129 protein-coding genes and 1 pseudogene are annotated in these 93917 nt (G+C 70.3%); 96 read left to right on the forward strand and 34 right to left on the reverse strand.

The annotated features are described in order from the left end of the window. The first annotated feature begins 190 nt into the window (after positions 1 to 190). Together HW837_RS49370 and HW837_RS44800 are read left to right on the forward strand one after the other, a co-directional pair. The gene (locus tag HW837_RS49370) at positions 191 to 520 is read left to right on the forward strand and encodes an MbeD family mobilization/exclusion protein (protein ID WP_237270673.1); all 330 of its coding nucleotides are present in this window, start codon (positions 191 to 193) and stop codon (positions 518 to 520) included. Positions 521 to 524: 4 nt separating this feature from the next. After that, on the forward strand, positions 525 to 2429 hold the full coding sequence (locus HW837_RS44800; protein ID WP_193382940.1) for a hypothetical protein: 1905 nt from the start codon (positions 525 to 527) through the stop codon (positions 2427 to 2429). 22 nt (positions 2430 to 2451) lie between these two features. On the opposite strand, the gene HW837_RS44805 is transcribed toward HW837_RS44800, so the two are convergent. Beyond that, the gene (locus HW837_RS44805) at positions 2452 to 3183 is read right to left on the reverse strand and encodes a M10 family metallopeptidase domain-containing protein (RefSeq protein WP_193382939.1); all 732 of its coding nucleotides are present in this window, start codon (positions 3181 to 3183) and stop codon (positions 2452 to 2454) included. 407 nt (positions 3184 to 3590) lie between these two features. On the opposite strand from HW837_RS44805, the gene HW837_RS44810 reads away from it, so the two are divergent. From HW837_RS44810 to HW837_RS44835, 6 genes are all read left to right on the forward strand, one after another. Continuing rightward, entirely contained in the window at positions 3591 to 3860 is a 270-nt protein-coding gene (locus tag HW837_RS44810; RefSeq protein WP_193382938.1) for a hypothetical protein, read from the forward strand. Beyond that, positions 3857 to 4165, forward strand: a complete 309-nt coding sequence (locus tag HW837_RS44815; protein ID WP_193382937.1) for a hypothetical protein — start codon at positions 3857 to 3859, stop codon at positions 4163 to 4165. The genes HW837_RS44810 and HW837_RS44815 overlap by 4 nt, the downstream gene beginning before the upstream one ends. A gap of 99 nt (positions 4166 to 4264) precedes the next feature. Further along, positions 4265 to 4759 carry a helix-turn-helix domain-containing protein gene (locus HW837_RS44820; protein WP_193382936.1) on the forward strand — a complete coding sequence of 165 codons (495 nt, stop codon included), beginning with the start codon at positions 4265 to 4267 and terminating at the stop codon, positions 4757 to 4759. 38 nt (positions 4760 to 4797) lie between these two features. Beyond that, the gene (locus HW837_RS44825) at positions 4798 to 5064 is read left to right on the forward strand and encodes a hypothetical protein (protein ID WP_193382935.1); all 267 of its coding nucleotides are present in this window, start codon (positions 4798 to 4800) and stop codon (positions 5062 to 5064) included. Beyond that, positions 5061 to 6095 (forward strand): site-specific integrase, encoded by a 1035-nt coding sequence (locus HW837_RS50185; protein ID WP_193382934.1) that lies wholly within the window; start codon positions 5061 to 5063, stop codon positions 6093 to 6095. The genes HW837_RS44825 and HW837_RS50185 overlap by 4 nt, the downstream gene beginning before the upstream one ends. A 22-nt stretch (positions 6096 to 6117) precedes the next feature. Beyond that, entirely contained in the window at positions 6118 to 6789 is a 672-nt protein-coding gene (locus HW837_RS44835; RefSeq protein WP_193382933.1) for a hypothetical protein, read from the forward strand. Positions 6790 to 6804: 15 nt separating this feature from the next. Here HW837_RS44835 and HW837_RS44840 read toward each other — a convergent pair whose 3' ends face one another. The 11 genes from HW837_RS44840 to HW837_RS44890 all read right to left on the reverse strand — a co-directional run bounded on the left by HW837_RS44840 (position 6805) and on the right by HW837_RS44890 (position 11994). After that, complete coding sequence (locus tag HW837_RS44840; RefSeq protein ID WP_193382932.1) at positions 6805 to 7095, reverse strand: hypothetical protein; 291 nt, start codon at positions 7093 to 7095, stop codon at positions 6805 to 6807. Next, the gene (locus HW837_RS44845; protein ID WP_193382931.1) at positions 7092 to 7304 is read right to left on the reverse strand and encodes a hypothetical protein; all 213 of its coding nucleotides are present in this window, start codon (positions 7302 to 7304) and stop codon (positions 7092 to 7094) included. The genes HW837_RS44840 and HW837_RS44845 overlap by 4 nt, the downstream gene beginning before the upstream one ends. After that, on the reverse strand, positions 7301 to 7573 hold the full coding sequence (locus tag HW837_RS44850) for a hypothetical protein (protein ID WP_193382930.1): 273 nt from the start codon (positions 7571 to 7573) through the stop codon (positions 7301 to 7303). Before HW837_RS44850 ends, HW837_RS44845 begins: the two co-directional genes overlap by 4 nt. 95 nt (positions 7574 to 7668) lie before the next feature. Continuing rightward, positions 7669 to 8523, reverse strand: a complete 855-nt coding sequence (locus HW837_RS44855) for a hypothetical protein (protein WP_193383569.1) — start codon at positions 8521 to 8523, stop codon at positions 7669 to 7671. A gap of 270 nt (positions 8524 to 8793) precedes the next feature. After that, positions 8794 to 9018, reverse strand: a complete 225-nt coding sequence (locus HW837_RS44860) for a hypothetical protein (protein ID WP_193382928.1) — start codon at positions 9016 to 9018, stop codon at positions 8794 to 8796. A 2-nt stretch (positions 9019 to 9020) separates the two neighbouring features. After that, positions 9021 to 9416: a hypothetical protein gene (locus HW837_RS44865; RefSeq protein WP_193382927.1), complete on the reverse strand. Its 396-nt coding sequence runs from the start codon at positions 9414 to 9416 to the stop codon at positions 9021 to 9023. A gap of 233 nt (positions 9417 to 9649) precedes the next feature. Next, the gene (locus HW837_RS44870) at positions 9650 to 9988 is read right to left on the reverse strand and encodes a hypothetical protein (RefSeq protein WP_193382926.1); all 339 of its coding nucleotides are present in this window, start codon (positions 9986 to 9988) and stop codon (positions 9650 to 9652) included. Positions 9989 to 10374: 386 nt separating this feature from the next. Continuing rightward, positions 10375 to 10542, reverse strand: coding sequence for a hypothetical protein (locus HW837_RS44875; RefSeq protein ID WP_193382925.1), 168 nt, complete (start codon positions 10540 to 10542; stop codon positions 10375 to 10377). A gap of 391 nt (positions 10543 to 10933) precedes the next feature. Further along, the gene (locus HW837_RS44880) at positions 10934 to 11134 is read right to left on the reverse strand and encodes a hypothetical protein (RefSeq protein ID WP_193382924.1); all 201 of its coding nucleotides are present in this window, start codon (positions 11132 to 11134) and stop codon (positions 10934 to 10936) included. A gap of 24 nt (positions 11135 to 11158) precedes the next feature. Continuing rightward, positions 11159 to 11503 (reverse strand): ParB/Srx family N-terminal domain-containing protein, encoded by a 345-nt coding sequence (locus HW837_RS44885; protein ID WP_193382923.1) that lies wholly within the window; start codon positions 11501 to 11503, stop codon positions 11159 to 11161. 17 nt (positions 11504 to 11520) lie between these two features. Next, on the reverse strand, positions 11521 to 11994 hold the full coding sequence (locus HW837_RS44890; protein ID WP_193382922.1) for a WYL domain-containing protein: 474 nt from the start codon (positions 11992 to 11994) through the stop codon (positions 11521 to 11523). 197 nt (positions 11995 to 12191) lie between these two features. Between HW837_RS44890 and HW837_RS44895 the strand changes: the two genes are divergently transcribed. The 44 genes from HW837_RS44895 (at position 12192) to HW837_RS45110 (ending at position 41093) form a co-directional block, all read left to right on the forward strand. Further along, positions 12192 to 12692 (forward strand): hypothetical protein, encoded by a 501-nt coding sequence (locus tag HW837_RS44895; protein ID WP_193382921.1) that lies wholly within the window; start codon positions 12192 to 12194, stop codon positions 12690 to 12692. Positions 12693 to 12777: 85 nt separating this feature from the next. Then, positions 12778 to 13737: a Rad52/Rad22 family DNA repair protein gene (locus HW837_RS44900; protein WP_193382920.1), complete on the forward strand. Its 960-nt coding sequence runs from the start codon at positions 12778 to 12780 to the stop codon at positions 13735 to 13737. Further along, positions 13737 to 15521 carry a DNA cytosine methyltransferase gene (locus HW837_RS44905; RefSeq protein WP_193382919.1) on the forward strand — a complete coding sequence of 595 codons (1785 nt, stop codon included), beginning with the start codon at positions 13737 to 13739 and terminating at the stop codon, positions 15519 to 15521. The genes HW837_RS44900 and HW837_RS44905 overlap by 1 nt, the downstream gene beginning before the upstream one ends. Positions 15522 to 15879: 358 nt before the next feature. Continuing rightward, a complete protein-coding gene (locus tag HW837_RS44910; RefSeq protein ID WP_193382918.1) occupies positions 15880 to 16080 on the forward strand; it encodes a hypothetical protein in 201 nt (66 codons plus the stop codon). 60 nt (positions 16081 to 16140) lie between these two features. Beyond that, entirely contained in the window at positions 16141 to 16452 is a 312-nt protein-coding gene (locus tag HW837_RS44915) for a hypothetical protein (protein WP_193382917.1), read from the forward strand. Next, positions 16449 to 17261, forward strand: coding sequence for a WhiB family transcriptional regulator (locus HW837_RS50535; protein WP_193382916.1), 813 nt, complete (start codon positions 16449 to 16451; stop codon positions 17259 to 17261). The genes HW837_RS44915 and HW837_RS50535 overlap by 4 nt, the downstream gene beginning before the upstream one ends. Then, complete coding sequence (locus tag HW837_RS44925; RefSeq protein ID WP_193382915.1) at positions 17258 to 17740, forward strand: hypothetical protein; 483 nt, start codon at positions 17258 to 17260, stop codon at positions 17738 to 17740. Before HW837_RS50535 ends, HW837_RS44925 begins: the two co-directional genes overlap by 4 nt. A gap of 502 nt (positions 17741 to 18242) precedes the next feature. After that, complete coding sequence (locus tag HW837_RS44930) at positions 18243 to 18494, forward strand: hypothetical protein (RefSeq protein WP_193382914.1); 252 nt, start codon at positions 18243 to 18245, stop codon at positions 18492 to 18494. Between the two features lie 918 nt (positions 18495 to 19412). Continuing rightward, a complete protein-coding gene (locus HW837_RS44935) occupies positions 19413 to 20513 on the forward strand; it encodes a cell wall protein (protein ID WP_193382913.1) in 1101 nt (366 codons plus the stop codon). Further along, a complete protein-coding gene (locus HW837_RS44940) occupies positions 20510 to 20752 on the forward strand; it encodes a hypothetical protein (RefSeq protein WP_193382912.1) in 243 nt (80 codons plus the stop codon). Before HW837_RS44935 ends, HW837_RS44940 begins: the two co-directional genes overlap by 4 nt. Beyond that, on the forward strand, positions 20749 to 21555 hold the full coding sequence (locus tag HW837_RS44945; protein ID WP_193382911.1) for a DciA family protein: 807 nt from the start codon (positions 20749 to 20751) through the stop codon (positions 21553 to 21555). The genes HW837_RS44940 and HW837_RS44945 overlap by 4 nt, the downstream gene beginning before the upstream one ends. Before the next feature lie 71 nt (positions 21556 to 21626). Next, positions 21627 to 22103 carry a hypothetical protein gene (locus tag HW837_RS49385; RefSeq protein WP_237270674.1) on the forward strand — a complete coding sequence of 159 codons (477 nt, stop codon included), beginning with the start codon at positions 21627 to 21629 and terminating at the stop codon, positions 22101 to 22103. 3 nt (positions 22104 to 22106) lie between these two features. Continuing rightward, entirely contained in the window at positions 22107 to 22481 is a 375-nt protein-coding gene (locus tag HW837_RS44955; protein ID WP_193382910.1) for a hypothetical protein, read from the forward strand. 14 nt (positions 22482 to 22495) lie between these two features. Beyond that, the gene (locus HW837_RS44960) at positions 22496 to 22717 is read left to right on the forward strand and encodes a hypothetical protein (protein WP_193382909.1); all 222 of its coding nucleotides are present in this window, start codon (positions 22496 to 22498) and stop codon (positions 22715 to 22717) included. 13 nt (positions 22718 to 22730) lie between these two features. Beyond that, a complete protein-coding gene (locus HW837_RS44965; protein ID WP_193382908.1) occupies positions 22731 to 22883 on the forward strand; it encodes a hypothetical protein in 153 nt (50 codons plus the stop codon). A gap of 118 nt (positions 22884 to 23001) precedes the next feature. After that, on the forward strand, positions 23002 to 23730 hold the full coding sequence (locus HW837_RS44970; RefSeq protein WP_193382907.1) for a ParA family protein: 729 nt from the start codon (positions 23002 to 23004) through the stop codon (positions 23728 to 23730). Next, the gene (locus tag HW837_RS44975; protein WP_193382906.1) at positions 23730 to 24914 is read left to right on the forward strand and encodes a ParB/RepB/Spo0J family partition protein; all 1185 of its coding nucleotides are present in this window, start codon (positions 23730 to 23732) and stop codon (positions 24912 to 24914) included. The genes HW837_RS44970 and HW837_RS44975 overlap by 1 nt, the downstream gene beginning before the upstream one ends. A gap of 837 nt (positions 24915 to 25751) precedes the next feature. Further along, positions 25752 to 26009 carry a hypothetical protein gene (locus HW837_RS44980; protein ID WP_193382905.1) on the forward strand — a complete coding sequence of 86 codons (258 nt, stop codon included), beginning with the start codon at positions 25752 to 25754 and terminating at the stop codon, positions 26007 to 26009. A gap of 225 nt (positions 26010 to 26234) precedes the next feature. Next, positions 26235 to 26813 (forward strand): hypothetical protein, encoded by a 579-nt coding sequence (locus tag HW837_RS44985; protein ID WP_193382904.1) that lies wholly within the window; start codon positions 26235 to 26237, stop codon positions 26811 to 26813. 125 nt (positions 26814 to 26938) lie between these two features. After that, on the forward strand, positions 26939 to 27175 hold the full coding sequence (locus HW837_RS44990; RefSeq protein WP_193382903.1) for a hypothetical protein: 237 nt from the start codon (positions 26939 to 26941) through the stop codon (positions 27173 to 27175). A gap of 176 nt (positions 27176 to 27351) precedes the next feature. Further along, positions 27352 to 27687, forward strand: coding sequence for a hypothetical protein (locus HW837_RS44995; RefSeq protein ID WP_193382902.1), 336 nt, complete (start codon positions 27352 to 27354; stop codon positions 27685 to 27687). A gap of 42 nt (positions 27688 to 27729) precedes the next feature. Continuing rightward, positions 27730 to 28638, forward strand: coding sequence for a phosphoadenosine phosphosulfate reductase domain-containing protein (locus HW837_RS45000; RefSeq protein ID WP_193382901.1), 909 nt, complete (start codon positions 27730 to 27732; stop codon positions 28636 to 28638). A gap of 73 nt (positions 28639 to 28711) precedes the next feature. Further along, positions 28712 to 29143, forward strand: coding sequence for a DUF6197 family protein (locus tag HW837_RS45005; RefSeq protein WP_193382900.1), 432 nt, complete (start codon positions 28712 to 28714; stop codon positions 29141 to 29143). A 17-nt stretch (positions 29144 to 29160) separates the two neighbouring features. Next, a complete protein-coding gene (locus tag HW837_RS45010) occupies positions 29161 to 29499 on the forward strand; it encodes a hypothetical protein (protein ID WP_193382899.1) in 339 nt (112 codons plus the stop codon). 113 nt (positions 29500 to 29612) lie between these two features. Then, complete coding sequence (locus HW837_RS45015; protein WP_193382898.1) at positions 29613 to 30227, forward strand: hypothetical protein; 615 nt, start codon at positions 29613 to 29615, stop codon at positions 30225 to 30227. Continuing rightward, positions 30224 to 30712 carry a hypothetical protein gene (locus HW837_RS45020; protein ID WP_193382897.1) on the forward strand — a complete coding sequence of 163 codons (489 nt, stop codon included), beginning with the start codon at positions 30224 to 30226 and terminating at the stop codon, positions 30710 to 30712. Before HW837_RS45015 ends, HW837_RS45020 begins: the two co-directional genes overlap by 4 nt. After that, entirely contained in the window at positions 30705 to 31529 is an 825-nt protein-coding gene (locus tag HW837_RS45025; RefSeq protein ID WP_193382896.1) for a hypothetical protein, read from the forward strand. Before HW837_RS45020 ends, HW837_RS45025 begins: the two co-directional genes overlap by 8 nt. Next, complete coding sequence (locus HW837_RS45030) at positions 31526 to 31987, forward strand: hypothetical protein (protein ID WP_193382895.1); 462 nt, start codon at positions 31526 to 31528, stop codon at positions 31985 to 31987. The genes HW837_RS45025 and HW837_RS45030 overlap by 4 nt, the downstream gene beginning before the upstream one ends. Beyond that, positions 31984 to 33174, forward strand: coding sequence for a WhiB family transcriptional regulator (locus tag HW837_RS45035; RefSeq protein WP_193382894.1), 1191 nt, complete (start codon positions 31984 to 31986; stop codon positions 33172 to 33174). The genes HW837_RS45030 and HW837_RS45035 overlap by 4 nt, the downstream gene beginning before the upstream one ends. Further along, the gene (locus HW837_RS45040; protein ID WP_193382893.1) at positions 33174 to 33677 is read left to right on the forward strand and encodes a single-stranded DNA-binding protein; all 504 of its coding nucleotides are present in this window, start codon (positions 33174 to 33176) and stop codon (positions 33675 to 33677) included. The genes HW837_RS45035 and HW837_RS45040 overlap by 1 nt, the downstream gene beginning before the upstream one ends. A gap of 146 nt (positions 33678 to 33823) precedes the next feature. Then, entirely contained in the window at positions 33824 to 34312 is a 489-nt protein-coding gene (locus HW837_RS45045) for a hypothetical protein (RefSeq protein ID WP_193382892.1), read from the forward strand. A 186-nt stretch (positions 34313 to 34498) separates the two neighbouring features. Continuing rightward, complete coding sequence (locus HW837_RS45050) at positions 34499 to 35014, forward strand: hypothetical protein (RefSeq protein ID WP_064744364.1); 516 nt, start codon at positions 34499 to 34501, stop codon at positions 35012 to 35014. 20 nt (positions 35015 to 35034) lie between these two features. Beyond that, positions 35035 to 35493, forward strand: coding sequence for a hypothetical protein (locus tag HW837_RS45055; RefSeq protein ID WP_045562692.1), 459 nt, complete (start codon positions 35035 to 35037; stop codon positions 35491 to 35493). Beyond that, positions 35490 to 36323 (forward strand): hypothetical protein, encoded by an 834-nt coding sequence (locus HW837_RS45060; protein ID WP_193382891.1) that lies wholly within the window; start codon positions 35490 to 35492, stop codon positions 36321 to 36323. Before HW837_RS45055 ends, HW837_RS45060 begins: the two co-directional genes overlap by 4 nt. A gap of 5 nt (positions 36324 to 36328) precedes the next feature. Next, positions 36329 to 36889: a DUF1643 domain-containing protein gene (locus tag HW837_RS45065; protein WP_237270678.1), complete on the forward strand. Its 561-nt coding sequence runs from the start codon at positions 36329 to 36331 to the stop codon at positions 36887 to 36889. Next, a complete protein-coding gene (locus HW837_RS45070) occupies positions 36886 to 37407 on the forward strand; it encodes a response regulator transcription factor (protein WP_193382890.1) in 522 nt (173 codons plus the stop codon). The genes HW837_RS45065 and HW837_RS45070 overlap by 4 nt, the downstream gene beginning before the upstream one ends. Positions 37408 to 37472: 65 nt before the next feature. After that, on the forward strand, positions 37473 to 37706 hold the full coding sequence (locus HW837_RS45075; RefSeq protein ID WP_193382889.1) for a hypothetical protein: 234 nt from the start codon (positions 37473 to 37475) through the stop codon (positions 37704 to 37706). A 45-nt stretch (positions 37707 to 37751) separates the two neighbouring features. Further along, positions 37752 to 38207, forward strand: a complete 456-nt coding sequence (locus HW837_RS45080) for a hypothetical protein (protein WP_193382888.1) — start codon at positions 37752 to 37754, stop codon at positions 38205 to 38207. Next, a complete protein-coding gene (locus HW837_RS45085) occupies positions 38204 to 38734 on the forward strand; it encodes a hypothetical protein (RefSeq protein WP_193382887.1) in 531 nt (176 codons plus the stop codon). The genes HW837_RS45080 and HW837_RS45085 overlap by 4 nt, the downstream gene beginning before the upstream one ends. Further along, entirely contained in the window at positions 38731 to 39144 is a 414-nt protein-coding gene (locus tag HW837_RS45090) for a hypothetical protein (RefSeq protein ID WP_193382886.1), read from the forward strand. Before HW837_RS45085 ends, HW837_RS45090 begins: the two co-directional genes overlap by 4 nt. After that, entirely contained in the window at positions 39141 to 39797 is a 657-nt protein-coding gene (locus HW837_RS49845; protein WP_193382885.1) for a nuclease-related domain-containing protein, read from the forward strand. Before HW837_RS45090 ends, HW837_RS49845 begins: the two co-directional genes overlap by 4 nt. Next, positions 39794 to 40069, forward strand: coding sequence for a hypothetical protein (locus tag HW837_RS45100; RefSeq protein WP_193382884.1), 276 nt, complete (start codon positions 39794 to 39796; stop codon positions 40067 to 40069). Before HW837_RS49845 ends, HW837_RS45100 begins: the two co-directional genes overlap by 4 nt. A gap of 118 nt (positions 40070 to 40187) precedes the next feature. Continuing rightward, a complete protein-coding gene (locus HW837_RS45105) occupies positions 40188 to 40526 on the forward strand; it encodes a DUF6233 domain-containing protein (protein ID WP_193382883.1) in 339 nt (112 codons plus the stop codon). Between the two features lie 285 nt (positions 40527 to 40811). Continuing rightward, positions 40812 to 41093, forward strand: a complete 282-nt coding sequence (locus HW837_RS45110) for a hypothetical protein (RefSeq protein ID WP_193382882.1) — start codon at positions 40812 to 40814, stop codon at positions 41091 to 41093. Between the two features lie 576 nt (positions 41094 to 41669). Here HW837_RS45110 and HW837_RS45115 read toward each other — a convergent pair. After that, positions 41670 to 41864 (reverse strand): hypothetical protein, encoded by a 195-nt coding sequence (locus tag HW837_RS45115; protein ID WP_193382881.1) that lies wholly within the window; start codon positions 41862 to 41864, stop codon positions 41670 to 41672. Positions 41865 to 42245: 381 nt separating this feature from the next. Between HW837_RS45115 and HW837_RS45120 the strand changes: the two genes are divergently transcribed. Beyond that, a complete protein-coding gene (locus HW837_RS45120; protein ID WP_193382880.1) occupies positions 42246 to 43259 on the forward strand; it encodes a hypothetical protein in 1014 nt (337 codons plus the stop codon). Between the two features lie 13 nt (positions 43260 to 43272). Here the strand turns inward: HW837_RS45120 and HW837_RS45125 are convergent, their stop codons facing one another. The 14 genes from HW837_RS45125 to HW837_RS45190 form a co-directional block, all read right to left on the reverse strand. Further along, on the reverse strand, positions 43273 to 43797 hold the full coding sequence (locus HW837_RS45125) for a hypothetical protein (RefSeq protein ID WP_193382879.1): 525 nt from the start codon (positions 43795 to 43797) through the stop codon (positions 43273 to 43275). After that, positions 43794 to 44012 (reverse strand): hypothetical protein, encoded by a 219-nt coding sequence (locus HW837_RS45130; protein ID WP_193382878.1) that lies wholly within the window; start codon positions 44010 to 44012, stop codon positions 43794 to 43796. The genes HW837_RS45125 and HW837_RS45130 overlap by 4 nt, the downstream gene beginning before the upstream one ends. 52 nt (positions 44013 to 44064) lie before the next feature. Beyond that, positions 44065 to 44820, reverse strand: coding sequence for a hypothetical protein (locus tag HW837_RS45135; RefSeq protein ID WP_193382877.1), 756 nt, complete (start codon positions 44818 to 44820; stop codon positions 44065 to 44067). Between the two features lies 1 nt (position 44821). Beyond that, positions 44822 to 45268, reverse strand: coding sequence for an ASCH domain-containing protein (locus tag HW837_RS45140; RefSeq protein WP_193382876.1), 447 nt, complete (start codon positions 45266 to 45268; stop codon positions 44822 to 44824). Beyond that, positions 45268 to 46194, reverse strand: a complete 927-nt coding sequence (locus HW837_RS45145) for a hypothetical protein (protein WP_193382875.1) — start codon at positions 46192 to 46194, stop codon at positions 45268 to 45270. The genes HW837_RS45140 and HW837_RS45145 overlap by 1 nt, the downstream gene beginning before the upstream one ends. Further along, complete coding sequence (locus HW837_RS45150; protein ID WP_193382974.1) at positions 46191 to 46613, reverse strand: hypothetical protein; 423 nt, start codon at positions 46611 to 46613, stop codon at positions 46191 to 46193. The genes HW837_RS45145 and HW837_RS45150 overlap by 4 nt, the downstream gene beginning before the upstream one ends. Then, positions 46610 to 47062, reverse strand: a complete 453-nt coding sequence (locus HW837_RS45155; protein WP_193382874.1) for a hypothetical protein — start codon at positions 47060 to 47062, stop codon at positions 46610 to 46612. The genes HW837_RS45150 and HW837_RS45155 overlap by 4 nt, the downstream gene beginning before the upstream one ends. 2 nt (positions 47063 to 47064) lie before the next feature. Next, a complete protein-coding gene (locus HW837_RS45160) occupies positions 47065 to 48417 on the reverse strand; it encodes a ParB N-terminal domain-containing protein (protein ID WP_193382873.1) in 1353 nt (450 codons plus the stop codon). Positions 48418 to 48518: 101 nt separating this feature from the next. After that, complete coding sequence (locus HW837_RS50190) at positions 48519 to 49334, reverse strand: DNA adenine methylase (RefSeq protein WP_319703495.1); 816 nt, start codon at positions 49332 to 49334, stop codon at positions 48519 to 48521. Positions 49335 to 49391: 57 nt separating this feature from the next. After that, entirely contained in the window at positions 49392 to 49901 is a 510-nt protein-coding gene (locus tag HW837_RS45170) for a hypothetical protein (protein WP_193382872.1), read from the reverse strand. A 70-nt stretch (positions 49902 to 49971) separates the two neighbouring features. Further along, complete coding sequence (locus HW837_RS45175) at positions 49972 to 50265, reverse strand: helix-turn-helix domain-containing protein (protein WP_193382871.1); 294 nt, start codon at positions 50263 to 50265, stop codon at positions 49972 to 49974. Positions 50266 to 50356: 91 nt separating this feature from the next. Then, complete coding sequence (locus HW837_RS45180; RefSeq protein ID WP_193382870.1) at positions 50357 to 50656, reverse strand: hypothetical protein; 300 nt, start codon at positions 50654 to 50656, stop codon at positions 50357 to 50359. Between the two features lie 236 nt (positions 50657 to 50892). Continuing rightward, entirely contained in the window at positions 50893 to 51333 is a 441-nt protein-coding gene (locus HW837_RS45185) for a hypothetical protein (protein WP_193382869.1), read from the reverse strand. Position 51334: 1 nt separating this feature from the next. Further along, positions 51335 to 51715 carry a hypothetical protein gene (locus HW837_RS45190; protein ID WP_193382868.1) on the reverse strand — a complete coding sequence of 127 codons (381 nt, stop codon included), beginning with the start codon at positions 51713 to 51715 and terminating at the stop codon, positions 51335 to 51337. A gap of 318 nt (positions 51716 to 52033) precedes the next feature. Between HW837_RS45190 and HW837_RS45195 the strand changes: the two genes are divergently transcribed. Further along, a complete protein-coding gene (locus HW837_RS45195; protein ID WP_193382973.1) occupies positions 52034 to 52258 on the forward strand; it encodes a hypothetical protein in 225 nt (74 codons plus the stop codon). 40 nt (positions 52259 to 52298) lie between these two features. Here the strand turns inward: HW837_RS45195 and HW837_RS48235 are convergent, their stop codons facing one another. The 6 genes from HW837_RS48235 to HW837_RS45225 form a co-directional block, all read right to left on the reverse strand. Beyond that, the gene (locus tag HW837_RS48235) at positions 52299 to 53636 is read right to left on the reverse strand and encodes a hypothetical protein (protein ID WP_196790264.1); all 1338 of its coding nucleotides are present in this window, start codon (positions 53634 to 53636) and stop codon (positions 52299 to 52301) included. Positions 53637 to 53771: 135 nt separating this feature from the next. Then, positions 53772 to 53927, reverse strand: a complete 156-nt coding sequence (locus HW837_RS45205) for a hypothetical protein (protein WP_193382866.1) — start codon at positions 53925 to 53927, stop codon at positions 53772 to 53774. A gap of 142 nt (positions 53928 to 54069) precedes the next feature. Next, positions 54070 to 55461 (reverse strand): hypothetical protein, encoded by a 1392-nt coding sequence (locus HW837_RS45210; protein WP_193382865.1) that lies wholly within the window; start codon positions 55459 to 55461, stop codon positions 54070 to 54072. A 243-nt stretch (positions 55462 to 55704) separates the two neighbouring features. Continuing rightward, a complete protein-coding gene (locus HW837_RS45215) occupies positions 55705 to 55971 on the reverse strand; it encodes a hypothetical protein (protein ID WP_193382864.1) in 267 nt (88 codons plus the stop codon). A 243-nt stretch (positions 55972 to 56214) separates the two neighbouring features. Next, entirely contained in the window at positions 56215 to 57420 is a 1206-nt protein-coding gene (locus HW837_RS45220) for a helix-turn-helix domain-containing protein (RefSeq protein WP_193382863.1), read from the reverse strand. A gap of 181 nt (positions 57421 to 57601) precedes the next feature. After that, positions 57602 to 57877 (reverse strand): hypothetical protein, encoded by a 276-nt coding sequence (locus HW837_RS45225; RefSeq protein WP_193382862.1) that lies wholly within the window; start codon positions 57875 to 57877, stop codon positions 57602 to 57604. A gap of 233 nt (positions 57878 to 58110) precedes the next feature. On the opposite strand from HW837_RS45225, the gene HW837_RS45230 reads away from it, so the two are divergent. The 16 genes from HW837_RS45230 (at position 58111) to HW837_RS45300 (ending at position 68183) form a co-directional block, all read left to right on the forward strand. Beyond that, entirely contained in the window at positions 58111 to 58350 is a 240-nt protein-coding gene (locus tag HW837_RS45230) for a hypothetical protein (RefSeq protein WP_193382861.1), read from the forward strand. Further along, positions 58347 to 58790: an HNH endonuclease gene (locus HW837_RS45235; RefSeq protein ID WP_193382860.1), complete on the forward strand. Its 444-nt coding sequence runs from the start codon at positions 58347 to 58349 to the stop codon at positions 58788 to 58790. Before HW837_RS45230 ends, HW837_RS45235 begins: the two co-directional genes overlap by 4 nt. Continuing rightward, complete coding sequence (locus tag HW837_RS45240) at positions 58790 to 59062, forward strand: hypothetical protein (protein ID WP_193382859.1); 273 nt, start codon at positions 58790 to 58792, stop codon at positions 59060 to 59062. Before HW837_RS45235 ends, HW837_RS45240 begins: the two co-directional genes overlap by 1 nt. Next, on the forward strand, positions 59062 to 59298 hold the full coding sequence (locus HW837_RS45245; RefSeq protein WP_193382858.1) for a hypothetical protein: 237 nt from the start codon (positions 59062 to 59064) through the stop codon (positions 59296 to 59298). The genes HW837_RS45240 and HW837_RS45245 overlap by 1 nt, the downstream gene beginning before the upstream one ends. Further along, positions 59298 to 59699, forward strand: coding sequence for a hypothetical protein (locus tag HW837_RS45250; protein ID WP_193382857.1), 402 nt, complete (start codon positions 59298 to 59300; stop codon positions 59697 to 59699). The genes HW837_RS45245 and HW837_RS45250 overlap by 1 nt, the downstream gene beginning before the upstream one ends. 22 nt (positions 59700 to 59721) lie before the next feature. After that, a complete protein-coding gene (locus tag HW837_RS49855) occupies positions 59722 to 59853 on the forward strand; it encodes a hypothetical protein (protein ID WP_272875591.1) in 132 nt (43 codons plus the stop codon). A 76-nt stretch (positions 59854 to 59929) separates the two neighbouring features. Next, complete coding sequence (locus tag HW837_RS45255) at positions 59930 to 60205, forward strand: hypothetical protein (protein WP_193382856.1); 276 nt, start codon at positions 59930 to 59932, stop codon at positions 60203 to 60205. Between the two features lie 48 nt (positions 60206 to 60253). Beyond that, on the forward strand, positions 60254 to 60565 hold the full coding sequence (locus HW837_RS45260) for a hypothetical protein (RefSeq protein WP_193382855.1): 312 nt from the start codon (positions 60254 to 60256) through the stop codon (positions 60563 to 60565). Beyond that, the gene (locus tag HW837_RS45265) at positions 60562 to 60729 is read left to right on the forward strand and encodes a hypothetical protein (protein WP_193382854.1); all 168 of its coding nucleotides are present in this window, start codon (positions 60562 to 60564) and stop codon (positions 60727 to 60729) included. Before HW837_RS45260 ends, HW837_RS45265 begins: the two co-directional genes overlap by 4 nt. Positions 60730 to 60772: 43 nt before the next feature. Next, on the forward strand, positions 60773 to 61957 hold the full coding sequence (locus HW837_RS45270; protein WP_193382853.1) for a hypothetical protein: 1185 nt from the start codon (positions 60773 to 60775) through the stop codon (positions 61955 to 61957). Positions 61958 to 61979: 22 nt separating this feature from the next. Beyond that, a complete protein-coding gene (locus tag HW837_RS45275) occupies positions 61980 to 62234 on the forward strand; it encodes a hypothetical protein (RefSeq protein ID WP_193382852.1) in 255 nt (84 codons plus the stop codon). Between the two features lie 30 nt (positions 62235 to 62264). Beyond that, complete coding sequence (locus tag HW837_RS45280) at positions 62265 to 62777, forward strand: DUF6197 family protein (protein ID WP_237270675.1); 513 nt, start codon at positions 62265 to 62267, stop codon at positions 62775 to 62777. 1 nt (position 62778) lies between these two features. After that, the gene (locus HW837_RS45285; RefSeq protein WP_193382851.1) at positions 62779 to 63387 is read left to right on the forward strand and encodes a hypothetical protein; all 609 of its coding nucleotides are present in this window, start codon (positions 62779 to 62781) and stop codon (positions 63385 to 63387) included. A 456-nt stretch (positions 63388 to 63843) separates the two neighbouring features. Next, positions 63844 to 65463 (forward strand): hypothetical protein, encoded by a 1620-nt coding sequence (locus tag HW837_RS45290; RefSeq protein WP_193383570.1) that lies wholly within the window; start codon positions 63844 to 63846, stop codon positions 65461 to 65463. Continuing rightward, positions 65456 to 65836: a hypothetical protein gene (locus HW837_RS45295; protein WP_193382966.1), complete on the forward strand. Its 381-nt coding sequence runs from the start codon at positions 65456 to 65458 to the stop codon at positions 65834 to 65836. Before HW837_RS45290 ends, HW837_RS45295 begins: the two co-directional genes overlap by 8 nt. A gap of 64 nt (positions 65837 to 65900) precedes the next feature. Continuing rightward, positions 65901 to 68183, forward strand: a complete 2283-nt coding sequence (locus HW837_RS45300) for a type IV secretory system conjugative DNA transfer family protein (protein ID WP_193382965.1) — start codon at positions 65901 to 65903, stop codon at positions 68181 to 68183. 241 nt (positions 68184 to 68424) lie between these two features. Here the strand turns inward: HW837_RS45300 and HW837_RS45305 are convergent, their stop codons facing one another. Beyond that, entirely contained in the window at positions 68425 to 69129 is a 705-nt protein-coding gene (locus HW837_RS45305; protein ID WP_193382964.1) for a hypothetical protein, read from the reverse strand. Positions 69130 to 69244: 115 nt separating this feature from the next. On the opposite strand from HW837_RS45305, the gene HW837_RS45310 reads away from it, so the two are divergent. From HW837_RS45310 to HW837_RS45435, 26 genes and pseudogenes are all read left to right on the forward strand, one after another. Beyond that, entirely contained in the window at positions 69245 to 69784 is a 540-nt protein-coding gene (locus HW837_RS45310; RefSeq protein WP_193382963.1) for a sigma factor-like helix-turn-helix DNA-binding protein, read from the forward strand. Next, positions 69768 to 71327: a terminase large subunit domain-containing protein gene (locus tag HW837_RS45315; protein WP_193382962.1), complete on the forward strand. Its 1560-nt coding sequence runs from the start codon at positions 69768 to 69770 to the stop codon at positions 71325 to 71327. Before HW837_RS45310 ends, HW837_RS45315 begins: the two co-directional genes overlap by 17 nt. A gap of 75 nt (positions 71328 to 71402) precedes the next feature. Continuing rightward, on the forward strand, positions 71403 to 73283 hold the full coding sequence (locus HW837_RS45320) for a hypothetical protein (RefSeq protein WP_193382961.1): 1881 nt from the start codon (positions 71403 to 71405) through the stop codon (positions 73281 to 73283). A 121-nt stretch (positions 73284 to 73404) separates the two neighbouring features. Beyond that, complete coding sequence (locus HW837_RS45325; RefSeq protein WP_193382960.1) at positions 73405 to 74181, forward strand: hypothetical protein; 777 nt, start codon at positions 73405 to 73407, stop codon at positions 74179 to 74181. 105 nt (positions 74182 to 74286) lie between these two features. Beyond that, positions 74287 to 75021, forward strand: a complete 735-nt coding sequence (locus HW837_RS45330; RefSeq protein WP_193382959.1) for a hypothetical protein — start codon at positions 74287 to 74289, stop codon at positions 75019 to 75021. A 16-nt stretch (positions 75022 to 75037) separates the two neighbouring features. Next, positions 75038 to 76102, forward strand: coding sequence for a major capsid protein (locus tag HW837_RS45335; RefSeq protein WP_193382958.1), 1065 nt, complete (start codon positions 75038 to 75040; stop codon positions 76100 to 76102). A 3-nt stretch (positions 76103 to 76105) separates the two neighbouring features. Beyond that, entirely contained in the window at positions 76106 to 76465 is a 360-nt protein-coding gene (locus HW837_RS45340) for a hypothetical protein (RefSeq protein ID WP_193382957.1), read from the forward strand. Positions 76466 to 76552: 87 nt separating this feature from the next. Then, a complete protein-coding gene (locus HW837_RS45345; protein WP_193382956.1) occupies positions 76553 to 76885 on the forward strand; it encodes a hypothetical protein in 333 nt (110 codons plus the stop codon). Beyond that, positions 76882 to 77715, forward strand: coding sequence for a hypothetical protein (locus tag HW837_RS45350; protein WP_193382955.1), 834 nt, complete (start codon positions 76882 to 76884; stop codon positions 77713 to 77715). Before HW837_RS45345 ends, HW837_RS45350 begins: the two co-directional genes overlap by 4 nt. Positions 77716 to 77884: 169 nt before the next feature. Next, positions 77885 to 78277 (forward strand): hypothetical protein, encoded by a 393-nt coding sequence (locus HW837_RS45355; protein ID WP_193382954.1) that lies wholly within the window; start codon positions 77885 to 77887, stop codon positions 78275 to 78277. Beyond that, on the forward strand, positions 78277 to 78717 hold the full coding sequence (locus tag HW837_RS45360; protein ID WP_193382953.1) for a DUF6093 family protein: 441 nt from the start codon (positions 78277 to 78279) through the stop codon (positions 78715 to 78717). Before HW837_RS45355 ends, HW837_RS45360 begins: the two co-directional genes overlap by 1 nt. Next, complete coding sequence (locus tag HW837_RS45365) at positions 78717 to 79112, forward strand: HK97 gp10 family phage protein (RefSeq protein ID WP_193382952.1); 396 nt, start codon at positions 78717 to 78719, stop codon at positions 79110 to 79112. Before HW837_RS45360 ends, HW837_RS45365 begins: the two co-directional genes overlap by 1 nt. Continuing rightward, positions 79112 to 79582 carry a hypothetical protein gene (locus tag HW837_RS45370; RefSeq protein ID WP_193382951.1) on the forward strand — a complete coding sequence of 157 codons (471 nt, stop codon included), beginning with the start codon at positions 79112 to 79114 and terminating at the stop codon, positions 79580 to 79582. The genes HW837_RS45365 and HW837_RS45370 overlap by 1 nt, the downstream gene beginning before the upstream one ends. A 141-nt stretch (positions 79583 to 79723) precedes the next feature. Next, positions 79724 to 80197, forward strand: a complete 474-nt coding sequence (locus HW837_RS45375) for a phage tail tube protein (RefSeq protein ID WP_237270676.1) — start codon at positions 79724 to 79726, stop codon at positions 80195 to 80197. 103 nt (positions 80198 to 80300) lie between these two features. Continuing rightward, a complete protein-coding gene (locus HW837_RS45380; RefSeq protein ID WP_193382950.1) occupies positions 80301 to 80834 on the forward strand; it encodes an efflux RND transporter periplasmic adaptor subunit in 534 nt (177 codons plus the stop codon). A 26-nt stretch (positions 80835 to 80860) separates the two neighbouring features. Then, positions 80861 to 81205: a hypothetical protein gene (locus HW837_RS45385; protein ID WP_237270682.1), complete on the forward strand. Its 345-nt coding sequence runs from the start codon at positions 80861 to 80863 to the stop codon at positions 81203 to 81205. Between the two features lie 21 nt (positions 81206 to 81226). Further along, a complete protein-coding gene (locus HW837_RS45390) occupies positions 81227 to 85912 on the forward strand; it encodes a hypothetical protein (RefSeq protein WP_193382949.1) in 4686 nt (1561 codons plus the stop codon). Further along, the gene (locus HW837_RS45395) at positions 85909 to 86805 is read left to right on the forward strand and encodes a phage distal tail protein (protein ID WP_193382948.1); all 897 of its coding nucleotides are present in this window, start codon (positions 85909 to 85911) and stop codon (positions 86803 to 86805) included. The genes HW837_RS45390 and HW837_RS45395 overlap by 4 nt, the downstream gene beginning before the upstream one ends. 12 nt (positions 86806 to 86817) lie before the next feature. Further along, positions 86818 to 87783 (forward strand): hypothetical protein, encoded by a 966-nt coding sequence (locus HW837_RS45400; protein ID WP_193382947.1) that lies wholly within the window; start codon positions 86818 to 86820, stop codon positions 87781 to 87783. Next, entirely contained in the window at positions 87783 to 88877 is a 1095-nt protein-coding gene (locus HW837_RS45405; RefSeq protein ID WP_193382946.1) for a hypothetical protein, read from the forward strand. The genes HW837_RS45400 and HW837_RS45405 overlap by 1 nt, the downstream gene beginning before the upstream one ends. Next, entirely contained in the window at positions 88874 to 90475 is a 1602-nt protein-coding gene (locus tag HW837_RS45410) for an H-type lectin domain-containing protein (RefSeq protein WP_193382945.1), read from the forward strand. The genes HW837_RS45405 and HW837_RS45410 overlap by 4 nt, the downstream gene beginning before the upstream one ends. Positions 90476 to 90496: 21 nt before the next feature. Next, the gene (locus HW837_RS45415) at positions 90497 to 90802 is read left to right on the forward strand and encodes a hypothetical protein (protein WP_193382944.1); all 306 of its coding nucleotides are present in this window, start codon (positions 90497 to 90499) and stop codon (positions 90800 to 90802) included. Positions 90803 to 90960: 158 nt separating this feature from the next. Beyond that, the gene (locus HW837_RS45420) at positions 90961 to 91776 is read left to right on the forward strand and encodes a C1 family peptidase (protein WP_193382943.1); all 816 of its coding nucleotides are present in this window, start codon (positions 90961 to 90963) and stop codon (positions 91774 to 91776) included. A 1010-nt stretch (positions 91777 to 92786) separates the two neighbouring features. Continuing rightward, a pseudogene (locus HW837_RS45425) lies at positions 92787 to 93134 on the forward strand (peptidoglycan-binding protein); the annotation flags it as partial. 45 nt (positions 93135 to 93179) lie between these two features. Continuing rightward, positions 93180 to 93566: a hypothetical protein gene (locus HW837_RS45430; RefSeq protein ID WP_193382942.1), complete on the forward strand. Its 387-nt coding sequence runs from the start codon at positions 93180 to 93182 to the stop codon at positions 93564 to 93566. Between the two features lie 11 nt (positions 93567 to 93577). Then, a partial coding sequence (locus HW837_RS45435) for a hypothetical protein (protein ID WP_193383571.1) occupies positions 93578 to 93917 on the forward strand: 340 nt, incomplete at its 3' end.

A 93917-nucleotide genomic window follows, 5' to 3' on the forward strand; every position in this document is an offset into this window, starting at 1 on the left:
CTTCCGTCCCCCCGGCGCTGTGGGCGTTCGCCTACGGGTGGGCGGGGCTGGTCGGCGACTACAGCCGGGGCCTTTGGATCTTCGCTTGGTACATGACCTCGCACTGTGGGGTGATCTGGTGCGCATCCAGAGTTCCGCCTGACGCCGGATCACCCGATCTCCCCGGCCGGGTGGTTGAGGGGAGACCCCGGTGAACGGAATCTGGGGCATCGTCGGCGCGGCAATCACCGTGCTCGGCGTCGTCATAACGGGGTTCTTCACATACCGCGGCACACGAACGGCGGCCGCGATCCAGGCGGCACCGCAGGCCGACGCCACCAAGTTCGCCGTCCTCGAGGCCACAGTCAACCGCGTGGACAAGGAGAACGGGCAGCTGCGCGAGCGAGTGTCCCGGCTGGAGTCCCTCGTACGCGCCTTCAGCCGGTCCGCGGACCGGTGGACCCGGCAGATGCACCGGTCCGGCATCGATCCCGAACCCGCTGACCCGCTGGTGGACGAGTACAACCGAACTGGAGTCTGAATCCATGACCACGGTCAAGGGCAAGCTGATCGGGGCCACGAACCCGCAACGGGTGGAGATGCAGGCCCTCCTCGTCGACGTGACCGGAAAGCCGGCCGTCGGCTACGTCCCCACCCTCGACGGCGAAATCGTCAGCACGGTGCACATCCAAGCCGATGACGACGGCGACTGGACGGCCAGCCTGACGGCCAACACGCTGGTGGAGTCCACCTCCGGCGACACCCTGTGGGCGGTCCAGGAAGGGCGGCTCAAGGACGGCACACCGCTCATCACGTACGTCCTGGTGCCCGAGTCCGGCAGCGAGTGGTGGGTGGGCGACCTGCGCGTCGACCTGTCCGACACCCAAACCGGGCAGGGCACCGTGGTCTACGCACCCGGCCCGGCCGGACCCCAAGGCCCCGCCGGGGCCACCGGAGCAGCGGGCGCCGACGGCGAAGACGGGCAGGACGGCGACAGCGCGTACGAACTTGCGGTGGCTGCCGGTTTCACCGGCAGCGAGGCGGAGTGGCTGGCCTCCCTCGTCGGCCCGCAGGGAGACACCGGTCCGGCCGGACCCCAGCCGTCCCTGGGCGCGGCCGGCGCCGGTGCCGACGTCGCACTACGCTCCACCGACCCGTCGACGACCAACGCCCGCACCCCCACCGCACACGCCGCCTCGCACGCCTCCGGCGGCACCGACCCCATCACCCCGGCCTCGCTCGGCGCCGAGCCCGCCGGGACCGCAGCAGCGGCCGTCACCACACACGCGGGCGCCACCGACCCGCACGGCGACCGCGCCTGGGCCGACAACAAGTTCGCCACCGCCACCGCCCTCGGCGCCTTGAACACCGCCGTCACCGACCTCGACGGATTCGTGCAGGACTGCCTCACCCGCGTCTCCGCGATCGAGAACGGAACCGCCTGGCTGTCCGGCCTGAACGTGGCAGGCAACGCCCACGTCTCCAACGGAGACCTCACCGTCGCAGACGTCGAGAAGGGATACCGATTCCGGCGCGGCGGAGACGCCCTCGACCTGGAAGCCACGGGTGCCGACCTGATCCTGTCCAACTGGTCCGGAACCGGCTTCAACGGCACCCAGCGCAGCTACGACCGGTACTCGGCCGACGCCCTGAACGTGCAGCACGCGGGTAAGCGCGAGTACGTCGACGGCCTCTACGGAACGGCCGTCCACACCATCGACCCCGCCACCGGTGTCGCTGCGCTCGGCGCGAAGAACAGCCAGACCAACATCCGCCTCGTAGGACGACGGGCGACCGCCGGGCCGCCAACGACGGGCGTGTGGGCGGCGGGTGACACCGTTCAGGACTCGGCCGGCGCCTGGTGGCTGTGCACGGGAGCGGGGGAGCCCGGCACGTGGGTGACCCCTGCGGCGCCCGGCTCCGAGTGGACGCCCGCCGACCAGGGCCTGGCCGCCTGGTCGATGGACCCCGCCTCGTGCACCGCGGCGGGCACCACCCTGTCCGCCGGATTCATCTACCTGGTGCAGCTGCTCCTCAGGGCGCCCGCCACCCTCACCAAGGTCCACGCGGTGCTCGGCGCGGCCGGGTCCGGGCTCACCTCCGGCCAGTGCCTGGCTGGCTACTACGACACCGCGGGCAACCGGGTCGGCGTCACGGCCGACATGTCGACGACGTGGAACAGCGCAGGCAACAAGGCGATGACACTGACCGGCTCATACGCGGCCCCGGCGGGCAAGCTGTACGCGGCGTTCCTCTTCAACGGCACCACGTCGCCGACGTTCGCCTGCGGCAGCACCCTCGGCGCCAGCTTCACCCCCGGCAACGCCAACCTGACCGCAGGCGCGTACCGGTTCTGCCGCAGCGCCGCCGGGCAGACGTCCCTCCCGACGAACATCACCCTGTCCGGATACACGCCGGACGCGAACAACGTGTGGGCCGCCGCCAGCTGACCGCACAGCCCCCGGGCGCGGCCTACCGCAGGTAGTAGTTGCGGAGCATCTGCCGCAGCCCCGGCAGATCGAACTCCGGCGTGTACTTCCCCGCCCCCGCCCACGTGCGGTACCCGCCGTTCGGGGCACACAGCGAAGGACGCCAGCCCGCGCTGGTCCGCACGCACTCGAACGCCTCGACCGTGCCGTCCCGGTCCCGGTCGTAGTTCGGGTGCTCCAGACCAAGGATGTGCCCGAACTCGTGGGCGACCCCGTTTCTGCGGTAGATCTCGTTCGTCGTCGCGTTGGTGGAGAACCAGTTCGGGACGGTCCAGTACTCCGAGTCCATCAGGATGTGACCGCCCCACGCGGAGCCGTCGGCGGTGTCGTAGCAGGGCAGGGCCCGGCTGACGCCCGCAGTCCCGGCGGGGCGGTGCAGGTAGTGCACGACGATGCGGTGCCGCGGCGGGCACACCTCCACGGGCGTGGTGTCCAGGGTGCTCGACACGGTGATCTTCACGCCGACGTTGGTGGTGACGTTCCCGGCCGGGATCTTGAAGTACGGGGTGAGCTTCGTACGGGCCGTGGTGTTCGCGAACACCACGGTGTAGGGCCCCGGGTGGAGGGAGTAGATGCCGTGGACGGTACCGGCCTTCCAGCCGGTGCCCTTGTAGACCGGGGTGGCGGTGGTCGCGGCGATGAGCGCGGTCGAGGCCGCGATGGCCGATATGGCGGGGAGCAGTGTGCGGCGGATGCGCCGTTTTGTGGTGGGCATGCCCTTCAGTCTGGGCACAATCCGGCGCACCGTTGCCCTGGCACGGACCCCGCCCGACCGGGGCCACGGGACCGCCCGTACGTACGATGACGGACATGACCACGCCCCTCGACAGACCGAAACCGCCTGCCCCCGTGTGCCCGCCCGCCCAGGTCGGCCTGTGTGCCAACTGCCAGCAGCCCTGCCACCGGTACGGGGCCGGAGGGAACCCCCTCTGCCCGGTCTGCCTCCCCCCTGTCCGCGCCCGACAGGGAAAGAGGAACACGTAGCGGAAGAACTCCGGCTCCACCAAGGCCCGGACAGCCCGCGTTGTCGGTGCTCGCAAGTACGGTTGGGGGCAGTTCGGACTACCGAAGGGCCCCAGGGGTTCCTCCAGCGCCGGGTGGTCCCTGCACAAGGAGGCCAGCGTGGCCAAGAAACCGACAGTCAAGATCAATCAGAGCGCCTTGAAGAAGGTCGCCCAGAAGGCGGTCAAGGGGATGGCCGGGGATCTGACCCGGGCCCTGAACGGCCTGATTCCGACCTACCAGGGACGACCCCTGGACGAGGTCAAGGCCGCAGTGCAGCGCGCGTGGTCACGAAACTCGGGCGGCGGCAGCATCACAGATCCGGAGCTGACGAAGTTCGCTGAGGAGATCGCGGCCGGACGCCGTGTTGAAGTGCGAGGCAAGTCATGACCGACGGCCAGTTCCTGCACTACGACGGTCCTGCCGCCGTCGACGGCACCGAGTTCCCGAACGTCAGCCTGCGCGAGCACCGCGAGGGAGGCGGGTTGCGCTCGTGGGACGGCTCCGCTGCCATGGGCCTCTCCCAGGCGCCGGAGGGCTTTGCTCCAGACCTGTCCGGGCGCGATGCCGTTCCGGTGGAGCTCCCTGACGGTCGGCGCGGCAACGCGCTCGTTACCAACATCCACTTCGACGGCCGCACATGGCGACTGGAACTCACCGGGACCGGCCCGGCACCCGGATACCCTCAGCCGTGACCTGACCGTTGGCCCCGCTGATCGGCGGGGCCAACGCCGTTCCGGGATCAACGTGCAACCAGGGCAAGCGCTGGGATGGATTCGTGCGACGGTGGCTCCATGCCCCCAAACGTCATCCCAGGGACGCGTCGGTTCGACCTGCCCGACGCGGAGATCACTGCCCGCTACGACGCAGGCGAGTCGGTTCTCCCCATTGCCGAGGCGTACGGCGTGTCAACTCCGGTGATCTACCGCATCCTCCGCGAGCAGGGCCGCACCCTACGCCTTCCTCGCACCACGCCCCAACAGCGTGACGCCGTCGTCGCCCTGTACCAGACCGGCCTCAGCGACACTGAGGTAGCGAAGCGACTCGGTCTCTCCAGGACGACCGTGCGAAAGATCGTGGCAGAAGCTGGCGTGAAGAGGCTGACTCCCCAGCAGCTGGCTCAGAAAGAAGTGCACAGCCCGGTCATGCGGGAGATCGTCCGACGCCGCCAAGCCGGGGAGACGGTGCGCTCGCTCGCCACGGAGTACGGCATCGCCCGCAACACGCTGGCGCGACGCCTGGCCCGCGCGCAGGACGGACCGCCCGGCGACCCCACTGGTTCCCGATAAGCTCACATATCGCCAGGGAAGATCGCTAGAATGTGACCATGCCCAACGCGACGCCACAGGCAGGCACAACCCGCTACCTATGCCCGCTCGAATGCGGCTGGCACCACGATGTGCCGCCACCGAGCCCGATCCGCATCGCCGAACTAGGCACGCGAGGACTCTTCGCGGAAGTCGAGCAGACGGAGACGTCGCTTCGAGAACACCTTGATACGCACACCACCGAGCAGTTCGTCCGTACCATCCAGGGACTGCGGAGAGAGGTCGCGCAACTGCGGCGTGAGCGCGACGAGGCGCCAGGGACGTGAGCGAGAACCGTCTCCCAGTCAGACCTACCGACGGACCGCTGCTGCCCGAGCAGTTCGACGACCAGCTCCGCGCCCGCCTCGCCGCCCTCGACGCCGCCAGCGACGACCACGCCGCCGACCAACGCCCCGACAACACCACACGCGCCTACGCCGGAGACTGGAAGACCTGGGAAGCCTTCTGCACCCAGCTTCAGATCCCACCCACCGCCGCCACCCGCGGCACGCTCCGAGCCTTCGTCGACTACCTCTGGAACCGCGAACAGCGCGCCTACTCCACCATCGACCGGAAGCTCGCGGGCGTCGTCGTTACCCTCCGGCGGCCGCCGTACAACGTCCTCGTCGACCCCGACGCCACCCGCGCCGCCCGCGAACTCCTCAAGGACTACCGGAAGAAGGCCGACGCAGCCGAAGAACCCGCGCGCGGCCGCGGCAAGGCCCCCGCCATGCGCCTATCCGACCTCCGCCTGATCGTCTCCAAGTGCGACACCGACATCTTCGGACTCCGCGACCGCGCCATGCTCCTCCTCGGCTTCGCCATCGCCGCCCGCCGCGCCGAGCTGGCCGGCCTGCGCCTGCGGAACATCCGCGACGACGACAACGGCCTCCTGGTCGACGTCCGCGTCTCCAAGACCGAACCCCGAACCGTCGCCGTCCCCTACGGCAAACACCAGCAGACCTGCCCCGTACGCGCGTGGCACGCCTGGCGCGACGCCGCGCAGATCACCGACCCGGACCGCCACGCCTTCCGCCGCATTCACCACACCGGCGCCGTCCAACCCCAGGGCCTCACCCCGCAGCGCGCCGGCGACCTCATCACCGCTGCAGGGCTGCGCGCCGGGTTCGAGGAGCTGTTCACCGGGCACTCCGTGCGCTCCGGCATGGCCACCGAGGCACGCCGTGCCGGGAAGGACCGCAAGGCCATCGCTGCCGTCACCGGCCACGCGGACGGCTCCAAGGTCCTCGACGGCTACATGCAGATCGTCGACCAGTGGGACGAGAAGGACAACGCCCTCATCGGACTCGGGCTATGACGCCCGCTAGCAGAAGGACAGCATGACCGTTCACGAGCACCTCGCCGAATGCATCTGGGACGACATCCGCGACAGCCCGACCGAGGCGGCTGCGGTGTTCCGTACGCAGAAGCTGCACACCAGCGGCCAGCTCGACAGCGCTTACGCAGACTCCATCGGTAGTTCGGCACGATTCCGCCCCGCACGATGGCCGGTCCACCAGACAGCTGCCTTCGCGTACATCCACACCCTCATCGGCGCCGGACACGTCGCCTTCGTACCTATCAGCACCGGTGGCACACCGGGCCCCGACGCCGACCGTACCGGCAACGCTGCTCTGCTCGAGCACACTTGCCCGCCCTTCAGCGCCGAACTGGACATGACGCAGAACAGCGCCGACTACGACGGAACCCTGGACTGGGACCAGCCGATCCGCCTCGACCGCTCCACCGGCACCTTCTACTACGAGGACGGCTGCGCCAGCACCACGCAGTCCCGCCTCACCTACCTCGCCTCCGCCGGGCCTGGATGGGCGCCGCTTGAGGTCGGCGACTCCTGGCCCTCCCGCACCCTCATGCACCTCTACCAGTTTGGGGCCGTAGCGCGCTGGCCCTACGGGTCTGAGCACATCCTGCTGTTCATCAACTTCGGGTGGGGTCCCCAGGGAGAGATCCGTGCCCATTGGGACGACGAATCCACTGCCGACCTGATGTGAGCCCCCGGGTGCTATCTACGCCGTCTCCCACCAGTCCTCGGCGCCGTTGTAGTCCAGCTCGGGCGGGTTGGTCTGCACCGTCAGGAAGCCCTGGGCGGTGCCGTACGCGATGAAGTCGACGAGGGCAGCGGCCTGCTCGGCGGTCAGGTCGCGGTCGATGACGAAGGTACGGCTGTTCCCGCTGCCGCGTCGTCCGCTGCCCTGGCTGTGGCGGCGGGCTCCGGTGGCGCGGAGCATGGCGGTGGCCGTCTCGAAGTCCTCGATCCCGCCGAGCTGCAGGAGGACCGGCGGCCGCGGAGTGCTCACCGCTTGATCTCGCCTGCGGTGGAGGGGGAGCCGCCCAGCTTCCACCCGGTGCCCTGCCGGGCCCGGTACGTGGCGCCGGCGTCGATGCGGGCCTTGTTGCGGGCGAACTCCCGCTCTGCGGCAGTGGTGTCCCACTCGCGTGGTCCTGCACTGCTGGGGTCCTGCGCCTGCTGTCGGCGGCGGCCCTTGCCGCGGCGTCGCGTGTTCACGGCCGCAGCGTAGCGGCCCGAACGGATTCTCCTCGAGCCGTCGGGCGGGTGCGGCTCCGGGCCGTCGGCGAGGGCTCGGGCTTCTGAGGCTCGGAAGTCCTCCCCGGGATTCGGTCCAGCAGCCGGAACGCCCGCTCACTCTTCTCCTCCGACCCGTACAGCGCCGTCCCCAGCACGACCGCTCTGGTGACCAGCCCGAGGCCGACGACGGCGACCACCAGGGCCGTAGGGATGCTGATCTGAACGGGGGTGGTGGTGGCGCGGGGCATGGGCGGGTCCTCGTGGTCGGCGTGCCCGGCATGCTATCCGTGGGCCGCCTGATCTCCGGAATTCGGTGCGAGCGCGGGCTCGCAGGTGCTAGGGGTCAGCGGTTCTCGGGGGTGTCCCAGAAGCCGGTGTGGGCGACGACGTCGGCGGTGACGGGGGGTTGGCGTTCGGCGAGGAGGGGGTGGGTGGCGGCCATCTGCCGGATGAGCATGTTGGGGTAGCGGGAGACGACGGGGTTGCCGCCCTGGCCGATGATGACGGCGTGGACGCCGTCGGCCGGCCGTAGGCGCTTGGGCAGGTAGGCCTTCAGCGCGGCGGCGGTGAGCGGCTCGAGGGTGTGCTTGGGGCCGACGGCTTCGAACTCGTAGTCGGGTGCGCGGACTTCGTAGGTGCCGTCGGGCAGGGGGTAGAGGTGGCGCATGTCGAGGCGGACGACTTCGCCGGGGCGCAGGCCTTCGAGGAGGAGGTAGGCGATGAGGCGGTCGCGCCGGTAGTGGCGGGCGCGGTCGGCTCCCCACATGCCGATGCAGGTGAGGAACACGGCCCGCTCCATGGCGGTGAGGCGCTTGGGGGGTTCGGCGTCGCGGTCGACTCCGGAGCGCAGGAGGGTGAGGTCCGGGGGGAAGCGGATGACGTCGTGGTCGCGTGCGGCCTCGTAGAACTGGGTGAGGGCGGTGATGCGTTTGTCGTGGGAGCGGGCGACGTCGGGGTGGTGCTCGGCGAGGTAGGCGAGGGCGTCGGGTCCGTCGAAGGGCCGGCCGTCGAGGACGTGGTGGAGGTGGCGCTGTTCGGACCAGCGGGCGACGTGGTGGGGGTCGATGTCGTACGGGTCGACGCGGGCGGCATCGCACCAGGTGAGCCAGGAGGTGACCTCGCGGCGGTAGGTGTCGCGGGTGGTGTGGCGCAGGGTGCTGCCCTCGAGCCAGGCGTCGAGCAGTACGCGGGGGTCCATGCCCCTATGGTGCCCAGTTCTTTCCGTCAGGCAAGTCTTTACGGAACCTCGGACTCCCCTCATCCAAGGTGCGCCGTGGGTTCTGCGCGTGGGGATGTGCGGGGTCTTGCGCGCGATGCCGCTCTTGGTGGGTGGTGGGCCGGGGTTCCGTAAAAGTACTGGTGGGAGAGCGAGAACGGGGGACCCGCCCTCCCACCAGGCGCCCGGCGGAGCGCGTGACACACAACCTACGACCGCACGCGCCAGACGTTCCCCTGGCACGGTTCCGTGTCAGGAGCGCACGGACCGCGCAGGGCACTCGGCCGCCCAGTGCCACAGCTGGGCGGGCTCTTGGCGGTGCTCGGGGCAGTCGGCGCGCTGCCGATCGCCCGACACCCCGCCGCACGGCTCCTTCGGACACGTACAGGACGCGAAGGAGCCGCCCAGGAACGTGGTCCCGTGCTGCTCGTAGCCCGATGCCCGCGCGACGGCCTCGACGTTCCGCTCCACGGCCATGGTCAGTCCTCGTCGCCGTAGTACTTGGCGTAAGGGTCGAAGCCGTCGTCGGCGGCCGCGCGCATCTCGTCGTACTCCCACTCCCGAGCCCGCTCGTCCTCCTCGGCCCGCTCCTCCGGCGTCAGGGCCGCCCGGCGCGCTTCCTCCGCCGCCCACTCGGCAGCCACCCGCCGCTTCCAGGCAACGGCGTCGAAGTCCCGGTCCGTGGAGCACGGCTCGTCGTGCGGGTGCGGTCGCCGGGCACACGTCTCGGGGAGCACCAGGAACGGATCCAACCGCTGCCCGCACACCGCCGGGCCGGACTGCGCGGCCAGGACCGCGGTGTACTTCCCGCCGCCGGCCTGCTGGGCGGCACGGGCCTTCTTCGCCGCGGTCGACTGCTTCTTCGGCACGGTCATCAACTCCGGATCCCGGCGGGTCCCCACGCCTTCCGCCGCACAGAGGTGCCCGTGGCAGGAAGGGGATACTGCTCGCGCGGGCCCCGGAGGACCTTCACCTACCCTGATCGCGGCGTGGGCGCGACGTACGGGTCACAGGCTGGCGGCAGTACGCGTCTGGCCGCTGGTGCTGAAGCTCGAGTCTAACCGCGGCCGCTGACAACCCGGATCACATTCCGGGGAGCGGCTCCTGGTCAGGTTCCGGGGCGGCGCGCGTGGCACGAGAAGCATCGGCTGCCGAACACCGGCTCGCGCCGCATCCACGAGTGCTGTCCGCTCTCCCTCTGCGTGCACCGCTCCGTGACGCGCAGCGTGTCCAGAGCCTGCTTCGCTCGAACGATGAGAGTGCTGTTGTGGCTCATCTCGCTGCCCAACAGGCCAGCGATCAACCGTGTGAACTCTGCCAGCCGATCCCGCTCCCCTCGCACCAGGGCGAGTTCGGCCTGCATGGCGCGGATCAGCGCGGCCGCATCGCCGTCACCAGCCGCCTCCAGCCTGCTCGCGGCGTCATCGGGTGAGGGAAGGGCGTTCACGGGTCTCCTCCTACAGGCCAGGAATGGTGTCTTGGTCGACGGTGTGCCGGTCGTGTCCGGCGTGGTGGTCGGGATCGCATTCCGGGTCCAGTTCCCTCAGCCTCGAGGCTGGCGCCCGCAGTTCCCTCCCGCAGCGGCGGCACCACACACGCCGGCGTGCCCCGGGTACGGGCCCGGTCAGGGGTTCCTGCTGCTCGCGTGCCATGAGACCAGTGTCTTCCTCAGAACGGGTAGCAGCGTGACGAGATCCAGGAGTAGGCTGCGCCCTGCGCGATCAGTATGTGAGAGGCCACCAACCCCGGTACGGGGCGGTGGCCTTCGGCGTGTCCGAGGCCAGTTGGCCGAGCTGATGGCCAGCTCTGTGACCTGGGCGGTGAGGGTGGTGGTCAAGCCAGGGTCTGCTGCTGGCCCGGTGTGACGCGGTGGAAGCCGGCGTCACCCATGTCGGCGGCTGACCATTCCTCCTGGCGGCCGTCTTCGTGGGTGAGGAGGTAGTACACGTGGTTGTCACCGGAAACGAGACAAGATCGGTAGTCCCTGTCGGATCCTGGCACGCCGGGTCTGTCAGCGATCCATGATTCAGCCACTGTCCAAGTTCCGTCGGGGTTGTGGAGCCGCTCCCCGTTGGCGGCCCTTCCTCGCTGAGTGGCGGGGATCTCGGGCCGCTTGGGCGGCGGGGGTGCCGGGGGGCGGGTGTCTGCGGCATGCTCGCCGTCCACCCACAGGGCGAACGTGCGGACGGTTTGGTCCCCGTATCCGTTGCGGAACGTGGACGATGTCCACTTCACGGTGTAGGGGTTGCCGTCCGGGTCGAGTTCCGTCCGGTGCCATGTCCCGCGGCCCAGCACGCCGTTCCAGTCAGCCCAGAACCTGTCGTCGTTGGAGTATTCCGTGACAAGGGGTCCTGCGCCTCGTCGGCTTGCATAGTTGGACAGTTGCCACACGTCACTTGCCTCCCGTCTGCGGCGCCAGGGGAATGTACTCCCAGGTCCATCCCGCGTCCGGCTCTACCTCGTTCAGGTGGGTGAGTAGCGCGTCGATGTCGGCGCGTGGGATCTGGGAGGACACGGTGCCGCCGTGGCGGCCGTCCGACGAGTAGACCTCGTAGGTGCCGGGAGTGCGCATGCGGGGCGGGAAGTAGGGCATCGGGTTGTCCTGTCGTGTCGGCGGTCAGGCGGCGGGTCGGTAGGGGCCCCAGCCGCCGCGCATCATCGGGTTGTGCGGGCGGTCCTCCAGCTCGACCGGGAGGTCGGACCAGATGACGTGGCTGATGCCGAGATCGATGGCGGCTGCGATGCGGTGGTGGCCGTCGACGAGCCAGGGCTGGCCCTGGAAGGTGCGGATCATGACGGGGAGGGCGAGGCCGTCGCGGCGGATCTCCTCCAGCAGCTCGGGGTAGTGCTCGGACCGGCGCTTGTGGTTGAGGACGTCGCGGACGTAGAGGGCGTCGGGGGTCTGGTCGTCGTCGACGGTGAGCATGTCGAGGATCTGGGCGACGGGGATGATGCCGAGCATGGGCGGGCTCCGTTCGGTCAGGCGGCGAGGCCAGCGTCGGCCTGGGCGAGCTTGATGCGGGGGCGGTAGTCGGCGTCGTCCTGGTCGCGGGCCAGCTCGTAGAGGAACAGGGCGTCGGCGTCGTCGGCCGGGGCGGGAGCGGGGCGCTCGTACACGGTGGGCTCGGGCCGGGTGAGGACGAACGCGATGCGGTGGACGGTGTACTCGCTGATCCGGTCGAGGTTGAAGCCGCGCTCGGCGTCGGTGGGGTCCTCGAAGTGAGCGAGGCGGCACATGGCGTGGACGCGGATGCCGCCGTCCTTGGTGGTGCTGATTTCGAAGGGCTCGATGGTGCGGACCTTCGTGGTGCCGTCGCGGTCGGCGTAGGTGATGGTGACGGCGTGCTGGCGGTCGATGGCGCGGTACAGGTCGGCGAGGGTCTTGGTCGTGGTCTGGGTGCCGGTGCGCTTCATGGTGTCCCCCGCGGTGTGCTGTGGTGTTGCCACCATCATAGCCATACTCCATTGCATAGGCAAGAAGTATGGAGTAGCTTGGTTTCTGTGAGGCCGGATCCCGCCGGTCCACACCAGCAACACGCCATACCCCATGGCACCCGTACGAAGAGATGGAGGACACTGGCGTGGTCAACGCCCCCACGCGCCCGCCCGCACGTCCCGACGGCGGCCGGCGCCCGCCGAGAGGACCCCTCGTGGCCCGCAGCCCCCGCCTGACCCCCGACGTCGTCCGTGCCCGCCTGACCGTCGCCGCCGACCGGCTCACCGAACGCGGCGACAAGGACCTCGCCGAGGCCGTCCGCGCCGTCATGCAGCCGCGGGGCTGGGAGCTGCTGAAGCCGGCCCCGGCCAGCGGCGGCCACCGGAACCTGGCCCTGTGGATGAACAAGGCAGCCAAGGAGCGCATCGAGCAGGCGGCGAAGGAAGCGGGCGAGTCTCTCGCCGAGGTCGTCAACGACGGCTACCGCAAGTTCCTCGCCGGCGAGTTCGTCCCCGCCCCCCTGGCCCGGGCCCCCCGCGGCTCGGCGCCGGAGAAGGAAAACCTGAACGTCCGCCCCGACAACACCCTCCGCCAGCAGGTCGAGGAGTCAGCCGCTGCGAAGTCGGAGGAGCTCGGCTACCCGGTCAGCGCCTCCCGCGTTGCGATGGCCTACCTCTTCTCCGAGTACGGCGAAGAGGACCTCCTGCTCCAGTAGCACGCGCGGGTGCGGGCACCGCCCCGGACGCCGACACCGGCCGGCCCCGCACCCCGCCGCACAACCCCATAGGGAAAGAGACCTCATGGCGCACGCCACCGAGGCCCCCGCGAGCACGACCGCGGAGGGTCAGACCCAGCACACCCAAAACCAGGCCACGCAGCCCGCCCGGCGCCGCGGTGAACTGTCCCCGGCACAGATCGGACTCCTGCTGCGCGGGATCGACCCGATGCGTGTCGGGAAGGACGGGAAGGGGTTCGCCCACGTCGAAGCGTGGGACATCCGCCGCCACCTGATCCGCGTGTTCGGGTTCGGCGGCCACGACACCGACATGCTCGAAGCCACCCTCATCTCCGAGACCAGCGAGATGAGGCGGAAGCGCGGGCAGAACGGCCAGGAGTACGGGGATCCGTACGAGGCGTGGACCGTGATCTACCGGGTCGCCGTGCGCCTGACAGTCAAGGTCGACGGTGTGGTCCTCGCGCAGTGGCACGGCGTTGCCACGGGCGACGCAGCCAACCAGCCTTCCCGCGCGGACGCTCACGACCTGGCGCTGAAGACGGCCGACTCGCAGGCCCTGAAGCGCGCGGCCACCAACCTGGGCGACCAGTTCGGACTGTCGCTGTACAACAAGGGCCGCCTGGACCCCGTCGTACAGGGCTCGTACGCCTACCTGAAGCCGAAGGCGGAGCAAGCGGATCAGGAGTTCAAGGACGACAAGGTGGAGCCGGAGCCGGATGTTGCTGCGGCCCGGGGAGAGGCCGACCAGGCCGTCTCCGTCCCGTCGTCTGCCGCATCGCAACAGACGCCCGCTGGTGAGGACCCGCTGCCGCGCCTGATGGCGCAGATCGCCAACTGCTGGGACAACCAACTCGCCCTCCTGCAGATCCGGATCGACGGCAAGCAGAAGGGCGTCTCGGAGCGCCAGGTGCAGGGGCCGCCGCCGGAGCACGAGTGGACGACGTTCGACGCGCTGCTGGACGTCCGGATCGAGGAACTGAAGCAGGCCGCCGTCGGCGGCACGAGCGAAGGGAACGCTGCCTGATGCCGCCCGCCGCCAAGAAGCCCCGTACCGCCACGCATCGGCCGGCCACCAGGAGGCGCCGCTTCCGCCACGACGACCTCGTCGCCGTCGACCTCTTCAGCGGCTTCGGTGGTCTCACCGAGGGCATCAAGCGCGCCGGGTTCACGACGATCATGGCCGCGAACCACAACGAGTACAAAGTGCAGGTCCACGAGGCGAACCATCCGGAAGCCGAGCACTGGATCGCCGACCTCGTCGACCCACAGGCGTCCGACTACCACTCGGCCCGCGACCTCCCCGCCGCAGACCTCCTCGTTGCGGGGGTCAGCTGCGTCAACCACTCGCAGGCGAACACCACCAAGGCGTACGAGCACGGACTGACCCTGTTCGGGATGCACGACCCGGACTACGAGGCGCGAGTCACCAAGTCGGAACGGGACCGGGCCACGGCGAACTGCGTGCTGCACTACGCGCAGAAGCACCGGCCGCGGATGATCCTGGTGGAGTGCACCACGGGGCTGCAGTCGTGGGGCAAGGCGGTGCCGGGCAAGAAGTACGGTGACGGGTCGACGTACCGGTGGTGGCTGCAGCAGTTCGAACTGCTGGACTACAACCACAAGGTGCTGTTCTTGAACTCGCAGTTCTTCGGGGTGCCGCAGTCACGGAACCGGGGCTACTGGGTGTTCGTCCACAAGTCCCTGCCGATGCCGGACCTGGAGCACCGGCCCGTGTCGCGGTGCCACGGCTGCGGCACGGACGTCGAGGCCGTCTGGACGTGGCGTACCGGGGTCCCGGCGTCCGGGCTGGTGGAGTACGGCAAGCAGTACGACTACCGGTGCCCGTCCTGCCGTCGTGAGGTGGTGCCTCCGATGACGCCGTCGCTGGCAGCGCTGGACCTGACCGACCTGGGGACGCGGATCGGCGACAAGCCGATCAAGACTTTCACGGACAAGAAGACCGGCGCTGTGACCCGTGGGCCGTTCGCCCCGTCCACGATGGCGCGCGCCCAACGGTGCCTTGAGCGGTTCGGTGACTTCCCGGCGGTACTCATGCCGGCGAAGGGGGTGCACGGCTCCGAGCGGCACCCGTGGCAACCGATGTCGACCCAGACCAGCCAGCAGGAAACGGCTCTGCTGCTCGCCGTCGACAACTACCAAGGCGCGCCGCGGGGCGCGGATCAGCCGCTGCCCACACAGGTCGGTTCGGAGACCTTCGGCGTGGTGTCGGCGGGGGTGGTCCCGTACCGGAACAACACCGTGCCCACGATGCTCCAAGAGGCGATGCCGACGTTCACCGCCGAGCAGATACCAGGCGTCCTCTCGGCTACCGGCACGGTCAGCCACGAGGGCATCGCGGTGCAGTGGCCCCACCAGCATGGGCAAGGCCTCGCCGGCCTGGCTCAGGCACAGCAGATGCTGTTCTCCGGCTGGTACAAGCAGAACGGGACCAGCCCCAACCACGGCACCGCGCCGCACCCGCTGACCGATCCGCTCGGCACGATCACCGCCCACGACACCACAGCGCTGCTCAACGCCCAGTGGCATGCCTCGCTCGCCGACCTGCGGCTGGAGGACTGCTACTACCGGATGATGAAGGAACACGAGATCGGTGTCGGCTGTGGTTTCGACGTCGACTTCGGTACCCGCAAGGGCACGTTCATCGTCTGGGGACCGGCCCGTGACCAGATCAACGGCTTCGGTAACGCCGTGAGCCCGCAGGTTGGTGAGTGGATCGGGCTGCGGTTGCGCCATGTCCTCCACAGCCCCCAGGACTGCGGCCCAGCCGACTTCCAGGCAGCCGCCTGATCCGCCCCTTCTGTTCGTCGCCCCACCGACGCGCGCGCAGGGACCGGTTTGTCCGGCCCTCGCGCGCGTGCTTGTTCCCCCTGCTCTCGGAAGGACTGTTCATGCCGCCTAGTCGTGCGTCGATCTTGTTCGGTGTGTTTCTGCTCGTGCTGTGTGCCGTGTCGGCGGTGAGGTGTGCGGTGCGTGGCGAGTGGTGGTGGGCGGCTGCGGGTGTAGCCGCTGTGGTGTTCGTGGGTTGGGATCTCCTCGGAGATCTGGCGGAGCGCCGCTACTACCGGGCCCGCCGGCCTTCGTGAACGTCCCTGCGTCGCGTCTGATTCGTCTCTCGTCTCTGCCTCTCTGATCGAAAGGTTTCGTCATGTCTCAGGCCGATATCGCCCGCCTGTTGATCCCTGCGATGTTCGCTCTGTCGGCGCTGGGTGCGCTGGCGATGGCGTGGTGGGAGAAGCGTCATCCGAGCCGGTTCGAGCCGGTCGACGAGGAGGGGGCTGAGGGTGACGGGGTGGGTCGGCGTGCGGTGGAGCAGGCGGCCCGGATCAACGCCCTGCACCGCCCCTGACGCTCTGCACCCACCCGGGCTGCCCTGTCCCCGTCCTGTTCTGTGTGTTGCCTTCCGGAGGTGAAGGTCGTGAACGTTCCACTGGCCGTGGCCCTCGCCGCCGGCCTTGTCTGCGCGGCTGCCGAGTACCACCGGCGGCGCGCGCTTCAGCGGACGCTCGCTCGTGAGCGTGCCGCGTCCCGGCTGACGGCCGGGTGTCTTCACCGTGACCTGGATGCGTTCCGTGCCCGGGTCAGTGTGCTGGTCGCCCGCCAGGGGGCCGTGCACGGGGTGCTCGACGAGGCCGATCTGGTGCTCGACGAGGCGCTCGCTACCCACCAAGCCCGCCCGTTCGGTGGGGACTTTGATGATGTTGAAGGGGGTCCGGAATGACCGGGACCGATCCGCAGGCCGCCTACCGGGCGTGGACTGAGCATCCGTTCTACCGGTACCGGGGGTGCGCCCCGGACCCGGACAACCCGCGCCGGGCGGCGGGGGACTTGAGCCTGTCGCTGGACGCGTGGCACGGACCGGACACCGATGGTGGGGAGGGCGGGAAGGCGCGTCGGGCCCGGGAGGAGGCCGCGAAGCGGGTGTGCGGGGTCTGTCCGGTGCGGGAGTGGTGCGACGCGTACGCGTCCAGCGTGGTCGGGAAGGGTGAGACCGCGCGGTTGGCGGAGCCCCGGGGGGTGTGGGGTGGCCGTACAGCGTTGGAGCGGCACCGGGCGTTCATCGACCACCGGCACGAGGTGGCGGCCGCAGCCCCGACCGAGCACCTGCGGACCGATCAGAAGCAGGACGTCCTCCAGGCGCTGGCGGTGCACACGGATCCGTGGGAGGTGGCGCGGGCGGCCGGGGTGGACTTGCGGACCGCGTCGTGGCAGCGCTCGCGGATGGTGACCCAGTTCAGTCTGGACCGGGCGCACGCAACCCGGCGGGATCTGCTGCGGGCGGCCGTGGAGCGCGGTCTGATCGACGCGGCCCTGGTGGTCGACGACGACGGCACGGTGCCGGCGGTGCCTCCGCCGCCGCCCCGTATCCGCGGGCGTGCTGCTCGGGGGAGTTCGCGGGCGCGCGCGGAGGCCGCGTTCTGGGAGGGGACCGGGCAGCTGTCGCTGGACGACGTCCTCGAGACGGCCGCGCCCGCGCGCCCGGTTGTCGCCCTGTACCCGTCCGCCGTACGTCTGGAGGCAGCCGCGTGAACCAGCCCACCACCCCCACCAGTTCGATAACCGACCCCGGCGAAGAGGACCGGTCCGCCGTGCTGTGGGACGTCGAGCCTGCCGATGATCCGGTGGAGGCTGCGGCGGACGCCGTGGTGATGGCGGACCTGGTGCTCACCGGGCGGCACGTCTCGACCGCGGAGTACCTCGCCGGGCTCATGACGGCGGCCGCGTTGGACACTGCGGGCCGGGCGGACCGTTTGCCGCGGGATCTGTTCCCGGAGGGGGATCCGGAGTTGGTGCAGGCGGTGTGGGAGCGGGCGTGCGCGGTGACGTGGCGGGCGGCCGGCCTGCACTTCGCCTCCCGGGCGGATCCGGCGGTGTTGGCGAAGCTGCGGGCCGAGTTCGAGGGGGCCGGGTTCCACGCGATGGCGGGGACGACGGGGCGGGCGTTGTCGGTGGTTGAGCGTGCGGCGTCGGTGCATCCGGCGGACGGCCGGCCCGAGCGGGAGCACTGAAGCAGTGTGACAAGTCGTACGAACGACACGAGTTGAGAGGCAGGGGACAGGTGACGAGGTCAACGGGTAGGCTGAGCCTTGCGCCAGATATCCAGTCAGTTGCGGACCGGATGGACGGCACGGTCTGCACAACGTTGGAAGGCCCCGCTGCCACCCTGACGGGTGGCGGTCCTGGTGCTGGTAACACCGGACGCGGGACCTTGCGACACCACACCCGTTGCGAAGCGAATGAAGGTGCCGACATGGCAGAGAGTACCCGGAGTCCCGGGCTATCAGACAGTGGAACCCCAGCCACCGCCGTGAAGATCACACCGGCGGCACAGAACAGGGTCCCTGTCCCCACTACCCCCGCCGTCGCGTGACCGCGGTCGTCCGGAACCTGTTCCGGACCACGACTACCCCCGCCCGGCCCGCACGTCCGACGTACGACGGACAGCCGAAGCCTGGCGCCCTTGAAGGGGACTGCCTCTGCGGACGTGGCTCCGCGATCGGCACCTGCATCGTGACTGCCAACCGACTGGCGTTCCGCGCCTTCCACGAGTCGCCCGCGGCGTACCACTTGGAGCGCGTGACCAACTGGGTGTGCGTCGACTGCCTGGCTGATGCCGCTCTCGACGTCGCCAATGGCGTGGTGCGTGAGCGGATGCAGGAGCGGGCCCGGGAGCGTGCCGAACAGGTGAAGGGGCTGCGCCCCGGGGAGTGGATCGACCCGGACCCGGAGGGCAACTCGTGGCCTGTGGGAGGCGAGCGATGAGTGTCGAAGTCCTCCGGACGTACCGCTTTCGGTGCGACGCGGTCCAGTGCTCGGCATCCGTTCTGTCCGAGGCTGCTGAGGTTCCCCTCGACTGGTCGACCGTATCCAGCACTGCGCACCAGGTCCACGGTGTGCTGCCGTCCGTGAAGTCTGGCAGGGCCCGGCTCCGCGCCCTGGACCTGGAGAGCATGCGCAGCTTCGGTCGCTTCCAGCTTCACCTGTGCCCTGAGCACCCGAGCGCGTTCGCAGAGCACCAGCCGCGCACCGACAACCCGGGAGGCCAGGGCGTCGTCGTGTCCTGCTCCTGCGGAGACCAGTTGGGTCTCACGCCGAGGAACGCGAAGGCGACCTGGCTGAGGCACTTCCACGAGACTTCCCTCGCTGCTCGGGCGCAGGGACAGACCCCACCCACTGAGGGGGATCAAGTGACGTAGCCCTTCTGAGCGGGAGGTTTCTGAGCCCCTTGGCGGGGGCTTCACCCTCTACCGCTGGCCGCTGGTGTTGGCGCACCATGCGCGGCCTCGTACCACGGCTCCGAGTTGCTGCTCGGAGCCAAGGCCCGAACTTCGATCCGGTTTGGCGACCGGCCCGAGATTCGAGCGTCCTTCAGGTTCTTCCCGAACCACCTTCACCACCGAGCGGGCTTTTTCGTGTCCGCAGGACGGCAGGTACATAGTGCCTCAGCGCACGGCTAGTTGTCAGCTTCGCGTCCCCACACAGGGCGATTCGCGGCTTATCTCCCCCTACTCGGGTGACACCGGGTGCCCCCAGGTTCATCAGCCCGGACAGGGCCCTGACCTCGAATTCGAATGTGCGAGCGATTACAGTGACGTCCGGTTCGCCCTCGTGCACGGCACCTGCCAGGAGGTGGCTCACACCGCGTCGCGCCGGAGCGGACCGCGTCGGTGGCGTCGCGCCGTGGAGTGGCTGATCGCAGCCGGCCATCACCCGCGGGCGACCGCCACCACGCTCCGCGTCGCCGAGGACCTCGCCGACCGCATGGACTACACGACCGGACACGTCCGGTACTGCCTGGACGAGATGGCGGCCCGGCTCGACCTGTCGCGCGCCACGGTGAAGCGGCACGTGGGCTACCTGCGGGAGCTGGGCGCGCTCGCCTGGGTGCAGCACGGGACCCGGGCGAACATCCGCCGCTTCCTCGGCATCAAGGGCTACGCGGCGACCGCCACGGTGTACGCGGCTGTGATTCCGCCCGTGTACGACGAGGCGATGGGCCACACGGTCGTCGGCTCGGGGTATGCGGCGCGGATCGTGGTGGACCTCCGGGGCCGTCGCATCCCTGCTCCCCGTACGGTCTCGGCTCCGGTCGAGGAGGCTGGGTTCCCTGTGGATAACCGGGCTGTGGATAACTCCAGCTCGGCGGGCCTTGAGCCCCCTTCCCTCACTGTGGAGAAGGAAGAGGGAAAGCCAAAGGTAGATGGGGGGGAAGAGAACTACACCTCGCGCGAGCGCGCGAGCCGAGACCGCGCATCCATCCCCACCCAGAAGTCGTCGAAGAACCGCAGCAGCGGCCAGGGGACCGGCAGGCACGCCCTCCAGGTCGCCGAGGACATCCGCATCGCCCGCCAGGTCCGCCCCCTCGTCACCTGGACCCAGCGCGAGGGACTCCGCCGGCTGGCGTTCGCGCTGCGCCCGCTCATCGACCGCGGCCTCGACGCGTACGGCATCACCGGCTTCCTCAACGGCCTGTGCGACGGCACCCGCTGGCGGCCGAACGCCCCGGCGAACTACATCCGCACCGTCCTCGCCGACCGCCAGGAGCGCGCCGACCGCATCGAGGCCGCCCAGGCCGCCTACGAACTGGAGAACCCCACCCCCGGCGCGTTCACCGCCCGCATCGGCCAGCAGATCGACGTCATGGCCGCCCTCCGGCAAGGCATCACCCGCTACCAGCAGGACATGCGCGCCCGCGGCCACGACGACCTCTCCGGCGCCGACACCACCACCTGGAACGCCGAAGCCGACATCCTCGCCTTCCTCAACGGGAGCCCCTCATGATCACCGACCCACAAGTCCGTGGCACGGACTTCAACGCCGACGCCCCGATCCTGCTCAACGAGTGGGCCATCCGCTACGAACCCCCGCTTCCCGCGCAGAGCTACATCGTGCTTTTCGACACGGACCAGGACCGCGCATTCGCCGCTATGGACGCGCCGCTCGCCGAAGGCGAACGGCGCACCCTGATGTGCCGCGACGTCCGCTACACCCCTTGGGGCGTTGAGGGGGCACGGTCATGACCGACACCCCACCCTCCGAGTCCGGCGTCGACCTCGCTCGCGCGGCTCTCGCTGCCGTCCGCGCGGCCGCCAAGACCCGCCCCCTCCAGCCGGTCAAGCCCACCAGGGCCCGCCGGGTCGCGCGCACCGGCGGCCGGGACCCGCTCGCCCTGGGCTCCGCCATCACCGGCATGATGACCGAACGCGGTTGGGAACCCCCGGAGGAGGGCGGCAGCGTTCTCGACCAGTGGCCGGCCATCGCCCCCGAACTCGTCGGCAAGGTCGCGGCCGTACGGCTGGAGCACGACACCGGAGTCCTCCACCTCAAGCCCGTCTCTGACGCGTACGCCACCCAGCTGCGCCTGTTCCAGCCCCAGATCCTGCGCCGCATCCGGGAGAAGACCGGCACCCGCGCTGTACGCGCCCTGCGGATCCTCGCCCCCGGCGACACCCCGGCCGCGCGCGATGACACCGGCCCCCAGCCGACCGGCCAAGCGCCCGCACCAGAAGTACCGGTTCGAACCCGGGAGACCGCCTCAGCCGGATACCGGGCCGCCCTCGAGCTGTCCCTCGCCCACCGCCCGTCCCGGGAGCCGGCCGACCCGTACACCGTGGACGCCATCGCCCGACAGGACCAGGCACTCCGCGCAAAACGGCTGCCCGAGGACGAGCACGCCGAATACCTCGCCGAACGCGAGCGCCTCGAGCGGCAGGCCGGGCCCGCCCCCGGAAGCGTCGAGGCATCCCGTGCCGCCGCCCTCGCCTACAAGCAGCGCGAAGCCGCCGGACTCACCCAGCCCCGCCGCGCGTTCGACGTCGCCTGAGCCAGGGGAACACCCCGGCCGATCTGCGGGAACCTGTGCCCGACATCCCCCTCTCCCCCTGGAGAACCCAGATGACCCAGCCCCGCCGCTTCCACCTCCAGCGCACCACCGACATCACCGGCGTCTCCGGCACCGGCCGCGTCGCCGACGGCGTCCTCTGGCCCGACGGCACCGTCTCCATCCGCTGGCGCGGCGAGCGCCCGTCCACCGTGGCCTGGGACCGGCTCGCCGACGCCGAGCATGTCCACGGACACGGCGGCCACACCGTCATCGTCTGGGACGACCCCGCACCCGCCCCGGCCGGGGAATGCGAGCACTGCCCCGACGGACACACCCCCGCCGACAGCGGCTCCCAGCCGTGGAACGCCTGGGTGGGATCGGAACGCGACGGAGACGGCCAACCGCTGACCATCCACGTCGCACGTTCCGCCGGGGCGCACGTGGCCGAGGCCGACGCCGAATGGATCCGCGCCCGCCTCAACCCGGCCGAGGACCCCCACGCCCCGCAACCGCGCCCGTACACCGGGCTGCTCGCCCGAGGAGCGTGACCCATGGCGCAGCAGACCCAGTGGAACGGCGAGCCCTGCACCGCCATGCGCGTCAGCGTCGTCGTTGCCGACAGCAAGTTCTTTCCCGGGTACTGGGCCCGCGAGTTCATCGGCACCCGCAGGGATGCCGTCCTCGTCGAGTACGGGGGCAGCGCCTTCTACCTGGACGACCACGACGGCAGCGGATGGAACAAGGTCACCCACGGTGGGAGTCCCCGTTGGGGTCACCGGGACCTCGTCGTCGAACCCGGCAGCGTGCGGCCCAGACGTGGACCGGTCACCGACGACACCAGCACTCCCGGCGTGAACGATCCTCAGCCGCGCCCGCTGAACCGTGCCGCGCGACGGGCCCTTGCCCGCAGACAGCGCCGTTCCTGAAGGAGGCCCTCGCCTTGGACCACAGCACCACCCTCGGCATGTGCCTCCTCCACGCCGACTACCACCCCATGGAGCAGGACTGCTGGTCGCGCACGATGGACTTCTACTTCGAGCACCCGGACCTGACCGACGCCGAGCGCCGCGACCGGTACGCGCTCGAGGTAGAGCAAGCGATGCTCGACGCGCACATCCGCTCCCACGCCCTGGCCGCTTCCTGCTTCGTCCCGACTGCCTGAGATGAGACCGCCGATGACGACCACCATCACGCCCCCGCCCCGGGTTCGGCGCGAGACACCGGGCATACCGCGGGTCCCGTACCAGGGCCTGTTCCGTGAGCCGGTCTACGCCGACGGGCGCCCGTACGACTCCGACGACGAGGGCGAGTTCAGCACCGACGACTGAGCTGTTTTACGGCCGTAAAACTCCGACGACTGAACGGCTTCCGGCCTACTGATGATCATCTGGCAGGATGCTCCTCGTCCGAAGTACCGGAACCATCGGGAAGTAGTCGGAGAACCACATGCCGTACATCACCGTGCTCCTGAACCAGAAGGGCGGAGTCGGTAAGTCGACCATCACGGTCAACCTGGCCGCCGTCTATTCGGAGATCCTCGGCGGAGACCAGTCCGTAGCAGTCGTCTCAATAGACCCTCAAGGCACCAGCATCGAATGGGCCGACAGGGTCGAACAAGCTGGCCGCAAGGTTCCCTTCAGGGTCGTCGACGCCAGCGACAACATCGACAACCTGCGCCGCCTTCGCCGAGCCAAAGCCGACATCATCATCGTCGACACCCCCGGCTTCATGCCTCTCAAAGGCAAGATCTCCGACGAGTCCATCGACCCCCTCGGAGACGGAACCGTCGGCGACTCCCTGCGCGCCATCCTCGACATCGCCGACGACGTCATCGTCCCCGTAGAAGCGGAAGGCGCCGGCTTCACCCCCACCAAGACGACCATCCAACGAGTCGTCCTCCCCCGGCAGATCCCCTACGGCGTCCTCATCAGCAACTGGGACCCCCGCGACAGCACCGCGGACCTCGAGAAGACGCAGCACATGGTGAAGAAGACCGGCTGGGAGCTGTACAACACGACCATCCGCCACTACAAGCCGCACGCCCGCGGCATCACCAGCGGACGCTTCTGCACCCAGTACGAGGCCAACCGGGTTGCCGCGAACGCCAAGCAGGACTTCATGGCCCTGGCCCTCGAACACCAACTCCGCCGCCAGAAGTACGTAGGAGCACGCTGATGGCCCCGCGTGACGACTTCGACGACTTCTTCGGCGACGACGATGACACCCCCGTCATCGACACCCGAGCCGACGGGCGCCTCTACCGTGTCCCTGTCGGCCGTCTCGCCGCGAACCTGGTCAACCCCCGAACGGACTTCGGAACCGAAGACCAGCTGATCGACCTGGGTAAGAGCCTGTCCCGGCGGCAGAACCAGGCATGCCCCGTCGTGTCCCGCGGCGCCTACCTGAAGCTGTGGCCCGACCACGATGACCGCATCGGCGACATCGACTACGTCCTCGTCAGCGGAGAGCGACGCTTCCGTGCTGCCAATGCGGTCGGGCTGCTGGCGCTGGACTGCGTCGTCAACGACGACGTGGCCGCCGACCGCCGGACGTTCATGGAAGCTGTGGTCTCCGAGAACGTCGACCGGCAGAACTTCGACCCCATCGAAGAGGCCTACGCGGTCCAAGCCCTCGTCAGCGAGTTCGGAACCAACCGGGCTGTTGCCCAGCACTTCGACCGGGTGGACGGCTGGGTCACCCAGCGCGTCCTGCTGACGCATCTGCACCCCACGATGCAGGACCTGGTGCGGAAGAAGGCCATGCCTCTGGAAGCGGCTCGGAAGCTCGGCAAACTCGCCCGGGACGGCAACTGGGACGAGGGGCAGCAGGCCGCGTGGTGGGAGCAGGAGCAGGATCGCCGGGCCACGGTGGCGCAGGCTCGCTCGGAAGCGAAGAACGCCGCGCCGGGCCCGGTGCCTGCGGCGGCTCCTGCCTCAGCAGCTGCACCCGCAGATGCTGAGGCAGGGGAGGCGAGTTTTACGGCCGTAAAACCGTCCCCGTCCGTTCCCAAAACCGCGCCCGCCGCGTCGGCCCCTGCCGCGTTGGAGGGGAAGAGTTTTACGGCCGTAAAACCGCAGGGCCCACCGGCGACCTCTGACGAACCACAGGAGGCGATGCCGACGTCCCCGGAGCGGGTTCCCGAGCCCCGTTCAGTACAGAACGGCGATGACGGGCGGCCCGACTCCTTGGACGGGCAGGAGCGTCGCCAGACCAAGATGCCGTGGGGGGACGGTGACGCGTGCGCCGACATCATCATTGCGAAGATGGCCCGGCCGGAGCGTCAGCGGTTGATCGACCGGCTTCTGGAGTATCAGCGGGCCGAGCGGGAGCAGCCGCCCGTTCCGGCGCGCGCCGGCTGACACGATGAAGAACGGTCCGGCTCCCGCTCGACGGTGGGGGAGCCGGACCGTTCTTCATGCCCGATCGATTCCGGTCGTGTTCGCCCCGGTTGGCCGGGGTTTTTCTGTCACCCAACCGGGTGATCTCTGTGCGCGCGGGTTCCGTTCGCGCATTTATGCGGGGTTGGGTGACACCAGCCACCCCCCACCTGGGCGGGCGGCCGCCGGGCCGGGGGACCGGGCACTGGTGGTTCGCAGCCCTCCGCCGCCTGCCCTCCGGCCTCGCGCGGCCGCTCGCACTGCCCGCGCGGTCGCAGACCGTCCGGACGGTGTGGACCGGGAGGTTTCTCCGGTTTGGCCCGCGTGACGAGTTGTCTGGCTAGACTGCCGTCATCTGACGGGCATGCGCTCGTTGAGGTCTCACAAGCCCCCGCGAGGGCACGGTCGCGTTGTCGGCAAACTCCGCTCCCCGTGCGCTGAACCTCGGCGGGGGCTGACTCATGTTCAAGGAAAACCGCTGGTGGTTGCCTGGTGTGACGAGGTCGGCCGGATCTGTACACCAAGGCGGTTATAGGTAGCGCCAAAAGTTGCCCTTGCCTTACCAATACGCGCTTTCTGGTGTCACAGTGGCGGTCTGCGCGGGCGGACTGGCAGCCGCTGGCGTAGACCATTGGCCCGGGAGTGGTGTCCCCCCTCGGGCGTGCGACCACCTTCCCGATCTGCCGGAGGAGCGGAGACGCCCCGATGTCCGCAGCAGAGCCTGTCCGCACCCCCGACGTCGTGATGAACACGGCGGGCGGCGCGGCCGTAATCCCCCTCCATGACCGAGTCCGCAGGCAGGCAGGACGGGGGCCGCAGATGAACGAGGGCCCTGAGGCCGGTCCGGGGGGCAGTAGTTCGCCGGAGCTCCTCGCCGAGCACATCGAGACGATGTTCAACGAGCTGGGCCATTCCCTGACCGAGGATGAGACGGCGGAGGTGTACGCGCTGACGCTGACGATCGTGCGGGGGATGCTCGAGGGCGCGGTGGAGGAGGGGATCGTGGACGCAGGCCAGCGGGGGGAGTTGGACGCGCTGCTCCGCGGTCTGCTGGACGTCCCCCGCGCGGTGGGGTGAATATGCCTGAGGCTTACCCGAGGTAACTCTATCGTTGAATTTTCAGCAACATCACATTGCGCTGATCATCAGACACAATCAGTTCAACTCCGGCCACTTACGTGCCACCATGGGGCGTCCGGAACACCCGGAGCACACACCTCCGGCCTCCGGCGCGCGCCCCTGCACGATCACGCACCGGCTCCCCGCGCCCCCGAGGCCGCCACAAGGGGACGGGGGACGCCCATGAGCACCGCTGGCGAAGACACCGACGACACCGCGAAGAGCCGCCTCCGCATTCTCAACAAACACTTCCGCGAACACCCCGTCACCGGCCCCGAAGGCCACTGCGTCACCGGCCCCGGCTCCCGGCCCACCCCGGTCACCCCCGGCCTGCCCTACCCGGCCCGCATCACCGAGCACATCGACCGCTCCGTCGCCGAAGTCGCCGCTCACACCCGCGCCGTCAACCCCGAAGCCGGGCCGCTCCCCGCCCGCGTCGAAGCCGTCTACGACTGGTACCGCGAGCACACCGCCAACGCGCCCACCGCCGAGCAGCAGCGCCGCGACACCATCGTCTACCGCCAGCGCCTCGAGCACGCGATCGCCATGGGCGACACCAAGGTGATCCGCCCTCACCGCTGCCCCGGCTGCCGCACGTTCGGCCTGATGTGGGTCCACGAAGCCCAGCGCGCCGTGTGCACCAACGCCCGCTGCACCACCAAGGCCGGCCTCTCCAGCTCCTTCAGCCTCGCCCGCCTCGCCTACGTCCACATCGCCGCCCAGTACCGGGCCGAGAATTCTGTTCGAGTTCATGCAACCTGAACCGGGGTAGGCGGGTCTCACTCAGCACCACCAGCACCACACCACCACCACCGGGACCTCCCCCAGGGTCCACCCGTATCGGCCGCCGGAGCTGCGAACGATGGCCGCCGTACATGGGAGGCCACGTGGCCGTCACCTCGCTCAGCCCCCACCTGCCCGCCTCCGACCTGGTCACCCTCACCGAGGCCTCCGAGCTGTTCCGTGAGACCGGCCACGAGGCCACCGTCCGCACCCTGAAACGCTGGTGCGTGAAGCACGGCATCCAGGTGGAGCGTGTGCAGCGCGCCGACTGCGCCTCCTGGAGCGACCTCCTCGTCATCCACGCCCGGGAGGTCGACGCCCGCGAGCGCGGCAGATCCTGAGAGCCGGCCATCAGCCGAACACAAGCCCTGGCCCCTGAGCGGGTCGGGGCTTTCCTCATGCCCACACAGTCAGAACCATTGCTACGCAATGGAGTATGGGTTAATGTGGTTGTGCAGACACCGACAGGCCCACCCACGACGGGCTGACGGAGCAACCCCACCCCTGGAGCGCCGCCATGGCCGTGATGACGCACGCCCACACCCAGCCCACCACCGCCAACTACCGCGCCCTCACCCTCGACCAGCAGGACAAGTTCGACCGGCTCATGGAACTCGCCGACGACACCGCCGACCACGGCGAATACACGGCTCTCATGCTCGCCGCCGCCTACGTCGCCGGCCTCGACATCCCCTACGGCGCCGAAATCCGCAAGTGCGGCTGCTCCTGCTACTGCGGCCACATCTTCAACGCCGCCGACCCCGACGCCCACGTCATCGAGGAAACCGGCGGCTACAACCTTGGCCGCGTCCAGTGCCCCACCTGCACCGACCGCCACCGCGAAACCGCCTGACTCAGCGCGCCACCAGCAGACGCCGCCACACGGGAGACCCACATGCCCAGCACCGCCGTAGGACAACAGCAGGCCCTCGACATACCGCAGGAGAAGCCGAACGTCGCCGACTACGACGTCATCCTGGTCGCTAGCAGCGCTGGTAAGGACTCGCAGGCGATGCTCGACTACGTGGCCGAACTGGCCCGGGAGGCGGGCGTCAGCGACCGCGTCACGGTCCTCCACAACGACCTCGGCGAGGTCGAGTGGCCGGACACCGCCGAACTGGCCCAGGAGCAAGCCGAGCACTACGGCTTCCGCTTCGAGATGCGCCACCGCGAGCAGGGTCTCCTCCTGGACCAGATCCGTGACCGGAAGGCCAGCCTTCTGCGGCGCGCGGACGAGGCCGAGGAGGAGGGCGACCTGGAGAAGGCGGAGAAGCTGCGCGCAACCCCGGCGTGGCCCTCATCGGCCGCCCGGTACTGCACGTCCGACCAGAAGCGCGCCCCAGGCCGGAAGCTGATCACCGAGTTGGTTGCCGAACTGGGCATCAAATGGACGGGCAAGCCAGCCCGCCCAGTACGCCAGGCCAAAGTCCTGTACTGCCTCGGAATCCGCGCCCAAGAGTCCAGCGGACGCCGTAAGAAGCCCGCCATGGAGCTGGACAAGGCCGCCACAACGGGCGTGCGTGAGGTGACCACCTGGCACCCGATCCTCACCTGGACCGAAGACGACGTGTGGGCCCGGATCAAGGCATCCGGTGTCCGCTACCACTGGGCCTACGACCAGGGCATGAAGCGCCTGTCCTGCTCCTTCTGCGTCCTCGCCACCCGCGAAGACCTCACCTGCGCCGCCCGTCTCCGCCCGGACATGGCCCGCAAGTACCTCGCCCTCGAAGAGGAGATGGGCCACACCTTCAAGGCCGATCTGTCCATGGCCCAGATCGTCGCGGCGGCCGAGACAGCCGCCTGACCCACCCCGGCTCCCCGGCCGCGCACGACACGCCTCTGCGCGGCCGGGTGACACAACCCGCACAGGAGCCCCTATGCGCAGCACCACCCACATCCTCCGCCTGACCGCCCACATCATCACCCACCGCGGCCTCCACACCGGCGACCAGTTCGCCGACCACAACACCGGCCGCCTCGACATCTGCGCCGCCATCTACCTCGCCACCGGCCCCTACGACCTCCCCGACCGCCTCAACGTCCCCGACCAGTTCTTCACCGACGAAGGCCACGCCCTCGACCTGATCGAGGCCAACCCCCAGGCCATGGCCGCCATCCGGGCCGTGTCCGCCGCCATCACCAACTACGCCGTCCCCGACACCAACGGCCAGCCCGACGTCATCGAGCACGTCTCCAACTGGGTCCGCACCCCACCCATCGGCTGCACCCGACCGCCCAGCATGTCCGAGGTCATCGGCTGCATCCTCCGCGCCGCCCACCAGGCCACCAACACCCCCAACGCCGCCTGAAAGGGGCACCCGCCGCCATGACCATCCAGACCCTCGCCACCGCCGTCAGCCCCTTCGCCCGCGACCCCTTCTACGCCCTCGGCGTCGCCGACGCCTACGACGAACACCGCGCCGGCGAGAACGTCCACACCCTCAAGCGGCGCGCCGAGGACATGCTCGACGCCGACACCCACGGCTCCGTCCCCGCCGAGCTGTACCTCATCGGCTACGCCAACACCGTCATCGGCATCTTCAACAGCCACATCGCCGGCATCGGCGCCGAGACCGAGGTCGCCCAGACCTGGCTCGCCCGCAAGCAGGGCCGCGAGACCTCCACCCTCCACACCCGCCACCGCAAGACCCCCAACCAGCGGTAGCCCGCCCGTACGGCCCCACCCCCGGGGCCGGCCGCCACACCCCCCACCCCGTCAGCACCAGCACCGGAGCAGCACCGCACCACACCACCCGAACCGCAGGACGGAGACCGGCCATGGCCCGGACCACCACCAGCAGCGCACGCAAGACTGCCGCGAAGAAGCCGCCCGCCACCCGCAAGGCCACGGCCAAGAAGGCATCCGCCCGGCCGGCCGCCAAGGCCCGGCCTGCGCCCGTCGACCTCCGCCACCCGCTCCCCGTACGCAGGCGCGTCTTCGTCGGCCCCATGGGCGCCCACGAACAAGCCGCCATCCGCGCCGCCCTCGCCTCCGCCGCCGCCCGCCTCCCCATCCCCGTCCGCGCCTGGAACGGCCCCACCGCCCACCTCGACAACGGCACCGTCCTCACCCACACCCCCCAACACGCCACCACCGACCAACCCCCCCAGTTCACCGCCCACATCCCCTGCCGCCACGGCGCCACCCACCAGCACCTCATCCACACCGCCCGCGACCTCGCCGCCGCCCGCACCGCCACCAACCGCTGCGACGGACTCCACGGCGCCACGCCCCCGAAGCCGGCCGCCATCCTCCAGCTCCGCGAAGGCATCCAGCGGGCCACCGCCTCCGCCGCCGACACCCAGCCCCTGTCCCGCAACGACATCGACACCGGCCTCGCCGCCCGCGCCGCAGCCGACACCGACCGCCCGAAGGAGAACCCCCAGCCGTGAGCGACACCGACCGCATCGAAGAACTGTCCGACACCCTCTACGACGCGTTGTACGCCATCACGCCGTACGCCGAGGCCTACTTCGCCGACGAGTCGGAGGGCTTGAAGAACGCCGTCGGCGCGGTCCTGGACCACGCGGCCGCCAGGGAGTGGATCGACAAGCAGATCGAGCAGACCGGCATCCGGGCCATGGACTTCCGCAACGGCATGCAGATGGAACTGGAACCGGCCCGCGAGCTCCTTGCCCACCAGGTGGCAGCCGCCCGAGCCATGCTCGGTGACGCCCCCAACTACACGGAGACCAAGCTCGAGTACGACGTGAAAGTCGCCGAATCGCCCGAGCTGTACACCATCGTCATCCAGCGGCACGCCCCTGGCGCCCTCACCCCGCACGAGGCCCGCCAGAAGGCCGAAGCCCGCGTCGCGGAGCTGGAGGCCGAACTGGAGCGGCTGCGCAGCCAGATGCGCGAGGCCCGCGATGGCTGAGCACACCCCCGGCTACATCGCCGCCCTCGCAGCAGCCCTCCACCAGGCCAACATGGACGCCCTGCGCGCCGCCGAGAACGGCGACAACCAGCTCGGCGTCGCCATCAGGAAGCACCCCGGGCTCCGGGCCTGGAACGGCGACCTCCTCCGCGTCGGCCACCTGCCCAAGACGCCCTTCGCCGTCGAATGCAACGCGCTCCTCCCCGACGACAAGCACGTCGAACTCGCCCACCACGAACACGTCCACATCGACCCCGACCTCGGGCAGTGGCTGTTCTGCCTGGCCGACGCCGACGGAGCCGTCCCCATCACCATCGCCGTCATCCAGACCCGCATCGACGACGAGGACTACGAAGACGCCGAGCCCGGCCCCGGGGCCAAGGCCGCAGCCACCCGACGCGGACTCACCCTCGCCCAGTACCTCGCTAAGAAGAACGCCGGCCTGAAGTGGTGCCGAGCCTGCAAGGAATGGCGCCCCCTGACCGACTACAAGCCCAGCACCAGCACACGCGACCGAGTCCGACCCCTCTGCACACGGCACAGCACACCCCGGCAACCTAAACCCATCACCCACGGCGCCAACGGGTACCGGCGCGGCTGCCGCTGCCCGGAGTGCCGGGTTGGACACGCCGAGTACCAGGGGTTGCAGCGCGCCCAACGTCAAGCGGATCCCACCAGGGCGGACCGCGCAGGACACGGGAAACGCTCCACCTACATCAACTACGGCTGCCGCTGCTCTGCCTGTCAGACCGCCCACTCCCGCTACCTGCGGACTCGCCGAGAGCAGATCCGAGCCCAGAAAGGGCCCAGCCAGTGACACACGCCCCGCACACCGCCCTCGTCCGGGCCCGGTCCTGGCGCCTGGAACTCCCCGCCGAGCTCACCCTCATCAACGCCAACGACCGCATGCACCCCGCGAAACGCTCCCCCTACATCAAGGTCATCCGCAACGCCGCATGGGCCATGGCCCGCCACCACAAGATCCCCCCGCTCGAGCGGGCCCACGTCTTCTACGTCGTCCACCCCGACACCAAGGCACGCCGCCGCGACCCCGGGAACTGGTCCCCCTCCGCCAAGGCCGCCGTCGACGGACTCGTCGATGCCCACGTCCTCCCCGACGACGACCACACCCGCCTCCTCGGCCCCGACCCCCGCATCGGCACCCCGGTCAAGGGATCCCAACTCGTCCTGTGGATCACCGACCTCGACCAGATGACCGACCAGCACATCGCCCTCCTCAACCCGCCCACCGTCCTTTCCGGAGCAGCCGCATGAACACCACGACCGCCCGCCACGCCGGCCGCCGCGCCAGGACGCATGCCGCGCCCACCGTCATCACCAGCCGCCGCCCCGAACCCGTCACCGCCAGCTGGGAGAATAGGGCCGCCTGTTACAACCGGCCCGAGGGCTGGTGGGACGGCGAGGACCCGGAGCTGACCGCGAAGGCGCGCGCCGTGTGCCTGTCCTGCCCGGTGCTCGCCGAGTGCCTTGGGGACCGTATGCGCCAAGAGCGGTCGGTGATCTGGTCCAGGGCGACCGTCCGCGCGGGCCTGACGGGTGCGGAGCGGGTGCAGCTGTTCCTGGACGAGCGCGAGCACGGCCCGTACGACGCGGAGGAGGCCCGCCTGCTGGCGCTGGAGGCAGTCGCCGAGGGCCGGTCGGTGTCGCAGGTCGTGGACGACGCGGAAGCCGGGGTGTCGACGGTGCGTCTGGCGCAGCGGCTGGCCGGGGAGGACGTGCCCGTGGTGAAGCCGCCGTCTGCGGTGGAGCTGCGTGGGGGGACGGCCAAGGAGCGGGCGTACTCGATGGCGCAGGAGATCATGGAGTGGCATGCGTCGGGCATGACGAACACGGCGATCGCGGCCCGGCTGGGGACAGGGCGCAGGACCATCCAGGATCTGATCCGATCGTTCTCCGACCTGGCGGCCGCCGGGCCGGACGAAGGAGGCCAGACCGATCCGGTGGTGGCCGGTGCTGGTCTGCTGGAGCAGTTCCTGGCCGAGGGGTACGACACGGACCTGACGGCCGACCAGCAGGTCGCGGCGATCGTCATGGCGGTCGGGCGAGGGATGAGCTACCCGCAGGTCGACGAGGCCCGGCGGTTGGTGAAGGGGTACACGGCGTCGTTCATGTCCCGGCAGCGCAAGCGCTACGCGCGCCAGGGCCGGGAGTTTCCCCTGCAGCCCGGGGCCCACCGCGGTCTGACGGCCGAGCAGGTCCTGAGGATGCGGGAGCGGTACGCCAAGGGCGGCGTCACCGATCTGGAGCTGTCCTTGCAGTACGGGGTGCCGAGGAACGTGGTGAGTCACGCGTTGAGCGGGCGGAACTACAGGGACGTGGGTGGTCCGATCCGGGCCGGCCGGAGTGAGGAGTCGCTGGCGGCGTCCCGGGAGCAGATGTGTGGGCATGCGGCGAACTCGCGTGCGGCGATGACGCAGAGCGAGATGGGGGAGGTGGCCTGATGGCCGGGGAGACAGTCATGACGGTCGTAGGCCACCTGGTGGACGATCCGGAGCTGCGTTTCACGGCGGGTGGGGCTGCGGTGGCGAAGTTCCGGGTGGCGTCGACGCCACGCACGTACAACAAGCAGACCCAGGCGTGGGAGGACGGGGAGAGCCTGTTCCTGCCGTGCTCGGTGTGGCGGCAGCAGGCCGAGCACGTGGCCGAGTCCCTGACGAAGGGCATGCGGGTGATCGTGCAGGGGCGGCTGCGGCAGCGGTCGTACGAGGACCGTGAGGGCGTGAAACGCACGGTGCTCGAGCTGGACGTGGAGGAGGTGGGCCCGTCGCTGCGGTCGGCGACCGCGCGGGTCACGAAGGCTGGTGCCGGTGGCGGTAGAAAGGCGTACGAGGAGGCGCGTGCGGCGTCGTCTCGGGAGGGCCTGGAGGATCCGTGGGCCCCGGGCGTACCGGGTGCAGGGCAGCCGGCTCCGTGGGATGCCGGGCAGGATGAGCCGCCGTTCTAGGTGGGGGAGTGGTGTGGAGGGGTCTGGCCGGTGGCCGGGCCCCTCCTTCTTGTGTCTGCCACCGACACTCGAACCATTGCGATGCAATGGAGTATGGGTTATCGTGGTGGAACCAAAACGGCACCAAACACCGCCAGGGGGACCCTGTGATCGACAACCTCGGATTCCACGTCGACCGCGACTACCAGGCCGAACTCGACTCCCTGAACCGGCAGATCAACGCCACCACGGGACGCATCGAGGTCGGCCTGTTCTACAGCCCCGAGGACGAGTGGAACACCCGCGGCCGACTCACCACCCTCCAGACCCACGCCCGGGACCTGGCCCGCGAGGTCGCCATGGAGAACCAGCGCCTCGACCGGCTGACCGCCGCCGTCCGCATGGCCGGTGACCCCGTCCTCGGGTTCATCGCCTACGTCGTCTTCGGCCCCAAGGCGCTTCCCCTGGAGCCCCTGTACGAGGTCCGTCTGATCGACCCCAACGGCTACACGGTCCCGGACACGGTGCGCACGAACCTGCCCGCCGCCCGGGTGGACAGCGCGCGGAAGAAGCTGCTGGCCGAGGACAGGGTCGCGAACGCCCGGATCTGGGGCGCGCAGCTGTGTGAGTACCGGGTCCAGGTGACCCCCTTCTGACCTATGAGCCGGGCCCCTGCCCCCTCGGGGGCCCTCCGGCCGCATCCACCCCCTCCCTGGGTGCGGCAAACCCGGCCGGCCGCCCCCTCGGCCAGCCGAAGAACCGCCGTCCCGACCCCTGCACCCCTCATCTGGCGGGGGCGGGGCGGCGGCCCCCGCACGACCCGACCACCACGGAGAACCCGTATGACCACGCCCGCACTGCCCACCGCGCAGGAACGCCTGGCGAACACCCTCGACCCGACGAAGCACCTCCTCGGCTACGGCCGCCGGGACACCGTGACGGGCATGCTGCACGGCCACATCCGCTGGCCGAACGGCACGGCCCCGACACCGTTGGGTTGCCGCTGGTGCGGCGGCGCGCAGGGCAGCCACGGCCGCCAGTGGATGGCGGGCCGTGGGATGCACTCGTGGGCCCGTCCGACCGAGGCGCAGATCAAGGCGCGGATGCTTGCCCGCCGTGCCGCGCGCCTCGTCTCCGAGCCCGCCCGGTATCACGCGCACACCGACTGGACCGGCACGGTGGGCGACCCGGAGGACCCGGGCGACGAGATGTGCGCGGACTGCCGCAGCACCCAGTGCCCGCGCTGGCTCCGCGTGCAGCGACGGCTGGACCGGCAGCGGTGGCGCCAGGCCCTGGCCGACAGCACACCTGACGCCGGCTCCGGCGGGTGGGGCGGCGACGCCTCCTGGCCATTCTGAAGCACTGAGAAGGGAAGCACGTGACCAGCACCTTCGAGCTGAACGAGCGCGCGGCCGTGAACGCCGTGAAGGCGCAAGCCGTCCGGGCTTGGCTCCTCTTCACCGAGGAACGAGGTACCAAGGCCCGCCCGGACGGCTGGACCACCAGCCGCAGCCCCGACGGTTCACCCGTCCTCACCGCGCAGATCGTCGGCCCCGACGCAGACCGGTGCCTGCGCCTGTTCACGTCTGAGCACCCGCTGATCCTCGGATGCCCCGGCGACCAGCGGCCGGGCTTCGACTACAGCGTCCCGGGCCGGGTGATCTGCGTGTGGCGGTCGGAGGGCGTGTGGGTGCAGATCTGGCACCCCGACACCGACACCACCGACCCGGCCCCGCGCCCCGTTCCGCCGCGGTCCGGTGTCCGCCGGCTCCTGCAGCGACCCTCCGCCCGACTCCCGTACACCCGCAACCGACGCAAGGAGACCCCCGCAGCATGAGCGGCATCCAGAACCCGACCGACTGGTCCGACTTCGACTTCCTGGAGTTCGAAGCGTTCGTGTCCAAGGTCGAGAACGAAGGCTTCACCTACGCCGCCGAGAACTACGGGCCGAACTTCGAGTCCCCCGACCTTCAGGCCATCGCCGCCGATCTCGGCGCGTTGCGGACCCTGTACGTGGAGAACGAGGACAAGGTCGAGTCCTGGTGGCTGCTGGTCGGCTCGGAGCGGGCCTGCGGCCTCCACAACGCGCACGTCGACGAGGAGCGGAAGCGTCGGGAGGACGCCCGCCTGTTCGGGATCCGCTGCACCGACGGCCACGTGATCACCTACGACACCGCCGAGGACCGCGACGGCGGCTGCGCCTACCTGCTCGAGAACAAGGACAAGGGCTGGCGTGTACCGGATGTGTTGCTGGTCCGGGAGGCTCCGGGAGGCGAGTGGACCGACGACCGTCCGGACGTGCCCACCCCGGAGGCGCTGCTCGTGGATCTGGGCGAGATCCACACCCGGACCTGCGTGTCCCCGTTGCCGAAGCACCCGGCCGCGATGGGCTGGCAGGCCACGGCCGGATCCATGGCCGCCGGCTTCGCCCGGGCCCTGCACGCCCTGAACGAAGTCGCGCCGGAGAAGGCTGCCGAGATCGCCGCATGGTTTCAGGGGCCGTTCGAGGACGGGCCGGACCCGGAGGAGCACACGGACTGGCTGGAGCGCCACGTCGCGGGCAGCCCGGAGGCACTCCAGCGGTGGGTGGACGAGGGGCGCCGGATGGCGGAGGAGTCCGCAGCCAGCGACGAAAGCCTCCCCGCCGCCGAGGAGTCGCCCGCGTGAGTGTGATGACGATGATGCCCTCCGGCACTGAGCTGGACGTCCAGGTCGAGCAGCAGAAGGACCTGGCAGGCGGGACGGCGGCCGCCGTGTTCGACCCGGCGCGCGAGTACCGGTACCTCCTCACCCGTATCTGGGACCCGACGAGGCCGCCGGCCGTGTTCGTGATGCTGAACCCGTCCACGGCCGACGCGATGGACGACGACCCCACGATCCGGCGCCTGGCCGGGCCGAACGGCTTCGCGCGCCGAATGGGCGCCGGCGGCTTGGTGGTGGTGAACCTGTTCGCGCTGCGCTCCACCGACCCGCGGGCACTGCGCCACCACCCGGACCCGGTGGGCCCGTTGAACGACGCCTTCATCCGGCAGGCCACCACCAACGCCAGCGCGGTCGTGGTGGCGTGGGGTGCTGCGGGAGTCGAGCACGAGCGCGGCCCGCGCGTGACGGACGCCCTGGCAGGACGCGGTGTTGCCCTGCAGTGCCTGGGGACGACGTCGACGGGCCAGCCGCGGCACCCGCTGTACCTGCCGAAGGACGCGGTCCTCGAGACGTACGAGGCTGCGGCATGACCGCCGCGGTGCAGGCGGGCCCGCTGTCTCCGGGTGGCGGGCCCGTCTCGTCTTCGTGGGCTCCGGGCCTCGGAGCGGCGCTCACTGCGCATCAGGTGAACGTGCTGCGCCTCATGGCCGCAGGCAAGTCGTGGCGGCAGATCGGCAACGAGCTCGGTATCAGCCTCGGCGGCGTCGGGTCTGTGAGCAAGCAGATCCTGACCAAGCTCGGTGCCGCGAGCCAGAGCGAGGCTGTGCGGATCGGATACGAGCTGGGTTTGCTGGAGGCGAGTCCGCTCGTCGAGATGCCGAAGCAGCTGCTTGAGGTGCTCGCGCTCGTAGTCGAGGGACGTACCAACGCCGACATCGCCAGACACCTCGGCCGGTCAGAGCACACGGTCATCGACCAGGTGAAGGAAGCCCGACGCCGTCTGGGCGCCCGCGACCGGGCTCACGCGGCCGCTCTGAGCGTCGCCCTGCACCTGGTCCACGTCGACGTCCGACCGTTCATCGACACGGCCAGCAGCAACACAGCGTGATGAAAGTGTCCTCCCTCCACGGGCGGGCGCCTACCCACTGTCACATTCCGCCTGTGGAGGTCCCCATGCGCTTCAGAACCCTTGCCAGCAACGTCCTCCTGCCAGCCGTCACCGCCCTCGCGATCGTCACCGCATGGATCTGGTCGACCGGCAGCACTGCCATGTCCGCGCTGACCGTCATCGGTCTCGCCCTCGCCTCGGCAGGGGCGTCCATGACGGTGGAGTGGCTGGTCCGACAAGTCCGGCGGGCGTGGCGACGCCGCACCCGCCCGCCACGGCACCGCAAGCCGGCTGTGTGACGCCCAACCACCCCGAAGATCCGACACCAACACCTGGAGCACTGAATGACCAGCAAGGCAGCACAGTTCGCCGCCGCGTACGCGGTCCTGACGGCCTCCCACGAGGTCGCTGATTACTGGGTGCAGCAGGACAGGGATGCGGTCGCCAAGGGCGGCCACGGGCACGAGGGCAGGGTCGCGTGCGCGCGGCACGTGGCCTCCTACACGGCCACCCAGGCGGTCGCCTTGGTCTGCGCGGACCGGGGGCTCGGGCTGGGGCTCGGCTGGAAGCGGATCGCCGGCGCGCTCGCCGTGTCCGCGGTCACCCACTACGTCGCCGACCGGTCGGGTGGCCGGTGGCGGGAGGAGGGCCCGTCGACGCGGCTCGTGCGGTTCGCCCGCCGGACCGGGCACTCCGGCTGGCTCGAGCGGGACCCTGGCGCCGGTCCGCTCCTCGACCAGGCCTGGCACCGCGGGTGGATCGCCATCGCGGCCGCCGTCGCAGCAGGAGGCGGGCGGTGAGCCGGAAGCCGCGCGGGCCGGTGGACTGGGCCCGCCACTACGCCGCGCTGCGCGAGGCCGGCGAGCACCCGCTGCTGACCGCGAGCGAGGCGCGGGCCGAGGTCGACCGGCTCGGCACCGAGCTGTACTACGCGCAGGACGCGCACGCGTTCGTGGGCGAGATGTGCGACATCGAGGACGCCAAGCAGGATGTCCCGGCCGGGTACGGCACGCTGCTCACGGCGGACGTCCGGGAGTGGCTGAAGGGCCCGCGGTGCGTACGGCTGTTGGCCGTTGACGCCAGCACGGTCCCGGAGACCAGGCCGGAGGAGGACGCGGGCCTCCTGGTGGAGGCTCTGCGCGCGCAGGTGCGTGCCGCTCTGGGGTCCTCGGGCCGGTCTCAGGCTTCCGTTGCCCGGGAGCTGCAGGTGAGCACGAAGCACCTAAAGATGATGTTGACCGGGAAGGCCAAGCTGACCTTGTGGTGGGCCGCGCGGATCCTCCGGGCGTGCGGGATGCGCCTCGTCGTGGGCGAGGCGGAGCGGTGAGCCGGAGGTTGCGGCGGCCCGGCGGCCGGTGGCGGCTCCTGGTCCACGAGTACCTGGGCAGAGTGCCCGGCCAGCGTGAGGGAGCGGGCGGTCCCGCGCACACGGTGACCCCGGATCCGGCGTTCGCACGGAAGAACCCGGACGGCGACCTCTCCCGGACGCACCTGATCGCGGGGACGGAGTTCGACGAACTGGTAGTCGGGTCGTGGCTGCACGTCGAGCAGCTGGACACGAGCGTGTGGTGGGCCAACATCGGAGGCGTCACCGTGCACGTCACGGCGGATCGCGACGGCCGGCCGAAGCGGGTGTGGGTGTGCGGACCCGAGGACTACGACGCGCCGCGGCCCGGATGCGCGTACGAGCTGTCGTGGACCAACCCGGGCAAGTACGCGAAGGAGGGGGACCGGTGACCGTGTACGACAACAGCGCTGCCCGTCAGGCGGCGGCGATCCGTGCGCACGCCCGGCGGGCCGGGTGGCGGTGGCTGCTGGCCCGGCTCGGCGTCACCTCCCACACCCGGCGCGCCGAGGCCCAGGCCCGGGCGTGGGAGGTGGGGGCGAAGGGGGAGGCGGACACGGCCGGCCTGTTATCGGTCCTCGAGCGGGAGGGCTGGCGGGTGCTGCACGACCGGGCGATTCCCGGGGCGCGGTCGGCGAACGCCGATCATGTGCTGGTGTCGCCGGGGGCCCGGGTGTTCGTGGTGGACTCGAAGCTGTGGTCCGCGCGCGGCGGAGCCGCTGTTGTGCGGCCGGTTGGCGGGCGGCTGATGCACGGGGACCGGGTCGATGGCCGGGCGATCCGGTCGGTGCGGTTCGAGGCCGACATGGTGTCCCGCGCGCTCGGGGTGCCGGTGCAGCCGCTGATAGCCGTACACCGGGCCCCGGTGGCTGGGCAGGGGTTCATCCTCCAGGAGGTGCCGGTGGTTCCGGCCGGGCGGCTGGTGGAGCTGCTGCGGGGGAATGACGGGCCGCGCCAGGCGGGTGCCGTGCACCTGGCGCAGCTGGCTGCGGACCGGCTCCCGCCGTACGTCGGACGCGAGCAGGGGCGAGGGCGGCGCCGGTGAAGGGGCAGCTTGAGTTGGACGTCATGCAGCCCGCCGACGAGCCGGGACCGGAGGTGCGGGTGTACTTCGAGTGCCGGGGCCCGAAGGACTGGCGGCCGGTCACCGTGCGGGTCCGGTACGGGAACGTGGCCGGCCTCGAGGATCCGGTGCTGCCGCTGGTTCAGACGGTGGCGCTCGCGCCGAGGAATGTGCTCGTGGAGCGGGACGACGGCACCTCGGACGTACGTCCGGTTCGGCTGCTGCGCTGTTCCCGGCCCGGTGAGCGGCCGTAGGCTGGGTGGGCCGTCGCAGAGGGGGCACCAGCAGGGACCGAGCACGGCATTGAGAGGGCCCGTCGTCTGCCATACCGGCAGGTGGCGGGCCCTTTTTCGTGCACCTAGAATCGAACGTGTGAACGATCGTCCTCCGTCCCGGCTCGAGATGCTGCGCTTCGCGCGGAGCGTCGCCGAGCAGCACCTCGCCCAGATCGACCGGTGGATTCAGGCCGAGGAGCGGCGGGAGAAGGAGCGCCAGGTAGCGCTGGAGCGGCGGCCGGCGCCGCCGGACTGGCTGCTCGAGCACGGTCTGAACCGGGATGCGCTTCCGTCCGCGGTTCACGTCGGCGGGTGCCACATGGCGGGGAAGCGGTCGCGCGGGGTGGGTCGGGAGGAGGCGCTGCGGTGGCTGGCGAACGGGGTGGTGGCGTGTACGCATTGTCGGCCGGACACCGAGCTCGGGCTGCTGGAGTGACGGGCAGCCGCGAGGCCTCCCGTGGGGAGGAGACCGGGAGGGGCGGCGGGCCCCGCCGGGCGGGAGGCTCGGCAGGGCCCAACGAGGGGGATCGTCACCCGGGGGTTGGTTCCGGTCCCGTGCGTCCACCCTGCACCACAAACCCGCCATGTCGGAAGAGGTAGGCCGAAACTGTTCGTTGCGGCGGGGGTGGGGAGGGAAGGTGCATCAGGATGCCCCCCCGCGGAGGCTGTCGGATCCGGCGTGCGGGCGGCCGCTGTCCTGGGAGGCAGCCGGGACCTGCGGATGGAGTACGGCGCGCCAGCGAGCAACGGTCTTCTCGCTGATCCACCCGGACTGCAGACAGGGCTCGCCGGGATGGCCTTTGTGGACGAAGTGGCGGAGCACCTCGTCGAGGATGCCGCGGGTCTCGGCGAGCCGTTCTTCAGAGTCCCGGAGCTGGTCTCCGAGGAACTTGCCGTGGGGCAGAACCACAGTCAGTACGGCGTCCGCTACGTGCTCGCTCATGTCGCCGGGAAGGTCGCGGTAGAGGACGCTGCGGACGGCTGTGGCGATCTGATCGCGTAGCGGAGACGAGGGTCCGGCAGGGCTCTTGGATGGCTGTCCGGTGACGGTGGCTTCGATACGGGTCAGGGTTTCCGACAGGCGGTCCCACTCGGATACGTCGATGCCGTACACGGTGACCTGGGAATGGGAAGCGGATGGCGCCGTGGTGTCGTCTCCACACCCGCATCGGATGCCGCCCTCGTGCCTCGGCAGCCCGGGTTCCACGGCACGGAGGTTCGGGCATTTGTCGGGGAATCCGGTGCAGGGGGACTGCGGGACCTGCCGTGGCTTGTCGTAGGCGCTCAGCGTCTTGCGGGGCGGACTTCCTGCGAGGCCTTCCTGGTGGCCCCATTGGTACAGGGCGAGTGCCTGTTCCATGAGGTCGTCCCAGTCGGGCGTGTGGCACAGGGTACAGGCGCGGACGGATAGCGGATGTCCGCCGAGCAGCCGGGTGGCGTAGTGGTGTTCGCAGTTGTCAGCCGCTACTGCGTGGGGTTCGGGGGCCATGTCGTCCACGATGCCGGGGTTCGGCTGTGACGTTCCCCCGGCGGCCCGGCAGCGGCCTGCGTGCGGTGTGCCGCCGGGCCCGGTGGTGGCTCAGCCCCAGGCGGTGTCGAGTGGGGTGACCCGGATGGTGTCGACGTCCAGGACGGTCAGTTCGGCGGTGGCGACGGGGGAGCCCCAGGCGGTGTCGGCGGCCGGGGCGGGGGCGAGGTTGTCGGTGAGGAGGGCGCCGGTGGTGGCGGCTGTGGCGAGGGCGAGGGTGGCGGCGATACGGCGGAATCGCTTCATCAGCAGTCCTTCGGAGGTCGGATGGTGGGCAAAAACGGTAAAGGGGCGTCTGGCCCGTCTCTCGCGTTCTCATCCTGCTGCGATCCCCGTGTGCCGTCCGTGTCGTGTGGTTCTGGCAGTAGACGCGGAGGGCGCGTTGGGGAGGATGTGAAGTACGAGCGTCGGGGGACGCCCCACGGCTACGCTGCCGTACGGTGGAAGGGCTTTCAAGCGATTCGCACGTGCGTCTCTACGCGGTGCGGGAAACCGCAGTTGATCTCTGGCTTGTCTCGGGGGACCCAAGTCTTGGCCACAGGTAGAACAGTGAGTGACCGGCAGTTTCTGACGGCTGATGCGCTGCGCGCGTACGGGTGCATCGCCCGTCAGGAGCCGCTCACAGATGTGAAGCGAGAAGTCCTCGAGGAGCTGACGGCGTGGGGGCTGATCGGGTTCGACCCGGCCAGTCCGGACACACCGGTCGTGCTGGACCCTCAGGTCGCTCTGCAACGCAAGGCCGTCCGCGAGTTGGAGGAGGCCCGGGACCGTCTGGCGACGATGTCGGCAATGCCGTCGCTCGCCGACCAGCTCGGCACCCACTACGCGGGCGCGCAGTGGCGGGCAGGCGGCGGCGCCGAATACCTCGACGACCCGGCGACCGTGAACGCCCGCCTCGACGACGTGGTCGCCGGCGCCCAGGTGGAGATCCTCGCCGCGCAGCCGGGCGGCCCCCGTACGGCCGCACTCCTCGCGCTCGCGATCGACCGGGACACCGCCGCCCTCGCCCGCGGCGTCCGGCTGCGGACGCTGTACCGGGACACCGTCCGCGACAACGCTGTGACCGCGGAGGGCGCCCGGGTGATGACGGGGAAGGGCGCCGAATACCGCACCCTCGTCGGCCACTTCGAGCGGGCCATCATCGTCGACCGCCGGCACGCCTTCATCTCCAACTACGTCGTGGAGGGCGCGCCCGCGCATTCGGCTTGGCACGTCACCGACCCGGCGATGGCCGCGTGGATCGCCCGGGTCTTCGACGGGGAGTGGCGGCGCGCGGACGTGTGGTCCGGCGAACTCCGGCCCCGCCGCGGCCAGCAGGAGCCCGTGGACACGGTGTCCGGGCCCGGCAGGGAAGGCGGAGGGGCGGTGGTGCGCACGACCCGCCGTCAGCGGGAGATCCTCCGCGACCTCGCCGCCGGGCACAGCCAGCCCGCGATCGCCCGCCGGATCGGCGTCTCCAAGCGCAAGCTCGAGGAGGAGGTCGCCGCGCTGAAAGGCCTGTGGGGGGCGGGAACGCTGCCGGAGCTGGTGTATCAGTGGGCGCTGTCCCCGGACCGCCTCGTGGACGACAGCGCCCCCGCCACGGTGGACGTGGCAGGGGCGGGCCTGGCGGGCGCGATCGGCGTGGAGACCGCGGCCTGAGCCCGCCTGAGCGTCACAACGGGCCGTCGGCACCGGGCGTGTTGGACGGCTGCACGCCCTTCAGGACCGCCAGTTCGCGCTGCGCTTCGACCAGCTGCGCTAGGTACTTGGCGGCCTGCGCCTGCCAGTCCGGGGCAGCGCCGGCGCGGATGCGCCCGGTCATGAAGCGGTCCCAGCCCTGCAGCGCGTACTCCAGCTCACGAATGCGGGCCCGCAGACCCTCCGGGTCCCGGTCCTGCCGTAGTTCGGCGAGTTCGGCTTCCATGCGCCGTACGTCGGCGGCGGTCCGAACCCTCTGGCGTTCCTTGCCCTTGTCGAAGCCGCGGCCGAAGGCGGCCCGCCGCTCCTCGCGGGGGCACTCCTCGATCCAGGAGGCGAGGGAGGCGGCCGCGTCGCGGTGCTCCTGGGCCCGCTCGGGGTCTTCCTTCTCCAGCTCGTCGATGCCCCGGTAGTCGTACTCGCGGGCGAGCCGGTCGGCCAGGCGCTGCTCCTGGCTCGGCTCGAGAGTGCCGTCGCCGGTGGGCGTCTCGTCGGTCACGGCAGGTCGTCCTCGTCGATCAGGTGGTGGTCGTCGCGGTGTGCCCCGCACACGGTGCCGAACAGCTCATCGTGGCACGGGCCGGGGCCCTGGTAGGTGTGGTGGCCGATCGTGGGCAGACGGATGGCCTGTTGGCCGGTGAGCTGCTGATCGGTGCGCTGGCGCAGCTGGGCCTCGACGGCTTCGAGACGGGCGATGATCTCCCGCTTCGACACCCGGCGCCTCACTCGCTGTCCTGCAGAGCGGCCGTCGTCAGGGTGAGAGTGCTCATGGTCCGACCAGCTCCCCGTTCCGTGTGGCCAGGCGGAGCCTCGGCGGTTCCCAGGACGGTGCCTCCCGGTCGGGAAGCGGCCAGTTGTCCGCGCACAGCCCGTACGGCTCCGGCGGCTTCCAACCGCTGTACGTCCATTTCGACGCCCACTCGTACAGGTCGGTCCATCCCTCGGGGCCCGTCTTGTGGCTGAAGTACGAGGGCATCAGTCCGCCGGCGTTCGGCAGCGGCGGCGGCGCCGTCTTCCGCGCTTCGCGGGCGGCGATGTCCTGCTTGCGTCCCCAGTCGGCGTGCCGGGAGCAATACCAGACCGGGGAGATCCAGCCGTTGGTGTCGTAGGTGAGCGTGTGGTTCGTGGCGTGCTTCCCGCACTCCCCGTCGCGGCGGATCATCGGGGCGGCGCAGGCGTGGCGCTGCCAGGCGTCCGACCGGTAGTCCGGCTCGTACCGGGGCAGGTCCTTGGCGACGAGGTCGGCGAGACGCGGCCGTGTGCGGGAACCGGACTTGTACAGGCCGAGGACGTTCCCGGCCCGGGTCCAGAAGCCCAGCTCGGTGGTGTGCCGTTCGGGGTCACGGCCGGCGAGCCAGGCCATGAGGAGGATGAGGTCCCGGCTCTCGGTGGTGTGCCGGTCGTCGCCGTACACGCGGGCCACGAGGGCGTCGTAGCCGTCTCCCGAGCCTCCGCCGCCCTTCCGCTTCCTGGACGGCGGCATCGCCTGCTGGACGTGCGCCAGGTGCAGAGCTGCTCCCACCTCACACCACCTGACCGAGCTGGGCGTGGACGGCCTCGAGGACGTTGTCCTTCGGAGTCCAGAAGCCGAGCGCTCCGGAAGCCGGGACGGGCTCGGCAAGGCGGGTCACCTCGGCGATCTCCCAGTGCCACACGGGCCGGTCGGGGGTGATGCGGCTGTGGCCCCACGGCAGGCAGCAGCCTCGCGGTTCGGCGGCCTCGTGGGAGCCGGAGAAGCGGATGGCGGCGATGACCGCGCTGCGGATTTCCGGCCACCCGCCCACGCTGTCGCCGCTGAGGTCGGCCAGGTCCGCCGGGGTGACCCCGGAGATGTGGGGTTCCTTCGCGGCGTGCAGGAGGACCCAGGTGTCGAGGAACTTGGCGGGGATGCCGCCGGAGCGGTTCTCGACGCGCTTCGTCCCGAAGGCGATGGCGTCGGTGTACGGCTGCCGGACAGTGAACGCGCGCATCAGGCGGTCGTCTCCTTAGCGGTCGGGGTGGTCTCAGAGGGCGCGGTCTCGAGGGCGTGCTCGATCCACCAGCACAGCTGGTGAACGCGGATCGCGTCACCCATGTCCCAGCCGTGCCTGCGGGCGACCTGCCAGTGCACGTCGCGGCCGCCGCATTCCTCGTCGTCGTGGGTGTGGTTCTGGCGGCAGCCCCAGCCGACGAGGACGCCGTACAGCCACGCGTCGAGTTCGCTGGCATCCCAGTCCCTGGAGGACGTGCGCACGCGTTCACGGAGGGCCTTCAGGGACGCGCGGACGCCGTTCAGGGGCGGGGCGGACGTCTGGTATGCGGTGAGGCAGTCCCGGGCGAAGTCCCGCAGTTCGTTCCGCTCGTGCTCGGCGTCCTCGAGCCGGTCGTACAGCTCGGTGAGGGTGTCCTCGGTGTGCTCGGCGAGCGGGGGCCGGTGCTCGGGGTCGGTGAGGGGCGGCTCGGGCGGGAGGGTGCCCGCCGCGGTGAGGAGGTGCTCCTCCCACAGGGAGCGGAGCACGCCGTGCCAGCGTCGCGGGCCGGGCGTCCAGCCGCACGCGCAGTGGACGGTCCACCGGTCGTTGGGGAGTTTCACCCGGCGCGGGAAGTGCTCGATCACGATGCCCTTGTGGTCGGGGCAGACGTGCCCGCCCGCGGGGAAGATGGAGCCGCTTCCGAGGGTGGCCCAGCCCTGCCCGGACCAGGACTCGCGCGGCGGCGGGTCGCCGGCCAGGCAGGAGAGCATGTCGAACTGGCGCAGGCAGCCCGGGACGAGGCAGGTGCGGAGGGAGGGCTGGTTGAGGAGGGCTTCGCTGATGGCGTCGGCGACCGCGTCCTCGGGGGTGGTGCCGTGCGCGGCTGCGTCGGTGGGGCTGACCAGGAGGAGGAGCCGCTCCCGGGCGGGATGCTTCCTGCTCACTTGCTGGTCTCCTTCGGCTGGCAGGCCGGGCAGAAGTCGCCGGTCTCGTCGCAGGTCCAGCCGTCTGCGCGGAGGTGGGCGCGGGCGGCCTCGAGGCGTTCCGGCTTGGTCATGCGGTCGTTGACGATGATGTCCCGCTTGACGGTCGTTGCGCAGTCGTCGCAGTACACGCCGATCTGGCAGGGGTAGGGGGCGTCGGGGCCGGTGTCGTCGGATCGGAGGATCGCGAGGACGACGTCGGGGTCGGCGGTGCGCGGGGTGGTGGGTTTGGGGTTCACGTGCGGGTCCTTCCGGGGTTCGGTCGCTTTGGTCGCTGTGCGGTCGATGAGCGCGGACGTCGACGCCACGATCAGGAACAGGGGGACGGCCGCCAGGGAAGCGGCCAGCGCCCACACGATCCAGTCGGGCGGTCCGCTCACTCCGGGGGCCTGTCGGCGGGCTGGGTCTCCTCGGCGTACAGGGCGGCGGCCTCATCCCACGACAGCCACACCCGCTGCTTGTAGCTGCCGGTCGGCCAGCCCACGGCGCGGCCGAGGATCTCCCAGATGCCACCCTCCTCGTGGAGCCGGCGGTCCAGGCCCTCGAGCCAGCCCGCGCACCAGCGTTCCTCGCTGACACCGGACATGGCCTCGAGCAGCTGCTGGCGGCCGCGCTCCAGCTGCTCGGTGAAGGCGGTATCGGGGCCGGCCAGGTCGTCGCGGAGCACGGCGGCCGGGCCGGGTTCCAGCTCGAGCCAGTACGGCTCCCCGTCCGGGCCGGACAGCATCACAGTGGTGGTGTCGTCGTCGCCGTACATGACGTCGTTCAGGCCCCACCGCAGGAGCGTGGGCTCCTGTTCCTCAGCGGCCTGGTTGGCTGTCTCGGCCATGGTCAGGCCTCCTTCGACTGCTGCTCGGTGGCCCGCGCGACGTCGACGACGTCCCTTCCGCAGCCCGCGCACAGCTCCCCGACGCGAACGATGTCGATGGTGGCGGGTACGTTCTCGTCGGCGGGGCGGGGGCAGGTCAGGCACCAGAGGCGGCCCTTGCCGGTGTATCCGACGGCCAGCGTCTTGGTGCTGTTGCCGGGCTGCGCCGGAACAACCGGGCCGGGCTGCTCACTGTGGGACGTCACGATCTCGACAGGCACGTAGCCGATACCGAGCCGGACGGCGACACACAGTCGGTGGTGCCCGTCCCACAGCCGGCCGTCCGAGCCGATCAGCACGGGCATCGTGATGCCGTTCTCGCTGATCTGGTCTGCCAGCCGGTCAAGGTAGCCGGTTTCGGCGTGGCGGCGGGCGAGGTCGGCCCACTCTTCCTCCCACGGCCAGTCCTCGGAGCCGCACCGGACTTCGGTGAGGATGCGCTTGAGCGGCCACACCTGTAGCTCCACGGACGTCTCGGCTGGTGTCGTGTCGGCGGCCACACCCACAACAGGCACGGCGGCTTCGGCAGCCAGGAGGCGGATCGCCTCGGCGGAGTCGTCGCGGCCTTCCTCCCACGCGTCCTTGATCGTGTCGGCGAAGATCGTGGTCTTGCGGCGGTCGAGGGCGGTCACGGCAGCGGCGGCTTCCTCCAGCACGGCGGCCTGGTCTGCGGGGGCAGGCAGCATCCCCAGGACCACGTCCACGCGGCGCCGCATCCGCGCCCGAACCGGAGCGGGCGCCTGCTCCCACGAGATCTCGAACACGGGGTCCTCGCGATACAGCGCCTCGGCGATGCGGTCCCTCAGCGCGGCCCGGTCTGCGGGGGCAGGCAGCAGCCCCAGCCGCCGGGCAACAGGATCCTGGTCGAGCGGAGGCAGTCCCAACTCGGTGGCCCGGTCGTGGATGGCATCCCACGGCGCCCCGGTGCCCAGATTCAGCGCGTCGGACAGGGCGAGACGATGCTCCTCGGCAGTCCAGTTCGTCGCGGGCCAGGGCACGCCGCAGCCGGGCTCGCACGGCACGACTCGGTGGCAGCCCTCCTCGAACTTGCAGACGGGCTCGGCGGGAGCGGCCCGGTCTGCGGCAGGCACAACAGCCGAAGCGGGCAGGGCGCGCAGCTTCTCCAGCTCGACGCGCATCTCCTCGCCCAGCCGGTGCAGCGCGTCGAACGCCTCGGACTTCAACGGCACGCCGTCGCCGTCGAGACCACGGTCGTAGTCCCACTTGCGGCGGTGGGCCTCGGCAGTGAAGCGCAACAGCAGCGCCTCAGCCTTGGCGGCACGGTCCATCGGCGGCGGGGTGGTGGTGTCGGTCATTGCTGCTCCAGGGGTGGGTGCCGGCCGCCCCAAGGACGGCACGGCGGAGTCGGTAAGGTCTGGCGGTAGACCCGCCCAGTTGCTGGGCGGGTCGCCTGCGTTCACGAGGCGGACGCGAACCGGTCGAGCTCCCGGTTCGCCCACAGCACTTCAGTGCGCGCCCGGCTCAGATCGGGACGGGCGTTGCCGGCGCTGGCCGTGGCCTCGATCCGCGGCCAGTCGGCGTACAGCTCGTCGTACAGCGGCGAGTGGTAGCCGGACAGGACGACCGCGGCCCGACAGCCTGCGAGCGCTGCTGCTAGCTCTCGATGCTGCTCCTCGGTGCGCATCTCGTGCCGGTAGCCGGTCTGCACCCGCGTCGAGCCGAGGTAGGGCGGGTCCACGTAGAGCAGCACGTCCTCCCTGCTGCCGAACGCCTCGATCAGGTCGAGGGCGGGCCGACACTCCAGCTGCACGCCCATCAGCCGCTCGGCTGCCGGGTGAAGGCGCAGCCGGTAGCCGTCGAGGTAGGCGGGCATGTTGGTGCCGATGTCGGCTTTGCAGTACCTCCACCCGGTGCCGTCCAAGCGTCCCGAGCGGCCCTGGGTGAGGAGCACCCACACACGGCGGGCGGTCTCCAGGTCGTCGGCGGCCGGCGCGTAGGCGGCGGTGTGCTCGGCTCGGGAGTGTGGGGTGAGGGCGCAGACGCGGGCGAACTCGGCGGGCTGGTCGCGCAGGATCCGCCAGAACGTGACGAGCTGTTGGTCGAGGTCGTTGACTGTTTCCAGCGGTGCCGGCTCCTTGGCCAGGAGGACGGAGAGGCCGCCGCCATACGGTTCGACGTAGTGGGTGTGCGGCGGGAGGAGAGCGGCGATCCTTCGGGCGATGCGCCCCTTGGAGCCGAAGTAGGGCACTGGGGGGCGGACGGGTGTGGTCACGGTGCTCCTCCGTGGTGTGGCTGGTGTCCGGGTTGGGGTGGGGTGCGGGGGCGGGGCTCACACAGCAGGCGAGGCGGCGGCCTGGTCCTCGGTGGCCCCGAGCGCCTGGAGCGTGGCGCAGGGGTAGGCGCTCTCGGACCAGATGCCGGTCTCCGGCGGCGGGAACATCTGCGAGGCGCAGTGCAGGCAGATCGCGAGGCCGTTGTGCTCACCCTTCTCGTGGACGGCCATCACGGCGGCGATGAGAGCGCCCTGGCGGCGGAGTTCGGCGAGCAGCAGTCGCACGTCCTGCGGCGCGTGGGCGATGAACTCGGCGTCGGCGCGGACCTGCGCCCAGTCCTCCTCGGCTGTCCACTCGCGGTGGGCCGGGTCGTTGTCGAGGGGCTCGTCTTCGAGGCGGCAGATCTCGCGGCGGGCCCGGTAGCCGGTGCCGGTGTCCGTCAGGTCGGCGGCGATGTCGATGGCGGTGCCGCCGCCGAACTCGTAGACGCCCCAGGGTCCGGGGGTGGCGGCCTTGTGGCGGGCGTCGATCTCGTCGAGCTCTTGGGTGGTGAGTTCGCTGGTCACGGTGTTCCTTACTCGCGGGTCAGTGTGGTTGGCGGGGGGTGGCGATGGGGTCACGCGCGGTGGTGGACGGCTAGGCGGCGTCGCGGAGGGCGGCGAGGAGCCGTTCGCGGTTGTCGCGCTGCTGGTCCGGGGAGAGCGGCATGCGGCCGGTGGGCGGCTTCCAGTCCTTCACCCGGCCGGTCGGGACGGCCTCGGCGTAGAGGCGCTCGAGGGCGGTGGCGTCTCGGCGGGTGGGGGCGTTGTCGCGCTGGAGGCGTTTGCGGGCGGCGGTGATGGCGTGGGGGCCGAGTCCGGTGCGTTCACGGATTTCGGCGTTGTTGAAGCCCTGGTGGATGAGGTGGGCGACGTCGGCTCGGATTCTCATGGGTGGCTCCAGGGGCTGGGGCGTTCGTTCAGGGTGGCGCGGGCGCACGTGGGTGTTCCCCTGGCTCGGGAACGGCCGGGGCCGGGGGTGCTCAGGCGTCGAGCTGGACGGCGGTGATGAGCGGGTGCGGCTCGAGGGCGATCCAGTCGCAGACGCCGGAGAGGTGGATGGAGCCGTCCTCGTCCTGGCGGGCGTCGTCGATGGAGAAGCGGTCCTGGAGGGCCTGGGCGCGCTTGGTGAACTCGCCCCGGGCCAGGACGCGGTCCGTGTAGATGCCGTGGATGGTGCCCCCCTCGTGCATCTCACCGCTGGAGAGGACCCATACGACGTGGCCGGCCGGGGCCGTGTGCTCGGCGTCGGAGACCTTGGCGATGGCCTGCCCGTACGTCATGAGGCTCTCCTGTGGGTAGGTGGGTGGACTACCCCCACTGTAGCCCATACTCCATTGCGTACGCCATGGTTGTGCAGGCATGAGGAAGCCCCCGAACCAATCACGGTCCAGGGGCTTCCCCCAGCTTGCCCCTCACCGGGAACAGAAACGGGTCAAGAGGGCGCTCTCAGGTCGGCCTCGCACAGCGGGCCACCACCACCCTCCCACCACCCACTGACAACGCTCCCCTGGTCGGCTCACGCTGCCGGCGCATCGGGTTCCGATGAGGAGGCCAAGGCATCCGGCTCGCCTTCGGAAAAGCTCTGACTCGGGTGGTAGATCCGGTATTCGGCGAGTCCTTCAGTGGCGTCGCCGGTCAAGCCGTCAGCGCTGCACGTGAGAGCGGTCGCAGAGCCGTCTGAGTGGATCGTCCACGCAACGATCACGTCGGTCCAGGTGTCTCCGTCGTCTCCCGTGCAGTCGATCATCCAGCCGCCGCCGGGCACCGCGCTCACCACAGCCGCGTCGTGCTGAACGATGCGGTGCACCGTGCCGAACCTGTCTGCCCTGACCAGCCCCAACTTCCCGGCGACGAGCGCATTCCCGTCGTCGTCCCACGCCACCACGGGCTTGGACAGGAACGGCTTTCCGTCGGAGCCGAGGAACGAGACGTGGTACGAACCGTCAGAAGCAATCACGTCAGCCCTCGCCGTCGCTCGAGTGGTCCGCGTACGCGAGCGGCCCGAGAGCCTGGTGCGCCCGATCCAGCGCCTTGTACAGGGCGTGCGCCTGCCGGATCGCATCTCCCATCGCGCCGTGGAAGTCGATGAGTCGACTCGGCAGGTCCTCCGGACCCTTGTCGCTCTTCAGCCGATCGGCATCCTCGAGCCTGCCGATCAGACTCTCGAGCTGGCCGAGCGCCTGGGGGAGGCCGCCGGCGAGCGCGGACAGGTTGGCGACCGTGCTGTACGCGTGACCGGGATACTGCCAGCCGTCCCGCTCGGACAGGGTGGCGTGGTTGAGGGCCCGTACGGCCTCGTAGGCGTCGTCGCTGAGCTGGGCGGGGGTCTTCTCGGCCATGCGCTGGTGGATCCCTTCGGGGGCGTTGTCGGCGTGTCTGGCCAGTCTTCCAGCCGCCCCCGACACTCGGAGCCAGATCGAGCGCTCTGCTCCCGCGTTCGCCCTCTACCGCCGGCCCGGCGCCGGAGCGCATCCTGGGGGCCTGCCGCAACCCCCACCTGTCCACCGGGAGTCGACGATGCACTGTCCGAACTGCGGAGGGTCCGCCCAGCAGGGCCCCGACGGATCCTGGTCCTGCCCCCAGTGCGGCCCGATCTCCGGGTACGGTCCACACGCCCATCCCTCGACGCTGTCGGCTCCACGGATAGGCTCGCTCGCGTGACCACGAAGCCACGCAGTGCCGAGGACGCGGCGAAGGCGGCCGACTTCCTCGCCAGCCGGACGATCACCACCACCATCTGCCAGCAGTGCGGAACCGAGATCGCAGGGATCAACGGGCGGTATTCTTGTGGCATTTGTGGGTGGGTGAACCATTGGTCCCAGGGTGACACCGAGCTCCCGCCCCTGCCCGACCTCGACGACGAGGCCGTACCAAGGGCCTGAAGCCGGGCACGATCACGGGACCGGCCAGTGGGACGACGGGTCAACCCGTGGGGTGGAGCCGACGGACGAGTGCACCGTCGGCAACGTGCCCGTGCAGATGGCCGGCGAGAGCGTATAGGGCGGCCCCGGGCTCTACGGGCGGCGTGTCGGTCACTCGGACGTAGCCGCGACGGGTGCGCCGTGTGGGGGCCGGGCCGCGCCGTTTCAACGGCCGCCCCACGGCGGCGGCGTGCAGCTTCGTCGCCTCGGCGTCGATCGCGTTGATACCGGTCTCCGCAGGCTTCGGCAGGGGAGGCTCATCCCAGGTGTCCGGCTCCAGGGCGGGCGGCTCCATACCGTCGAGCGGGTCGGTGCCGGCGACGGCCGCACGGTGCGCGACGAGGGCGGTGAGGGCGTAGGCGCGCGCGGCATGCTCGGCTCGGGCCTGGAGGTCCGCAACGTGCTCGGCGGCGAGGTCGGCCCGCCGCTGGGCGGTCTCGCACCACAGCGTGTGCCGGGCCTCCACCTGCGCGACGACGGCGGCAGGGAGGGCGCCTGACGCCTTCGAGGCCGGGGCTGGGGCAGCGGCTTCCGTCTCGGCGGCTTCCTGGGCTTTGCGGGCGTCCTTCCACGCGGCGAGGAGTGCCCCGTACAGCCGCCGGTGCTGGGCGAGGAGCTTGTCCGCGGCGGCCGGCCACGGCTCCGCGGCCGCGCCGTCGGGGTGGGGCGCGTGCACGTCGGGGTGGGCGGCCGTGTGCGCGGCATGGTGCTCGCGGTAGAAGTCGCGGCCGCGGTCGGTGATCTCGTACCCGTCGTAGCCGTCACGGGTCCGGGCCAGCGGCGGCACATGCTTCTCGATCAGGGCGCGTTCGATGGTCACCGAGTAGCCCCACTTCAGGTGCTCCCCGCGAAGGTCCGCTGACCACAGCAGCGCCAGGACCTCCCACGAACGGCGGCCAAGCGCCGCCTTGCGGGGGCCGCCGGGGGTGAGGCTGGTGCCGATGCGGGCAGCGGCCCGGCCCTCGCGGGTCAACCGCACGGTCCGCATGAAGCCGTACTCGGTCGGCCGGCTGTCCCGCGTGATCAGGCCGCGTCGCTCGAGCGCGGCCATCGTGGACCCGTTGCCCTGGTTGTCCCAGCCACGCCCCATGAGACGTTCCTGGAGCAGCGTCCAGCCGAACACCTGCCGCAGCGCGGGCTCGTGTGCGAAGTCGATACTCCGCCAGGCGTCCGCAGGCCGCTTGTCGTACACCCCACGGGCCGCGTCACGTCGGCGCCCCGACTCCGCCCCCTGGTCCAGGTCGTAGATGACAGTCAGGGTGCCCTGCTGACGGTCGTTCAAGTCGTTCCACGCCTGGAGCGCCTTCGACGATGACGATGCCGACTTCGACGCGGCCAAGGGGGACACCTCCGAGCGGGCGGGTCTGGGAGTCGTAGAGATAGCACACCGCATCCCACCGACAACGCGGGCAAGAACGCCGAAGGCCCAGCCGCCAGGGGGATGGCGTCCGGGCCCGGGTTGTGCGAGAAGGGGTCACGCGCTGGGCTTTCGCCTTTGCAGCAGCTCGCGGATGGCGGTGACCGTGGCGGTCGCGGCGACAACGGCCGTCGCCAGGCCGGCGTTCCAGTAGTACAGAGCGGCGAGCGGGGCGAGAGAGGCAGCGTAGAGCCGGGGTGTGTGGCTGAACATGATCTAGTCGATCTCCGTTCGGGAAGGAAGTATGGGCGCAGCCCAGCCACACTGGGGCCCTACGGGGTGCCCGTCGGGATCTCTACTCCCGGCGGGCCAACCCAACGTAACCCATACTCCATGGCGGACGCAATGGGGGGCGTCAGAACGGTGCCGGCCCCTGCGCCGCCATCTCTCGCATTGCCTGCTCGGCCTTCCGACAGTCGCGGCACATCGTGTCGTCGCTGCCCTTGGGGATCGGATTCCGGCACGCGCACTCCCGATGGGGACGCGCAGCCGAGGCGGGCCTCGGCGGAGCAGCTTCTCGAGGCGCTGGCACGCCCTGCGGCTGGCTCCGCGTCTGCTGCCGGTCCTCGAGTCGCTTGGGGCACACCTGGCAGGGCGCCGCAGTGTCTACGTCCGCGCCAGCCTCACAGCGCGGGTTGGCGCACCCGTATCGGTCCGTCGCCTTGAGCGGGCGCACCATCGCCACGGCCGCACCGACAAGGCTCTGAATCTGCCCCGTGTAGAACTTCTCGCCCCAGCCGTGGTGGTTCCACCGCTGCTGAATCCTCGCGCCGAGCTGTTCCACTGTCCGGTCCGCGGCCGGTACGTCTCCGGCGAGGGCGTTCAGGATCTCCTGCGACAGCTCCCACACGTCGGGCAGGGGAGCGGCCAGCAGATCGGGCGGGTAGTGGGCGCGTACGGCCCGTACGAGGTCCAGCTGTTCGCGGGTGTGCTTGGTCCTGCTGTTGGCCTTGGCCTGCTGGTGGGGTACTTCGGGTTGGGGCGAGGGGTGGTTGTTGCTGGACGCGGCGCAGCCGCCTTCAGCCTCGCGCACGCTACTACCGTCAGAGGCCCTACGGGCGTCCGCAGCGCTTCGCGCTGAAAGCGCATCCCCACCTGAGGCCGTACCAACTGAAGGAACCAGAGGGAGTTCCGGTTCTTGCAGGTCACCATGAGCATCCGGGTCGGATTTCTGACCCCGTGGGTCGGAAATCCGACCCGGCGGGTCGTAAATCCGACCCACGCCCTTCTCGGTGGCATCCGCGTCCGGGCCCGGGTCGGATTTCCGACCCGCCTCCTGCTCCTCCCGCAGCCGGGCCACGTGAGACAGCTTGTCCTCGGTGTTCCGCCAGCCGGCATACCCCTCGGGAGGCATGTCGTTGACCCGAATCCGGATCGGCTTACCCGACGCGCTCGCACGAGATGACGTCCTCACGGGCCCGCCCTCGGGGGTGCAGATCAGCTGCACCTTGGACAGGGCGTCGAGGATGCCGCGTACCCGCGTGAGACTGCTGGGCTGGCCCTCGGTGGGGCTGGGGATCAGCTCGCACAGATCCAGGAGCGTCAGCTTCCGAACCGGGTTCTTGTACTTCTCGATCACCAGAGACCGAAGGATCAGGTACCCGCGAACGTCCGGATCCCGGAGGCGCGGGCACAGGGGAATCCAGTCGTAGACGCGGGTGGTGTACCAGCCGCCGTCCTCTGGGCCGTACAACTCCACGGGCGGATTGTCGGCCAGTGAGCTGGGCTTCTTCTTCGCGGCGGCCATCAGGCGATCCCTGCCGTGCGAGTGATCACGCTGGGACTACTTGCGGTAACCCGCGCGGTGCCCGGTACCCTCATTGCTGAGGACCTCATTCCTTTGGGGGGACTCGAAAATCCAGCGGAGTCAACGCCGCTGGTGCTGCTTGGGCGCCCTGGCGTGGGATGGAAGCTGCGAACTTCCTTCTGCCGGGGCGTCTTGCGTTTCCGGGGCCGTGGCTGCGAACACGGCTGGGCGGAGACGCGACCGTTACGACGTGCTGGTGGCCTTGCTGCGGCGTGGTTCCTTGTCCGGGCCGCGCCCGACGACCGGGTGCTCCTTGAAGAACTCCACGAAGGGCCTGGTCTCCATCACCTCGGCGTTCGCCAGCGGCCAGTACGGATACGGCCGGTCGATGCCGAAGGGCCAGTCGGGGTGCTTGGAGGCTCGGCGTACGCCTTCGCGGGTCATGTTCCTGGCCAGCCCGAGCCGGACCAGGAGGTCGGCCCCGGTGGCGAAGGTGACGACGGGCGGCATGGCGTTGATCGTTCTCGGATCGGCTTCTTTCAACGCTCACCCCACCGGATCATTCGAACCGGTGGCAGCGCGAGAGTATCGCCAACAAGTAGCATCTTCGGTGACTGCCTTCCTGACATGGGTTGGTCGGTCAAGGCCGCACGACTTCGCAGGTCAGCGGCCAACAGGGAGGTCGTCCGGTTGTGGTGACCGGTCGGCCTCCCGCCCCTCTAGGGCGGTACAAGCGCTTTCATCGCTTCCTCCTCACGCCGCCAAGGCGTTGATCGCCTCGACGGTCTCCTCAGCAGTCCGATTCCCGGCGTACCGAGGTGCACTGAGCATCCCCGCCAGCCGTTCGGCCCGCTTCACGATCCACGAAATCTGCTCCTCCAACGGCAACGAGAGCACCGGCCGGATGGCTTCGGCCGCGCCCTCCACGTCGTCGAGCTGAACCCGCGCGGTCGCCAGGTAGATGTGCGCCAGCCGCTCATCGTCCAACGACCGCTCCTCGACGGGACCGGACTGCCACAGCTCGATCGCCGCCACAGCCTCACGGCAGGCCCGCTCGGCGTCGTGGCCGCCCTCCAGCCAGATCAGGCTCGAGCCGGCGTAATACGACTGCTTCGCCTGCGAGAACCCGAACAACCCGCCCAGCGAGTCCGGGCGCCGCATCCGCTCCCGGGCCTCCTCGGCACCATCCAACGCGGCATTCGCCGCCCTCGAGTCGCCGAGATTCGCCAGGCACTGCGCCTCACCGCACCTGAGCCGGGCCTCGCCAGTCCCCTGGCCATGGCCCACCCACTGGTAGCCGTCACGCACGTACTCCAGCGCGCGCCCGTAGTCGCCCTGGAACCGGGAGATCAGCGACTTCGTGCCAGCCACCCACGCGGCCAGCTCCGCATCACCCGCGAGCTCCGCGCACCGGCCCGCCGCCGTGGCGTGCTCGAGCGCCTCCTCCGCGTCACCCATGTCCAGCAGCGCGTACGACAGCACACCGGACAACCGGCCGGCCGCCACGTACAGATCCGAACGGTCCTGCGGCCGGTGGTGCCCCGACCGGAGACGCTCGAACGCCTCGCCGCGCATCACGTGGGCCCGGTCCATCATCGGAGCCGGAGGAGACGACAGGTAGTCCACCGCGGTCGCGGAGACCCCGTCCTGGAGCTCGCTGATGTCCAGATCCGCGAGCGCGGTCAGGTCCCGCGACATCGCCAACGCAGCCGCGCGCGTCCGATGCGTAGCAGCCGCTTCCCGCCGCGCCAGGTCCTCCCGGTGCCACTGCGCAACGAGCGCACCGTTCGCGCCCGTTGCTTCATCCGCGGCCTCGGCCACGGACAGCGGTGTCGGCCGGCGCCCGGTCTCGAAGTTGTGCAGCGACGTGCGGTCGTAGCGGACACGCTGCGCCAGGTCCGCGAGGGACATGTGGGCAGCCATCCGCCATTCGCGAAGCAGTTCCGGGAAGGTGGTCATGCGGCGAGTCTTCCTCCTCTCTTCCCTGGTCGGCAGAGCATCGCGCCCTGTTGGTCGTCTTTGTCTGTTGGCAATTCCCGAAGTGGCCTATTGCCAACAGTGGGCGCATCTCCGGTCCGACGGACTGGTGCTGGCATGGAGTCAGCACTGATCCACGTTCCCTGGAGATCACGCCGTGGCCTCACTCGTTACCCTCGGGCTCCGCTCGACGCCGTTCCTGGCGCTTGGCGAAGTGAACGCCGTGCTCGGGCTCGCGAGCGTCGAAGTAGGCCTTCACCGGCTCCCACGGAAGCAGGTAGTAGCGACCCACCTTCTGCCACTTCTCCTTGGGCACCGGGAAGTCGGGATCCCGGTGGGCGAGTTGCTGCACCCGCTGCTTGCTGAGATCAACGCGTCTGGCGATCTCGGCGAGCGTCACCATTTCGGGCGGCCTCCCTTCCTCGGTCTTCTTCGGCACGGCTTCATCTTGCCCCATGATGTTGACCCAAGTCTATATCAGTGGTCTACTGGAGATACAGCGCGACCCCGACCGGCAAAAGCCGGACCGGGGTCGCGTGTCCAGAGCGGTGTTGGAGCACCGCTAGGGACGTGGAACCGCCCTACCTGCCACAACAGGAGGCTGATCCCACCATGGATCGTAACCGCCGCACGACTACCCGCACAGCACACCCCGTGGACAACGTCCACCCGGTGTCTACCTCTACCGCCGAGCAGATCGGGCCGCGCGTGGAGGGCGTCGTCTACTACGACGGCCCGCGCCTGGTCCAGGTCCGCCGCGTCGTCACCGACCTCGCCGAGGCCCGCCGGATCCTCCGCCGGAACGCCGCCCGGTTCGCGATCCACGTCGTGGACATGCACGCCGGCACCGACTACTACACCGGCGCCATCTGGACCGGCTCCGACCGGGTCCTGAAGGCGGTGGCCGCGTGAAGAACACCACCGGCTTCCCGCACGACCCCGAGTTGGCCGCCGCCGTAGACGCCGTTTTCCGCCGTTTCCATACCCAGTTCGTGGAGCTGCCGGAGACGTGGAAGAAGATTCCCGGCAGCAGCCGAAACGACCTCAAGTCCAAGAGCAGGACGGCCAAGCTGAAGAGGCTGGCCAATCGGGACGGCAGCCGCTGCGCTTACTGCGGATGCGAGTTCTATGACCTGTCCGAGGCAACGCTGGACCACGTCGTTCCGTATCGGCTGATCAGGTCATGGGCCGATTGGGCTCTGGTGCTGTCCTGCGGTACTTGCAACAACGCGAAGGACAACAAGATCCCCGCCGTGCTGATGCCGCTGCTGGCCACACTGCTGTGCCAGCTCGCGAGGATGCACGCCGTTCCGGTAGAGCGCTCTCTGGTTCCGGTCGGGGGTGCGGCGTGATGGACCAGCAGCGCCTCGCACAGGCGATGCTCGCCGAGCGCACCGCCGCCGGGTTCCTGGCCCTGGTCGGCGAGATGACGGCCGCTCACCCGCACCCGGACGGTCCGACGGTCCGGCTGACCGCCACGGTCATCGACGGCGGTGCGGACCTCGGGTTCGTGGACGTGGACGTCACGAACCTGTGGGACCTGGGGGAGCGGGCCCGCTCCAGGGCCGCCAACTCCGCTCCGACCGCCCGTCCTGCCCTGCGCGTGGTGGGGGGTGCGGCGTGATGCAGCAGCCCGACCTCGAGCAGATGCCCGGCGCCGAATGGTCCGCCGGCGCGGTCGCCCAGTGCTACCCCGACCTGTACGACGACATCGTCGACCTGTTCACCAGCCTCGACCCGCGCCAGATCACCGACCAGGTGATGCGGGACCGAGAGGTCGACTTCCGGTCCGCCGTCGCCTCCCTCGACGACTGGTTCGGCGAGATCGCCGACCCCTACGCGGACGAGGACGACGCCTGATGACCGCGCGACCGTACGACGTCCACACGGCGGGCAACGCCGTCCCGCCCGTGGACGGCACCGACCTCGGCGACATCCTCGACGACCTCGAAGGATTCCACCCCGGAATCGATCTGATCCGGGACGGCATCCGCCTCATCGCCACCGACCGGCTGACCCTCGCACAGACGCAGACGCTGTGCGCGGTCCTCGCCGGAGCCAACGGCGTCGACGTCCTCACCCTGATCGCCCACACCGTCGCCCGCCTCACCGACGCCGACACCAATCCGTCCCTGCGCACCCTCCCGCTCGAGCAGCAGAAGACCGCAGCCCTCCACGGCGAACGCCTCGTGTTCGACCTCGCCGACGACGACCTCCACCAGCACGCCTCCGAAGCCGCCGCCTCCATCACCGGCACCTGACCCCGAAAGGAACCCCACGACCGTGAAGACCCGACTCGCCCGGTTACGGGCCTGGATCACCGCCTACGCCGGCCAGTGCTCCATCTGCCAGGGCTGGTTCGACGACTGGCCCGGCGGCATCTGCGCCGCCTGCCAGGCCACCGGCCGCACCTGACCACCCACCGGGGCCCGACCACCCGACCGAACGACGGCCGGGCCCCACCCACCAAACCGACCTGGAGGAACTCGCCATGGCGAAGACGGCCAAGATCACACACATCATCACCGGTTCCGAACGCGCCAACGACGGTGTCGGACTCGCCTTCGACGAAGCCACCCACGAGCGGGAGGCCAAAGCCGCCGCCGAAAGCCTGCGCGTCTCCGAGGAAACGCTCAAGGACCTCGCGAAGAAGCGAGCCCAGGCCCGAGCCGAAGCCGCCACCGCCCGAGACACCTCGAACGACCGGACCTACGGACCCGGCCAGCCCGACGGCATGGGCCCGAAGCGATGGTGGCAGCGCGGCTGACCCCCGTCCCACCACTCCGCCCGCATCGAACGCTAAGGAAGGACCATCGTGAAAAACCCCAAGGCCACCGCGATCGAGGCCACCGTGCTGGTCTCCAGCGGCATCGTGGCCGCCATCCTCGGCACGCAGCTCGCCGACCGGAACGTCGACACCGCCGCCATCCTCACCGCCGTCCTGGCCGTCCTCACCGCCAGCCAGTACTTCGCCAACCAGCTCACCCAGGGCCTGCGCACCACCTTCTACACCTGCCCGACCAAGGGCTGCCCCGTCTCCATCCGCGCGAAGCAGGTCGGCGACGCCGAGCAGGGCCGCCTCCGCTCCATCGCCACCGACCACACCCGCCACGGTGACGCCCGATGACCGGCCGCGAGTTCACCCAGCAGCACGGCGACCCCGCCGACTGGAGCACCGCCGACATCGAGGCGCAGCAGAACCTCGCCGCCATCGACGCCCTCCCGCGCACCACCACCGTCCTGGTCCTGCCCGCCCGGCAGACCACCCCCGACCACACGCCCGCCGCCTGACCGGCAGTCCGCCAACCGCCGCTGACCCAGAGAGGACCCGCCCATGCTCACCCAGGTGCAGAACGCGGCCGCGCAGGTGCCCGCCCAGGCATGGGCCGTCCTGCTCGCCCTGACCACCCTCGCCTTCGGCTACCGCATCGCCCCCAAGACCCGCGCCCGCCGCACCCACCGCCAGCCCCGCGACAACCAGAAGCGGCGCACCGTCACCGGCTTCCTCGGCATGGGCCTCGTCGTCCTCCTCGGCTTCGGCCTGTCGGCGAACACCTCGATCGTCTTCGCCGAGGCCCGCCTGCACATGGAGTCCCCCTGGACCCTGACGGTCGGCCTCGCACTCGAGGGCATCGTCCTCGGACTCACGCTGTACTCGTGGGCGTTCGAGGACAAGGGCACCGCCCGCGCCGCGTACTTCCTCGTGCTCGCGCAGGCCATCGGCGCGATCGAGGTCGTCCGCTTCCAGAACGAAGACCTCGGCACGGCCGCGGTCCGCATCGTCGGCCCCGTGATGCTCGCGTACGGACTGCACAAGCTCCTCGGCCTCGAGACCAAGCTCAAGAAGATCGAGATCAAGTCGGACGGCATCCTCGCCCGGTGGTGGCGGGACCGCCTGAAGCGGCTTGAGAGCCACCTGGGGATCGGCTCGCGCGGCGCCGACGCGCAGGCGATCAGCCGCCGCAACGCCCAGGACAAGGTCATCGCCCTCGCCACTCTGGGTAAGCCCTGGTACATGAGCAAGCGCGCCTACAAGAAGGCCCTCATGCGCGCCGGCGACGCCTCCTTCCAGGGCCTGGACGACACCCTCGACCAGCTCGGCACCGAGATGCTCATCACCACCCGCATCGACCGCATGGGCGCCTTCAAGTCCCTCCCGAACCGGACCGAGGACTACACCCTCCGGTCACTGCGCCCCACCGTTCAAGATCAGGGCGCACCGGCACCCTCAACCAGCAGTGACCCCATCGTGACCAGCGAGGGCGCACCAGGGCGAGGCCAGGACGCGCCCAACGCGAACCCGGTCGCGGCGCAGGCGAACAAGAGGCCCGAGACGAGCGAGGCCGACCTTCGCACCCGCGCCTTCGACCTCTACTTCGACCTCCGGGGCACCGGTCCGGCCCCCTCACAGAACGCCTTCGAGAAGGCGTGGCGGGACGCCGGATACGGACTGAAGACCGACGACATCCGCGCCCTCTACAAGCACATCCACACCAAGGTCACCGGTAACAACCCGTAACCGCCAGCCCGAGGAGACCGCCATGAACCAACCCATCACCTGGACCGCGCGCACCGTCGCCGAAGCCATCGACCTTCTCCACGCCGTCGAACAGCGCATCGAATCCGGGATGAAAGCCGCCCACCCCGGCAACGCTCCGGCCCGCCTCCGAGCAGGAGAGAAGACCCCGCTCAGCCTGCGCATCACCTTCGACTCCAGCGCGCTGGAGCAGATCGCCAACGAGCGCAGCGCGTTCGACGACCAGGTGGACCCCCTGACGATCACCGACAAGCCCTGACCAGCAGAAACGCAAGAAAGGAACCCGCAGGTGGACCAGCAGACCCGGACCGAACAGCGGCCCGGGACGGCGCCCCCGTCCCCGGCCCCGACCCGCGTCCCCACCACGCCCGCCCGGGTACAGCCGGTCCAGGCCCCGCCGAACCTCCTCGACCCGCCGACCTGGGGCCAGCGGCTCCTGCCCAAGCACCTCCGGCAGGCCATGGCCGGCCTCGGCTGGTGGCAGGACCCGGTACCCCAACCCCCCTCCCTGCACCTCCTCCAGGTCCGCGAAGCCCTCGAGCGATACGGCTGGTGCAAGTCCCTCGACGTGTCCCCGACCGGCCGGATGTGCATCCGCGGCTGCCAGGCCCTGCTGGAGAAGTCCGGCCACGTCACCCCCCACCACCGCGCCCGCGCCGAGCACTACCTGAAGCAGCAACTCGCCAAGGACGGCGTGACCATGCCGTTCTTCGCCTGGAACGACCTCCCCAACCGCACCTTCCCGCACGTCACAGCCCTGCTGACCAGCGCCTCCTACCAGGCCCGCGCAAACGGAGAGTGAAATGAACACCCCCAACAACGACCCCGAATTCAGCGCCATCATCAACAACGGATACGGAATGAACACCGAAACCACCGATCCCACCCCCTACGGAATTCCCGCACAGCCGGTCAAGCCCGGCCTCACCAAACGCGGAAAGACCGCCCTCGCCATCGGCGCCACCGTCCTCGCCGCCGGAGGCCTCATGTCCTACCAGGCATACGCCTCTTCCATGGCCGAATCCCAGACCAAGGCCGACGAGATCGCCCTCAAGGAGAAGGCTCTCGAGCTGGAAACCATGCGGGAAATGAACCGGGCGGCCGAGGCGCAGAAGAAGACCCAATCCACGGAGATCAAGGCCCGCCAGACGTCCGTGAACAAGTGCATCAAGGACAAGGAAGACCTGGTGGGGAAGGGACTCGGCTCGCCCACCTACCGGGACGTCGTGGACCTGTGCAACACCCAGTACGCGGGCCCCGTCACCGACGGCAGCGACATGCAGGCCGCCGGATCCGCCCAGGACACCCAGGCCGGCGGGGGCGTCAACGACGGTCTCCTCGTCGGCCTCGGCGTCCTCGGCCTCGGTGCCGTGTTCGCCGTCCGCAAGGGCAGCCGCCCCGCCACCCAGTAGTTACTTCCCACCTACTTCCCACCCGGGAAAGACCCCCGACCACGCCCCCACGCAGGTCATTCAGAGATCTTCTCCGGGTGGCCTGCCCGGTAGTAGTAGTCCACGAGAGCGAGGAATCTGATGGCGAGCGACACGGCCCCCGCTGCCGCCTCCGGGCCGAACGACCCCGCCCCCGCCACGCACAACCCGACCGGTCTGGCGGGGGTTCTGGCCCCTGTCCAGCCCGCCCGCCAGGCGCCCGCAGCGTTCACCCTCGACCCGGCCGGCGCAGGCGCTCAGACGCAGGAGACGGCCGGTAGCGGGGCCTCCAGCGCCGCCTACCACGCCCCCGAAACGGGGGCCGGAAACGATGGCGGGAGCCGTACCTCGACCAATTCGGCCGCCAGTAAGGAGGGGGTTTTCAAGACCATTCTCCGTGCGGCGGCTGAGCGGTGGCGCAGGGGTGCGGACATTCACGTGAAGCGGCTGGAGATGCAGAAGGCCCGGTATCAGGCCGCGCAGGTGAAGGAAACCCGTCAGGTCGTGGTGAACCGCTCCCCGGGAAACACTTCCGGTGGTGGTTCCGGGTCTACTTCGGGTGGAAAGCAGGTCGGCGCGAAGGGTAATTCGGCCGGATCCGGTTCCGGGGCGCAGAAGAATTCCAGCGGAGGCGCCCTGAAAGGCTCTACCGGTGGTGGCCAGCGGACCGGTTCCGGGGGCGGCACGGGTAGCTCGGGCAGTTCCGGCAGCAAGGGCACCGGCCCGGGCTCGGGCTCCGGTGCTGGTGGACGTGGGACGTCGGGCAGCGGGAAGCCGACCGGCCCGAAGCAGTCCCCCGTCGGGCAGGGCCAGAAGGACAGCGGTACCGGAGGCCGGTCCAACGCCGGCGGCCCGGGCAAGGACCGCAAGTCGTCGTCCGCCGGGAACACCGGCAGCACGGGCGGCCGGGGAAGCGACGGCAAGCAGGGCAAGGACGGCCAGCGCGGCAAGAGCACCGGATCGTCCGGGAAGACCGCGGGCGAGAAGCCGCGCAACGACCGTCCGTGGAAGAACCGCACCGCGACCGGCGACACCAACGACAAGAAGACCCGCGACGGCGGCAGCCCGAAGAACGCCCCCGAGCCCACCAACGGTGCCAAGGGAGCCGACCCCAAGCAGAGCGGCCCGAAGACCAGCGACGCCAAGGGCAGCGGCCCGAAGACCGGTGCCGCCAAGACCGGTGAGAGCGACGCCAGCGCCCCGCCCGCAGACCTGTCCAAGAAGCCCGGCACCCCGGACACCGGGAAGACCGGACAGGACCCGGCCAAACCGAGCACCCCCACCAACCCCGCCACCACACCCAAGAAGACCCCACCGGCACCCGCAACGGACCCCGGCACCACCGGCAGCGGCAAGCCGCTCGACGTCCGGGCCTCCCGCGAAGCCGGATACCGCGACGGCGTCAGGACCGGCCGCGTCATCGCCCACATGGGCGCCTACCGCGACGGCGCACGCGACGGCTACCGCGACACCCACGAAGCCGCCGAACGCCAGCGACAGCGCCTGGACCAGGCCCACGACACCCGCAAGAAGCAACGCCACACCGACACGAAGGGCGGCCCCGAGGTGAGCGCCAAGACCAGCGCCGACCACCACCCCCAGCCTGTGCCCGTGCACCAGGTGACCGCCACCCACGTCACCTTCGGCGACGGACAGTCCCGCACCCGCGGCGAGGTCCGCACCCTCAAGCAGTACGAACGCCGCCTGGAGGAGAAGGCCGACGGGATGCATCGCATCGCGGACGCCACCAAGAAGCTCCAGGCCCACGCCGAGGAGCAGGCGAAGACGGCCACCGGCCTGCTCGAGCAGGCGAAGGCCATCAAGGGCGGCGAGAAGGTCACCTCCGTCCTGTCCCGCCTGGTCGACAAAGCCACCAACCAGGCCCGCCTCGCCGGGAACCTGCAGCAGCGGGCCCTGCGAGCGGCGGAGAACACCACCGTCATCCTTGCCAACACCCAGACCCGGTACGGATCCATCTACAAGGCCGTCGTCGACTCGCCCGAGACGAAGCCCGCCGAACTCCGCTTCTACCGCGACGGAGGCACCAGCAATGCCTGACCTGACCTACAAGCAGCTGCTGCGGCAGTCCACCGCCCTGGCCCGGCAGATCGTCCGCGACGCCGAAGGCATCCGTAAGGTCTCCCACCAGATCGGGCAGGAAGCCGACGACACCGCCCGCCTGTCCCAGATGATCGCTGCGATGAAGGTCGACCCGGCCACCGTGTCGGAGACCCTCGAACTCGCCAAGATCATGCGCGGGCTGTCGGACGCCGCCATCAAGTACGCGGCCGGAGCCGACGACACCGCCAAGGCCGCCCAGGCCACCCACGACGAGACCCGCAACGCCCACGACGGCATCAACCAGGCCGTCAACTCCTCCAACGTCACCGGCATCCACGACGTCCACCGCGACTGGTTCACCCAGCAGTAACCCCTCTGCCCCTCGGCCCCCACCCCTGGAGGAGGCCCCTCGACTGCCTAGGAGATCACCCGCCATGACCCACACCGCCGCCGCCCAGCCCCGCAACTCCACCACCGAACTGAACATCGCCCGCGCCCAGATCGCCGCCCCCATCGCCGCCGGAATCGCCGCGCCCTTCCTCAACGACGGCGCGGCCCTCGCCGCCGGCCTCGCCTACAGCGCCACCGCCACGTTCACCACCCTCAACTACATGCGCCGCCTGCCCGCCGCCCTCACCGCCCAGCTCCCGGCCGCCGACATCCTCGAGGCCCACAGCACCACGCTGGGCATCTCCACCGCCGCCACCGGCATCAGCCTCACCCTCGGCCTCCTCGGCGACACCGCCGGAACCGACGCCCTCATGGCCGGCATCCTCGACCCCGCCAGCATCCCCGGCATCATCTCCCTCGGATGGTGGGCCACCGTCGCCCTCATCCCCTACAAGCTCCGCAACGTCCTGCGCCGCCCCCGCGCACACCGCCCCGCCCCCCACCACCCCACCACCGTGGCCGTCCCCCTCACGGAAGAGGACCTGATCCTCCAGGCCTGGGGCACCCACATCTCCCACCCCGGCCAAGGCACCAACCGCGAACAGGTCCTCCAGGTCCGCACCCTGTCCCCGACCCGCTGGACCGGCACCATCACCGCCCCTACCGGACAAGCCGTCACCGTCACCCCCGACACCGTCTCCAGCGTCTACCGGATCCCCGCCCAATGGATCACCATCCGGCCCGGCATCCACGCCGGCGAAGCCACCATCACCGTCAACCTGACCGCCCCCGCCGAACTCGACCCCACCACCCTCGCCGGCGCCTGGCGCAAGTGGGCGGCACGCTCCGGCGGCGTCATGGCCGACACCCACCTCGAAGACGTCCAGGACGACCCCAACACCGGCGGCGAAGTCGCCTACGTCGTCGCCGGAGAATCCCTCGACAAGCTGCCCGTGCCCGACCGCGCCAGCCTCGCCGGAGCCCTGCGCACCAACACCCTGCTGTGCTCCTACAGCCCCGTCCCCGGCGACCCCCGCCGCGGCACCGTCCGCCTCATGAAGCACAACCCCCTCGAAGCCGGCGTCCCCTTCCCCGGCACCCATGTCCTGAAGATCTCCGACGGCGGCTACGTCCAGATCGGCCGCCACGTCTCCGGATTCCCCGCCCGCATCCAGTTCGTCGACCCCAAGCTCGGCGCCAAGCACCTCTTCGTCGCCGGCGTCACCGGCTCCGGCAAGGGCGGCCTCATCCAGATCGTCGCCCTCGCCGACCACGTCAACGGCCACGCCATCCTCTACGCCGACCCCAAGGGATCCTCCAACCCCGACGTCGAAGCCATGGCCTGCTACTCCGGCCTCGGAGACGACGGCTGCATGGGCCCCCTCCGCGTCGCCTACGCCCTGCTCCGCTGGCGGATCGCCGAATCCGCCCGACTGAAGATGAAGAACTTCGTCCCCACCCCCGAACGGCCCTGGGTCCGCCTCATCCTCGACGAAGCCCACGTCCCCCTGTCCGAACTCGACCAGCACAAGAAGGAAGCGGCGAAGATCCTCGAAGCGCTCGCGGCCAAGGCCCGCTCACAGGGCATCATCCTCACGATCATCAACCAGGCCGTGAACGCCGACAAGCTCGGCGGCTCCACCGCCCTGCGCACCAACGTCATCCAGGGCGGCTCCCTGGTCATGCTCCGCACCGACTCCGACCAGCGCCACCTCGTCACCACCGGATTCGAAGGCGTCGACCCCGGCCAGATCCCCGCCGCCTGGGACGTCGACAAGCCCCTCGTCTACGACGAGAACGTCGCCATGCAGGACCCCGAGTCCACCTTCGGCCTCGGCTACACCCTCGGCCCGGGCGGCGCCGCAGAGATGATGCGCGACTTCATCCTCGAATCCGCCGCCCCCTACATCGACCCCAGCGCCGTCGCCCACCCGGCCGACTGGCCCGACTGGGACGACCGGCACGAGATCGCCGCCACCAGCGTCCTCGGCGAGGACGACGACACGGACGCCGACCTCATCAGCGGCCCGGTCAGCAGCATCATCAGCGGAATCGACCTGAGCACCAAGAAGGACCCGACCGCCGAGGAGAAGATCCTTACCGCCCTGCAGAGCTCCGCCGACCCGCTCGGCCTCGAGCCCGTCTACCTACACAAGAGCGACATCGGGAAGATCGCCAGGCTGGAGGGATCCACCCTCGACAACACCCTTTCCCGCCTCGTCACCGCTGACCGGATCCACCGCCAGCCCGGCACCGGACGCGACGTCCGCGGCCGCTACGGCTACGGCCAGGCCCCCACCCTCGACAGCACGGAAGGCGACGAATAGCCGCCAGGGGAAGGCGCCTCAGACAAACCGGCGCGCGTACGGCAGCATCGTTCACGTCGGCCCGCCCGAGACTCCTTCAGTCAGTGTCCCCGCGCCGGCTGTGTTGCCTGGGCGGGCCGACACACGATCTGCCCGGACTCCTTTCTCGAGAGCCCGGGCCCTACGGTCCCTGACACCACCCACCCCCCCGGGACGGTTTCAGGGACCGCACCACATCCGGCCCGGCCCAGGCCGAAGGGTGTCAGCCGACCCGCGTGAACACACCGCAGTCGTTCCTGAACAGCTCACCCGCCTGCAGCGTGACCGTCAGCTCCCGCGCCTGAGTGACGAACTGATTCGCGACGATCTCCCCGTCCTTCGACGTCCGCTCCCAGTAGCAGTCCTCGAACCGACCCACCGCCCGATACGTGCCCGGCCGAATCTGCTGCACGTCCTCCTCCGGGTCGTACGGTGCGGGATCCGCCACCACCTCCCAATCGCCGGCCTTCACCGCCCGCTCGTAGTCCCCCGACACCGCGGCCTTGACCGTCTTCGTCCACTTCGGGCACAGCTTCGGCACCCCGAACGTCAGCACCGCCGCCCCGTCCCCCAGCAGGTAGCCGCCCTCGTCCAGCCACTGAGCCCGCGGCACCCCGCTCTTCCCTTCGTCCGGCAGCGACACGCAGATGTCGTCCACGAACTCCGAGGCGCTGCCGTAGATCGAGTCGTGCGTCCAGCCCTTCGCATCCGCCTTCCGGTCGATATCGCCCTCCGGTCCCGGCGGATAGGTCGGCGCCGGCTCCTCCGGAACTTCCTCCACCGGCACCGACGCCGTTGCCCGCGCGCCCGCCGACTCGGACTCCGCCCGCCCGGATCCGTCGCCGTCGGCGCTCGAACAGCCGCCCACCATCACCACCACGGCCAGCACGCCCCCGGCCGCCACACCCACCCCACGTACACGCTTCATGCCGCGCAGCATGGCCCTCACCCCGAGCCGGGGGAACCCATATCCGAAAATCGGCGATCATTCGTCACAGGCGCGGGGCCGAACAACCACACACCGAGCGGGAGCCCCCACCGCCATGTCCGTACCCAAAGCGAAGCAGGCATCCGTCGCCGACCGGCGCCGCGAGATGCTCATCATGAAGATCCAGGGCAGCACCGCAGCCCAGATCGCCGAGCACTTCGGCATGTCGCCGGCCACCGCCCGATCCGACCTGTCCCGCGCCATCAAGAAGGCCCGCGACCTCGAGGTCCAGCAATCCGAGCTGTACCGGTACATCCAGGGCGCCCGACTGGAGGAACTGCTCCGCGCGGTCATGCCGGCCGCCACGCGAGCCGAGGACCCCGACCTGAAGGCCAGCGAACAGGCCCGCAAGCTGATCGTCGACATCACCGACCTGTTCGGCCTGAAGGTGCCCGTACGCACAGAGATCAGCGGTCCGGACGGAGGCGCCATCCCCTTCTCCAGCGGCGAGGCCGCCGAAGTCATGGCCCTCATCGACATCTCCGACCGGGAGAACGCCGAAATCCCCGCCATCGACCCGGACGCCGACTTCGACGACGAAGACGACGAAGACCCCGCCGTCGACGACCAGGACGACGATGACGACGGCGACTGACCGGCAGCAGGCGCTGGAGGCCAAGTACCGGGCGCTGCCGCCCGAGCAGCGCCGCCGCGTCATCGCCCGGGCCCGGCCGGAGACTCGCCGCAAGCTCGCCCGCGTCGAGCGGGAGATGGCGATGGACCGGTCTCCCGGCGCGCTCGCCGCGGTCCTCACCGAAGGACGGGAGAAACAGGCCGCACACCTCGACATGATCGACAGCGCGTTCCGGCGCATCGCCAGCGGGGAACGCCTCCAGGTCATGCTCACCTGCCCGCCCCGGCACGGAAAGAGCCAGCGCGCCTCCCGCTGGGGCCCACTGTGGTACCTGCGCCGGCACCCTGAGCACCGGGTGATGATCGCGTCCTACGGTGCCGACCTCGCCGACGACCACGGACGCTGGGTCCGCGACCAACTCCGCGAATACGCCCCCGCCCTCGGGATCCGGCTACACCCCGCCTCCCACGCCGCCAACCGCTTCGACCTCGAACAGAAACGCGGCTCCTCCGTACGAGGCGGCATGGTCACCGCCGGCGTCGGCGGCGGCCTCACCGGCAAGGGCTTCAACCTCGGCATCATCGACGACCCGTTCAAAGGCCACGACGACGCCGCCAGCCCAGCCCAACGCGAACGCGTCTGGGAGTGGTACCGGTCCGTGTTCTTCACCCGCCGCGCCCCCGGCGCCTCCCTGATCCTCATCAACACCCGCTGGCACGAGGACGACCTGTCCGGACGCCTCCTCTCCCACGAACCCCACCGCTGGCTCCAGATCGACCTCCCCGCCCTGGCCGACCGCCCCGACGACCCCCTGAACCGAGAGATCGGCGAACCCCTCTGGCCCGACCAGTACGACGCAGCAGAACTCGCCGACATCCGCGAATCCGTCGGCGAACGCGTCTGGTACGCCCTCTACCAGCAAAAGCCCCGACCCCTCGAAGGCGGCGTCTGGAAGTGGGCATGGATCACCGGCAACCGGATCAAGCCCGAAGCGTGGGCCGGGATCAACCCCACCCGGATCGTCGTGGCCGTCGACCACGCCGGCGGCGACACCCTCCGCAACGACGAAGTCGGCCTCGTCTGCGCCGCCCGCGACACCGAAGGCGACATGTACGTCCTCGACGACCGCTCCCGCACCATGGGCGCCGACACCTGGGGCGTGGAGGTCTGCAAACTCGCCGTCGAGCGGCAAGCAGATGCCATCCTGGTGGAACGCAACTTCGGCGGCGACATGGCCCGTCAGATCGTCGTCCAGGGCTGGCAGGAACTCGCGCAGCAGGGCGAGACCCGCGGGATGCTCATGCCTTCGATCATCGAAGTGCACGCCAAGCAGGGGAAGCGGCTCCGCGCCGAGCCCATCGCGCAGCTGTACAAGCAGGGGCGCGTGCACCACGTCGGTGAGCACGTCGAACTCGAAGGCCAGATGGTCACCTGGCTGCCCGGCATGGACAGCCCAGACCGCATGGACGCCGCGGTGCACGCCCTCACCGAGCTCGCCGACCCTGCCGGCGAGGGGCTGGGCACGCAGCAGTACAGCGACAACCGCCTCCGCGGCCGCCGATAGCCAGGGGAACCCCTCCCAGCCCACTCCCGTACGCTGATCACAGGCGCGGGGCCTCGATCAGCGGGAAGGACTGCTGTGGGCCTCTTCGCCAGCGCCAAGGACACCGTCATCGACGCCTGGTCCTGGCTGAACTACAAGCCCCTGTACTCCGACACCCTCGGCATGCCCAACCGGCGGGCGTTCCCCGAAGCCCACGCCACCTGGGTCCCGGCCGCCGACGAACGCCGCCTGTCCGCGTACAAGCTCCTCACCGCCTACGACAACAACCAGGTCGCCGAGCTGTCCGCGTACCTCGACGGCGACAGCGCCCGCGAGCGCCGCGAGTTCGGCGACCCGTCCATGTTCGTCGACACCATCACCTCCCACGTCCTCGGCGACGAGCAGACCATCACCGTGCCCGGCGCCGAACAAGCAGACGGCGGAGCATCCTCCGACGCCGCGACCGCCGAACGCGTCCAGACCCTGCTGCGGGAGTGGGCTGACGAGGAACTCCTGCCCATGCGGCTCCTGCAAGCCGAACGCAAGGCCGTCGGCCTCGGCGACGGCGTCCTACTGCTGCACTGGGACGCCGACAAGCAGCGCGTCCGCGTACGCACCTATGACCCGGGCTTCTACTTCCCCGTCCTCGACGAAGACTCCGACGGCTCCGACTTCCCCGATCGCATCCACTTCGCCTGGGAACTCCCTGAGGACAAGAAGCGCCGACTGCCCGCACGGCTGCGCCGCATCACCTACCACCTGGACTGGATCCGCCCCCAGGCCGCCAACGGCGTCGACCGCACCGGCCGGCCCGTCCGCGCCACCGTCATGTCCGAACCCACCGACGAGACTCCCGAGCAGCCCCTCCTCGGCCGCGGCGACCTCCTCGACAGCGGCGGCGCCATCACCCGCATGTACCCGTGGAGCGAGCAACCCTCCTACAAGACCGTCTACCTCACCGACGCGATCTGGGAACTCGGCGACCTGAAAGGCCCCGTCGACGTCGACGACCTTCCGATGGACAAAGCCCGCTTCGCCACCAACGGCCAGGGCGAAGTCCTCGACCACCTCGACATGCTGATCGACTTCCTGCCGGTCATCCACGTCCCCAACACCGTCCCCGCCGCCGGGGAACACTGGGGGCAGAGCAGCCTCGCCAAGGTGCTCCAGGTGTTCGACGAACTGTCCGGCTCGGACACGGACTCCTCCCGCGCCTCCGCCACCACCGGATCCCCGATCCTCGCGATCTCCGGAAAGGCCATCAACGGACAGCAGCAGTACACCGCCGGACCCGGCATGGTCCTCACCCTCGGGGACGGCGGCTCCATCACCTCCGTCGACACCAGCGCCAACCTGGCCGAGCTCCGCAACCACCGCAAAGACCTGCGCGACCAGGCCGCGGCAGCCGCCCGCATCCCCGCCGTCGCCCTCGGCATGGGAGACCCCGCCCAGTTCGACTCCGGCTACCAGCTCGAACTCGCCCTCGGCCCGCTCGACTCCCTCATCTCCGCGATGCGCCTGGCCCGCGACCACGCCGACCGGCTCCTGCCCAAGTTCGTCCAACGCCTCTTCCAGGCCGGCCAGCACCCCGACTGGATCGGCCTGCCCGTCCTCCCGGCGAAGCTCACCCGCGGCGCCTACACCCCCACCGACAAGGCCGCCGTCCTCGAGGAAGTCACCAAAGCCCGCACCGCCGGCCTCATCTCCCTCGAGACAGCCATCCGCCGTCTGCAGGAGATCGGCTGGCCCGTCGACGACATCGAGCAGGAGATCAAGCAGATCGAGGCCCGCGCCTTCGAGGACGCCCGCATGCTGGCCGACGCCCTCGGCAACCCCGAGGAAGTCGCCGCGTTCCTCGGCCGCCAGGCCCCCGACGAACCCGAAACCCCCACCGTCCAACTGCCCTTCAACGCCCTCCCGCCGGGAGACGAGGACCCCGAGGAGACGGTGGGGCAGGGGAGCCAGGGGAACACGTGATGCGATCTGTGCTGAACTTGGATCTAGGCGCGGGGCCTGAACGTCCTTTGGGAGGACTTGCACTCATGCGTCGCCCCGCGCAGACCCGACCGGCCGCCCCGCGCGTCGAGGTGGTGTCGGCATGACCGAGCCCACCATCCAGCCCCCCGCCGCCCCGGCCACGGGCCCGGTGCCCACCCCAGCCGACATCGCCGCCCGGGCCGGACAGCAGCCTCCCGCCGTTCCGGCCGCACCGCCGGCACCGTCCGCCGAGCCGGGCGAGGAGATGGTGTCGTTCACCCAGCGCCGCCTGAACAAGATCATGGTGGACGAGAAGGAAGAAGGCCGGCGCTCCGCGTACCGGACCATCGCCGAAGCCGCCGGCGTGGACCCCGACACCTTCGACCCCGCCCAGTTCGGCGACCTGCTCAAGAAGGCCGAACAGACACGCCAGCAGCAGCTCTCCGAGGAGCAGCGGCGCGCCGAGGAACTCCAGCGGCAGACGCAGGCCCTGCAGACCGAGAAGGCGAAGGTCGATCAGCAGCAGGCCGAGATCGCCGAAGCGCGCCGCGCCCTCGCCCGGGAGCAGGCCCTCACCCGCCTCGGCGCCCTCGACCAGGTCGACGACCAAGGCACGGTCACAGCCCCGAACCTCCAGGACGCCCTGGCCATGCTGGAGCGCGACCTGCGCGAGACCCCCGACGCTGATGCGGCCGCCGTCGCTGCCGCGGCCGAGGCGCTGAAGAAGCGCCGTCCGGAACTGTTCGGCACGGCGCCCGCCCCGCAGACCCTGCCCCCGGCGCCGTCCGGCGGGCCCGCCAGCGGCAACGCCCCCCGGCAGCCCGCCGGAGCCAAGGACGCCATCCGCGACGAGGCACGCAAGCGCGCCGAGCGGATGGGCCTGCGCACCGCTTCCTGACCGGCCAGGCACGAGACCTAGGGACCACGCCCTGACCCCCCGTGGACGGCACCACCACAGGTGCCCTCACCACACATTCCGCGAACATCGCGAAAGGGGCTACGGGTGGACATCCAGCCGTACACCAGCACCGAGTCGCTCGCCGTCGGCCGCCCGTGGCTCATGAGCATGCTCGGCATCGAAGCCAACGAGACCGTCACCCTCGACCTCACCCAGTTCGACGAGAACCTCCACTGGACCGAGGCCTCCGCCTACCAGCCCGAGCGGAAGCTGAAGTCCGGCATCCCCCTGGGCAAGCTCACCGCGTCCGGCCTGTACGCGCCGTACAACGCCGTCTCCAACGAGGTCCAGACCCTCACGGTGACCGGCGCGCCGACCGGCGGCACCTTCACCATCACCTGGTCCGGGCAGACCACCGCCGCGATCGCCTACAACGCCACCGCCGCGCAGGTCCAGGCCGCGCTGGAGGCGCTGTCGAACATCGCGCCCGGCGACGTCGTCGTCACCGGCAACGCCGGCGGCCCCTGGACCCTCACCTGGGGTGGCACGCAGCTCGGCGAGAACGTCGCCGCGCCCACCACCACCGAGTCGTTCACCGGCGGCACCACCCCGGACATCACCATCGCCACCACCACCGCCGGCGGCGCAGCAGCGACCGCGGACGGCGCGGACGTCTTCGCCGGGTTCCTCTTCACCGAGGTGTCCTTCTACCCCGGCGCCACCAAGGCCGCCGCACCGCTCATGGTCCACGGACAGATCAACCCCGCGCAGCTGCCCGTCGCGTTCGACCCCACCGACGTCCCCGACGGCTCCAACAAGAGCTTCGTCTACAAGGTCTGATCAGGAGAACTGAGCCATGCCGAACGACATGCTGGAAGTCCTCCTGCGGGACATCAACCCCACGGTCATCAACGCTTTCGTCCGGGAGATCCAGACCCCGGCCGACTACCTGCTGACCCAGTCGGTCATCCCCGAGCGGACCGTCGACTCGGTCAAGTACCAGATCCGCGGCGGAAGCCGCCGGGTCGCCGCCGCCTCCTACCGCGCGTGGGACGCCCAGACCAAGGTCGCCTCGCGGGAGATCAGCCGCTGGGTCACCGAGGGCAAGCTCCTGCCCCTCGGGCAGAAGTACATCGTCGGTGAACTCGAGACGATCCTGCAGAACGTCTCCCGCGGCATGGACGGCCAGGACCTCGTCGACACCATCTACGACGACGTCGCCGCCCACGTGCTGTCCATCAAGCACCGCATGGAGCTCGCCGCCGGCGACCTCCTCGTCGACGGCAAGTTCACCCTCGTCGGCGAGAACGGCCTCACCCTCGAAGCCGACCACAAGGTCCCCTCGGCGAACATGCCGACCGCGGCCGTCGACTGGTCCGACCCCACCGCCGACATCCTCGCCGACGAGATGGCCTGGATCGAGGTCCTGCGCGCCTCCGGAGCCCCGATGCCCACCCGGGCGCTCACCTCGTACAAGACGTGGGCGTACATGCTGTCCAACGACTCCTACCGGGCCGCCTACTACGGCAGCGTGAACTCCGCCTCCACGATCCCCACCGCCGTCCTCGCCCGCAACGAGGTCAACGTCGTCCGCGACCGGTACGGGCTTCCTCCCATCACCACGTACGACGTGAAGATCCCCCTGGACGACGGAACCGACAAGCGGCCGCTGCCGGAGAACATGTTCTTCCTGCTGCCGCCCGACACCCGCCAGATGGCCGAGACCCAGTACGGGCTCACCGCCGAGGGCATCGTCCTGTCCTCCGGCTCCAACCCGTCCATCGTCCGCGAAGAGGCCCCCGGCATCATCGTGACCTCCGGCTACCAGGACGACCCGGTCCAGGTGTGGACGAAGGCATCCGCGGCCGCCCTGCCGGTCATGTACACCCCGGACATCCACATCGCAGCGACGGTGTGGTGAGCCATGGGCGCCCAACTCGCAGCGACCGTGTTCGTGCGCGATCCGGAAACCCGCCAGATGGTCGAGCTGCACCCGGGAACTCTCCCGGAGCCCCGGCTGGCCGCCCTGGTGACCAACCCGGCCGCATGGGTGGACGGGAAGCTGCCCCGCCTGCCCAAGACGACCCCCGACAGCCCGGACACCCCTCAAGGGCCCGGCGGCGGCCCGGACGGCGACTCTGGCGCCGCCTCCGGCCCCGACGGGCCTGAACAGCCCGCCCTGGACGACCAGGCCGCCCCCGCGGCCAAGAAGACCGCCGCCAAGAAGACGGCGGCCACCAGCCGGTCCCGGGGCCGGAACGCCGCCGACAACGGCGGCGAATAAGCGGGTGCGGGCCCGCCCCTGTGGTGGGGGCGCCAACCGGCGGGCCCGCACCCGCACACCCCCTCTACCGCCCCCTGGAGGACACCCGTGGACACCGCCGTACAGGCCTGGCTGCTCTCCCAACTCGGCACCGCCACGCCGCTCGCCGACCTGACCTCCCGCTACACCCGGCTCGGCACCGCCCGCAAGGTCGCCCTCGAAGTCCTCAACGAGCGCCTCGCCAACCTCCGCGCCCAGGCCGCCACCGTCAACGTCTCCAGCGTCGTCTCCGTCTCCTTCACGGAGAACATCCGGGCGTACGAGCGGCAGATCGCCGCCCTCGAAGCCGACGGCTCCCCTGCCCCCGACGAAACCCCCACCACCGGAGACGACGTCACCGTCCTCGGCACGTTCCAGCTCGTCGAACGCAGGCGCCGATGACCACCCCCGTACGGCGCGGCCGGACCCTGCGCGCACGCCTCCTCGCCTACATCACCGACGCCGTCGCCCGCCTCTCCCGCGCCTGGTTCATCCTCACCAACGCCCAGACCCGGCTCCTGAACGCGCTCGCCCTGATCCGGCCCGGCCGCGGCTCCACCGCCCGCGTACGCGCCGCTGTGGCCGTGTTCAACACCTCCCTGGCCGCGTTCACCCGCGCGGCGATGGCGTTCGCCGAACGCTGGGCTGCAACCGACCTGCCCCTCATTTACCGCGAGGGCGCATGGACGATGATCGATAACGCGGGCCGCAGCATCGACCTGTTCACCTGGACCGCCCGCCACCAAGCGGCGATCACCGGGACGTCCGCGCAGTACTACGCCGACCTGACCGCCCGCATTCAGGAAGCCATCCGCCGCGCCCGCGTCTTCCTGCGCGCCGCCCAGGACGCCGCCCGCGCCACCGCAGCCCGCTTCGACACCGCCCGCCTCCTGCGCCAGCACCCCCTGGACACCGTCGTCTACGCCAACAACGCCCGCCACCCCGTCGACGCCTGGGCCCGCTCCGCGATCACCTGGCAGGCAGTCACCACCGCCAACACGGCAGCCTGCCGAACCGCCCTCGACGAACTCGACGTCAGCTACGTCGAGGTCCGCGACGGAGCCGACTGCGGATGGGCCTCCCACGACGACCCCGACCGCGCGAACCGGACCCTACGCACCGTGCAGGACGCCCTCGCCCACCCCACCGCACATCCGCACTGCATCCGCGAGTTCCTGCCCCGCCTCGACCTGATCGGCCGCACCGACATCGCCTCCGGAGCCGCCCTGTGAGCACCGTGCATGTGGAGCCGATCGGCGACCTGATCGAGCACGACACCAGCGGGACACCGTGCGTCTGTGGGCCCCGGGAGCGTCCGGTGAAGGCAGATGACGGATCCGTGGGGTGGGTGGTCGTGCACAACTCGCTGGATGGCAGGGAGCGACACGAAGGGGAACCGAAGTGACCCAGACGCCCGCTCAGCCGCAGGCGCGCGGTGTGCGGATCGACGCGCAGCCCGGCCACGCCGCCATCACCCTCGACGGCAACGCCCTGCCCCCAGGGACTGTCACCGGGTACGTCCTCGAGCACTCCATCGCCGACTCGCTGCCCCTGCTGATCCTCCACACCCGGCAGCCCGATGGCTCCGTTTTCGAAGGCCTCGCCCGGGTTGCTGTCGGCGTCCCGAAGACCCCCGGCGATCTGATCGCCGCGTTCCTCGCCGAGGTCGACCCGGTCCTCCTCGACCAGGAGGCCCTGAACCGGTCCGACTACGGCGGCGGCCCCGGCGCGACCGCGCGCGCCATGCTCGCCGTGCTCACCGAGTGGGTGCGTGGCGGGAAGGGCGGCTCCTGATGGCCCTCGACCTGTCCGGGATCACCAAGGTCGTTGAGGACCTCATCCCGTGGGACACCGTCCGCATCACCGCCCCGGCGCCCGGGCCACCGGTCTTCAACGACGCCACGGGGGAGTACGTGTGGCCGGAGGCCGAGACGCTCTACGAGGGCCGCGGCGCTGTCCAGACCGCCGGAACGGCCGCCGAGGTCGTAGCCATCCCGGGGGCGAACCTGCCGTGGGCGGCCGAGACCCGCTCCAAGTACCGGCTCCTCACCCCCCTCGAAGCGCCTGTCATGGAGAAGGACCAGCTGGTCTCCGTCGTCGCGATCCACGGCGGCGGTGACATGGCGCTGCTCGGGCGGCAGTGGCGGTCCCAGGACCCAGGAGGCGCTGGCACCCTGTCCGTCGTCCGTATCACCGCCCTGGACCAGGTCCAGCAGACCCGGGAGGTGCCGTGATGGACCTGGAGGACCTCGCGCCCCGACTGGAACGGTGCGCCGACCGTGTCGGCCCGGAGCTCGACCGGACCGTGCAGCAGCAGGCGCGGCTCCTGCGCGCCCTCATCACGGAGAACGCCTCCGGCCGTCCGGGACCGAACGTCATCACCGGCGACTACCGCGGCTCCTGGAAGGTCGAGCCGTTTCCCGTCCCGGACGGCGGCGGGGCGGAAGTCGGCACCGACCGGCCCCAGGGCCGCCGCCTCGAATACGGCTTCTACGACATGACCGACAGCCTCGGCCGGCACTTCTTCCAAGTACCCCGGCCGCACGTGGAGCCCGCGGTCAACGAGCTGTCACCCGAGTACAGGCAAGCATGCGGCGATGCCGTGGACCGCATCTTCGGGGGCCCGTGATGATCGACCGAAGGCCCGTCACAGCCGCTCTGCGCGCCCTGCTCGCCACCCTCACCGGGAAACCGGTGGGCCTGCGCACCGTGCCCATCAACCCGGACACCGGCCAGCCCTACCCGCCCCCCTACACGCTGCTGTACCCGCTCGACCAAGACGACGACGATGGCACCCTCGCCGGCAACGACAAGGCCGCCATCGCCACCTACCAGGCCACGTTCGTGTCCGGCCCGACCCCAGGCAAGCCGGACAGCCGCGGCACGGACGAACAGGCGCAGTGGCTGGCCGACAAGGGACGCAAGGTCGTCGAACGGGCGCCCGGCGGCGGGCCTGGCTATCTGCACCCGCTGACCATCCCCGGCGTGCACTGCTGGTACCGGGAAGCCAGGGAGGCCGGGGGAACACCCGACGCGAACGATGCAATCATCACCAGTGTGATCCGTTACCGGCTGCACCTGGAGGAAGCCCAGGCGTAGGCCAACCGCCCGACATTGGGCGGCAGATGTACCGCACCGCGGCGGGACCCCACGCGGACGACACCCCATCAGGTGTCCGCCACACCACCACGTGTAGCAGGGGCCCCCACGATCGGCCCCTATCCGTAAAAAGGGGCCACCATGCCGAGGTTCAACCGGAAGACCCTCACTCGCATCATGTTCCTGCCGACCGTCGCCTCCACCGCGCTGCTGCCGACCCGCGCGGAGATCACCGGCGGCACGGACCTGACCGACAACATCAGCGCGATCGACGGCTGGTCGCTGGAGAACCAGCCCATCGAGACCCCCGACATGGGCTCCACGTTCGTCTCGAAGATCGACGGCGACGACAGTGCCGCCGACAGCTCCCTCACCTTCTACGAGGACAGCACCGCCGACGACATCGAGACCGACCTCGCCAAGGGAACCTCCGGCTTCATCGCGATCTTCTCCAAGGGCGACATCGCCTCCGCGAAGGGCCTCGACGTGTTCCCGGTCAAGGTCGCCTCCAACTCCAAGGCCTACACGGCGGACAACGAGGCCGCGAAGATCACCGTGCAGTTCGTCATCACCGACCGGCCGGCGTTCAACCAGACCGTTCCCGCGATGACCTGACGGACCGCCTTCTGTCCGTCTCCCTCATGCCCCCGGCCGGGCCCACCGCTTCGGGAAGGGCGCTCTGGCGCCCGGCCGGGCCTTCCCACCCCAAGGACCGCACATGACCAGCACCAGCCCCGCCCCGGCCTGGGACGAACTCCAGCGCAGGCTGGACAGCCTCAAGCCCGCCACCTCCACCTTCACCATCTGCGACGACGAGAAGCTGCGCATCCGGCTCGGGCAGGCCAAGGCCGAACTCGCCAACGCCGAGGCCCGGCTGAAGGCGGCCGGCGACGAGGCCGCCGACACCACGGCCGAGGAACACCGAGCGGAACGCGCCCGCACCGAACTCGCGGCCGCGCAGGCGGCGCACGACGAGCGCGCGGTCACCCTGCGGTTCAGGGCCATCCCCCGTAAGCAGCTGGCGGCCCTGGAGCGCGAGCACCCCGCCAACGAGGAGGAAGAGGCCAACGGCGAGGAGTTCCACATGGACGACTTCGCGCCCGCCGTCATCGCCGCCGCGTCCCTGGACGGCATGCCGCTCGAGTACGCCATCACCTGCATGACCGAGTGGTCCGCAAGCGACTCCCGCGACCTGTTCAGCGCCGCCTACGGCATCCAGCACCGCAGCCGCTCCGACCTGGGAAAAGGCTGATCGAGGATGCCTCCTTCCGCGCAGAGATGGAACTGTGCGACCGCTGGGGCATCCCCCACAGCCACTTCCGTGGCCACGGCGACGGAACCTGGACCGGCCTCGACCGCCGCAAGGCCCTCGCCTACGCCGCCTACCAGCGCACCGTCTGCCCCGGCTGCGGAACCCGCCCGGACGAGTGGGACGCATCCGCCGGCGGAGACGAGGACGCCTACACCGCGATCACCCACCGCTGCATCGGATGCCAGATCCTCACCGACCGGCAGAAGACCGTACCCACCACGGACGAAGGGCACGGCGTGAAAGTCATGCTCATCCCCACCAGCGTCCACGCCGCCCTCGCCGTCGCCCGAACCCAGCACGAGCACCACTAGCCACCCCGGAAGGAGGAGACCGTGTCGCAGTGGAACCTGTCCGTGCGGCTCGACGCACGCGGCTCCTCACTCGGCCGCACCCTGCGTCAGGACGCCCAGTCCGCGCGCGCCCTGACCCGCGATATCGCCGCCGTACGCCGCGAGATCCGCGCCCTGCGCGCGGAAGCCGCCCGCCGTATCGACCTCAACGTCCGGATCAACGCCAACAACTCCGGAACGCAGACCACCCAGCGCTCCATCAACCAGCTCGGCCGCACCGCCACCACCACACGGGCCCAATTGGGCCGCATGTCCGGGCAGTCCCGCACCACGGCCCGGGACCTGCGCCGCCTGGCCGACGAGGCGACGCGTGTTGCCCGCCAGTTGCAGCGCGTCGACCGCGACATTCAGGTCCGCATCTCCCTGGACGACGGCAACATCGCCCGCCGTTCCGCCGCCACGGCCGCCGCGCTGAACTCCGTACGCGACGCCGCACAGGACACCGGGCGGGCCCTGCTCTCCCTGGCCGCCCGCGCCCGCATCACCGCCCGGCAACTCGACGACCTCACCGACAGCGCCCGCCGCTCCAACACCGCCCTACGCGGCCTGGACCGCCGATCGCAAAGCCTGGACGGCCGCCTGAGCAGCCTGTCCACCCGCACCCGGACCCTGCGCAGCGACATGGACGACCTCGACGGGTCCGTCACTCGCGTCTCCGGCCGCCTTGGAGGACTGCGCGGCAACATCGGCACCCTGAACCAGGCGGCCAACCGGTCCTCCGGCGGCACCCGCAGGCTGATGATGGCCGCCGTCGGCCTGGCTACCGCGCTCATCCCGATCGGCGCGTCTCTCGCCCCCATCGCCGCGGGCCTGGGCGCCGCCGGCGCCGGGACGATCGCCTACGGCCTGGCGATCGCCTCCCAGGTCGCGCAGATCGCCGAGGCGTCCGACGCGCAGAAGAAGTACAACGACGCCGTCCGCGAGCACGGCCGCGGCTCGCAGGAAGCGGCCAAGGCCCAACTCGCCCAGCAGCAGATCCTCAGCGAGATGACTCCCGAAACCCGGGAGGCCGCCGCGGCACTCGGTGTCCTGAAGGACGAGTACCGGGACTGGTCCGACGAACTGTCCGGCGACACCATGCCCGTCGTCACCAAGAGCCTGCAGCTGTTCACCGCCGCACTGCCCAAGGCCAGCCCGATGGTGCGCGGCATGTCGGACGAACTCGAACACCTCCTCGACGTCGCCGCCGGCGGCATGCAGACTCCCGGCTTCGACCGGTTCGTCGACAAGCTGGACGACACCGCCTCCGGGGCGCTCGCCCGCATGACCAGCGGCCTGGTCAACTTCACCCAGGCCCTGGACACCGGGCAGATCAACAGCGACGTGGAGGAGTTCTTCGACTTCGCGCACGAGGTCGGGCCCGAAGTCGCCGACACGCTCAGCAGCATCGCCCGCGCCTGCCTGCACCTGCTGGTCGCCGCCTCCGACATGGGCGTGTCCGTCCTCGGCGCCGTCGACACCGTCGCCGACCTGATCAACGCCGTCCCCGAAGAGGCCCTGTCCACCTTCATTCAGGCCTACGCCGCCCTGAAACTGCTCTCCCTCGGCATCGGCCTGGTCGGCTCGGCCGCATCAGCGGGCGCGGTTGCTCGGCTGGCCGCCTACTTCGCCGTCATGCGCGCCGCCGGCGTCGGCACTACCCTGCGCGCCACCGCCGCCAGCATGACCCGCACGCAGAAGGCCGCCGTCGGCCTGGGCGTCCTCGCGATCGCCGCGATCGGCATCGACCGGCTCGCCGACAGTGCCCGCGGCGCCCCGCCGGACGTGGACCGCCTCACCACCAGCCTGAAGAACCTCTCCCGGACGGGGGAGTTCACCGGCGAGCTGAAGAAGACGTTCGGCAGCGTCGACGGCCTGGTGAAGAAGTTCAAGCAGCTTGAGCAGTCGACCAAGGACCAGGAAGAGTACGTCGACTCCTTCGGCAAGCACGGCGTGGGCGCCCTCGACGACCTGCGCCGCTCCGCCTACGAACTGTTCGACGACTTCCGCTCGGGCGAGGACTCCCTGAGCGCGTTGGAGGACGACTTCAAGGGCCTGGACGAGGCGTTGGCGACGATGGCGTCGTCCGGGTACGCCGACCAGGCCGCCGCCGACTTCAAGACGATGGAGACGGCACTCAAGGAGGCGGGCTACTCCACCAAGGAGATCAGCGAGGTTTTCCCCGAGTACACGGATGCCGTCGCCGCACTGAAGGCGGAGCAGGATCTCGCTGCGCAGGGGATGGGGGTGTTCGGGCAGCAGGCGATCGCCACCAAGGGCAAGCTGGACGCGCAGAAGGCCTCCGCGGACGGCCTGCGGGCGTCCATCGTCGCCCTCAACGACGTCAACCGGGCCGCCGGGTCGGCCATGTCTGCGTTCGAGCAGTCCATCGACGACGCCACCAAGGCCGCCAAGGACCACGCCGGCGTCCTGAAGATGCGCGACGGCGAACTCGACCTCGGCTCCGACAAGGCCCGCGACGCGGAGAAGGTCCTCTCCGCGCTGGCCGCGAACACCGACGCCGCCGCTACCGCTGCTCGCGAGCAGGGCAAGTCCTGGAAGTACGTCAACGGCATCTACGACGAGGGACGCGACACCTTCATCAAGGCCGCCGACGACATGGGCCTGACCCGTGAACAGGCCGAACTCCTCGCCGACTCCTACCTGAAGATCCCGGACAAGAAGTCGACCCTGTTGGAGATGCGGACCGAGGACGCCGTCGCCGGCCTGGACGCGGTCATCCGGAAGATCGAGGACACCCCGAACGCCAAGAGCGTCAAGGTCGACGCCCTCACCAGCGATGCTGTTGCCCTGCTGGAGTCCCTCGGGTTCACCGTCACCGAACTGCCCGACGGCCAGTTCGAGGTGACGGCCGACACTGGGAGCGCGAAGGGCAAGCTGGACAGCCTCAAGGAGACCCGGGACGGCATCGAGGACAAGACCATCGTCCTCGACGCGGTCACCCTGGACGCGATCGAGGGCCTGAACGGCGTCATTCAGAAGATCAAGGAGACGCCGGGCGCTAAGTCCGTCACCGTCAGTACCCTCTCGGCCGGGGCGATCGCCGCGCTGGAGAACGTCGGCTTCAAGGTCACCACCCTGCCCGACGGCAGCGTCACCGTGACCGCCGCGACCGGCACGGCGATCGCGAACATCGGCGCCGTCCAGGGTGCCCGCGATGCCCTTTCCGACAAGTCGATCACCATCACTACCCGGCACGTCACCATCAACGAGACCGTCGACAACACCGCCTCCAGCCTCGCCGACGCGCTGCGCAGGCAGGCCAAGAACGCCCGTGTCGACGGCGGCGTGTTCGACTACTACGCCGACGGCGGCATCCAGCGCGGCGGCGTACGCCACTTCGCCTCTGGCTCCGAGAACCACGTCGCGCAGATCGCCCGCGGCGGATCGTGGCGGGTGTGGGCGGAGGACGAGACCCAGGGCGAGGGCTACGTCCCCTTCGCCCGCTCCAAGCGGGTACGGTCCCGCGCCATCACCGAGGAGATTGTGCGCCGCCTGGGCGGCGACCCCCAAGGCATTCAGTGGAACGCCGACGGAGGCGTGACCGACTGGCGATACGACCCGCAGACCGGCTCCCTGTACTCCTCCTCCGACGCCGGATCCGCCGGCCGGAAGACGAAGAAGGTGAAGATCAAGGGCAAGGTCAAGGAGATCGAGTACTTCGACGTCGGCGCCGTCGAGAAGAAGCTGAAGTCCGCTTCCAAGGCCACCCAGGCGTGGAACAAGGACCTCGAGCGGGTCGCGGACCGGGTCGGCGGGGACGTCGCCGAGGCGCTCGCCGCGATGGGCGAGGACGGGGTGAAGCTCGCCGACAAGATGGCCAAGGGCTCCACCAAGTACATCAACCAGATGGCCAAGGCGCTCCGTGACCTGCAGAAAACCGCGAAGGCCTCGCTGACCGACTACACACGGCAGTTGGACAAGGCCAACAAGCTGGACAAGGACTTTGCCGCGAACCTGGCCAAGCTGGCCGGACAGGGCTACGGAGACCTGGCCTCCCAGCTGGCCGAGCAGAACGACCAGGCCGCCATGGACCTGGCCGCGGCTGCGGTGAAGGACAAGGGCAAGGCGTCCAAGGCGAATAAGGCCGCGAAGACCGCGAACAACGCGCTCACCGCCGACCAGGTCTCCCAGCTCGTCGCCGTGATCGCCGCGATCACCACCTCCAAGACCGGCATCCACGACGTCGCCGCGAAGACCGGCCTGGGCGAAGACGACATCATCGACGTCGCCACCAAGGCCACCGGCCAGATCAAGACCGCACTCGGCTCCCGCGCCAGCCGCTTCTTGGCCGACCTGGCCAAGGCACAGAAGGGCATGGCCTACGAGAACGGCGGCATTCGCGCCGGGATGTACGCCACCCAGGCCGGCATCATCCGGTTCGCCGAGCCCTCCACCCACGGCGAGGCCTACGTGCCCTTCGCCCCCTCCAAGCGCGGCGCCGCCACCGCGGTCCTGTCCAACGTGGCCTCCCGGTTCGGCCTCGGCCTGACCGACGCGGGCGCGGGCCGGGTCGTCGTCATCCGCGAGCAGGGCCCGCTGGTGGGATCCCAGGTCTACAACGTCACCTCCGGCGGCAGCGCCGAGGAGACCGCCCGCAAGGTCGAAGACCGCAGCGGCTACCAACTGCGCCGCCTGGCGCGCGGCGGAGTAGGAGCACGCTCATGAGCACCCCCACCCCGCTCGAGGACAACCAGCACCAGCTCGGCGCCGTCCTCATCGGCACCGGAACGCAAGTTCCCGTCGCCGCGATCGAAGGCCTCGGCCAGCCCGAGGTCCGCAGCCAGGACATCGAACCGCCCGGCGAGGACGGGCTGTGGCTCGGCACCGACTACTACAGCGGCCGCACCATCCGTATCGACGCCGGCATCAAGACCCCCGGCAGCCAGGACGCCGCACTCACCGTCCTCGCCGCGCTCCAGGACGACGCCGACACCCCGGCCGTACGCGGCTCCGGCGGCACCACCATGGACCTGCGGCTGAAGTTCCCCGGCCGGGCCGCCCGCGTCGCCCGCGGCCGGCTGCGCAAGCTCTCCCCGGACCTGTCCAAGTCCATCACCGGCTGGATCCCCCTGGACATCGAGTTCCAGGCCCAGGACCACCTGTATTACGCCGACACCCCCGAGTCGACGTCCATGCCGCTCGGGTCGCTGACCGAGGGCGGCATCACCTTCCCGCTGGTGTTCCCCTTCACGATCGCCGGGGAAGCCTCCGCGATCGCCCGACCGGGCTACCTGCAGGTCGAGGGCACCGCGCCGACGTGGCCGGTGCTGCGGGTGAACGGGCCGTGCGCCAACCCGACGATCACCCACATGGGGAGCGGACGCACCCTGACCGTGCAGACCAGCCTCGCGGCGGGGGAGTGGGTGGAGCTCGACACCCGGCCCGGCTGGCGGACCGTCCTACGGGAGAACGGCGGCAGCGCCCCCCTGTCCGCCACCTCCCGCATCGACCAGTTCGTCCTCGCCCCCGGCCTGAACGAGATCCGTTGGTCGGCAACCGACCTGACGCTCACATCCACGCTGGCCGTCACCTGGTGGCCCGCCTACAAGGCCCTGTAGGAGGAGCCCGACATGGCACTCGAATCGACCCCGATGGCCGTCACCGGCGGCGAGCACTCGGCGCAGATGTTCCGAATGATGGTCCGCGACCTGGCGCGCGGCAACCAGGGCATCACCGAAGGCGCCCACCTCAAGGTGACCGCCCTGTCCACGCCCGGCGCGGGCGTACAGATCGCCGACGGATCCGCCGTCATCAAGGGCGTCTTCAGCCCCGTCCAGGGCCACTACAGCGTCTACAACATGGGCTCCGACACCGTCGCGATCGGCGCGACCGGCGGCACCCCCCGCTCCGACATGCTGATCCTGCGCGTCCAGGACCCCGACTACGAAGGCACCCTGGACCCGTCGGAGTCCGCGTTCTTCGACGTCGTCACCAACGTCTCCAGCTCCGCCACCACCGTGCCCTCCGGCTACTCGGCGATCCCCCTGGCCCGCATCGACATCCCCGCCTCCACCGCGACCATCACCAACGCGATGATCGTGGACCTCAGGCAAGTCGCCAACCCGCGCCGCGAACGCCTCCTGCTGCCGTACTACGCCGCCGACCCGCTGGTGGAGATCTCCGGGACCTCCGAGACGTGGAAGACCCACCCCGCGCTGCCGTCCGCGTCCCCGGCCGGAGAGATGTTCGAAGTGCCCATCCCCGCCTGGGCAGCCCAAGCCAAAGTCGTCTTCAGCGTGGACGGTCTCCGGCTCGTCGACGGCAACGTCTTCGGCGGCTTCCGCTTCATGCTCGGCACCAAGGAGGCCGGCCAGTACGTCGGCATCGACGACAACCAGGGAAGCCCGCCCCGCCGGATCCCCGTCCGCATGGCCGAGACGATCTCCCTGACCGACACGGCGGGCGCGGCGATGCGCGGCACCACCCAGTCGTTCTACTCCCGCATGCGGACCCGCTCCACCAACGCCGGGAAGATCGGAGTGGACGGCACCACCACCTTCATCGCCGACATCGAGTTCACCGAGGGCCCCCTGTAATGGGCCGGTGGCGGTACTTCGCGCAGCACGCCCTCACCGGGGACATCCTCCACCCCGCGCTTCCGCTGTCCGCCGTCCAGTTCGGCAACGAGCTCAACGGGCCCGGAAGCTTCTCTGCCACCCTCGCCCCGAAGTGGGTGGCCGCCAACGCCGCCCTCATCACCCCCGGCACCACCCTCATCTACGCCGAAGCCGACGGCTTCCTGCGCTGGGGCGGCCTCATCTGGGACATCGAGGCCGAGGACGCCGAGTACCGGATGGAGGCCGCCTCCTGGTCCAGCTACCTCACCAGACGGCACGACGAACACGGACAGCTCGGCGGCCGCGGCCCCTACGTCTTCCAGGACCCGTGCGTCATCATCCGCGACATCTGGGACTACGCCCAGGAACAGCCCGACGGCGACCTGGGCGTCATCGTCGACGCCACCACCTCGAGCGCCAAGGCTGGCACCCCAGCCGAACCGTGGAACTCGTTCTGGTACGAGACGCCCAACCTCGGAGACCACCTCGACGACCTCGTCTCCGAGGACGGCGCCCCGCAGTACACCAACACCTGCTCCTTCCAGGCCAACGGCAGCATCGAACGCCGTCTTCGCCTGGGCTTCCCACGCCTCGGGGCCCGCCGCACCGACATCTCCTTCACCACCGGCATCAACATCGTCGACGCCGTGCCCGTCCGCTACTCCGGCGACACCTTCGCCAACGTCGTCATTGCCACCGGCTCCGGCGAGGGGACCGCCACCCGCTACGCCGTCGACCCCGCCCGCGACGGCCGCCTGCGCATGGAGAGCGTCCTCGCGCTGCCGAATGTCAACGGCAACGACGTCCTCGGCCGCCGCGCGCGGGCCCGCCGACGGCAGCTGCAGGTGATGGGGCAGGTCACGCAGATCACCGTTCGCGACCACCCCGCGGCCCCGCTCGGCTCGTGGCAGATCGGCGACGACGTCCGCATCGCCGTGCACAACCAGTGGGTGTCCTACACCGGCTGGGCCCGCATCCTCGCCGACTCCTACGAGCCCGGAGAACACCCCGACCGGGCCGTCCTCACCCTGCAAAGGGCCGATGCCTTCCACTACGGATCGGATTCCTCATGACCGGATCCATCGCGCGGGAACTCCACGACCTCAAGCAGCGCCTCGCCCGGGTCGAGAAGGGCCAGCGGTACGCGCACGGAGGGAGCCTGGAGAACAGCTCCCTCCTGGTCCGCGACGCCACCGGTTCCCTGCGGGGCATCGTCGGCCAGCAGGCGGACGGCACCACCGCCGTGAACGTCGTCAACGGCGCCGCACCGCCCGCCCCGTCCACGCCCACCGTCGCCCCCGCGCTCGGCGGGATCGCGGTCGGCTGGGACGGCACCTTCGCAGACGGGCAGGTGATGCCGCTGGACTGGGCCCGCATCGAGGTCCACGCCTCCACCACCGCCGGGTTCACCCCAACCTCGGACACGCTGCAGGCGACGATGGAGACCCCGCAGGGCGCGATCAGCTACCTGCCCGCGACCGACCCGACCTACGTGCGGATCCTGGCCCGCAACACCTCCGGCACCGCCTCCACCCCGACCACAGAGGTCGGACCGTACTCACCCCGCCCGGTCGCAGGGGACATCGGCATCGGCGAGATCGTCGAAACGATGATCTCCGACGGTGCCGTCACCAGCCCCAAGATCTTCGCGAACGCGGTGACCACGGCGAAACTCGCCGCCGGATCCGTCGACGCGACCGCCCTGAAAGCGGACGCGATCACCGGCAAGACCATCACCGGCGGCACCATCACCGGCTCGCTGATCCAGACCGACACCACCGGCGAGCGGATCACCATCAACGAAGCCGACGCCAACATGGTCATCGTCTACGACTCCAGCGGCACCGCGGTCGGCGAATTCTCAGCCCGCGGAGTCCGCCTCCTCGGCGACTCCGGCGCCCGCCTCTTCCTCGACCCCGACGCCACCTACCCGCACGTCCGCTGGTCCAACGCCGCCGGATCGAAATGGGCCGTCGCCCAGGTCACCGAACCCACCGCAGGTGACGCCAACCTGGAGACGTTCTGCGGAACGTTCTCCGGCAGCGGCCACACCGACATGCTCTGGCGCTCCCTCCTCGCCCGCGACGTCGCCGTCATCGAACGACTGCGCTCATCAGACCCCACTACCGTCATCGGCGGCCGCCTGCTCCTGAACGCGACCCTGGCCAACCTGGGCTTCTCCAACACCGCCACCCCGGCCGAGAACACCGGCCTGACCGTAGAGGCCAACATCGCCACCGTGGACGGAGGACGCTTCTACGTCCTCCCGCCAGCCTCAGCGAACAGCGCCATTGCCGTCGACGCTCTCACTGGGCACACCGGCAACCTGCTCCAGTTGGTCCGCGGTGGATCGGACCGCTTCCGCGTCGACAAGGACGGCAACGCCACCGCCATCGGCGCCGTCACGGCGGGCAACATCCGCGCCTCCCGCACCTCCTGCCCAGCTCCCGGGGCCGGCGGCGGCACCACCACCGCCACCGTCACCTTCTCCACCCCCATGACCAACACCCCCCGCGTCGTCCTCACCCCCGACACCACCGTCGACCCGGCCACCGTCACCATCCGCGCCTACGCCGACGGCATCTCCACCACCGGCTTCACCATCCGCTGCTACCGATCCACCAACTCATCCACGAACGTCGGCTGGGTCGCCATCAGCGACCCCGCCTAACCCCCGAGAGGACCCCTCCTGATGCTGTCCCTGCCCGACCGGTCCGGCATGATCCCCACCGGCCTCGAGGTGTTCTTCCCCATGGGCCCCGGCGAGTACGTCGAGGACGGCCCGATCCTCCGCCTCGACAAGCGGGACATCCAGACGTACACCGACCAGGACCTGGACGCCCTGATAGCCGCCCGCATCGCCCCCTACCAGGCGGCCCACCCCGACTGGCGGATCGAAGCCCACCGCGCCTGGACCTTCGGCGGCCTCCCCGGCGGAAGCGCCGTTCTCCAGGAACAAGCCCCCGAGCAGGAACAGGCACCCGAAACCCAGGAGTAGCCCGCAGCCCGGCGGCCAGGGGAACACGCGAGCCCCCAGCCCGTAGCCTGATCAACAGGGCGACCCTCCGCCCCTCGCGCCACCCCCGAGGGACGACCGCACACCGCGGTCCACCACCTTTCAGCTCGCGCGCGGGGAGACGCAGGAGCCAGGGTCACGTGCCCGAACTCACCATCCAGCAGTACCCGGTACGGCCAGGCCTCGGACGGCACCTCGTGCTCGATCCGCGCAGCCTCGCCTACCGGCGGGCCTACGACGGGCAGCCCCTGCACCCCACCGCCTGGGAACCCCGCCTCCCGGTCCTCGACCAGCGCAACCTCATCTCCCAGGACATCCACACCAGCGCCCACGGCGACGCCGCCGACGTCGACGCCCTCGGCTCCTGCACCGGCAACGCCGCCACCGCGCTCCTGTCCGTCCTCCTCGACAGGGACCGCGCGGCCGCCGCCGGCCTCGACACCCGCGACGCCGCAGCCGCCCAGCGCTTCGCGATCGACCTCTACGCACACGCCACCACCCTCGACCAGTGGCATGAGTACACCTGGCCGACCACCGACTGCGGATCGTCCGGCCTCGGCATCGCCAAAGCGCTGCGCGCCCGCGGCCTCATCAGCCAGTACGGCCACGCCACCACCGCCGAGGAACTGTGCACCCTCCTGCAGACCGGCCCGGTCCTCATGGGGATGCCGTGGCACGCGCAGTTCAGCACCCCGGACCGTGACGGCTTCATCGACGCCGTCCCCGGCTGGCTCGCCTCCCCCCTCGAAGGCGGCCACGAGGTGTGCCTGACCGCGCTCGAGTCCGTCGCTCTCGACGGCGACCGGCTGCTTCCCGAACACACCGTCCTGCGCTTCCGCAACTCGTGGGGGCGCTCCTGGGGCGACCGCGGCGACGGCCGACTCCGCCTCACCACCTACCTCGCCCTCCGCGACCAGATCGACCTGGTCCAGCCCCGAAGGGACCACGCCACATGACGCACTTCCACGTGGCCATCGACCACCTCGCCTCACCCGACCCCGACACCCCCGAGCCGCACCTGGAGACGACATACGTCGGCACCGTCGACCAGGCCCACGTCGACGAGGTCCGCGCCATCGCCGCCCTCGACGACAGCCCCCGCTGGATGAAGGAACACCCCCGCCTCGAGGGCGCGTTCATGGTCCTCCGCGACGACGGCGACCTCGACGTGTACGTGCCCGTCGACGCCGCCGAGTACCGGGTGTACGAGCCCGACCCGGACCCCAAGACGCCCGGCCCGGACGACCTCCCGCGCGGCTCCTCCGGCCCGGCCTACATCGACGGCGCCGTACGGTTCGGAAGCCAGACCGTCGGCGGAGCCATGGACACCCCCGGCAACCCGCCGCGATCCACCTGGCACACCACCGAGTCCCCGGCCGGCGGGAACTACTTCACCTCCATCGCCGCCTACCTGATCCGCGTCGGCGCCGAGCCCCAGGTCATCTACGACCCCCTGACGGACAAGCTCGGCCAGTTCGGGCCGCTCACCAAGTCGGGCCGCGCCCTGCGCAACGACGGCACCCGCCGCACGAACCGCGAGGGCAAGGTCAACATTCAGGTCGAGGTTCTCGGCCGGGCCTCCCAGCCGTGGACGAAGGGCTTCGACCCGGCGAAGAAGCCGAACTACCGCAAGCTGATCGCCGCGATGCGCGCCCACGGCATCCCTGACGTCTGGCCGGCCGGGAAGCCCGCAGGAACCGCGGCCGCCGTCGCGAAGGGGTCTCGCTCTCGCACGACCTGGCAGACCAAGGGCGGCCACTACGGGCACTGCCATGTGCCCGGAAACGACCACTGGGACCCGGGCGCCATCGACACCGGCATCGTCCCCGGCACGCCCGCCGACGACCCGGCCGAACCCGGCGAGGGAACCGGAACCCAGAGCGGCACGGGCACGTACGCGGTCCGCAAGGGCGACACCCTGACCTCCATCGCCAAGGCACACAGCACCACCGCCGCGAAGCTGACCTCCCTCAACAGCCTGAGGGACCCGGACAATCTGGTCGTCGGCCAAACCCTGAAGGTGCCAGCGAAGAAGCCCGCTGCGGTGCTCTACGAGCCGTTCCCCGGCTCCGAGTTCTTCCACGGCGGCCGCAACTCCAAGGTCATCACCGCCATGGGGCAGCGCCTCGTCGCCGAGGGCTGCGGCCGGTACGCCGAAGGCCCGGGCCCGGACTGGACGGTCGCCGACCGCCGCTCCTACGCCGCCTGGCAGAAGAAGTACTCCAAGGCCAACAACCTGGGATGGACCGACGCCGATTGCGACGGCATCCCCGGCAAGGCCTCTTGGGACGCCCTCAGGGTCCCGAACGTCTGACCCACCCCCCTGCCCCTCTTCCCTTCTCCCCAACTGGAGACCATCGTGAGGATCCTGGGCCGAGAGCCCGTCTACATCCTGGCCTTCGTGGCCGTCGCCCTGAAGCTGTCGTCCGCCTACGGCCTCGAGGTCACCGCGGACCAGCAGGCCGTCATCATGGCCGTCCTGTCCGGCGTCGTCGCCCTCGTCGAAGCGATCGTGCTGCGCACCGGCGCTGCGGCGGCCGCCGTCGTCAACCTGGCTCAGGCCTGCCTGGCCCTCTTCCTCGGATTCGGTCTGGACATGACCGCAGAACAGCAGGCCCTGTGGATGCTGGCCGTCGAGGGCGCCATCGCCATCTTCCTGCGCCGCGAAGTCACCGCCCCCGTCCAGGTCCTGAGCATCGAACAGACCAGTCCGCTCGACCGCACACACACCACCAGGGCCGCATAGTGCGACGCCGGGTGGCCGACTGGTTCAGCGGGCGCCTCGGACGCCGGGGCCGGTTCCTCCTCTTCATGGGGATCGGCAAGGTGTGCTGGGGCGTCGGGCTGATCGTCGAACCGCCACCCGGCATGGGCCTGTCGCTACTCACTCGCTACGCGCCGCTGCACTGCTGGGCCTGGGTATGGATCGTCGCCGGTCTGGCGGCTTTCACCTCGGCCTGGGTGCGGTTCGCTCGCGACGGCCTCGGCTTCGTCGCCGCTTCCGTCCCCCCGGCGCTGTGGGCGTTCGCCTACGGGTGGGCGGGGCTGGTCGGCGACTACAGCCGGGGCCTTTGGATCTTCGCTTGGTACATGACCT

The organism is Streptomyces caniscabiei (assembly GCF_014930365.1).
GTDB lineage: Bacteria > Actinomycetota > Actinomycetes > Streptomycetales > Streptomycetaceae > Streptomyces > Streptomyces caniscabiei.

What these genes read in the sequence shown, in the direction of transcription:
- HW837_RS45240 (WP_193382859.1), top strand. Translation starts at nt 58,790, where the DNA reads ATGGACCAGCAGCGCCTCGCACAGGCGATGCTCGCCGAGCGCACCGCC.
- HW837_RS45035 (WP_193382894.1), top strand. Translation starts at nt 31,984, where the DNA reads ATGAACACCACGACCGCCCGCCACGCCGGCCGCCGCGCCAGGACGCAT.
- HW837_RS44860 (WP_193382928.1), bottom strand. Translation starts at nt 9,018, where the DNA reads ATGGCCGTGGAGCGGAACGTCGAGGCCGTCGCGCGGGCATCGGGCTAC.
- HW837_RS45050 (WP_064744364.1), top strand. Translation starts at nt 34,499, where the DNA reads ATGACCACGCCCGCACTGCCCACCGCGCAGGAACGCCTGGCGAACACC.
- HW837_RS45370 (WP_193382951.1), top strand. Translation starts at nt 79,112, where the DNA reads ATGATCGACCGAAGGCCCGTCACAGCCGCTCTGCGCGCCCTGCTCGCC.
- HW837_RS45245 (WP_193382858.1), top strand. Translation starts at nt 59,062, where the DNA reads ATGCAGCAGCCCGACCTCGAGCAGATGCCCGGCGCCGAATGGTCCGCC.
- HW837_RS45325 (WP_193382960.1), top strand. Translation starts at nt 73,405, where the DNA reads ATGACCGAGCCCACCATCCAGCCCCCCGCCGCCCCGGCCACGGGCCCG.
- HW837_RS44900 (WP_193382920.1), top strand. Translation starts at nt 12,778, where the DNA reads ATGGCGCACGCCACCGAGGCCCCCGCGAGCACGACCGCGGAGGGTCAG.
- HW837_RS45375 (WP_237270676.1), top strand. Translation starts at nt 79,724, where the DNA reads ATGCCGAGGTTCAACCGGAAGACCCTCACTCGCATCATGTTCCTGCCG.
- HW837_RS44955 (WP_193382910.1), top strand. Translation starts at nt 22,107, where the DNA reads ATGGCGCAGCAGACCCAGTGGAACGGCGAGCCCTGCACCGCCATGCGC.
- HW837_RS45335 (WP_193382958.1), top strand. Translation starts at nt 75,038, where the DNA reads ATGCCGAACGACATGCTGGAAGTCCTCCTGCGGGACATCAACCCCACG.
- HW837_RS45385 (WP_237270682.1), top strand. Translation starts at nt 80,861, where the DNA reads ATGGAACTGTGCGACCGCTGGGGCATCCCCCACAGCCACTTCCGTGGC.
- HW837_RS45405 (WP_193382946.1), top strand. Translation starts at nt 87,783, where the DNA reads ATGGGCCGGTGGCGGTACTTCGCGCAGCACGCCCTCACCGGGGACATC.
- HW837_RS45360 (WP_193382953.1), top strand. Translation starts at nt 78,277, where the DNA reads ATGGCCCTCGACCTGTCCGGGATCACCAAGGTCGTTGAGGACCTCATC.
- HW837_RS45410 (WP_193382945.1), top strand. Translation starts at nt 88,874, where the DNA reads ATGACCGGATCCATCGCGCGGGAACTCCACGACCTCAAGCAGCGCCTC.
- HW837_RS45340 (WP_193382957.1), top strand. Translation starts at nt 76,106, where the DNA reads ATGGGCGCCCAACTCGCAGCGACCGTGTTCGTGCGCGATCCGGAAACC.
- HW837_RS44885 (WP_193382923.1), bottom strand. Translation starts at nt 11,503, where the DNA reads ATGCTCGGCATCATCCCCGTCGCCCAGATCCTCGACATGCTCACCGTC.
- HW837_RS45065 (WP_237270678.1), top strand. Translation starts at nt 36,329, where the DNA reads ATGACGATGATGCCCTCCGGCACTGAGCTGGACGTCCAGGTCGAGCAG.
- HW837_RS45380 (WP_193382950.1), top strand. Translation starts at nt 80,301, where the DNA reads ATGACCAGCACCAGCCCCGCCCCGGCCTGGGACGAACTCCAGCGCAGG.
- HW837_RS45080 (WP_193382888.1), top strand. Translation starts at nt 37,752, where the DNA reads ATGACCAGCAAGGCAGCACAGTTCGCCGCCGCGTACGCGGTCCTGACG.
- HW837_RS44910 (WP_193382918.1), top strand. Translation starts at nt 15,880, where the DNA reads ATGTCTCAGGCCGATATCGCCCGCCTGTTGATCCCTGCGATGTTCGCT.
- HW837_RS44940 (WP_193382912.1), top strand. Translation starts at nt 20,510, where the DNA reads ATGATCACCGACCCACAAGTCCGTGGCACGGACTTCAACGCCGACGCC.
- HW837_RS45400 (WP_193382947.1), top strand. Translation starts at nt 86,818, where the DNA reads ATGGCACTCGAATCGACCCCGATGGCCGTCACCGGCGGCGAGCACTCG.
- HW837_RS44855 (WP_193383569.1), bottom strand. Translation starts at nt 8,523, where the DNA reads ATGGACCCCCGCGTACTGCTCGACGCCTGGCTCGAGGGCAGCACCCTG.
- HW837_RS44825 (WP_193382935.1), top strand. Translation starts at nt 4,798, where the DNA reads ATGCCCAACGCGACGCCACAGGCAGGCACAACCCGCTACCTATGCCCG.
- HW837_RS44985 (WP_193382904.1), top strand. Translation starts at nt 26,235, where the DNA reads ATGAGCACCGCTGGCGAAGACACCGACGACACCGCGAAGAGCCGCCTC.
- HW837_RS45255 (WP_193382856.1), top strand. Translation starts at nt 59,930, where the DNA reads ATGGCGAAGACGGCCAAGATCACACACATCATCACCGGTTCCGAACGC.
- HW837_RS45180 (WP_193382870.1), bottom strand. Translation starts at nt 50,656, where the DNA reads ATGACGTACGGGCAGGCCATCGCCAAGGTCTCCGACGCCGAGCACACG.
- HW837_RS44970 (WP_193382907.1), top strand. Translation starts at nt 23,002, where the DNA reads ATGCCGTACATCACCGTGCTCCTGAACCAGAAGGGCGGAGTCGGTAAG.
- HW837_RS44820 (WP_193382936.1), top strand. Translation starts at nt 4,265, where the DNA reads ATGCCCCCAAACGTCATCCCAGGGACGCGTCGGTTCGACCTGCCCGAC.
- HW837_RS45155 (WP_193382874.1), bottom strand. Translation starts at nt 47,062, where the DNA reads ATGGCCGAGACAGCCAACCAGGCCGCTGAGGAACAGGAGCCCACGCTC.
- HW837_RS44965 (WP_193382908.1), top strand. Translation starts at nt 22,731, where the DNA reads ATGACGACCACCATCACGCCCCCGCCCCGGGTTCGGCGCGAGACACCG.
- HW837_RS45365 (WP_193382952.1), top strand. Translation starts at nt 78,717, where the DNA reads ATGGACCTGGAGGACCTCGCGCCCCGACTGGAACGGTGCGCCGACCGT.
- HW837_RS45175 (WP_193382871.1), bottom strand. Translation starts at nt 50,265, where the DNA reads ATGAGAATCCGAGCCGACGTCGCCCACCTCATCCACCAGGGCTTCAAC.
- HW837_RS44880 (WP_193382924.1), bottom strand. Translation starts at nt 11,134, where the DNA reads ATGCCCTACTTCCCGCCCCGCATGCGCACTCCCGGCACCTACGAGGTC.
- HW837_RS45210 (WP_193382865.1), bottom strand. Translation starts at nt 55,461, where the DNA reads ATGGCCGCCGCGAAGAAGAAGCCCAGCTCACTGGCCGACAATCCGCCC.
- HW837_RS45300 (WP_193382965.1), top strand. Translation starts at nt 65,901, where the DNA reads ATGACCCACACCGCCGCCGCCCAGCCCCGCAACTCCACCACCGAACTG.
- HW837_RS45285 (WP_193382851.1), top strand. Translation starts at nt 62,779, where the DNA reads ATGAACACCCCCAACAACGACCCCGAATTCAGCGCCATCATCAACAAC.
- HW837_RS45025 (WP_193382896.1), top strand. Translation starts at nt 30,705, where the DNA reads ATGGCTGAGCACACCCCCGGCTACATCGCCGCCCTCGCAGCAGCCCTC.
- HW837_RS45415 (WP_193382944.1), top strand. Translation starts at nt 90,497, where the DNA reads ATGCTGTCCCTGCCCGACCGGTCCGGCATGATCCCCACCGGCCTCGAG.
- HW837_RS45040 (WP_193382893.1), top strand. Translation starts at nt 33,174, where the DNA reads ATGGCCGGGGAGACAGTCATGACGGTCGTAGGCCACCTGGTGGACGAT.
- HW837_RS45220 (WP_193382863.1), bottom strand. Translation starts at nt 57,420, where the DNA reads ATGACCACCTTCCCGGAACTGCTTCGCGAATGGCGGATGGCTGCCCAC.
- HW837_RS45395 (WP_193382948.1), top strand. Translation starts at nt 85,909, where the DNA reads ATGAGCACCCCCACCCCGCTCGAGGACAACCAGCACCAGCTCGGCGCC.
- HW837_RS44805 (WP_193382939.1), bottom strand. Translation starts at nt 3,183, where the DNA reads ATGCCCACCACAAAACGGCGCATCCGCCGCACACTGCTCCCCGCCATA.
- HW837_RS45315 (WP_193382962.1), top strand. Translation starts at nt 69,768, where the DNA reads ATGACGACGGCGACTGACCGGCAGCAGGCGCTGGAGGCCAAGTACCGG.
- HW837_RS45160 (WP_193382873.1), bottom strand. Translation starts at nt 48,417, where the DNA reads ATGACCGACACCACCACCCCGCCGCCGATGGACCGTGCCGCCAAGGCT.
- HW837_RS45250 (WP_193382857.1), top strand. Translation starts at nt 59,298, where the DNA reads ATGACCGCGCGACCGTACGACGTCCACACGGCGGGCAACGCCGTCCCG.
- HW837_RS45205 (WP_193382866.1), bottom strand. Translation starts at nt 53,927, where the DNA reads ATGTTCAGCCACACACCCCGGCTCTACGCTGCCTCTCTCGCCCCGCTC.
- HW837_RS45350 (WP_193382955.1), top strand. Translation starts at nt 76,882, where the DNA reads ATGACCACCCCCGTACGGCGCGGCCGGACCCTGCGCGCACGCCTCCTC.
- HW837_RS44945 (WP_193382911.1), top strand. Translation starts at nt 20,749, where the DNA reads ATGACCGACACCCCACCCTCCGAGTCCGGCGTCGACCTCGCTCGCGCG.
- HW837_RS44815 (WP_193382937.1), top strand. Translation starts at nt 3,857, where the DNA reads ATGACCGACGGCCAGTTCCTGCACTACGACGGTCCTGCCGCCGTCGAC.
- HW837_RS45270 (WP_193382853.1), top strand. Translation starts at nt 60,773, where the DNA reads ATGCTCACCCAGGTGCAGAACGCGGCCGCGCAGGTGCCCGCCCAGGCA.
- HW837_RS45310 (WP_193382963.1), top strand. Translation starts at nt 69,245, where the DNA reads ATGTCCGTACCCAAAGCGAAGCAGGCATCCGTCGCCGACCGGCGCCGC.
- HW837_RS44890 (WP_193382922.1), bottom strand. Translation starts at nt 11,994, where the DNA reads ATGATGGTGGCAACACCACAGCACACCGCGGGGGACACCATGAAGCGC.
- HW837_RS44975 (WP_193382906.1), top strand. Translation starts at nt 23,730, where the DNA reads ATGGCCCCGCGTGACGACTTCGACGACTTCTTCGGCGACGACGATGAC.
- HW837_RS45115 (WP_193382881.1), bottom strand. Translation starts at nt 41,864, where the DNA reads ATGAAGCGATTCCGCCGTATCGCCGCCACCCTCGCCCTCGCCACAGCC.
- HW837_RS45275 (WP_193382852.1), top strand. Translation starts at nt 61,980, where the DNA reads ATGAACCAACCCATCACCTGGACCGCGCGCACCGTCGCCGAAGCCATC.
- HW837_RS44995 (WP_193382902.1), top strand. Translation starts at nt 27,352, where the DNA reads ATGGCCGTGATGACGCACGCCCACACCCAGCCCACCACCGCCAACTAC.
- HW837_RS44980 (WP_193382905.1), top strand. Translation starts at nt 25,752, where the DNA reads ATGAACGAGGGCCCTGAGGCCGGTCCGGGGGGCAGTAGTTCGCCGGAG.
- HW837_RS44905 (WP_193382919.1), top strand. Translation starts at nt 13,737, where the DNA reads ATGCCGCCCGCCGCCAAGAAGCCCCGTACCGCCACGCATCGGCCGGCC.
- HW837_RS45295 (WP_193382966.1), top strand. Translation starts at nt 65,456, where the DNA reads ATGCCTGACCTGACCTACAAGCAGCTGCTGCGGCAGTCCACCGCCCTG.
- HW837_RS49385 (WP_237270674.1), top strand. Translation starts at nt 21,627, where the DNA reads ATGACCCAGCCCCGCCGCTTCCACCTCCAGCGCACCACCGACATCACC.
- HW837_RS44800 (WP_193382940.1), top strand. Translation starts at nt 525, where the DNA reads ATGACCACGGTCAAGGGCAAGCTGATCGGGGCCACGAACCCGCAACGG.
- HW837_RS45005 (WP_193382900.1), top strand. Translation starts at nt 28,712, where the DNA reads ATGCGCAGCACCACCCACATCCTCCGCCTGACCGCCCACATCATCACC.
- HW837_RS45305 (WP_193382964.1), bottom strand. Translation starts at nt 69,129, where the DNA reads ATGAAGCGTGTACGTGGGGTGGGTGTGGCGGCCGGGGGCGTGCTGGCC.
- HW837_RS50535 (WP_193382916.1), top strand. Translation starts at nt 16,449, where the DNA reads ATGACCGGGACCGATCCGCAGGCCGCCTACCGGGCGTGGACTGAGCAT.
- HW837_RS45215 (WP_193382864.1), bottom strand. Translation starts at nt 55,971, where the DNA reads ATGCCGCCCGTCGTCACCTTCGCCACCGGGGCCGACCTCCTGGTCCGG.
- HW837_RS45070 (WP_193382890.1), top strand. Translation starts at nt 36,886, where the DNA reads ATGACCGCCGCGGTGCAGGCGGGCCCGCTGTCTCCGGGTGGCGGGCCC.
- HW837_RS45140 (WP_193382876.1), bottom strand. Translation starts at nt 45,268, where the DNA reads ATGCGCGCGTTCACTGTCCGGCAGCCGTACACCGACGCCATCGCCTTC.
- HW837_RS45010 (WP_193382899.1), top strand. Translation starts at nt 29,161, where the DNA reads ATGACCATCCAGACCCTCGCCACCGCCGTCAGCCCCTTCGCCCGCGAC.
- HW837_RS45000 (WP_193382901.1), top strand. Translation starts at nt 27,730, where the DNA reads ATGCCCAGCACCGCCGTAGGACAACAGCAGGCCCTCGACATACCGCAG.
- HW837_RS45015 (WP_193382898.1), top strand. Translation starts at nt 29,613, where the DNA reads ATGGCCCGGACCACCACCAGCAGCGCACGCAAGACTGCCGCGAAGAAG.
- HW837_RS44835 (WP_193382933.1), top strand. Translation starts at nt 6,118, where the DNA reads ATGACCGTTCACGAGCACCTCGCCGAATGCATCTGGGACGACATCCGC.
- HW837_RS45110 (WP_193382882.1), top strand. Translation starts at nt 40,812, where the DNA reads ATGGAGTACGGCGCGCCAGCGAGCAACGGTCTTCTCGCTGATCCACCC.
- HW837_RS44850 (WP_193382930.1), bottom strand. Translation starts at nt 7,573, where the DNA reads ATGCCCCGCGCCACCACCACCCCCGTTCAGATCAGCATCCCTACGGCC.
- HW837_RS45060 (WP_193382891.1), top strand. Translation starts at nt 35,490, where the DNA reads ATGAGCGGCATCCAGAACCCGACCGACTGGTCCGACTTCGACTTCCTG.
- HW837_RS45075 (WP_193382889.1), top strand. Translation starts at nt 37,473, where the DNA reads ATGCGCTTCAGAACCCTTGCCAGCAACGTCCTCCTGCCAGCCGTCACC.
- HW837_RS45265 (WP_193382854.1), top strand. Translation starts at nt 60,562, where the DNA reads ATGACCGGCCGCGAGTTCACCCAGCAGCACGGCGACCCCGCCGACTGG.
- HW837_RS45190 (WP_193382868.1), bottom strand. Translation starts at nt 51,715, where the DNA reads ATGGCCGAGAAGACCCCCGCCCAGCTCAGCGACGACGCCTACGAGGCC.
- HW837_RS44865 (WP_193382927.1), bottom strand. Translation starts at nt 9,416, where the DNA reads ATGACCGTGCCGAAGAAGCAGTCGACCGCGGCGAAGAAGGCCCGTGCC.